The sequence below is a fragment of the Isoptericola nanjingensis genome, from assembly GCF_050311635.1.
GTDB lineage: Bacteria > Actinomycetota > Actinomycetes > Actinomycetales > Cellulomonadaceae > Isoptericola > Isoptericola nanjingensis.
This window is the reverse complement of record NZ_JBNOZL010000001.1, coordinates 56,579-171,921: the sequence shown is the minus strand read 5'-3', so window position 1 is coordinate 171,921 and position 115,343 is coordinate 56,579. Positions and strand designations below refer to the sequence as shown.

Here is a 115,343-nt window from a genome sequence, read left to right as displayed (position 1 = left end):
CGTTCGCCGAGTACGTCGTGCTGCCGGCCACGAACGTGTGGGTGCACCACGCCGACGTCGACCTGGACGTCGCGGCGATCTTCGACCCGCTGGGCAACGCGGTGCACACGGCGCTCGCGTTCCCGGTGATCGGGGAGGACGTCCTCGTCTCGGGCTGCGGCCCCATCGGGCTCATGGCGATCGCCGTCGCGCGGCACGCGGGCGCGCACCTCGTGGTCGGCACCGACGTCAGCCCGGCGAGGCTCGAGATGGCGAAGGCCATGGGCGCCGATGCCGCCCTCGACGTCCGCACGGCGCGGGTGGCCGACGCGCAGCGCGAGCTGGGGCTGCGCGAGGGGTTCGACGTCGGCTTCGAGATGAGCGGCGCGCCGAGCGCGCTGCCGGAGATGATCGCCAACATGAACCACGGCGGGCGGATCGCGATGCTCGGCCTGCCGTCGGGGCCGATCGCCGTCGACTGGGGCACGGTCGTGACCCACATGCTCACGCTCAAGGGCATCTACGGGCGCGAGATGTTCGAGACCTGGCAGGCGATGGACGCGATGCTGCGCACCAGCGCGACGCTGCGCACGGCGATCGCGTCCGTCGTCACCGACCGGCTCCCCGCGAGCCGGTGGCGCGATGGCTTCGAGGCCGCGGCGTCCGCGCACGGCGGCAAGGTCGTGCTCGACTGGACGGACTGGGACGACGGCGCGCGGGACGGCGCGCGGGACGGCGCGCAGCACGAGGCGCAGGGCGACGAGGGGAAGGCGTAGCGATGTACGGGACGTTCCGGGAGCACCTGGCGGGGCAGCTCGCCGAGATCGAGAGCGCGGGCCTCACGAAGCACGAGCGCGGCATCGCCGGCCCGCAGGGCGCGCGCATCCGCGCGGACGGCGCCGAGCTGCTGAACTTCTGCGCCAACAACTACCTCGGGCTGGCCGACGACCCGCGCATCGTCGCGGCGGCCCGGCACGCCCTCGACACGTGGGGCTACGGGCTGGCCAGCGTCCGGTTCATCTGCGGCACGCAGGACCAGCACCGCGCCCTGGAGGAGCGCCTGGCGGGGTTCCTCGGGACGGACGACTCGATCCTGTTCTCGTCGTGCTTCGATGCCAACGGCGGGGTCTTCGAGACGCTGTTCGGCGCGGACGACGCGATCGTGTCCGACGCCCTCAACCACGCCTCGCTCATCGACGGCATCCGCCTGTCCAAGGCCGCCCGCTTCCGCTACCGCAACCGGGACATGGCCGACCTCGAGGACCAGCTGCGCGCCGCCCGCGACGGCGGGGCCAGGCACGTCGTGGTCGTCACCGACGGCGTCTTCTCGATGGACGGCTACCTGGCGCCGCTGCGGGAGATCTGCGACCTGGCCGACCGGTACTCCGCCCTCGTCCTGGTCGACGACTCGCACGCGGTGGGCTTCATGGGCGAGCACGGGCGGGGGACGCCGGAGCTGCTCGGAGTCGCCGACCGCGTGGACATCCTCACGGGCACGTTCGGCAAGGCCCTCGGCGGCGCGTCCGGCGGCTACGTCGCGGCGCACCAGGAGATCGTCGACCTGCTGCGCCAGCGCGCCCGCCCGTACCTGTTCTCGAACACCCTCGCGCCGACGATCGTGGCGGGCACCCTCACGGCGCTCGACCTCGTGGAGGGGTCGGGGGACCTGCGCGCCCGCCTGACCGAGAACGCCGCCCTGTTCCGCCGGCTCATGACGGAGGCGGGCTTCGACCTGCTGCCCGGCGAGCACCCGATCGTGCCCGTGATGTTCGGCGACGCCGTGCTCGCGGCGAGGGTGGCGGCGGCGATGGGAGAGCGCGGCGTGTACGTCACGGCCTTCTCGTTCCCGGTCGTGCCGCGCGGCGAGGCCCGCATCCGCGTGCAGCTGTCCGCTGCGCACACGCCCGAGCAGGTCCGCGCGTGCGTCGACGCCTTCGTCGCCTCGCGCGACGCCGTCGCGGCGGGCTGACCGGCTACTTCAGCAGCTTCGACATCCTCCGGTCGGCGAGCACCTGCCCGCCGGTCTGGCAGGTGGCGCAGTACTGCAGCGAACGGTCGGCGAAGCTCACCTCGCGCACGACGTCGCCGCAGACGGGGCACGCCTCGCCCGTCCGGCCGTGCACGCGCATCCCGGCGCGCTTGGCGTCCTTGAGCTCCTTGGCCGGCTTGCCCGACGACGCCGCGACGGCGTCGCGCAGGGTGGTCGCGACGGCGTCGTGCAGCGCCGCGACCTCCTGCGGCGTGAACGACCGGGTGAGCTTGAACGGCGAGACCTTCGCGACGTGCAGGATCTCGTCGGAGTAGGCGTTGCCGATGCCGGCGATCGCGCGCTGGTCGCGCAGCAGGCCCTTGACCTGCTGGTTCCTCTCCTGCATCAGCGCGGCGAGCGCCTCCGGGGTGAAGTCGTCCGAGAGCGGGTCCACGCCGAGCGTGGCGACCTGCTCCACCTCCCGCGGGTCGCGCACCACGTGCACCGCCAGGCGCTTGCGGGTGCCCGCCTCGGTGAGGTCGAACCCGGCGCCGTCGTCCAGCCGCACGCGCAGGGCCAGCGCGGACCCGCGCGACGATCCGCCCATCCGCGGGCGGACCGGTGTCGTGGGGGCCTGGTCCGACCAGCGCATCCACCCGCCGCGGGAGAGGTGGAACAGCAGGTGCACCTGGTCGCCCTCCGGGCCGGCCGTGAGATCGAGCCACTTGCCGTGGCGCGCGACGCCGCGGACCTCCTGCCCGACGAGCGCCGTCACCGGCGGGTCGAAGGTCTTGAGCGCGGCGATGGCCGCGACGTCGGCGGCGACGACGCGGTGGCCGGACGTACGAGCGTCGAGGAACTCCGCCAGCGCCTGCACCTCGGGAAGCTCGGGCATGCGGCCATGCTGCCAGCCGGGCCCGACGCCGACCAGGGGAAGGATCCTGCGGGCGACCGGGGATCCGGGCGACCGGGGGAACCCCGGGGCGCCGCTAGGCTTGCCCCCATGTCGATCGTGTCCGCCCGTCAGCCCCAGGGCGACCTGCTCCGCCTGTCCCAGCTCTTCGTCCGCACCCTGCGGGAGGACCCGGCCGACGCCGAGGTCGCGAGCCACCGGCTGTTGGTGCGCGCCGGCTACATCCGCCGCGCCGCCCCCGGCGTCTACTCCTGGCTGCCGCTGGGCCTGCGGGTCCTCGCCAAGGTCGAGGCCGTCGTCCGCGAGGAGATGGACGCGATCGGCGCGCAGGAGGTGCACTTCCCGGCGCTGCTGCCGCGGGAGCCGTACGAGGCCACCGGCCGCTGGACCGAGTACGGGCCCAACATCTTCCGGCTGAAGGACCGCAAGGAGGCCGACTACCTCCTCGCGCCCACGCACGAGGAGATGTTCACCCTGCTGGTGAAGGACCTGTACTCCTCGTACAAGGACCTGCCCCTGTCGCTGTACCAGATCCAGACCAAGTACCGCGACGAGGCGCGGCCCCGGGCGGGCCTCATCCGCGGCCGCGAGTTCATCATGAAGGACTCGTACTCCTTCGACGTCGACGACGCCGGCCTCGACGCGAGCTACGCCAAGCACCGCGCCGCCTACCAGAGGATCTTCGACCGCTTCGGCTTCGAGTACGTCATCGTGTCGGCGCACGCCGGCGCGATGGGTGGCTCGAAGTCGGAGGAGTTCCTCGCCAAGTCGGCGATCGGCGAGGACACCTACGTCGAGTGCAAGGCGTGCGGCTACGCCGCGAACGTCGAGGCCGCGCGGGCGCCCGTGCCCGACCCGGTCCCGTTCGAGGGCACCGCCGAGGCCCACGCCGAGGACACCCCGGGCACGCCGACGATCGACTCGCTGGTGGACCACCTCAACGAGCGCTTCCCGCGCGAGGACCGCCCCTGGGCGGCGGGGGACACGCTCAAGAACGTCCTGTTCCGGCTGGACCTCCCCGACGGCAGCACCGAGGCCGTCGCGATCGGCGTCCCCGGCGACCGCGAGGTGGACGTCAAGCGCATGGAGGCCGCGTTCTACCCGGCCGAGTTCACGCCGTTCGGCGACGAGGACTTCGCCGCCCGCCCGGACCTCGCCAAGGGGTACATCGGGCCGGGGGCCCTGGGCGAGGACAAGCCGTCGAAGGTCCGCTACCTGCTCGACCCCCGCGTGGTCGAGGGCACCCGCTGGGTGACCGGTGCCGACGTCGCCGGGCGCCACGTGCTCGACCTCGTCGCGGGCCGCGACTTCACCGCGGACGGCACCATCGAGGTCGCCGAGGTGTGGCCCGGCGACCCGTGCCCCAACGGCGACGGCATCCTCGAGACGGCCCGCGGCATCGAGATGGGCCACGTGTTCCAGCTCGGCCGCAAGTTCGCGGAGGCGCTCGACCTCAAGGTGCTGGACGAGAACGGCAAGGCCGTCACCGTCACGATGGGCTCCTACGGCGTGGGGGTCACCCGCGCGGTCGCCGCGATCGCCGAGGACAACCACGACGACAAGGGCCTCGCCTGGCCCGCCCAGGTGGCGCCCGCGCACGTGCACGTCGTCGCGACGGGCAAGGGCACCGAGGTCTTCGACGCCGCCGAGAAGCTCGCCACCGAGCTGGTCGACGCGGGCGTCGAGGTGATCTACGACGACCGCCCCAAGGTGTCGCCCGGCGTGAAGTTCGCCGACGCGGAGCTGTTCGGGGTGCCGTTGATCGTCGTCGTCGGCCGCGGCCTGGCGGACGGCCTGGTGGAGGTGCGACCCCGCGCGGGGGCGTCGGAGCAGGTCCCGGTGGCCGACGCCGCGCGGGTCGTGACCGAGCGCGTGGCCGCCCTGCTGGCGGACTGACCCCCCGGACGGTCCCCGCGGAAGCCTAGGCGGCCGCGTCGTCCCCGGCCTGCTCCGGCAGGCCGGGGAACGGCTCGGGCTCGGCGCCCCAGTCGTCGAGGGCCACGGCGGAGTCGACCAGCAGGTCGACGAGCACCGCGCGGGTGCCGGCCGCCGTCGTGCCCACGAGGGTCGCGTAGTCGGTGGCGAGGTCGGTCTCCAGGTCGATCACCAGGGCCTTGTCACCCTGGTCCGCCACCCGCGGCACGGCGTAGGCGGCGCGCCGCGGGTCGTCCGCCGTCGCCTGCGTGCCCGCCACGGCGGCCCACCCGTCCGCCCGCTGCGCGTGCACGGCGACCCGCTCGAGCAGCCGGTCGCGCGTCGTGCCGGAGCCGATCGCCGCGCGCAGCTGCAGCGCGTAGCGGGTCGCGTCCTCGGACACGACGAGAGTGCTCAGGTCGTGGGGTGTGAGCCCCTCGGGCACGGTGTCGTCGTCCTGCGCGCTGCTGCCCCCGGCGTCCTGCCCGGTCGCCGTGGCGTCGTCCGTCGGGGAGCCGGGGGAGGCCGCCTCCTGCGGGGCGTCCTCCTCGGCGTCGTCCTCGTCGCCCTCGTCGCCCTCGTCGCCCTCGTCGGCGTCCGCAGGCTCCGGCACGCGGGGTTCGACGATGTCGGGACCGGCGACGTCGACCAGCGCCGCGAGGCGCTCGCCCGAGACGGTCTGCGCCGCGCCGACCGACGCCAGCAGCCGGGCCAGCGGCCCGTCGCCGGTGCTCCCGGCGGCCGTCCGCGACCGGGCGGCCGCGTCATCGAGCGCCTCGACGACGTCGGCCGGGGTCGCCTTGTCCCAGGCCGAGGACGGTGCGTCCGTGGGGGCGCCGGTGGCGAGCCCGGAGTCGTACTCGCCGCCCAGCGCCTCGGCCTGCTCGCGCGAGTCCGCGGCGATGCGCGTGAGCTCGGCGACGACCCGCTTGCGCGACGTGGGGAGCTCCTCGAGCGCGGCCTCGGCGCCGTCGGCCACGAGGAGGGCGTCCGCGACGGCGGTGCGGCGCACCACCTCGAGGCTGTCGGGCACCGGCTCGCCCGCGGGCGGGGCCTCCAGCCGCACGCCGCACCCCGCCAGGAGCCCGACGGCGAGCAGCGCCCCCGCGGCGACGGCCACGGGGCGGTGCCGGGCGGTGGGCACGCCCGCGCCGGTCACGTCGTCGGCGGCGGACCGGTCGGGGGCGGGCTGAGGTTCCATCGAGGCCGATGATGCCACGCGCGCGACCCCGTCCGTGTGACGTTCCTCCGCCCGTCACGGGCGCCGGACGGCGCGGGACGGCCCCGTCGTTCGTTACGCTGGTCGCTGCACACAACGACACACCGGCCGCGGGACGTCCCGGCGCGGGAGCACACGGCAGTCCACGACGTGACCCACGGGAGGCAGGGATGGCAGCGCAGCACGGCCGCACCACGGCGGGCGGAGCGAAGGCCGAGGCGGTGCGGCGGGTCGTCACCCCGGCGGTCGACGGCGCGGGCCTGTACCTCGAGGACGTCGTCGTCACGCAGGCCGGCGCGAAGTCGGTCGTGCGCGTCACCGTGGACCTCCCCGAGGACGTGCTGGGCAGCCTCGACTCCGACACGCTCGGCGACGTCTCGCGCGCGGTCTCCGCGGCGCTGGACGCCGACGACGTCGTCCCCGGTGCGTACACGCTCGAGATCTCGACGCCCGGCACCTCCCGGCCGCTGACCGAGCTGCGCCACTTCCGGCGCGCGCGCGGCCGCCTGGTCGTGCTGCGGCTGCGCGCCGGCGGCACCACGTCGGGCCGCCTGACGGAGGTCGAGCCCGGCACGGGCGACGCGGGCGAGGACGCGGTGCTGGTGCTCGAGGACGGCACCCGGGTGCCCCTCGCCGACGTGCGCCAGGGCAAGATCGAGGTCGAGCTGAAGCGCCTGGACGAGGCGCCCCACGAGACAGACACGGACACGGGCGCCGCCCGGGACCACACCACGGGCTCCGCCCGTCACGAGGAGGGCTGACGATGGACATCGACATGAGCACGCTTCGGCTGCTGGAGCGGGAGCGGGACATCAGCCTCGACGTCCTCGTGGAAGCGATCGAGCAGGCGCTGCTGTCGGCCTACCACCGCACGCCCGACGCCTACCCGCGCGCCCGCGTCGAGGTGGACCGCAAGTCCGGGCACGTCGCCGTGTGGGCGCGCGAGGAGATCCGTACGCCGGACCCCGAGGACCCGGAGGCGCGGCCCACGATCGAGCTCGGGCCCGAGTTCGACCACACGCCCGCCGACTTCGGCCGCATCGCGACCGCGACGGCCCGGCAGGTCATCGTGCAGCGCCTGCGCGACGCCGAGGACGACCAGGTGCTCGGCATGTTCCGCGGCAAGGAGGGCGAGGTCCTCGCGGGCGTCATCCAGCAGGGCCGCGACCCGCGCGTCGTCCTCGTGGACGTCGGCGGCACGGAGGCCGTCCTGCCCCCGCACGAGCAGGTGCCCACCGAGGAGTACGTGCACGGCGAGCGGCTGCGCGCCTACGTGGTCGAGGTGTCCCGCGGCATGAAGGGCGCCCAGGTGGTGCTGAGCCGCACGCACCCGGGCCTCGTGCGCAAGCTGTTCGAGCTCGAGGTCCCGGAGATCGCGGACGGCGCCGTCGAGATCACGGCGATCGCCCGCGAGGCGGGCCACCGCTCCAAGGTCGCCGTCCGGTCCAAGGTGGCCGGGCTGAACGCCAAGGGCGCCTGCATCGGCCCGATGGGCGCGCGCGTGCGTGCCGTCATGGCGGAGCTGCACGGGGAGAAGATCGACATCGTCGACCACAGCGACGACCCGGCCCGCTTCGTGGCCAACGCGCTCTCGCCCGCCCGTGTGACCTCCGTCACCGTGGTCGACGCCGACGCCAAGGCCGCGCGGGCCGTGGTGCCGGACTACCAGCTGTCGCTCGCGATCGGCAAGGAGGGGCAGAACGCCCGTCTCGCCGCGAAGCTGACGGGCTGGCGGATCGACATCCGGTCGGACGAGGCGGCGCCCGCCGGGGGCGCTGCCGAGGGCGACGACGCAGGTGGGGCCGCGGCGAGCCGCGGGGCCGAGGGCTGAGGCCGGTCACGGCACGTGGGTCGTCGCGCTAGACTGTCGGGGACCGGGCCACGCGCCCAGCCCTCGACCTCCCCTCGCACCCCTCCGGAAAACTCCGGCCCGGTGCGGACGTGCGTCGGGTGCCGGGAGCGTGACCAGCGGTCCGCTCTTCTGCGGCTGGTGCTCGAGCCGTCGGGACGCGAGGAAGTCCTCGTGGTCGACGTGCGAGGGTGCCTGCCGGGGCGTGGCGCCTGGATCCATCCGACGCCCGCCTGCCTGGCGCTCGCCGAGCGTCGTCGGGCCGTGCCGCGTGCTCTGCGCGTCACCGGTCCCCTCGACCTCTCCGGCGTCCGGGAACACCTGGAGCGGCGAGACCGTTGAGTCCCTCCGGTCCGCACCGCCACCCGGCGGCCGGACCATCGCGACCGAGCACGCTCGGCCGCACCCACTGAAGTCGACAAGGAAGCGGGTCAGAAGCCGATGGGCACCCGATGAGTTCCGTGCGATGAGTACTCGGTACTAACGACGGTCCTCCCTGTCTCGCAGGAGGGCCGAGACAGGAGAGTTGTGGCGAAGATCCGCGTTCACGAGCTGGCCAAGCAGCTCGGGGTGGAGAGCAAGACCCTGCTCGCCGACCTGAAGTCGGCGGGCGAGTTCGTCCGTTCGGCGTCCTCGACGCTCGAGGCACCGGTCGAGCGAGCCATGCGCGACAAGTACAAGGACGCGGCACCCGCGTCCTCGGGCGCCCCGGCGAGCAAGTCCGCCGAGCCGAAGGCTGCGGCGCCCCGCGCCGAGCAGCAGGCGGTTCCGGCGAAGCCCGCCCCCAAGCCCGCCGCGCAGAAGCCGACCCCCGCGCCCGAGGCCGAGGCGCCCGCCGCCCCGGCGGCGGCCGCGACCCCCGCCGCGGCGGCGCCGGAGGCCCCGGCCAAGCCCGCCACCCGTCCCGGTGCGCCGACTCCCGGTCCGCGTCCCGCGGCGCCGAAGCCGGCGCCGGCCGCGCGCGAGCAGCGCGACGGCGGCCGTGACGGTGGTCGTGACGGCAAGGGCGGCCGCGCCCCGCGCCCCGGCAACAACCCGTTCGCGTCCAGCCAGGGCATGCCGCGCCAGGGGCAGCGCCCCGGCGGCGCCGGTGGCCCGCGCCCGGGCAACAACCCGTTCGCGTCGAGCCAGGGCATGCCGCGCCCCGGCCAGCGCCCGGACCGCGGCGAGGCCGCGCCCGAGCGTTCGGGCGAGCGTCCCGGCGGTCCCCGTCCGGGCGGTCCCCGCCCCGGCGGCCCGCGTCCCGCGGCGCCCCGTCCCGGCGGCCCGCGCCCCAACCCCGGCATGATGCCGGGCAAGACCTCGATGCCGCGTCCCGGCGAGCGCCCCGCGCCCGCGGGCGGCGGCCGTGGCGGCGGTCGCGGTGGCGGCCCCGGCGGCGGTGGCGGCGGTGGCTTCCGTCCCGGCGGTGGCGGCGGCTTCGGCGGCCGTCCCGGCGGTCGCGGCGGTGCCGGTCGCGGTTCCACGCAGGGTGCGTTCGGCCGTGCAGGTGGCCGTCCGGTCCGTGGGCGGAAGTCGAAGCGCGCGAAGCGGCAGGAGTTCGAGCAGATGCAGGCGCCGTCGCTCGGCGGCGTGCAGGTGCCCCGCGGCAACGGTTCGACCGTCGTCCGCCTGCGTCACGGCTCGTCGCTGAACGACTTCGCCGACAAGATCGACGCGAACCCCGCGAGCCTGGTCACGGTGCTGTTCCACCTCGGTGAGATGGCGACCGCGACGCAGTCGCTGGACGAGGACACGTTCGGCACGCTGGCCTCCGAGCTCGGCTACGTCATCGAGATGGTGTCGGCCGAGGAGGAGGACCGCGAGCTGCTCGGGGCCTTCGACATCGACCTCGACGCCGAGCTCGAGGGCGAGTCGGACGACGAGCTCATGCCGCGTCCGCCGGTCGTCACCGTCATGGGTCACGTCGACCACGGCAAGACGCGTCTTCTCGACGCGATCCGCCAGACCGACGTCGTCTCCGGCGAGGCCGGCGGCATCACCCAGCACATCGGTGCGTACCAGGTGCGTCGTGAGCACGAGGGCGTCGACCGTCCGATCACCTTCATCGACACCCCGGGTCACGAGGCGTTCACCGCCATGCGTGCCCGTGGTGCCCAGGTGACGGACATCGCGATCCTCGTGGTCGCCGCCGACGACGGCGTCATGCCGCAGACGGTGGAGGCGCTGAACCACGCCCAGGCGGCCAACGTGCCGATCGTGGTCGCGGTGAACAAGGTGGACAAGGAGGGGGCGAACCCCGACAAGATCCGCCAGCAGCTCACCGAGTACAACCTGGTGGCCGAGGAGTACGGCGGCGAGACGATGTTCGTCGACGTCTCCGCGAAGCAGAACCAGGGCATCGACCAGCTCCTCGAGGCGGTGCTGCTCACGGCCGACGCCTCGCTGGACCTGCGGGCGAACCCGGACAAGGACGCCCGAGGCGTGGCCATCGAGGCCAACCTCGACAAGGGTCGCGGCGCCGTCGCGACCGTCCTCGTCCAGTCGGGCACCCTGCACGTCGGTGACGCGATCGTCGCGGGCACGGCCCACGGCCGCGTGCGCGCCATGTTCGACGAGCACGGCGAAGCCGTGACCGAGGCGGGCCCGGCCCGGCCGGTCCTGGTGCTCGGTCTCGCGTCGGTGCCGAGCGCCGGCGACACCTTCCTGGTGGCGCCGGACGAGCGCACGGCCCGCCAGATCGCCGAGAAGCGCGAGGCCGCCGAGCGTGCCGCCCTCCTGGCCAAGCGCCGCAAGCGCATCAGCCTCGAGGACTTCACGCAGGCGCTCCAGCAGGGCAAGGTCGAGACCCTCAACCTGGTCCTCAAGGGCGACGTCTCCGGTGCCGTGGAGGCCCTGGAGGACGCCCTGCTCAAGATCGACGTCGGCGACGAGGTCGAGCTGCGCGTCATCCACCGCGGTGTGGGTGCGATCACGCAGAACGACGTCAACCTGGCCACGGTCGACAACGCGGTCATCATCGGCTTCAACGTGAAGTTCGGCGAGCGCGTCGAGGACCTCGCGGACCGCGAGGGCGTCGAGGTCAAGTTCTACTCGGTCATCTACCAGGCGATCGACGACGTCGAGGCGGCCCTCAAGGGGATGCTCAAGCCGGAGTACGAGGAGGCCCAGCTGGGCACGGCGGAGATCCGCCAGGTCTTCCGCTCCTCGAAGTTCGGCAACATCGCGGGCTCGATCGTCCGGTCGGGCACCATCCGCCGCAACACGAAGGCGCGCGTCCTGCGCAACGGCAAGATCGTCGGGGACGACCTCACGATCGAGTCGCTGCGTCGCGAGAAGGACGACGTCACCGAGGTCCGCGAGGGCTTCGAGTGCGGTATCGGCCTGGGGTCGTTCAACGACGTCACCGAGGGTGACATCATCGAGACCTTCGAGATGCGCGAGAAGCCGCGCGCCTGACGGTCGCGCCGCAAGGTACAGCTCGACGGCGTCCCGACCCGCCCCGCTTCGACAGGAGCAGGGCAGGGCGGGGCGCCGTCGGCGTCGAGAGAGGGAGACACCCATGCCCGGACCCAAGGGCGAAAGGCCCGAGAACCCGCGTGCCCGCAAGCTCGCGGACCGCATCAAGGAGATCGTCGCGCAGCTGCTCGACACACGGATCAAGGACCCGCGTCTCGGCTTCGTCACGGTGACGGACGTCCGGGTCACGGGCGACCTGCAGAGCGCCTCGGTGTTCTACACGGTGCTCGGCACGGACGAGGAGCGGGCGGGCACCGCGGCGGCCCTGGAGAGCGCCAAGGGCGTGATCCGCTCGGAGGTCGGCAAGCAGACCGGCGTGCGGCTCACCCCGACCCTCGAGTTCTTCCTGGACTCGATGCCGGAGAACGCCGCGCACCTGGACGCCGCGCTCCTCGAGGCGCAGCGCCGGGACGCCGAGCTCGCCGCCCTGCGTGAGGGCAAGGGCTTCGCCGGCGAGGAGGACCCGTACCGCAAGCCGCGCGAGGACGACGAGGACGAGTGAGCGGCCAGGGGGAGCGCCCGCCCCGCCGCCCGACCGCTCCTGACGGGTTCCTCGTCGTCGACAAGCCGGCGGGCTGGACCAGCCACGACGTCGTCGGGCGGTGCCGCCGGCTGGCCGGGACGCGCAAGGTCGGCCACGCGGGCACCCTCGACCCGATGGCGACGGGCGTGCTCGTCGTCGGGGTCGGGCGGGCCACGAAGCTGCTCACCTACGTGGTCGGCGCGGACAAGGCGTACGACGCGACGATCCGCCTCGGCGTCGCCACCGCGACGGACGACGCGGAGGGCGAGGTCGTCGAGGCCCTCGGGGTCGGCGCCGGCGTGGACGGCGCCGACCTGGCACGCGAGGTGGCCGTCCTGACGGGGGACATCCGGCAGGTGCCCACGACGGTGAGCGCGATCAAGGTGGACGGCAAGCGTGCCTACGCGCGCGCCCGGGCGGGGGAGGACGTGGTCCTCGAGGCCCGCCCGGTCACCGTGAGCCGCTTCGACGTGCTCGGCACACGACCCGCGACGACGGACGACGGCGTGGCCGTGCTCGACGTCGACGTGACCGTGGTCGTGTCCTCGGGGACGTACGTCCGCGCGCTGGCCCGCGACCTGGGCGCCGCGCTCGGGACGGGCGGCCACCTCACGGCGCTGCGCCGCACGAGGGTGGGCGGCTACGAGCTCGCCGCGGCACGCACGCTCGAGGAGCTCGAGGCCCAGGCGGACGCCGACGGCGTGCTCGCGACGCTGCCGCTCGCGGAGGCCGCCCGCGCGACGTTCCCGGTCAGGGAGCTGACGGCCGACGAGGCTCGCGCCCTCGGCTACGGCCAGTGGGTGCCCGCGAGCGGAGAGCGCGGCACGGTCGCCGCGATCGGCCCGGACGGCGTGCTCGTCGCGCTGCTGGAGGACACCCGTCGCCGCGGCGAGGCGCTGGCGAAGCCCGTCCTCGTCCTCGCCCCGGCCGGCGGCTGAAGCGCACCCCGCGACCGGCGCGGTCGGGGGCGTCCGTCAGGCGTGGAGCGCCGGCTCGCCGTGGCGCGCGGCGCGCTCCAGCGCCTCGTCGCGCGCGGCCTCGGCGTCGGGCTCGACGCCGCCGGCGGTGCGCAGGTGGCCCACCAGCGACAGGAGCACCCCCGCCGCGGCCCAGAGGCCGAGGGCGAGCCAGGCGGGCGCGGCGTCCGCCGACGGGAAGTACGACAGGTCGCGCAGCAGGGTGGCGCCCGCACCCGGCGGGAACCACTGGCCGATCTCGCCCCAGTGCCACGGGAGGAACTCCGGCGGCATGGTGGCGCCGGAGATCGGGTTGGCGACGAGCATCATCGTCACCGCGCCGACCGCGATCCCGGCCCGCCCGAGCAGCGCCACGAACCCGGTGATCGGCGCGGCCACGGCCGCGAGCGCGAGGGCCGCGGCCCCCGCGTTCGTCCACCAGTCGCCCTGCAGCACCCCGAACCACGACTGCAGCACGGCCACGAGGACGCCCCCGCCCACCGCCGCGTACACGGCGACGGCGAGCACCCGGCGCAGGGCGCCCACCACCAGCACGGAGATCGTGATGCCGCCGAGCATCCCGCCCAGCAGCAGGGGGAACATCGCCGCGGTCAGGCCGGTCCCGCGCGGGTCGTCCGGGGACAGGGGGACGACGTCGGTCACGGTGACGGACGGGGCGGCGGCCGGGTCACCTCCGGCGGCGGCCGCCTGCTGCGCGAGACCCGCCTGCAGCTGGGGCGCGAGCCCGGTGAGGAGCTGGTTCGTGACGCTGCCGGCCGCCGAGGCCGTGAGCACCTCGGGCGCCTCGCCGAGCACGATCGCGCCGTAGGCATCGCGCTCCTGGATCGCGGCGACGGCCGCGTCGCGGTCCGCGACCGGGAGGAGGTCGACGGCGCCGGGCTGCGCCTCGTCGAGGGCGGCCCCCACGCCGGCGACGGCCTGCGGCGGGCCGGCGACGGCCACGGGGAGGTCCTTCGGCTCGGCCGTGACGGCGGGCCAGGAGAAGGCGAGCACGAGCACGCCGACGACGGCGGCGACCGCGACGCCGAGGCCGACGACGCGGCCCCACGGCGTGTGCGGCGCAGGGCGCTCGACGGGTGGTGCGGTGGTGTCCGAGGTGGACGACATGGTGGGCTCCCGGAGGTGCGAATCTCAAAAAACGAATGTTTGTTCTTTATCGCAAGAGTGCGCGCCGGTCCCTAGACTTGTCAACCGTCCGCCACCGCCCTCGGGAAGGGGTCCGATGCCACGTGTGACCGACGCGCACCGCGAGGCGCGACGCGCGCAGATCCGGGCGGCGGCGCTCCGCGCGTTCACGGCCAAGGGATACCAGCGCACCTCCATCTCCGACGTCGTCGCGGAGTCGGGGCTGTCCGCGGGGGCGATCTACGGCCACTACGACGGCAAGCAGGCCCTCTTCGCCGCCGTCGCCGAGGAGGTGCTCTCCCGGCGCGGGGCGGAGATCGAGGACGCCTCGGGCACCGGGGGGCCGCCCCCGCCGCTGACGGTGCTGACCATCCTCGCGGGCGGCATGAGCCGGGACCTCGAGGACGGCCGCCTCCTCGTGCAGCTCTGGGCGGAGTCCACCGTCGACGAGGTGATCCACGACGTCGTCCAGGAGGTCGTGTCGACGCTCAAGGGCGTCCTCCGCGGCGCGCTGCGCACCTGGTACGCCACGCGGCCCGACCTCGCCCCCGACGGCCCGGACGCCGCGGCCGAGCTCCTGCTGCCCGTGATGCTGGGCCTGGGCCAGGGGTTCCTCATGCAGCGGGCGATGCTCGACGACTTCGACCCCGAGCGGTACCTCGCCGCCGCCGCGGCGGTGCTGCCGCGATGAGCGGGGCGCGCGTCCGTCCGGTGCGGGATCGTCGGTCTATTCTTGACGGTCGGTGCCCGCAGGGGGCGCCGGCAGCCGACCTCGACGAGACGGAGCGCGACGCGTGCAGGTGTTCACGGACCTGGACCAGGTCCCCGGCGGCTTCGGCCCGTCGGTCGTCACGATCGGCAACTTCGACGGCGTCCACCGCGGCCACCAGGCCGTGCTGGGGCGCCTCGTGGACCTGGCCCGCGCCGACGACCGCCTCGCGGTGGCTCTCACCTTCGACCCGCACCCGGCCCAGGTGCACCGTCCGGAGACGGCCCCCGAGCTGCTGACGGGGCTGCGCGACCGGCTCGACCTCCTGGCCCGTGCGGGCCTCGACGCCGTGCTGGTCGTGCCGTACACGCTCGATCTCGCCGCGCAGACGCCGGAGGAGTTCGTCACCCGCTACCTGGTGGACGGCCTGGGCGCGCGCTCCGTCGTCGTCGGGCACGACGTCCGCTTCGGCAAGGGCAACGCCGGCACGCTGGCCACGATGGTGGAGCTCGGCGGCACCCACGGCTTCGAGGTCGTGGCCGTGGACGACGTCGGCGAGTGCGCGCCCGGCAGCGCCGGGGCGCGCGAGCGCTGGTCGTCGTCGGCCGCGCGGGCGCTGCTGGCGGAGGGTGACGTGGCCCAGGCCGCCGAGGTGCTCGGCCGGCCCCACCGCGTGCGCGGCACCGTGGTCCACGGGGACGCGCGCGGGCGCGAGCTCGGCTTCCCGACGGCGAACCTCGGGCACGCCGAGGGCATGGTCCCCGCCGACGGCGTGTACGCGGGCCGGCTGCTGCGGCCGCAGCTCGCGCAGGAGGACCCGGGCAACCCCGACGCCGACCTGCCCGCGGCCATCTCCGTGGGCACCAACCCGACGTTCGACGGCGTGGAGCGTCGCGTCGAGGCCTACGTGCTCGGCCGCGACGACCTGGACCTGTACGGGGAGACGGTCGTGCTGGAGCTCGTGGAGCGGCTCCGTCCCACGCTGCGGTTCGACGGCGTCGAGCCTCTCATCGAGCAGATGCACGCCGACGTCGCGCGGGCACGCGACATCCTGCGCTGAGATCCCGCGCTGCGATCCTGCGCTGACGCCTCCCGCGACGCGGGAGCGGGTGAAAGCGCGCGTGACCGGTCACGGGCGCGGTCGGCGGCCCTCTCTCCTGGCGTGACGGAGCGGGCGTGCCCGGTCCGTGGGCCGCGGTGGTACCGCGGACCCGTCGCGGCGTGCCATCGCACTCCCTGATCCACTGCGGTGGCCGCGTCGCAGCGCGCTGTCCCGGGCCGTCTCCCTCCCTGAGCGGCGGCGGCCCGGGACTCGCCCCGCGTCGGGCGGCGCCCGGCGCCCGCTTCTCCCGAGAGGGGCAGAGCCATGGCGGCTCAGCAAGCCATCGAGCAGGAAGCGCCCGAGCCCGGGCACGACCTCCACTCGGACCCGGTCGGCCGGACGGTGCGCAGCGTGCGCCACGGCGGCCAGGTCCGCCCGCGCCCTCGACCCCGTCCGCGACCCGATCCCGACCCGGGGTCGTCGCCCGCACCCCTGCTGCACGAGACGGAGCTCGCCGTCCTGCGCGACATCGTCGAGGACCGCTTCGAGGCGACGACGTCGTTCGACTACCTCTTCCGCGGCCTGCGCGGGCGCTTCCCCGCCGCTCACCTGCCGGTCGGCGACGGCGACGACCCGCCCGAGGGGCCGATCGGTGGACCGACCGTGGACGCGGTCGTCGCGGCGCTGAAGAAGCTCGGCGCGGGGATGATCGAGCCGGCAGGTCCGCCGAACCCGGCCCTGGACTCCACGGTCCCCGCGATCTACACCTACTGGGGTCAGTTCATCGACCACGACATCACCCTCAACACCAACGGGCCCGACGGCCCGCCAGGGGCGGGGGAGCGGCCGCGACCCGGCGACCTGGTGCTGGGCGACATCGTGTCCGACCCGTTCACGGCGTTCCCGCCCGAGGTCGTGGTCCGCAGCCTGCACAACGGCCGGCACCCGTTCCTCAACCTCGACAGCCTGTACGGCAGCGGACCGCGGTTCCCGGGCGAGCCCGGTCGGAGGACAACCCGCAGCGAGGCCGCGTACGCCACGACCGACCCGACCAAGCTCGCGCTCGGCCGCGTGGCGACGACCCCGATCCCGGGGTTCGAGCTGGTCCCCCCGGGCGACGACCCGCAGCGCGACCTGCCGCGGTTCTCGTCCGAGGAGATCGCGGAGCTCGACGTCCCCGAAAGCGACCGACCGGCCCCCGGGTCCGCGAAGATCCCGGACGGGCGCAACGACGAGAACCTCGTCGTGGCCCAGCTCCACCTCGGGTTCATCCGGTTCCACAACGCCGTCGTCGAGTGGGTCCGCCGCACCGAGCCGTGGCTCACGGTGGACGAGCGGGCGGTCTTCGACCGCGCCCAGCAGCTCACGCAGCACCACTACCAGTGGCTGGTCGTGCACGACTACCTGCGCACGCTGACCAAGCCGGGGGTGCTCGACGAGGTGCTCGTGGAGCCCTCCCTGCTGTTCCGGCCCCGCCGCAAGATCGCGATGCCGCTCGAGTTCGCGGTCGCGGCCTTCCGTTTCGGGCACTCGATGGTGCGGGGCGGCTACGACTACAACCTCAACTTCGGGAAGGTCGCCCCGCCGGCCGCGCCGCCGCGGGCCGCGTTCGGGAGCCTGGTGCAGCTGTTCGAGTTCACCGGCGGCGGAGGCCTCGTGCCCACGGGCGCGCCTCCCGGCGAGGTGCTCCCGTCGAACTGGCCGATCGACTGGGCCCGGTTCGTCGACAAGGGCGACCCGGACCGCCGGCGCTCGGCGGCGAAGATCGACCCGTTCCTCGCCAACGGCCTGGCGACGATGCTCAAGGAGGGCAACGACCCGGGCCTGGCCCCGGGGGTCAGCGCCCTGCTCAAGCAGCTCGCGCAGCGGAACCTGCTGCGCGGGTACTGGCTGTCCCTGCCCACCGGCGAGGCGGTGGCGGAGGCGCTGCACGTGCCGGCCCTGACCCCCGAGCAGCTCACCCGGGGTGCGTCCCAGGACGTCAAGGACGCCCTGTCGGCGCTGGACGGGACGCCGCTGTGGTACTACGTGCTCAAGGAGGCGGAGATCCAGGGGAACGGCAACTTCCTCGGGGACGTCGGCAGCCGGATCCTGTGCGAGACCTTCGTCTACCTGCTCCGGGCCGACGACGCCTCGTACCTCTCCGTGGGCTGGACCCCGGCGCAGGGGGTGCGGATCGACGGCGGGAAGATGATCACGACGATCGGCGACCTGCTCCGCTTCGCCGGCGTCCTGGCCCTCGACGACGGCACGACGTTCCGCCAGGTCGGCGGGCTCCCGGCGGGGCACGACGGGGACTGAGCCGCTCGTCGTTGTGTCGTGGCACACGTCGCGCCGCCCGCCGGGATCCGGCGGGCGGCGCGCTGGTAGCATGGTGGGGCCGTACGAACGGCCGCGGATCCAGAGCGCCCCGGTGAACGAGTCCCGGAGCACCGCGCAACGACACCGAAGGAGAGCCATGCCGCTCGACGCTGCCACCAAGCAGTCCATCATCACCGAGTACGCCACTCACGAGGGCGACACCGGCTCGCCCGAGGTGCAGATCGCGCTCCTCACGCAGCGCATCAACGACCTGAACGAGCACCTCAAGGAGCACAAGCACGACCACCACTCGCGTCGTGGCCTGCTGCTCCTCGTCGGCCAGCGCCGCCGCCTGCAGGCCTACCTGCAGAAGATCGACATCGAGCGTTACCGCGCGCTGATCCAGCGCCTCGGTCTGCGCCGCTGACTCCGCCTGCCAGCCCGGTCACCCTCGCGGGGGCCGGGCTGGTCTGGTGTGATGTCCCTGTCATAACCACCATCGCGCCGCCGGATCCTCGTCCGGTCCTCGGTAGTGGCCCCCCGAACCGTCCGGCCCCGCGGCCGGGCCCGGCTCCGTGGGCCTCGATCGAAGACCGCCGAGCCGCGGCGGCGCCCTCGAGATCAAGGAGGGCACCCGTGGAGGGTCCCGAGATCCAGTTCGCCGAGGCCGTCATCGACAACGGCCGCTTCGGCACCCGCACCGTCCGCTTCGAGACGGGCCGCCTCGCCCGCCAGGCCGCCGGCTCCGTCGCCGCGTACCTGGACGGCGAGACGATGCTGCTGTCGGCCACGACGGCCGGCAAGCACCCCAAGGACCAGTTCGACTTCTTCCCGCTGACGGTGGACGTCGAGGAGCGGCAGTACGCCGCCGGCAAGATCCCCGGCTCGTTCTTCCGCCGCGAGGGCCGCCCCTCGACGGAGGCGATCCTGGCCTGCCGCCTCATCGACCGCCCGCTGCGCCCGCTGTTCGTCAAGGGCCTGCGCAACGAGGTCCAGGTCGTCATCGACGTCCTGGCCATCCACCCCGACGACGCCTACGACGTCCTGGCGATCAACGCCGCGTCGGCGTCCACGCAGATCTCCGGCCTGCCGTTCTCCGGCCCGGTCGCGGGCGTGCGCGTCGCGTTGATCGACGGCCAGTGGGTCGCGTTCCCGAAGTACTCGGACCTCGAGCGCGCCGTCTTCAACATGGTCGTGGCCGGCCGCATCGTGGGCGACGACGTCGCCATCGCGATGATCGAGGCCGAGGCGACCGACGACGCCTGGAAGCTCATCAAGACCGAGGGCGTCGCCGCGCCGACCGAGGAGGTCGTCGCCCAGGGCATCGAGGCGTCGAAGCCGTTCCTCAAGGCCCTCTGCGAGGCGCAGGCCTCGCTCGCCGCCCAGGCGGCCAAGGAGGTCAAGGACTACCCGGTCTTCCTCGACTACCAGGACGACGCGTTCGCCGCCGTCGAGGACGAGGTCTCCACGACGCTGCGCGACGCGCTCGCGATCGCGGACAAGCAGGACCGCGAGAACCGTCTGGACGAGCTCAAGGAGGGCCTGCTCGGCGCGCTCGGCGAGCGCTTCGAGGGCCGCGAGAAGGAGCTGTCGGCCGCGTACCGCGCCCTGCAGAAGAAGCTCATCCGCCAGCGCGTCCTCACCGACGGTGTGCGCATCGACGGTCGTGGGCTCGCGGACATCCGCACCCTGTCGGCCGAGGTCGAGGTCATCCCGCGCGTGCACGGCTCCGCCCTGTTCGAGCGCGGCGAGACCCAGATCCTGGGCGTCACCACACTGAACATGCTGCGCATGGAGCAGCAGATCGACTCGCTCGGGCCGGTCACGCGCAAGCGCTACATGCACAACTACAACTTCCCGCCGTTCTCCACCGGTGAGACGGGCCGCGTCGGCAGCCCGAAGCGCCGCGAGATCGGCCACGGCGCGCTGGCCGAGCGTGCCCTCGTGCCCGTGCTGCCGTCGCGCGAGGAGTTCCCCTACGCGATCCGCCAGGTGTCCGAGGCGCTGGGGTCGAACGGCTCCACCTCGATGGGCTCCGTCTGCGCCTCGACGCTGTCGCTGCTCAACGCGGGTGTGCCGCTGAAGGCGCCGGTCGCGGGCATCGCCATGGGCCTCATCTCCGACACGGTCGACGGTGAGACCCGCTACGCGGCCCTGACCGACATCCTGGGCGCGGAGGACGCGTTCGGCGACATGGACTTCAAGGTCGCCGGCACCAGCGAGTTCGTCACGGCCATCCAGCTCGACACCAAGCTCGACGGCATCCCGGCGTCGGTCCTGGCCGGCGCGCTGACCCAGGCCCGCGATGCGCGCCTGACCATCCTCGAGGTGCTCGCCGAGGCGATCGACGTGCCCGACGAGATGTCCCCGAACGCCCCGCGCGTCATCTCCGTGAAGGTGCCGGTCGACAAGATCGGCGAGGTCATCGGGCCCAAGGGCAAGATGATCAACCAGATCCAGGAGGAGACGGGCGCGGACATCTCCATCGAGGACGACGGCACCGTCTACATCGGCGCCACCGACGGCCCCTCGGCCGAGGCCGCCCGCGCGGCGATCAACGCGATCGCCAACCCGCACGTCCCCGAGGTGGGCGAGCGCTTCGTCGGCACCGTCGTCAAGACGACGTCGTTCGGCGCGTTCATCTCCCTCTCGCCGGGCAAGGACGGTCTGCTGCACATCAGCCAGATCCGCAAGCTCGTGGGCGGCAAGCGCGTCGAGAACGTCGACGACGTGCTGTCCGTGGGCCAGAAGGTCCAGGTCGAGATCGGCGAGATCGACCCGCGCGGCAAGCTCTCGCTCGTCGCGGTGACCGAGGACGAGAAGGCCGACGAGCCCGCCGCCGACGCCCCCGCGGAGGCCTGACGCTCTGATGTCCTGGCACCTTCCGCTCGTCCCCGCGGGCGAGCCCGGTGCCGACCTGCCCGGCGGTGTTCGTGTGCTCACCGAGTCGATGCCGGGCCTGCGCTCGGCCACGGTGGGCGCCTGGGTCGGCGTCGGCTCCCGCGACGAGACCGACGGCCACTTCGGCTCCACGCACTTCCTCGAGCACCTGCTGTTCAAGGGCACGCCCCGCCGCTCGGCGATGGACATCGCCGAGGCCTTCGACGCCGTCGGCGGCGAGGCCAACGCGGCCACGGGCAAGGAGCACACCTGCTACTACGCCCGCGTGCTCGACGCCGACCTGCCGATGGCGGTCGACGTCATCGCCGACATGGTCACCTCGGCGCGCCTCGACGAGGGCGAGCTCGAGACCGAGCGCGGCGTGATCCTCGAAGAGCTCGCGATGAACGACGACGACCCGGGCGACGTCGTGCACGAGGAGTTCTCCGCGGCCGTGCTCGGCACGCACCCGCTCGGCCGGCCGATCGGCGGCACCCCGGACACGATCCGGGCCGTGCCGCGCGACGCCGTCTGGGAGCACTACCGCTGGCACTACCGGCCCGAGACCCTGGTGGTCTCCGCCGCGGGCGGCGTCGACCACGACGCCCTCGTCGGGCAGGTGACGGACGCGCTGATCACCGGCGGCTGGGACCTGGCCGCCGGGGCGGCCCCGCGCGACCGGCGGCCGACCGCCGCCGACCCCGTCGGCGTCCCGACGGAGGGCGTCGAGCTCACCGTGCGGCGCCAGGTGGAGCAGGCGAACGTCATCGTGGGGTCCACGGGCCTCGCAGCCACCGACGACCGCCGCTTCACGCTGTCCGTGCTCAACGCCGTCCTGGGCGGCGGCATGTCGTCGCGCCTCTTCCAGGAGGTGCGCGAGCGCCGCGGACTGGCGTACACCACGTACTCGTTCGCCTCCGGTCACGGCGGGCTCGGCACGTTCGGCCTGTACGCCGGCTGCTCGCCCGCGAAGGTCGACCAGGTCACCGAGCTGCTCGTCGCCGAGCTGGAGCGGATGGCGACCGAGCCCATCACGGACGCCGAGCTGGAGCGCAGCATCGGGCAGCTCTCGGGCGGCCTCGTGCTCGGCCTGGAGGACTCCGGGTCGCGCATGAGCCGGCTGGGCAAGGCCGAGCTGGTGTACGGCGAGCTGCTGACCCTGGAGGAGTCCCTCGAGCGGGTCCGTGCCGTGACCGTCGACGACGTCCGCGAGCTCGCCGCCGACCTGGCCGCGCGGCCGCGGTCCGTCGTGCGCGTCGGTCCGTTCGGCGACTGAGACCGGTCCCGACGACATGAAGAACGAGATCGGAGACTCACCCATGACCAAGAGCATCAAGGTGGCCGTGCTCGGAGCGGCCGGGCGGATGGGCGCCACCGTGTCCCGGGCGGTCGAGGAGGCGGCGGACCTCGAGCTGGTCGCGCGCCTCGACGCCGGCGACGCGGTCGACGCCGACGCCCTGGCCGGCGCCGACGTGGCGATCGACTTCACGGTGCCGGCCGCCACGGAGGCGAACGTGCACGCGGTGCTCGACGCCGGCGCGCACGCCGTCGTCGGGACGACCGGGTGGGACGACGCCTCGCGCGGCCGGGTCACGGAGCACCTGGAGCGCGTCAACTCCGCGCGGGCCGGACAGGACGGGCTGGGCGTGCTCATCGCGCCGAACTTCGGCCTGTCGGCCGTGCTGGCGATGACGTTCGCGGCCAAGGCGGCGCGGTACTTCGAGTCGGCCGAGGTGGTCGAGCTGCACCACCCCGACAAGGTCGACGCCCCGTCGGGCACGGCGCGGCACACCGCCGCGGCGATCGCCCGCGCGCGGTCCGAGGCCGGCCTGGCCCCGATGCCGGACGCCACCGAGACGGGCGTCGAGGCGCGCGGCGCCGACGTCGACGGGGTGCGCGTGCACGCCGTCCGGCTGCGGGGCCTCGTGGCGCACGAGGAGATCCTGTTCGGGAACGTCGGCGAGCAGCTCGTGATCCGGCAGGACTCGTTCGACCGGGTGTCGTTCATGCCCGGCGTGCTGCTGGCGGTGCGCGAGGTCGTCTCGCGGCCCGGGCTGACCGTGGGCCTCGAGAACGTGCTGGACCTGTCGTGAGCGACGCGCCGCGCCGGCGGCTGCCGCGGGGGCTCGCGGGGGCGGTCGCCGTCACCGCGCTGCTCGCGTTGTACGTCTGGCAGATCGCCGGGCGCGGCGTGTCGATGATCGGCACCGGCGAGCCGGTGCTGATCGCGATCGGCCTGGCCGTGCTGGTCATCCCGCTGCTCGTCATCGTGCTCATCGCGCGCGAGTACCGCCTCGCGACGCGGGTGCAGCACATGGCCGACGTGCTCGCGGCCGCGGGCGAGCTGCCGGTGGACGACCTGCCGCGCTCGCCCGGTGGACGGGTGGACCGCGCGGCCGCGGACGCCGCCTTCGAGGAGCGCCGGGCCGCGGCGGAGCAGGACCCGGACGACTGGAAGGTCTGGTATCACCTGGCGTTCGCCTACGACGCGGCGGGCGACCGCCGTCGGGCGCGCGAGACCCTGCGCAAGGCGTCGTCGATGTTCAGGCCGGGCGCGACGTCCTGACCGGGCCGCCGGCCGCGGTCCCGACGGCCGGCGGGCCCCACGGCGTGAGCTGCGCCCAGCAGTACAGCCCGTGGCGCACCTGGCGTGCGCGGTCGGCGAGCCCGCCCAGCGCGACCAGGGCGGGCGCGAGCCGGTCGGCGGCGGGCAGGCTCCCGCCGCTCGCCGTGGCCCACGAGCGTGCGACGTCGAGCAGCCGGTCCGGGGCCGCGGCGGCCAGCGCCTCCGCGAGCTCGTCCGAGACGGCCACCACCCAGGGGCCCTCGTCCGCGCCGTCCACGAGGACGCCGTGCCGCGGATGGGCCGTGACCTCCGCGTACGGCCGCGCGCACAGCGCCTCCGCGACGCGTCCCAGCATCACGAACGGCTCCACCGCCGGCAGCCGCACGGTGTCGAAGAGCGGCCGGCCCGAGCCTCGCGCCAGGACCGACGGCCCCGCCTCCTGGTGCACCACCGTCGCCGCGACGGCATCGGTGGGCGCCGCGAAGTAGTCGGTCACGAGGGGCGCGGCGCTGCCGCCGCGCCGCGCTCCCGGCAGGGACCCCGACAGGTTCATGGGGACACGCTCGCACCCGGGTGCTACGGGCGCGTCACGGCGTCGTGACGACCCGGGAACGGATCGTCGGAACGACTCGCCCGGGCCTGCCGACGCCTACGACGTCGCGTGGCGCGGGAACGCCTGGCGGGCGACGAGCACCGCCACGAGCGCGACGGCGACGATCGCGGCCCCGGTCAGCGCCAGGGCGCGCGGCCCGGGACCGGCGACCACCACCGCGCCCACGGCCGCGCCGAGCCCGATGCCGAAGTTCGAGGTCGCGTTGACGAACGCCCCGGCGATGTCGGGCGTGGCGCCCTGGGTGCGCAGTGCCGCGGCCTGGAACGTGGCGGGGATGGCGCCGAACGCGGCGAGCCAGACGCCCGCCGCGACCAGCACGCCGACGGCGCCCGGCAGCGCGAGCGCGACGGCGACGAGGGCCACGGCGATCGCGGCCATGGACGCGATCGTCAGGGCGCGGGGGCTGTGGTCGAGGTAGCGGGCCGCGGCCCAGAGCCCGACCAGCCCGAGCGCGCCGAACACCAGCAGCACCGGCCCGACGGCGGCCTCCGACAGCCCGGCGGCCAGCAGCAGCACGGAGATGTACGTGTACACGGTGTACTGGCCTCCGAAGAGCACGGTGTTCGTGCCGACCACGAGTCCGAGGCGGGCGCGCCCGCGGCGGGCGGCCGCGGCGTCGCGCGGGGCGGAGGGCTCGACGGCGACCGACGGCAGCAGGCGCGCCACCAGCAGGGCGGTCACCGTGCAGACGGCGGCGAGCACGCCGAACGACCAGCGCCAGCCCACCGCGGCCCCGAGCGACGTCGACAGCGGCACGCCGAGCACGAAGCCGAGGGTGCCGCCGGCGGTCACGAGGGTGAGGGCACGGCCGGTGTACAGGGGGCTGACGAGGCGCGCGGCGTACGCGATCGACACGGAGAAGAACACCGCGTGCCCCAGCCCGCCGAGCACGCGCGCGCCCGCGACCACGGCGTACGACGGCGCGACGGCCACCAGCAGGTTGCTCGCCGCGTACGTGGCGAGCGTCGCGAGCAGCAGAGGCTTGCGGGCGAGCGACCGGGTGGCGATCGTCAGCGGCACCGCGCAGGCGGCGACCACGAACGCGTAGACCGTGACCAGCAGGCCTGCCGTCGACTCGCTCACGCCGACGCCGCGCGCGACCTGCGGCAGCAGGCCCACCGGCAGCACCTCGGTGGTGATGGCGACGAAGTTGGCGACGCCGAGGACGGCGATCCCTGCCGCGGCGTCCCGGACGGTGCGGGCGGGGGCCGGGGAGGAGGACGTCACCGCCTCATCCTCCCATCGGCGGTCGCCGGGCGCGGCGGGCGCCCACCACCGGTCAGAGCGCCAGGCCGTGGCCGAACCGGAACAGCGGGTCGGCGGTGTCGAACGCCACGTCCTCGCGGGACGCCTCCACGGCGGCCGTCGACCGGGGCAGGTCGAACGGGAGGCGGCCCTCGGCGGGGACGACACCGGTGAGGGCGTCGAGCAGCGCCGGGGTGGAGGCCCCGAAGTTCGCGACCAGCGACCCGCGGTCGCCCAGCGCCTCGAGCACGGGGGCGAGGATCGCGGGCCGGTCGAGGTAGACGTCGACGACGGTCGGCACCTGCGCGGCGATCTCGGCCACGTGCGCGACGACCTCCGCGGGGAAGTCGAGCGAGCCGGCGTGGAAGAAGCCCTCGAAGCCGGGCCCGCGGTCGTCGTACGGCGCCTTGAGGCGCACCAGCGCGACGTCGGCCTCGGCGGGGGTGGCGACCAGGGTCGCGCCCTCGAGCCCGTCGACGACGTCGGCGGCACCCTCCACGAACACGCGGAGGCCGCGGGCCAGCGGGAGGCGGGCCGCGCCGTCGGCCGCGGACGCCAGCGGGGTCACGGACCGCGACTGGGCGCGCCGCCCCGCGGCCACGAGGTCCGGGTGCCCGACGACGGACGCCGCGGCGTCGGCGTCGGCGTAGCGGGCGCCGTCGAACAGGCCCAGCTCGAACTTCTCCCGCAGCAGGCGGGCGACGGACTCGTCGACCCGTGCCTCGGTGACCCGACCCGCGCGGACCAGCTCCACGACGAGCTCGGGGCACGCCTCGCCGCCGAGCTGGTCGGCGCCGGCCGCGAGGATCCTCTCCAGCCGGTCGACCGGAGCGAGGTGCTCGACGCCCCAGGCGCGGGCCGGGAACGGCTGGCCGAGGATCTCGGCGTCGGACACCAGGCCCCAGTCGGTGCACACGACGCCGTCGAAGCCGAGCTCGTCGCGCAGCAGGCGCGTGAGGATCTGCCGGTTGAAGCCGAACCCGACCTGCTCGACGGCCTCGGGCCCGTCGCCGAGGTCCGCCTCGAGGCCCACCGGCATGCCGTAGTACGGCATCATCTGCCGCGTCCCCGCGGCCAGCAGCGCCGTGAACGGCTCCAGGTGCTCGGCGAAGCGCCCGCCGGGGTACACCTGCTCGCGGCCGTAGGCGAAGTGCGGGTCCTCGCCGTCCTGCTGCGGCCCGCCGCCGGGGAAGTGCTTGGTCATGGTCGAGACGGAGCGCGCGCCGAACGTGCCGGGCAGGCCGGCTGCGCGGGCGACGTCGCCGGTGGCCTGGAAGCCGCGCACGTACGCGCTGCCCATCCGGCCGGTGAGCTCGGCGTCCTCGCCGAACGTGCCGTTCGCGCGGGACCAGCGGGGCTCGGTGGCGAGGTCGACCTGCGGGTGCAGGGCCGTGCGGATGCCGACGGCCAGGTACTCGCGGCGCGCGGCGTCGGCGTGCTCCTCGACCAGGCGCTCGTCGCGGGTGGCGGCGAGGCCGAGCGTCTCCGGCCACTGGGAGAACGGCCCGGACAGCAGCGCGGTGCCGGGGTTGTCGGTGAACGCGTGCCGCGGGTCGGTGGACACCGTCACGGGGATGCCGAGGCGGGTGGACGCCGCGAGCTCCTGGAGCCGGTTGTGCCAGAGCGCGAACTCGCGGGCCGTGGGCGGCGCCATGAGCACGTTGAAGTGCGTCATCTGGCGCTTCACCACCATGTCGGTGGTGGCGGGCACGCCCATCGCGGACGGGCCCTCGGACAGCGCGCCGCCCTCGCCCACCTCGATCATGGTCTGGAAGAGCTGGCCGGCCTTCTCCTCGAGCGTCATGCGGGCGAGCAGGTCGGCCACGCGCTCGGCGACGGGGCGCGACGCGTCGCGGTACGGGGCGTGGGCGGGGACGGGTGCGTCGGCGGTGCCGGTCGGTGCGGTCATCAGCGGGCTCCTCGGATGAACAGGGTGGCCACGGCGCCGAGGGCGACGATGACCGCGGAGATGGCGAACAGGGCGGTGTAGTTGCTGCCGCCGGCGCCGATGGCGAGGAACGCGGGGGCGAGAGCCGGGGCCACGGACTGCGGCAGCGCGTTGGCGATGTTGAAGACGCCCATGTTCTTCGCGGCCTCGGTCTCGGCGTTCGGCAGCACGTCGGTGACGAGCGCGAGGTCGACGGCGAAGTAGGCGCCGAGGCCGGCGCCGAACAGGGACGCCCCCAGGTAGAGCATGCTCGGGCCCTGCACGAGCGCGAACGTGAGGAGGCCGGCGCCGGCCAGCAGGGTGGCGACGACGACGAAGACCTTGCGGCGGCCCGTGCGGTCGGACAGCACGCCGCCCACGAGGGACGCCACCACCATGACGACGGCCTGCACGACCATGAGCCGCAGCTGCCAGCTCAGCGCCGTGGCGTTGTCGAAGCCGAACCGGTCGATGAGGAAGTACAGCTGGTAGGTGTTGTAGAGCGCGAAGCCGAACAGCATGAGGAAGCGGCCGAGGAAGGTCCACGCGAAGTCGGGGTGCCGTCGCGGGGAGACCCAGAAGCCCTTGAGGAACGCGCCGAGGCGGAACGGGGCGACGTCGGCCCGGTCGAGGTGGCGGTCCTTGAGGACGGCCACGAGGGCGAGCACGCCGACGACGGCCAGGAACGTGGGGACGAGGAAGATCCAGATCTCGCTCGCCCCGGCGGCGGTGAACCCGAAGGCGAGCGCGATGCCGACCAGAGGGGCGAGCTGCTGGGCCATGCCGAGCAGGCTGGAGACGCGGGCGCGCTGGGTCTCGGCGACCTGGTCGGGCAGCAGCGCCTGGAGCGCGGCCTGGGTGCCGTTCATCGCGGCCTGCGTGACGGCCCACCCGATCACGACCATCCAGATCGCCGGCGCGAACGCGATGAGCAGGAGGCCGACGGCGCCGAGCAGCACGCCCCACAGCAGCCAGGGCCGCCGCATGCCGAGCCGCGACGTCGTGCGGTCGGACAGGGCGCCGGCGACGGGGTTGGCGACGAAGGCGAAGAAGGCCCCGACGCCGGTGACGAGCGCGAGGTTGGTGGCGCGGGTCTCGGGCGTGGACAGGGCGTCGACCTTGAGCGCCAGCGTGCTGACCACGGGGGTGAGCACCGCGATGTACAGCGCGAAGAACGCGAGGACGTAGGCGACGACCGTCCCGGTGCCGGCGGCGGCGCGGCCGTCCTCCGGGACGTGGGTCGGGGACGCGGGGGACTGGCCGGCCGGTGCGGGGGCCTGAACGTCTGCCATGGACGACTCCTGATTCTCTGCCGGGCCCGCCGTCGGACCCGCGCTCGACCAATGCCTACCGCCTGGTCGGAAAGTGAGGCTACCGCATGGTAGGTATTGGTGCCAAGAGTCCTGGTGGGGCGGATCGACCCGTCGGACGCGCGGGGGAATCGAGGGGAGAATGATCGACGTGAGCGACACGACGATCGAGGACGAGGCCGCGCCCCGCCGGGGGTACGCCAAGGGCCGGGCCAAGCGCGAGGAGATCCTGCAGGCGGCGATCGGCATGTTCGGAGAGGTCGGCTACCACGGGGCCTCGCTGCGCGAGATCGCGTCGCGGGTGGGCATCTCGCACCCGGGCCTGCTGCACCACTTCCCGACCAAGGCGGCGCTGCTGGAGGCGGTGCTGGAGCATCGCGACGAGATCGACTTCGCCGACTTCGACCGGGATCTCGAGCAGGGCCGGAGCATGTTCGACGCGCTGGTGCGCCTGGTGCAGCGCAACGCGCTGCGGCGGCCGGTCGTCGAGGTCTTCGCCGGGCTGGCGGCCGAGGCCACGTCGCCCGACCATCCCGCCCACGAGTACTTCTCCGAGCGGTACCCGTCGACCGTGCGCCGCAGCCGGGTCGAGCTGGAGCGCCTGGCGGCGGAGGGGCGGCTCGCCCCGGGCGTGGACCCCGAGGTCGCGGCGCGCACCATCGTCGCGATCATGGACGGGCTGCAGATCCAGTGGCTCTACTCGCTGGACGATCCGCGCGCGCAGCGCGTGGACATGGCGGCGGACCTGCGGGCCTACCTCGACCTGATCGTCGTCGACCCGGCCTGATGGTGTGGGCGCTCGTCCGGCGTGACCGGCGGTCCGGGTAGCGCCGGACGAGCGCCCACGACGTGCGGCGGTCAGGCGTTCGCGGCCGCCACGAGCTGGGCGAGGGTGCCGCGGTCGAACCCTGCCAGGCCGAAGTCGGCGATGACCGCGAGCGGCATGTCCGTGGCCATGGCCAGCAGGCCCGGGTCGACCGGCGTGCCGTCCAGGGCGCCGCGCACCACGGGCCCGGCCACCGGGTGCTCGAGCGCCTCGCCGAGCGTCGACAGCTCGTGCAGCGGGAGGGTGACGTCCTCTCCGACGACGTCGACCACCAGCTCGGCGCGCAGGTCGCGGGACGACGCGCCCACGGCGACGCGGAACTCGCCGCCCTCCAGCACCCAGCGGCGCAGCACGGGGTGCCAGTACGACAGGTCGCGGGCGTCGAGGCCGAACGTCACGACCCGCGACTCGCCCGGCTCGAGGTGCACCTTGGCGAACGCCTTGAGCTCGCGCTCGGGCCGATGCACCTGGGCCTGCGGGTCGCCCACGTACACCTGGACGACCTCGGACCCGGCGACGGGGCCGGTGTTGGTCACGCGCACGGCGACGCGCACCTGGGCGTCGGCGCCGGAGCCGGTGACCTCCGCCGCCGCGTCGTCGTAGGCGAACGTCGTGTACGACAGGCCGTGCCCGAACGGGTACGCGACGTCGACCTGGCGGGCGTCGTACCAGCGGTAGCCCACCAGCACGCCCTCGCCGTAGCGGACGTGGCCGAGCTCGCCGGGGAAGTTCCCGAAGGCCGGGGTGTCCTCGAGGCGCAGCGGCAGGGTCTCGGTGAGCCGGCCCGACGGCGCGACGGCGCCCGTGAGCACGTCGGCGACGGCGGAGCCGCCGGCCTGGCCGCCCAGCCAGCCGGTGAGCAGCGCGGGGGCGACGTCCTGCCACGGGGCCACCGAGATCGCGGAACCGCCGGCGAGCGCGACGACGACCCGCGGGTTCGCCGCCGCGACGGCGCGCAGCAGCGCGACCTGGTCGGCGGGCAGGTCCAGGTGGTCGCGGTCGTAGCCCTCCGACTCGTACGCGGCGGGAAGGCCGAGGAACACCAGCACGGTGCGCGCGCCGCGCGCCGCCTCGACGGCCTCGGCGACCAGGGCGTCGGGCGAGCGGTCGTCGGCCGGACCCTCGGCCAGCGTGTACCCCGCGGCGAACGGGAGGTCGGCGCCGGCGGCCGCCCTCAGCGCGGTCAGCGCGTCGTCGAGGCGGGTCGGGTTGACCTGCGAGGACCCGGCGCCCTGGTAGCGCGGGGTCCGGGCGAGCTCGCCGACGACGGCGACGCCCGCGAGGGCGCCGGGCGCCAGGGGGAGGAGGGGTGCGCCGTCGACCGGGGCGTTCTTGAGCAGCACGGTGCCCGCGGCCGCGGCCTCGCGGGCGAGCGCGTGGTGGGCGTCGACGTCGAACGACCCGGGCGCCTCGGCCGCCGGCAGCGACCGGGCGACGAGGTGCAGGACGCGGCGGGCGGCCGCGTCGACCAGGGCCTCGTCGAGCTCGCCGTCGCGCACCGCGGCGACGACCTCGGCGTCGGTGCGCCCGCCGGACGACGGCATCTCCAGGTCGAGTCCGGCGGCGACGCCGGCGACGCGGTCGCGCACCGCGCCCCAGTCGGACACGACGAGGCCCTCGAAGCCCCACTCGTCGCGCAGCACCGTCGTGAGCAGCCAGTCGTGCTGCGAGGCGTAGACGTCGTTCACCTTGTTGTAGGCGCACATGACGGTCCAGGGCTGTGCCCTGGTGACGACGCGCTCGAAGGCGGGCAGGTAGATCTCCCGCAGCGTGCGCTCGTCGACGTCGGCGGACACCCGCATCCGGTCCGCCTCCTGGTTGTTGGCGGCGAAGTGCTTGAGCGACGTGCCGACGCCGAGCGACTGGATGCCCTCGACGAGAGCCGTCGCGAGCTCGCCGGCCACCACCGGGTCCTCGGAGAAGTACTCGAAGTTGCGCCCGCACAGCGGCGACCGCTTGATGTTCACGCCCGGGCCGAGGAGGACCGCGACGTCGTTCGCCCGGGTCTCCCGGCCGAGGGCCTCGCCGACCCGGTGCAGCAGGTCGGCGTCCCAGCTCGACCCGAGCGCGGCGGCCGTCGGGAAGCAGGTGGCGGGCACGCTGTTGCCGAGGCCGAGGTGGTCCGCGTTCTCGTCCTGCTTGCGCAGGCCGTGCGGGCCGTCGGTGACCATCACGGACGGGACCAGCGTCTCGCCGTCGCGCTCGACCGGCTGCGTGTGCCAGAAGTCGACGCCGGAGAGCAGCGAGGCCTTCTCCTCGAGCGTCAGCCGGGCGAGCACGCGCTCGACGTCGAACGGGTGGGCGGGGTGCTCGGGGGTGCCGTCCGCCGCTGTGGTGGGCACGGTGGTGGGCACGGCGGCGGGCACGGTCGGGTCGAGGGTCACGGGGGCGCTCCTGGGGTCGGCGACGGGCAACCCCTGCAGCGTAGCAAGAAACCTACCGCGCGGTAGGGAAAGTGGGGCCCGGCTCAGATGGCGGCGGACCAGCGCCGCTCGACGACGTCGCGCACGCCGGTCGCGAGGGTGCGGGACGTGCCGTCCGGCCCGAGGCCTGCCGAGGAGAGGAAGCGCTCGCGCGCGGAGTCGTCGTCGAGCACCCAGGTGACGACCTGCTCGGCACCGTCGGTGCGGAGCCGGTCGACCGCGGCGGACAGCAGCCGCGAGCCGTGGCCGCCGCGCTGGTGCCGGGGCTCCACCTCGAGCGCTACGAGCTGGCCAGGTCCCACGGCCGCGAAGCCGACGATCTCCGGCCCGTCCAGGGCGACGAGCACGGCGAAGCCGGGGCCCGGGGGAGCGGTGATCGCCCGCGCCCATCGCTCGCGCATGGTGTCGGTGTCGAGCGCGTCGACGACGCCGTCGCCCAGCGCCACCTCGTGCGTCGCGCGCCACGCCGACACCTGGACGCGCGTGACCGCGTCCTCGTCGCCGGGGACCGCCGGGCGGACCGAGACGTCGGCCGTCTCGCGGAAGAGTGCCATCGGGCCACCCTAGTGAGTGCGGGCGGCGCTCAGCCCCAGCCGAGCGCCCGCAGCCCCGCCGCGGTGGCGGCCGCGAGCACGACCACGAGGATGAACGGGGCGCGCAGGGCGAGGGCGATCGCCGCGACGGCGAGCGCGGGCACCCGGGCGTCGACGACGAGCGCCTGCCCGTCCGCGAAGGTCTGCACGACCACGAGCGAGACGAGCAGCGCCACGGTCACGAGGGTCGACGTGCGCTGCACGCGCTCCGTCGCGAGCCAGTGCTCGGGGATGAGATGGCCGGCGAGCTTGAGCCCGAAGCTGAGCAGCGAGGCGGCGAGGACGGCCACCCACAGCGCGGTGGTGGTCATGCGGCCTCCTTCCGGTCGTCCGGCGTGCTCGGCGTCGCGACCACGCCCACGACGATCGCGACCGCCGCGGCGGCGAGGACGGGCACGCCCGCAGGGACGACGGGGATCAGCGCGGCGGTGACGACGACGGCGAGCGCCGCGACGACCTGCGCGCGCCGGGCGGCCAGGCGCGGCCACACGAGGGCGAGGAACGCGGCCCCGGCTGCGGCGTCGAGCCCCCAGGCGCGCGGGTCGCCCAGCGCGTCGCCGGCGAGGGCGCCCAGCAGCGTGAACGCGTTCCACAGCACGAACACGCCGATCCCGGTGACCCAGAACCCGGCCCGGGTGGCGGCGCGCTCCCGCTGGCCGACGGCCACCGCGGTCGACTCGTCGATCGTGAGCTGTGCCGCGGCGAGGCGTCGCCAGCCGCGCACCTCGAGCAGCGGCGCGACGACGGCGCCATACAGCGTGTTGCGCACCCCCAGCAGGGTCGACGTGGCGATCGCGGCGACGGGGGAGCCGCCCGCGGCGACGACCCCGATGAGGGCGAACTGCGACCCGCCGGAGAAGAGCAGCAGGCTCAGCGCCATCGTCTGGGGCACGCTGACGCCCGCCACGACCGACAGCGCCCCGAACGAGATGCCGTACAGGCCGGTGGCCACCGCCACGCTCGCCCCCTGGCGGACGGCGGACCGCACCGCCGGGTCGTGCCCCTGTCCACGTGTCACGCCGGTAGGAAATCACGGCGCGTCCCGGGCGAGAAAAAATCCGGGGCTCAGAGCGCCACGTACACCGTCTCGAGGTACTCCTCGAGACCCGCCTCGCCGCCCTCCCGGCCCAGGCCGGACTGCTTCATGCCGCCGAACGGGGCGCTCGCGTCGGAGACCATGCCGCGGTTGATCCCGATCATCCCGGCGTCGATCTCCGCCCCGACACGCAGGGCCCGCTCCAGGGACGTCGTGTAGGCGTACGCGGCGAGCCCGTACTCCGTGTCGTTCGCGAGGGCGAAGGCCTCGTCGTCGTCGGCGAAGCCGACGACGGGCGCCACCGGGCCGAAGATCTCCTCGCGCACGGCCCGCGCGTCCCGGTCGACGCCGGCGAGCACGGTGGGCTCGAAGAACGTGCCGGGGCCGTCGGGGCGCCCGCCGCCCGTGAGCACCTGCGCGCCGCGGTCCGTGGCGTCGTCGACGAGCGCGGTCACCTTCTCGACGGCCGGGGCGTCGATGAGCGGGCCGAGGTCGACGCCGTCCACGTCGCCGCGCCCGACGCGCAGGGCCGCGAACCGGTCGGCGAGCCGCCGCGCGAACTCGCGGGCGACGGAGTCGTGCACGAGGAACCGGTTGGCCGCGACGCACGACTGGCCGGCGTTGCGGAGCTTCGCGACCGTCGCGCCGTCGACGGCGGCGTCGAGGTCGGCGTCGGCGAAGACCACGAACGGCGCGTTGCCGCCGAGCTCCATCGACGTGCGCAGCACCTGGTCGGCAGACTGTTTCAGCAGCGTGCGCCCGACGGCGGTGGATCCGGTGAAGGACAGCTTGCGCAGCCGGTCGTCGGCGAGCAGCGGAGCCACGAGGTCCCCCGAGCCCGCCGTGGGCACGACGTTCACGATGCCGGGCGGCAGCCCGCGCTCGGCCGCCTCCGACCGGATCACCTCGGCGACGAGCATCGTGGTGAGCGGGGTCTGGTGGGCCGGCTTGATCACGATCGTGCAGCCCGCCGCGAGCGCGGGGCCGATCTTGCGCGTCGCCATCGCGATGGGGAAGTTCCACGGCGTGATCAGCAGCGCCGGGCCGACCGGCCGCCGGTGCACGAGCTGCCGGTTCGCGCCGGCGGGGGCGGTGCGCACCAGGCCCTCGGCCCGGACCGCCTGCTCGGCGTACCAGCGCAGGAAGTCGGCGCCGTACGCGACCTCGGCACGGGCCTCGGCCAGGGGCTTGCCGCACTCGGCGGTGATGAGGGACGCGACGGCGTCGCTGCGCGCGACGAGCCGCTCGTACACGGCCCGCAGCAGCTCGGACCGCTCGCGCGGCGCGACGGCGCGCCACGCGGGCGCGGCGTCGGCGGCGGAGGCGAGCGCGCGCCGGCCGTCCTCCGGGGAGGCGTCGGCGACGTCGAACAGCACCTCGCCCGTGGCGGGGTCGGTGACCTCGAACGTCCGCCCGCCCGAGGCCGCGGTCCAGTGACCGTCGGCGAGCATGCCGGTCGGCAGGTGGGCGACGAGCGCGGGCGACAGCGAGCTCATGCCCCGAGTATGCACAGCGCGCGGTCCGCTCGACACGGGGAACGGCAGACCTCGCCCGCGGCCGGTTCCCCGCGACGCTCCCGACGACGTTCCCGACGACGTTCCCGACGACGTTCCCGACGACGTTCTCTACGATCGACGGATGGGCGACGGGCGGGGCGAGGGCGCGGTGACGCTGCTGCTGCTCAACGGGCTGCCGGGCGCCGGGAAGTCGACCGTCGCCGGGGCGCTCGCGGCCGGGCGGCCAGGCGCGCTCGTCCTCGACGTGGACGTGGTGCGCACGCTGATCTCCGGCGACCCCGCCCGGGCGGCGGAGCCCGCCCGACGCCTCGCCCTCGACATGGCGCGCTCGCACCTCCGGGCCGGCGCCCACGTCGTCGTCCCGCAGCTCGTCGCGCGACCCGACCAGGTCGCACGGTTCGCGCGCGCCGCCGCGGACGGCGGCGCGCGGTTCGTCCACGTGATCCTGCGGGTCGCGCCGGCGACGCTCGCGCGTCGGGTGGCGGCCGACCGTGCTGCCGGACGCGCGGCGCACCGTGCCGACCTCGACGACGCCGCCCGGGGCGCCTACGCGGCGGGCCTGCGCGAGGTGCTCCGCACGGCGGCCGCGGTCGAGGTCGACGCCGACGCGGCGGACGTCCCCGGCCTGGCGGCGCGGCTGGGGCGCCTGCTCGACGGGTGAGTCCCGTCCGTCGTGCACGGTCGCGCCCGGTACGGTTGACCTCATGACGCTCGCCCCTGCCGCCGCGCGCCCTTTCGGCGCCGTCCTCACCGCGATGGTGACCCCCATGACGCCCTCGGGCGACCTGGACCTGGACGCGGCGGTCAAGGTGGCGAAGCGCCTGGTGGACGACGGCAACGACGGGCTCGTGCTGTCGGGGACCACCGGCGAGTCACCGACGACGCACGCCCCTGAGAAGGCGGACCTCGTGCGCGCCGTCGTGGACGCCGTCGGCGACCGGGCGTACGTGCTGGCGGGCGCCGGCTCCAACGACACCGTGCACGCCGTGCGCATGGCCGAGCAGGCGGCGGAGGCGGGCGCCCACGGGCTGCTCGTCGTCTCGCCCTACTACTCGCGCCCGTCGCAGGAGGGTCTGTACCGGCACTTCGCGACCGTCGCCGACGCCACCGAGCTGCCCGTGATGCTGTACGACGTCCCGGGGCGCACGTGCGTGCGGATCGCGGCGTCGACCTACGAGCGCATCGCACGGCACCCGCAGGTCGTCGCCACGAAGGACGCCACCGGTGACGTGTCGTCCGTCGCGCCGCTGGCGGCCGCGACGGGCCTCGCCTGGTACTCGGGCGACGACAGCCTGCTGCTGCCGTTCCTGTCCATGGGCGGGGCCGGTATCGTGTCCGTCTCCGCGCACGTCGTGGGCGGGGCGTTCGCCGAGGTCGTGCGCCGGTGGGACGCCGGGGACACCGCCGGCGCCCTGCGGGCCTACCTGCCCACCGTGCCCGTCATCGAGGCGCTCAACGGCGCCGGCGCGCAGGCCGCGATGGCCAAGGCCGCGATCGAGGCGCTCGGTCTCGTGGACAACCGCGAGCTGCGCCTGCCCAACGTGGCCGCCTCCGAGGACGACGTCGCGCGGCTGCGCGACGCCCTCGCGACGGCGGGCTACCTGAACGACGGCGTCCGTGCGGGCGTCACCACACTTCCGTAAGACCTACCGGCCTGGAGGCCCCGTGAGCCACCCTCACCCCGAACTTCCCCTGCCCCCCGCCCTGCCGTCGAAGGGGCTGCGCATCGTGGCCCTCGGCGGCCTGGGCGAGGTGGGCCGCAACATGGCCGTCCTCGAGTACGAGGGCCGCCTGCTGATCATCGACTGCGGCGTCCTCTTCCCCGAGGACCACCAGCCCGGCGTGGACCTGATCCTGCCGGACTTCGACTACATCAAGGACCGTCTCGACGACATCGAGGCGATCGTCCTGACGCACGGGCACGAGGACCACATCGGCGCCGTGCCCTACCTGCTGCGGCTGCGCCGGGACATCCCGCTCGTCGGCTCGCGGCTCACCCTCGCGTTCGTCGAGGCGAAGCTCAAGGAGCACCGCATCAAGCCGGTGCTGCGCGTCGTCGCGGAGGACCAGACCGAGGCGTTCGGCCCCTTCGACTGCGAGTTCGTCGCCGTCAACCACTCGATCCCGGACGCGCTCGCCGTCGCCGTCACGACCGGCGCCGGCACGGTGCTGCACACCGGCGACTTCAAGATGGACCAGCTGCCGCTCGACGGCCGCATCACCGACCTGCGCGCGTTCGCCCGGCTGGGCGAGAAGGGCGTCGACCTGTTCATGGTCGACTCCACCAACGCCGAGGTGCCCGGCTTCGTCACCAACGAGGTCGAGATCGGCCCGGCGCTGGACGCCGCCTTCGCGCAGGCGGAGAAGCGGATCGTCGTCGCGTCGTTCTCCTCGCACGTGCACCGCGTGCAGCAGGTCCTCAACGCCGCGCACGCGCACGGCCGCAAGGTCGCGCTCGTCGGCCGCTCGATGGTGCGCAACATGGGCATCGCGGCGGAGCTCGGCTACCTCGACGTCCCCCCGGGCGTCCTCGTCGAGCTCAAGCAGGCCGCGAGCCTGCCCGACGACCGCATCGTCTACATGTCGACCGGGTCGCAGGGCGAGCCGATGGCCGCCCTGAGCCGCATGGCCAACGGCGACCACAAGGTGCAGGTCGGCCACGGCGACACCGTGATCCTCGCGTCGTCGCTCATCCCGGGCAACGAGAACTCGGTGTTCCGGGTCATCAACGGGCTCACCCGCCTCGGCGCCCGCGTCGTGCACTCCGGCAACGCGAAGGTGCACGTGTCCGGCCACGCCAGCGCCGGCGAGCTCCTGTACTGCTACAACGTGCTCAAGCCGAAGAACGTCATGCCGGTGCACGGCGAGGTCCGCCACCTGGTGGCGAACGGCGCGCTCGCCGTCCGCACGGGCGTGCCGGCCGACCGCGTGATCCTCGCCGAGGACGGCGTCGTCGTCGACCTCGTGGACGGCAAGGCGTCCGTCGTGGGCGCGGTGCCCTGCGGCTACGTCTTCGTCGACGGCTCGACCGTGGGCGCGGTCACGGAGAACGAGCTCAAGGACCGCCGGACGCTGTCCGAGGAGGGCTTCGTCTCCGTCTTCGCCGTCGTCGACACCGCGACCGGCAAGGTGATCGCCGGCCCGCAGATCCTCGCCCGCGGCATGGCGGAGGACAACGCGGTCTTCGAGGAGATCCAGCCCGACGTCGTGGCGGCGCTCGAGAACGCGATCGCGGGCGGCGCCGCCGACACCTACCAGCTGCAGCAGGTGATGCGCCGTGTCATCGGGCAGTGGGTCAACCGGCGCCTGCGCCGTCGGCCGATGATCGTGCCGGTGGTCGTCGAGGCCTGACGGACCGGACGCCCTGGTCAGGGGCACGAGCGGCGGGGCCGCGCCACGATGCTGGCGCGGCCCCGCCGCCGTCCCGGAGGTCTCCACGACCCAGCCCGACCCGTTCGCCCCGCCGTCCGGTGCCACCCCGCCGCCCGGCGCCACGCCGCCCGAGGCTCCGCCGGCTCCCGCGCCGGCCGCCCCGACGGGGCTCGCGGCGGCGACCGTCGCCCTGGCGGTGGCCTGGTCCGTCGTTCAGGTGGTGCGCCCGGCCGCCTCGTTCCAGGTGGTCGGTCCCTCCGAGGCGGCGCTCGCGGCGGGCGGGTCGGCCTGTCGGTCTCGACGCCGTACGACGAGCTCGGCAACCTCCTCCTGCCGCTCCAGGTCGCGGCGTTCGTCGTCGCGTGCCTCGGGGTCCAGCAGTGCCGGCGGGGCGCGGTGGTGCTGTCCCCTGCGGTCCGGCAGGTGCCCGGGCCGGTGTGGGTCTGGCTGGGCTGGGCGGTCCCCGTCGTCTCCCTCTGGTTCCCGTTCCAGGTGGTGCGCGACGTGCGCGCCGCCGCGGTGGGCGGCCGGACGCCGAGCCGGCTCGGCTGGTGGTGGGCGTGCTCGCTCGTGGGTCTGTGGGCGTCGAAAAAGGCGGCGTTCTCGTCCCTGGGCCTCGCCTCGCGAGACCCGGAGACGGTCCCCGTGTTCGAGGGCCTCGCCACCGTGGCCGTGGTGGCGGGCGCCGTCCTCTGGATCGGCCTGGTGCGCGAGATCACAGGGGGGCTGCGGGCCGGGCTCGCCCCGGTCGCCTGAGCAGCGCACGCGGCACCGTACGCTGCCTGGCATGACCCCGACCCCCTCGACCCCGGCGTCGTCCCACCCGCTCGCGGCGACCCCGCAGCGACCCCCGCGCGCCGAGCTCCACCTGCACCTGGAGGGCACCCTCGAGCCCGAGCTGGCGTTCGCCCTCGCCGACCGGAACGGGATCGCCCTGCCGTTCGCGGACCCGGCCGCGCTGCGCACGGCGTACGCGTTCACGGACCTGCAGTCCTTCCTCGACCTCTACCACGCGACGTCCCAGGTGCTCCGCACGGCGGACGACTTCGCGGACCTCACGGTCGCCTACCTGCGGCGGGCCGCGGCGGGCGGGGTGCGGCACGCCGAGCTCATGGTCGACCTGCAGACGCACGTCGCGCGGGGCGTGCCCCTGGCGGAGGTCGTGGCGGGCGTGACGCAGGGCCTCGCGGACGGCGAGGCGGAGCTCGGCGTCTCCGGCCTGCTGATCGCGGCGTTCCTGCGCCACCGCCCCGGGGCGGAGGCGGAGGAGCTGCTCGACGACCTGCTGGCGCTCGACGCCCCGGTCGCCGGCGTGGGGCTCGCGTCCACGGAGGTCGGTTTCTCGGCAGCCCCGTTCGCGCCGGCGTTCGCCAAGGCCGCCGCGCACGGGCTGCGGCGCACGGCGCACGCCGCCGAGGAGGGCCCCGCCTGGCACGTCACCGAGGTGCTGGACCTGCTCGGCGCGGAGCGGGTGGACCACGGCATCCGCGCGCTCGAGGACCCGGACGTGGTGGCGCGGCTGGTGCGCGACCAGGTCCCGCTCACCGTGTGCCCCGTCTCCAACGTGCGTCTGCGCGCCGTGCCGTCCCTCGCGCAGCACCCGCTGCCGGCGATGCTCGAGGCGGGCCTGAACGTGTCGCTGAACTCCGACGACCCGTCGTACTTCGGCGGCTACGTCGACGAGGTCGACGACGCCGTGACCGCGCAGTTCCACCTCTCGCGGGACCAGCGCGCCGACCTCGCCGCGGCGTCGTTCCGCGGGTCCTTCCTGGCTCCCGAGGCGGTGGCGCGCCACGTGGCCGACGTCGAGGAGTGGCGCGGGGGTCGAGCAGCACCGGGGCTGAGCAGCGCGTCCTGACGGGGGCCCTCAGCGCGACAGCAGGGCGGGGCCGACGGCGCCCGCCGCGGCGTCGTAGCGCGCGGCGCGGGCGGGCTCGTCGCCGGGCAGCAGCCCGGCGAGCTCGAGCGACACCAGGCCGTGCACGAGCCCCCACAGCCCGACGGCGACCGCCTCGGCGTCGGCGGGCCCGACGCCGAGCACGCGCGCGGCGGCGCCGCGCAGCACGCGGAAGGTGGGCTGCTCGACGGCGGGCGGGGCGTCGGCGCCGGGGCGCACGGCCCGGTCGAACATCGTCCGGTAGAAGTGCGGGTCGGCCAGCGCGCTGCGACGGTACGCCACGCCGAGGGCGCGCAGGTCGGCTGCGGGGTCGTCGGTGCGCGGGACGGCGGCCAGGTGCGTGGCGAACCGGCGGAAGCCCTCGGCGCTGACGGCGGCGAGCAGCTCCTCGCGGGAGCCGAACAGCGCGTACACCGCGGACGCGCTCGTGCCGGCGGAGGCGGCGACCGACCGGACCGTCACGGCGTGCTCGCCCCCGGTGGAGAGGGCCTCGGAGGTGACCTCCAGGAGGCGGGTGCGCAGGGCGTCGTCGTGCAGGCGGGGGCGGGCCATGCGGTGAGCGTAGACCTCTTGACCCTGGTTTGCGAACGGTGTTCTATAACACTGTTCGTAAACAAGGCCCGTTCGTCCTCCCGGAGGTTCCCGTGCTCGAGCTCACCGACGCCGCCCGCATCACCGCGGGCGTCGTCCTCCTGACCGTCGTCGGCATCGAGTCCGGCGGCTGGTTCCTCGTGAAGGTGGTCACCGGGAAGGCGCCCGTCACGCCGTTCCAGACCGCGTTCTTCCGGGCGGGGCACGCGCACGCCGGGGTCCTCGTCATCCTGGGCCTGCTGTGCGTGGTGCTCGCCGAGGCGACGGACCTCGTCGGAGGCTGGCGCTGGCTCGCCGCGACCGGCGTGCTGGTCGCCGCGATCCTCCTGCCCACCGGGTTCTTCCTGTCGGCCGTGGGGGCCGGGCGCACGTCGCCGAACCGGGCCGTCCTCCTGCTGCCCGCCGGGGCCGTCGTCCTCGCCGCCGGCGTCGTGACGCTGGCCGTGGGCCTTCTCACAGCCGGCTGAGGCCCCGTCCGGGGGCTGGCAACACGCGCCCGGGACCTGCGGCGTCGCGACCCGTGGCGCGGGTACCGTGGGGGGCATCATGGCGACCCGGACACCCGCCCGCAGAATTACCGGGACTCCGCGGGGGACGGCACGAACGGGGCGGACCGCATCCGTGGCCGCCCCGACCCGGCGTGCGCCCGCCCGGTCCTCCTCCGGCCGCTCGTCGTCCACCCGCTCGTCGGGCAAGGGGTCGGGCAGGAGCTCGGGTCGGGGCACCGGCACGCGCAGGCCGCCGGCGCGACGACCGGTACGGTCGGGGCCGTCCTGGCCCGTCCGGGCGGTGCGCGGCCTCTACCTGGGCGTCGCGCACGGGCTCGGCGGACTGACCCGCAGCATCACCAAGGGAGCAAGAGACCTGGAACCCGAGCACCGCCGAGACGGCGTCGCCTTCTTCCTCATCGCCCTCGCGCTGGTCGTGGCCGCGCGGGAGTGGTGGGGGATCTCCGGCACCTTCGGCACCGTCGTGCACGCCGTCGTCGCCGGCACCGTGGGGCTGGCCGGCGTGGCCGTCCCCGTGCTGCTCCTGTGGCTGGGCTTCCGCGTCATGCGGCACCCCGAGCGGGGGCAGGCGAACTCCCGCGTCGCCATCGGCCTGATCTTCGTCGTCGTGTCGGTGTGCGCGCTCGTCGCGATCGCGGAGGGCACGCCCGCGCCGAGCGACGGCTTCGAGGCGCTCCAGGACGCCGGCGGCATCATCGGCTACCTCGCCGCGACGCCGGTCGTGACCGGGCTGACCGAGTGGGTCGCGGTCCCGCTCTTCCTGCTCCTGGGCTTCTTCGGCCTCCTGGTGGTCACGGCCACGCCGGTGCACCGCATCCCCGAGCGGCTGCGCGGCCTGTACGACCGCCTCACCGGCAACCACCGGGCCGACGAGGCCATGGACGACGACGGGCTCGCGCTCGCCGAGGGCGTCTCGCGGCACGACGGCACCGACCCGGCGCCGCGCAAGAAGCGCACCCGCAAGACGAAGGCGCAGCGGGCCGCCGAGGCGGCCGAGGCCGACGGGCTCGACGAGTACGCCGGGGACGAGGCGTTCGAGAAGGCCGCCACGCTCGAGAAGGACGCGGCCGCCAAGGCTGCGGCGAAGGGCCCGCGCGGCAAGGCCGCCCCGAGGGTCGGCGCCGCCGCGACCGCGCCGACCGAGGCCGTCGCCGCCGTCGTGCCCGACGAGCCCGCCCCGGCCCCCGCGAGCGAGCTGCCGCCGATGGGCCGCGCCGAGCAGCCCATGCTCGACGGCGACACGGTCTACCTGCTGCCCAGCGAGGAGTCGCTCGGCAAGGGCGCGCCGCACAAGACCCGGTCCGCGGCGAACGACCGCGTGGTGGAGTCGCTGACGAAGGTCTTCGAGGACTTCGGCGTCGACGCGCAGGTGACGGGCTTCACCCGTGGGCCGACGGTCACCCGGTACGAGGTCGAGGTCGGCGCGAAGACCAAGGTCGAGCGCATCACGTCGCTGTCGAACAACATCGCGTACGCGGTGGCCAGCGCGGACGTGCGGATCCTGTCGCCCATCCCGGGCAAGTCCGCGATCGGCATCGAGATCCCGAACTCCGACCGCGAGACGGTCGTGCTCGGCGACGTGCTGCGCTCGTCGGCGGCACGCCGCACCGAGCACCCGATGGTCATGGGCGTGGGCAAGGACGTCGAGGGCGGCTACGTCGTCGCGAACCTCGCGAAGATGCCCCACATCCTCGTCGCCGGCGCGACGGGCGCCGGCAAGTCCAGCTTCATCAACTCGCTCATCACCTCGATCCTCATGCGGGCGACGCCGGAGCAGGTGCGCCTGGTCCTCGTCGACCCGAAGCGCGTCGAGCTGACGATCTACGAGGGCATCCCGCACCTGATCACGCCGATCATCACCAGCCCCAAGAAGGCCGCCGAGGCCCTCGACTGGGTGGTGCGGGAGATGGACGCCCGCTACGACGACCTCGCCACGTTCGGCTACAAGCACGTGGACGACTTCAACTCCGCCGTCCGGGCGGGCAAGGTGAAGCCGCTGCCTGGCTCGGAGCGCAAGATCGCGCCGTACCCGTACCTCCTGGTCGTGGTGGACGAGCTCGCGGACCTCATGATGGTCGCGCCGCGCGACGTCGAGGCCTCGATCCAGCGGATCACGCAGCTCGCCCGCGCCGCCGGCATCCACCTGGTGCTCGCCACGCAGCGCCCGTCGGTGGACGTCGTGACCGGCCTGATCAAGGCGAACGTGCCGTCCCGGCTCGCGTTCGCGACCTCGTCGCTGGCCGACTCGCGCGTCGTGCTCGACCAGCCGGGCGCCGAGAAGCTCATCGGCCAGGGTGACGCCCTCTTCCTGCCCATGGGGGCGGCCAAGCCCATGCGCGTGCAGGGCGCCTGGGTCACCGAGTCCGAGGTGCACTCCGTCGTCGAGCACGTGAAGGCGCAGCTCAAGCCCGTCTACCGCGAGGACGTCACCGCGCCGGCGGCGGCCAAGAAGCAGGTGGACGAGGACATCGGCGACGACCTCGACCTGCTGCTCCAGGCCACCGAGCTCGTGGTGACCACGCAGTTCGGCTCCACGTCGATGCTGCAGCGCAAGCTGCGGGTGGGCTTCGCCAAGGCGGGCCGTCTCATGGACCTGCTCGAGTCGCGCGAGATCGTCGGCCCGTCCGAGGGATCGAAGGCGCGCGAGGTGCTGGTGACCCCCGACGACCTGCCGTCCGCGCTCGCCCTCATCCGCGGGGAGACGCCGCAGGCGTACGACCAGGACGCCGACGGCGGGTCCGCGGGCGGCGGCACGTCGGACCCGTACGCGGACGGCACCGACGGGCACGCCCCGCCCGTGGCGACGGACTACCACGACGACGCCGACACCGACCCGGAGAACGGCTGGCGCTGAGCCTCCCGAAGGGCCCGGGAGCTTCCGGGCCGGTCGCCGGTCAGTCGTCGCGGGGGAGCACCTCCGGCGGAGGGCCCGTGGCGACGGACGGCTCCTGTCGTTCCGGGGCGACGTCGCCGACCGCGTCCCGGACCCGTTCCTCGCGGGCCTCGAGCTCCGCGGGGGACAGGGTGGTGGTGCCGGGGTCGCCGAGGGCGTCAGGGAGCGCGACCACGTCGTGCCCGCCGCCGATGTCCACGGTGGTGCCGGTCCAGGTCACCCCCGTCACGCGGGTGGGGTCGTCCGGGGTGTCCTGGGTCAGGGACGCCATGAGCAGCACGCCGTTGCTGGTGCGCGCGTCGCAGCACGCGGCGCTCTGGTTCGACAGCAGGTTGCCGAGGCCGTAGGCGACCCACATCCCCTCGCCGTCGGGGCCCTTGCCCACGCGGTCGATCCGCTGGGGGACGTGCGCGTGGTGCCCGATGACGAGGTCGACCTCACCGGACCGCGCGAGCCGTCGCACGACATCCTCCTGCTGGTCGGTCAGCACCTCCGTGTACTCGACCCCGGCGTGCAGGCTGACGACGACGACGTCGGCGCCGTCCTCGCGGGCCTGGCGCGCCTGCCGCACGAGGCGGTCGGCGTCGATGAGGTCGACCGCCCAGGGCGCGTCCGCGGGCATCGGCAGCCCGTTGAGCCCGTAGGCGGCGGCCAGGTGCGCGACCGTGATCTCCCGGTCCTCGCGGGTCAGCACGTACCGCTGCGGCTCGTCCTGCTGCGCCGCGCTGCGGGCCGTCCCCGCGAACCCCATCCCGGCGTCGGCCAGGCGCCGGATCGTGGCGGTGACGCCGTCGTAGCCCCGGTCGACGGAGTGGTTGGAGGCCGTCGAGCAGCCGTCCCAGCCCTGCTCGTCGAGGTCGCGCACCAGGCCCGGGGGCGCGCCGAACAGGGGGTAACCGCTGGGGTCGGTGCCCTTCGGCGCCACCGGGACCTCCAGGTGGCACAGGGCCAGGTCGGCGCCCTCCACCCAGGCGTCCAGCCCGGCGAGCAGGGGGGTGAAGTCGGGATCCTGCGGCCCGCCGGCGGACCTGACGACCGGGTTGTGCGTGAGCAGGTCGCCCGCGGCGAGCAGCGTGAACTCGACCGGCCGGGGAGTCGGGCTCGGGGTCGGTGACGGGCTCTCGGCGGGAGGCGCGCCCGCCGACGGCGCGTCCGCGCCGGCGGGGGGCGAGGGCTCCGCGCCCCCGAGCGGTCCGACGGCGAGCACCCCGCCGACGCCGAGGGCGGTGCCGCACAGCGCGGCGAGGGCGACGAGACGTCGTCGTGAGGGTCGTCCGTCGTCGGACGCGTGGCGCGGCACGCGAGGAGAGTACTGCCCGCGCGGCCCACCGGCCCGCGGGCGTCCGACGCCCGTCGCCCCGATAGGGTGGGCCGGTGGTCAACGAAGCGCCCTCGCCCTGGAACGTCGCCAACGCGGTGACCCTCGTGCGCATCGCGCTGGTGCCCGTGTTCGCCTGGGCGTTGCTCATGGAGGGCGGGGACTCGGTCACCTGGCGCCTCGTGGCGACGGGCGTGTTCGTGGTCGCCGCCGTGAGCGACCGCGTCGACGGCTACCTGGCCCGGTCGCGCAACCTCGTGACCGACCTCGGCAAGATCCTCGACCCCATCGCGGACAAGGCGCTCGTGGGCGCCGCCCTGATCCTGCTCTGCTGGCCGCTGGGCGAGCTGCCGTGGTGGGTGCCGACGATCATCCTCGCGCGCGAGCTGGCCGTCACCGTGCTGCGGATGGTGGTCCTGCGATACGCCGTGATGCCGGCGTCGCGGGGCGGCAAGCTGAAGACGGTGCTGCAGGCCGTCGCGATCACGCTCTTCCTGCTGCCCCTGGCGGCGTTCCCCGGTGCCGTGCACGTCGTGGCGTGGATCGTGCTGTGGGCCGCGATCGCGGTCACCGTCGTGACGGGGGTCGACTACTTCGTGCAGGGCGCGCGACTCCTCGCCGCCGGGCGTCGCGAGCCCGGCCCCCGGCCCGCCGCGTGACGCAGGACGGGCCGGGCGGGGCGCCATCGACGCCGTCGGGGACGCTCGCGCGCGCCGTGCTCGGCGGCGCGCACGCCCGCGGCTGGACGCTGGCCGCCGCGGAGTCCCTCACCGGCGGGCTGGTGGTGGCGACCCTCGTCGACGTGCCCGGCGCGTCCGCCGTCCTTCGCGGCGGCGTCGTCGCCTACGCGACCGACCTCAAGGCCTCGGTGCTGGGCGTCGACCCGGACCTCCTGGCGCGCCGGGGCCCCGTGGACCCCGGGGTCGCCGGGCAGATGGCGTCTGGCGTGCGCCGGGTCCTGAGCGCCGACGTCGGGCTCGCGACGACCGGGGTCGCGGGGCCCGACCCGCAGGACGGTCACCCGCCGGGCGAGGCCTACGTCGCCGTGAGCACGCCCGAGGGCGACCGGGTGCTCCGCCTCGACCTCGTCGGCACCCGCGCCGAGGTGCGTGCCGGGGCGGTGCGCGCCGTGCTGGCGCTGGCGGTCGACGCCTGGGGCGACGGCGCGCGGCACGACGGGCCTGTGAAGGGTGCGTGACGAGCGTGTCGCGGGTCGTGACCGCGGGAACAAGCCCCCGGGTGCCCGCGTTGCGAAGGGTGTGATGACCGACAGGGCACGAAGCCGTCTCGATGCACGCCACACCAGGCCGGGCATGCCGCGCGCGCGGTACGGTAGTGCCACCCCTGGAGCCAGGGGAACGACAGGACGGACGAGGAACCCGGTCACGACCGGTCCGGTGCCGGGACGATCGGACACGGAGAGGGGGCGCGAGATGGTCGTACTGCGACGTGAGATCGGCGACGTGCTGCGCGACGCGCGGCAGCGCCAGGGGCGCACCCTGCGTGAGGTGTCGTCCGCAGCGAGGGTCTCGCTCGGATATCTGAGCGAGGTCGAGCGCGGGCAGAAGGAGGCGTCGTCGGAGCTGCTGGCGTCGATCTGCGAGGCGCTCGACGTACCGATGTCCCTCGTGCTGCGTGAGGTCAGCGACCGGATCGCGGTCGCCGAGGGCCTGCACATCCCCGACACGATCCCGGCGGACGTCTACGCCGGGCTGCTCAGCCGTGCCGGCGAGTCGCGCGACGCCGAGTCGGTGCGAGGGGACCTCGCACCGGTCGGCTGACGCCGAGATACTGATGCCGAGATAGAGAACTCGGACCCGCGAGATAGAGAGGCCGGGTCGACACCGCAACCGGTTGCGGTGTCGACCCGGCCTCTCTATCTCGCGGGTCCGAGTTCTCTATCTCGGCGCATGCTGGCAGGTCGGGCACCAGTAGATCGCCCGCTCGCCGGCGTCGGGCCGCCGCCCGGGGCCGCTGGTGCTGCCCAGCGCGACGGGCGTCCCGCAGCGGCGGCAGGGCTTGTGGTGCCGACCGTGCACGGCGAGCTCGCCGGCGCCCAGCCCGGTACGTCGTCCCCCCTGGACGCTGCGCGCCATGAGCCGGCGGGCCGCCACGAGCAGGGCCCGGCGCTCGTCGTCGTCCAGGGCCCCGGCGGGCGTCCAGGGCCACCGCCGGGTGACGAACAGCGACTCCGCGGTCCAGATCGTGCCCAGCCCGGCCACCCCGCGCTGGTCGAGCAGGGCGACGCACAGCGGCCGGGCGGGGTCGGCGGCGAGGCGACGTCCGCCCTCGTCGAGCCGCTCCGGGAAGTCGTCGCCGAGGACGTCCGGGCCCAGGTGGCCCAGCAGGCGCGGCTCGTCGCGGGTGCGGAGCACGTCGAGCATGCCGAGCTGGAGGCCGACGCAGGTCCACGACGCGGTGGCCAGCAGGGCGCGGACTGCGGGGGAGCGACCGGCCGCCTCGCGGGTGCCCGTGCGGTGCACGCGCCAGGAGCCGTCCATCCGCAGGTGGGTGTGCAGCGTGCGGCCGTCGTCGAACCGGGTGAGCAGGTGCTTGCCGTACGCGACCGACTCGCGGACCGTGGCGCCGACGAGGTCCACGCCCGCCGCCGAGGGCCAGCGCAGCTCCGCGCGCACCAGGGGCGAGCCGCGCAGCGCGACGCCGAGCCGTTCGGCGGTGAGCCGGAGCACGTCTCCCTCGGGCACGGTCGCCTCCCGGTGCGGGGTCAGGCCGGCCGCAGGCCGCGCGGCGTCACGCCGAAGCCGGCGTCCAGCAGCGCGGCCGCGGCCGGGATCCGGTCGCGGGCGGCGGTGAGGGCGGGAACGCCGTCGACGCGCTGCACGGTGACGCGCCCGAGCCGGTCGGCGCGCGTCTCCGTCACGAGCAGCCGGGCCGCGGCGGCGAGGCGGGGGCCGTCGCCCGCGTCGCCGCGGGCGAAGGACAGCACCGTGCGCCCGCCGCGCTCGACGAACAGCACCAGCTCGCCGTCGACCAGCACGACGACCGCGCCGGCCTTGCGCCCCGGACGGTGCGCACCCGCGGCGTCGTCCCCCCCGTCCGAGGCGCGGGCTCCGGACGACCCGGTGCGTGGGGTCGCCGCGCGCGGCCAGGCGACCGCGGCGCCGTACGGGTTGGCCGGGTCGGTCGCGGCGAGGAGGACGGCGCCCGGCTCGGCCCGACCGCCGCTGCTCACGGGGCCGGCACCGTCGCCCTCGACGAGGGCGTCCCGGGCGCGGGCGCGGTCGGCGGCGTCCGTCCGTAGCTGGTCGACCGCTCCGGGCAGCGCGAACTGCGAGCCACCCAGGCCCTCGACGAAGTAGCCGCGCCGCACGGCCCCGCGCTCCTCGAGCACCCGGAGCACCCGGTACACGTCGCGGAAGCGGGAGGTCACCCCTTCCGCGGGCGCCGCCGCGCGGGTCAGGACGCCGTGCCGCTCCAGCAGCACCTGGGTGAGCGCGTGCGCGCGCACGGTCGGGTCCTGCTCCACGGCCGGCAGCGCCGACCAGCGGCCGCCGCCGGTCCGCGGCACGGCGGCCGCCGACGTCGGGCGGGCGAGCCCGAAGCGGGACGGCCGCACGGGGCGGGCCCGCCCGGGGGCCGCGGGAGCGCGGTGCGCGCCGCCGCCGTGCCTGGCCCCGCGCCGGGTGGACCCGCCGAGCGACTCGCGCAGCGGACCCAGGCGGTCGTTCGTCACCCAGCCCGCCCACACCAGGTCCCACAAGGCGTCGAGCGTGGTCGCCTGGCTCGCGCCCGCGAGCTCCGCGAGGCGGGGCAGGAAGTACCCGCCCGAGCCGGTGAGCAGGTCGAGCACCGCGCGGTGCAGGTCGCTGTCGAGCGGCCCGCCCTCGTCCACCGGGTCCGGGTCGCGCAGGGTGAGCGGGGCGCCGTCGGCCAGGTGCAGGCTCACCATGCCGTCGCCGCCGCCCGACCCCGGGAGCCGGCCGTGCCCGCACCACAGCACCTCGCCGGCCGTGGTGAGCTCGTCGAGGACCGCGGGGGAGTAGTCGGAGACGCGGGCGGGCAGGACGAGCGTCTCGAGCGCCGACGCCGGCACCGCGGCCCCCGAGAGCTGCTCCACCGCGCGCAGCACGCCGTCCGCGCCGCGCAGCGTCCCGCCACCGGACCCGGCGCCGCCCACCCGCACCCCGATCCCGTGCCAGCGCGGGAGGAAGACACCGAGCGACTCCGGCTCCACCGGCTCCACCTCGGCGCGCAGCGCGGCGAGCGACCGGCGCCGCAGCGTGCGCAGCACCTCCGGGTCGCACCACTCGTCGCCCGTGCCGCCCAGCGAGGAAGGCCGCAGCGCCCCGCGCGCGACCGCGCCCGCCGCCTCGAGCCGGGCCAGCACCTGGGCCACGACCGCGACGCCGAGCCCGAACCGGCGCGCGACGTCCACGGCGGGGAACGGACCGTGCGTCCTGGCGTGGCGGCGGACGAGGTCGCCGAGGGGGTCGGGCACCGGCTCGGTGAACGTCTCGGGCACGCCCACGGGCAGGGCGACGCCGAGCGCGTCGCGCAGCCGGCCGGCGTCCTCCACGACGGCCCACTGCTCGGCGTCGGCGTCGTCGCCCGGGCGGCCGCCGACCCGCACCCGGAGGACGCGGCGCGCGCCCTCCAGGTCGGCCAGCCACGCGTCGACGAGGTCGCGGGAGCCCTCGCGGGTCCGAGCCCGCAGCGCGGACGCGGGGTGCGGCCCGGTGCGGCGGAGCACGTCCCACAGCCCCTCCGCGTCGCGCGCCTGCCGCTCGGGTGCCAGCGCCTGGAGCTCCGCCTCGGTGCGCTCCACGGCGCCCGGGTCGAGGAGGTCCGCGAGCGGGGTGGCGCCCTGCTCGCCGAGCAGCTCCGTGAGCAGGTCCGGGTCCAGGGACAGCGCGGCCGCCCGCCGCTCCGCGAGCGGCGCGTCACCGTCGTACAGGAACTGCGCGGTGTAGCCGAACAGCAGCGCCTGCGCGAAGGGCGACGGTGTCGGGGTGGTCACCTCGACCAGCCGCACCCGGCCGCCCTCCAGGTCGCGCATGAGGTCCGTGAGCGCCGCGACGTCGAAGTCGTCGCGCAGGCACTCGCGGGCGGCCTCGAGCATGATCGGGAAGTCCGGGAACTGCGACGCGACCTGCAGCAGCTGTGACGCCCGCTGCCGCTGCTGCCACAGCGGCTGCCGCCGGTCGGGACGACGCCGCGGCAGGAGCAGCGCCCGCGCGGCGGCCTCGCGGAAGCGCGCCGCGAACATCACCGAGCCGCCGAGCTCCTCGCGCACCGCGTCGAGCACCACGTCCGGGTCGACGAGCAGGTCCTCGGCCGTGACCGCCGGGGCGTCGCCGCGCCCCGCCCCGTCCGGCCCGGTACCGTCCGGCCCGGGGCCCCAGCCCGGTCCGCCCAGGTCCCAGCCGGAGTCGCCGGCGTCGGGGAGCCGCAGCACGATCCCGTCGTCGGCGTGCATCGCCGCGACGTCGGTGCCGTACCGCGCCCGCAGGCGCGCGGCGACGACCAGCGCCCACGGCGCGTGCACCGGCGCCCCGAAGGGGGAGTGGATCACGACGCGCCAGTCGCCGAGCTCGTCGCGGAACCGTTCCACGACCACGGTGCGGTCGTCGGGCAGCCGTCCCGTCGCGCGACGCTGCTCGCCCAGGTACGCGGCGAGGTTGTCCGCCGCCCAGGTGTCGAGCCCGGCGTCGCGCAGCACCTCCCGGCCGCGCCCGGTGCCGCGTTCCTCGTCGTCGGCGAGCAGCGCGTCGGTCTCGCGGACGAACGCGCCCACCGCACGCCCCAGCTCGACGGGACGGCCGGGGGAGTCGCCCTTCCAGAAGGGCAGGCGCCCGGGGAGCCCGGGCGCGGGGGTCACCAGGACGCGGTCGGGCGTGATCTCCTCGATGCGCCAGGTCGACGAGCCGAGGGTGAACGTGTCGCCGACGCGCGACTCGTAGACCATCTCCTCGTCCAGCTCGCCCACGCGCTTCCCGCCGCGGGGCCGGTCGGCCGTGCCGCCGCCGTCCGCCGGCACGCCCGAGGCAGGCGCCTCCGTGGCGAGGTAGACGCCGTAGAGCCCGCGGTCGGGGATGGTGCCGCCGCTCGTCGCGGCGAGCCGCAGGGCGCCGGGGCGCCCGGACAGGCGGCCGGTGGCGCGGTCCCAGACGATGCGGGCGCGCAGCTCGGCGAACTCCTCGCTGGGGTAGCGGCCGGCGAGCATGTCGAGCACGGCCCGCCAGGTCGCGTCGCCGAGCGAGCGGAACGGGTGCGCCCGGCGGAACGCGGCGAGGAGGTCGTCGGCCTGCCAGTCGTCCGTGGCGAGCGCCGCCACCACCTGCTGGGCGAGCACGTCCAACGGGTTGGCGGGGACGTGCAGGTGCTCGATCTCGCCCGCACGCATGCGCTGCGCCACGACGGTCGCGGGCACCAGGTCGCCGCGGAACGTCGGGAAGACGACGCCGTGCGACACCGCGCCCACCTGGTGGCCGGCGCGCCCGATGCGCTGCAGCCCGCTCGCGACGGACGGCGGCGCACCGACCTGCACGACGAGGTCCACGGCGCCCATGTCGATGCCGAGCTCGAGGGACGACGTCGCGACCACGGCCGGCAGGCGGCCCGCCTTGAGGTCGGACTCGGTGCGGGTGCGCTCGACCCGGCTCATGGAGCCGTGGTGGGCGCGCGCGAGCACGTGCGGCCCTGCGCCGTCGTCGGCCGGCAGCCCGACCGACGCCCCCGACTGCCCCTGCGTCTGCGCGGGCCACTGCGTGCCCGGCTCCGGCAGGTCGACCCCGGAGCGCTCCGCCCAGATCTCGTTCACCCGAGCGGTCAGCCGCTCGGCGCCGCGGCGCGAGTTGGTGAACACCAGCGTCGAGCGGTGCTCGGCCACGAGGTCCACGACCCGCTCCTCGACGTGCGGCCACACGGACGCGCGGCGCAGCGGCGACGCGGCGTCGCCGGTGAGGTCCAGCTCCTCGTCGCCCAGCCGGGACGCGGACGGCGCCGCCGCGGGCGCCGCCGCGGGCGCCGCCGCGGGCGCCGGCGCGGTCGGGTCGGGCACACCGCCCGAGTCGAGGTCGGCGAGGTCGGGCACCGGCACGACGACGTCGATGTCCCACTTCTTGGTGGACTCGGGCTGCACGACGACGACCTCCCGGCCGCCGTCGTCCGGGGTGCGGTGCCCGGCGAGGAACTCGGCCACCGTCTCCACGGGGCGGACCGTCGCGGACAGGCCGACGCGCTGCGCGGGCCGGTCGAGGAGCGCGTCCAACCGCTCGAGGCTCAGCGCCAGGTGGGCGCCGCGCTTGGTGCCCGCCACCGCGTGGATCTCGTCCAGGACCACGGTCTCGACGCCCGCGAGGCCCGCGCGCGCCTGCGACGTGAGGACGAGGAACAGCGACTCGGGGGTGGTGACGAGCACGTCCGGCGGGCGGGTGGCGAACGCGCGGCGCTCCGAGGCGGGGGTGTCGCCCGTGCGCGCGCCGACGGTCACCTCCTCGACCGTGAGCCCCTCGCGTGCGGCGGCCTGCCGGATGCCGGCCAGCGGGGAGCGCAGGTTGCGCTGCACGTCGGCGGCGAGCGCCTTGAGCGGGGAGACGTACAGGACCCGGCAGCGGCGGGCCCGCTCCGGCGGTGGCGTGGTCGTGAGGCGGTCGATGGCCCAGAGGAACGCCGCGAGGGTCTTGCCGGACCCCGTCGGCGCGACGACGAGCGCGTGCCGGTCGGAGCTGATCGCGTCCCACGCCCCGGCCTGAGCCGCGGTCGGCGCGGCGAAAGCCCCGGCGAACCAGGCACGCGTCGCGGGTCCGAACCGCGCGAGGACGCCGTCGTGCGCGACGGCAGGGTCGGCGGGAACGCCGGACGGGGGGACGACCACCTCGCCATCCTGGCAGGGAGCACCGACAGCCCGCAGGGCGGGCCGGCCCGCCGCGCCGGCGTCCGCGGCGCCCGGCGTCCCGACCGTCCTCCCGGCCGTGCGAGGCTGGGGGCGTGCGCTATCGCGAGTTCGCCGAGCTGGTCGACGAGGTCTTCGGGCCCGCCTACGGGCGTGCCCTCGTGCGCGAGCAGGTCCTGCCGCGCCTCGACGGCAGGACCCCGGCCGAGGCGCTCGAGGCCGGGCTGGAGCCCCGCGACGTCTGGCACGCGCTGTGCGACGCGCTCGACGTCCCCGACGCGGAGCGCTGGGGCCGCGACGACCGCCGCCAGGCGCCGCCCGCGCGCTGACCGCCCGCGCGCCGACCGCCCGCCGCTCGGGCCGACGTCGGGCAGGCGGTGCATCATGGCGCCATGCGCCGCCACCGTCCCCCGCTCGTGACGGTGGCCGACGTCCGCGGCGCCCTCTGGTCCCTGGTCTCCACGGCCGCCGGGCTCGGGGTCGCGATCGCCGTGGTCGACGGCGTGCGGGTCGCCTCACCGTGGGATGTGCTGCTCGCGGCGCTCGTCGTGGGGCTCGGCGACGCGCTGCTGCGGGCGCCGCTGCGTCGCCTCGCGCGCGGCGGCGGGGCGGTCGTGGCGCTCCTGCTCGGCCTGGCGGCGCAGGTGGCGGTCGTCTGGGCCGCGCTGACCTTCCTCCCGGGCGTGACGAGCGGCTCGTGGGCGGACGTGCTCGCCGTGCTCCTCGTCGCCGCGCTCGTGATGGCGTGCGGGCACTGGGTGGTCGGGGCGCGGGACAACGCGTACGTGGTCGGCGACCTGCTGCGCCGGGCCCGGCGTCGCGCCGGGCTCCCGCGCCGGGTCGCCCGCGACGGCGGCGAGGCCGGTGGGGACGGCGTGGACGACCGGCCCCCGGGCGTGCTCGTCGTCATGCTCGACGGCGTGGCCCGGCCGACGCTCGACCACGCCCTGGAGGCCGGGCTCGTGCCCACGATGGAGCGCTGGCTCGGGTCGGGCAGCCACCGGCTCGAGTCGTGGTGGGCCCGCGTGCCGTGCACCACCCCGGCCAGCACCCTGGGCCTGCTGCACGGCACCACCGACGCGGTGCCGGCGTTCCGGTGGTGGTCGCGGCGGCTCGGCCGACTGGTGGTGACGAACCGGCCGGCGGACGCCGCCGAGGTGGAGCGGTCGGCCTCCGACGGCCGCGGGCTGCTCGCCGACGGCGGGGTGGCGGTGTCGACGATGTTCTCCGGCGACGCCCCGACCAGCCTGCTCGTGATGAGCCGCGCGACGGAGGGGCTCGGCCCCGGCCAGCTGTTCGTCCGCTTCTTCTCGAGCCCGTTCGTGCTGGTGCGGGCGGTGGCCGGCACCGTCGGGGAGGCGCTCAAGGAGGTGTACCAGGGGTGGCAGCAGGTGGTGCGCGGGGTGCGTCCACGGGTGGCGCGCCGCGGCTGGTACCCGGTGCTGCGGGCGGTGACCAACGTGCTGCTGCGCGACCTCAACACCTCGCTCGTGGCGGAGCAGCTCGTGCGCGGCGCGCCCGTGGTGTGCGTGGACCTCGTCGACTACGACGAGATCGCGCACCACGCCGGCCCGCTGCGGCCGGAGGCGCTGCGTGCGCTGGAGGGGCTCGACCGCGTCGTCGGGCTGTGGGAGGAGATCGCGCGCGGCGCCCCGCGCCGGTACCGCACGGTGGTCGTGTCGGACCACGGGCAGTCGCTGGGGGCGACCTTCGAGCAGGTGGTGGGGCGGTCGTTCGCCGACGAGGTGCACCGGCTCATGGCGATCCCCGCCCCGGCGCAGGCCGGCCGGGCGGACGGCGAGGCGTGGGGCCCGGCGAACACCGCGCTGCACGCGCTGCGCCGGGACGACGACGGTGACGGCCGGCTCCTGGTCGGGCCGGACCGCGACACCGGCCGGACGGGCCTGCCCGAGGTCGAGGTGATCGGGTCGGGCAACCTCGGGATGGTGTGGTTCCGCCGCGAGCCCCGCCGGCTGTCGGCCGCGGAGGTCGAGGCCCGCTGGCCCGCGCTCGTGCCCGGCCTGGTCGAGTCGCCCGCCGTCGGCTTCGTCGTGGTCCACGGCGCGCAGGGGCCGGTGGCGCGCGGGCGGCTCGGCTCCCACGACCTGGCGACCGGCCGCGTGACCGGTCGGGACCCCCTGGTCGGCTACGGGTCGCGGGCGCGCGCCGACCTGCTGCGCGTCGCCGGGCTGGAGGACGCCGGCGACCTCGTGGTCGTGTCGTCGATCGGCCCGATGGGCCGGGTGCACGCGTTCGAGGGGCTGGTGGGCTCGCACGGCGGGCTCGGCGGCGCGCAGAGCGAGGCGCTGCTGCTGCACCCCGCCGACCTCGTCGTGCCCGACGACGAGCGCGAGGACGTGGACGGCGCCCGCGTGCTGGTGGGCGCCGAGGCGGTGCACCGCCGGCTCGTCGCCTGGCTCGCCGCGCTCGGCCTGCGGGAGGCCTCGTGAGCGGGGCGCCGGGTGACGTGCCGGGCGGGCACGCCCCCGTCACGGGGGCCGGGCTCCGGGTGACGTGGCTGGGGCACTCGACCGTCGTCCTCGACGTCCCGCGCGCTGGCGGGGGCACCGCCCGGCTCGTGACGGACCCGCTGCTGCGGCGGCACGCGGGCCTCCTGCGGCGCCGGGGCGACCGTCCGGACGCGGACGCCTGGCGGGGCGCCGACGCCGCCCTGCTGTCCCACCTGCACCACGACCACGCCGAGCTGGGCTCGCTGCGGCTGCTCGGGGACGTGCCGGTGCTCACGGCACCCGCGAACGCCCGCTGGCTGCGCGGCAAGGGCCTGCGCGGTGTCGGCCTCGACCTGCCGCCTGCCGCGGGGCACCCGCCGGGCCACGACGTCGCTCACCACGGCTCGCACCGTGCCCTGCAGCACGCCCCGCAGCACGGCCCGGAGCACGGGGCCTGGCACGACGTCGCAGGCGTGCAGGTGCGCCTGACCGCCGCGGTGCACGGCGACCGGCCGATGCCGCACCGGCCGAACGCCGCGAGCGGGCACCTGGTGCGCGGGCGCGGAGCGACGGTGTGGGCCGTGGGGGACACCGAGCACCACCCGGGCGTGGGGCGCGTGCGCGAGCTGGCAGGCGGCCGGGTGGACGTGGCCCTCGTGCCCGTGTCCGGCTGGGGCCCGCGGCTGTCGGGCGGCCACCTCGGCCCCCGCGGTGCGGCCGAGGTGTGCGCGGAGGTCCGGCCGCGCGTGGCGGTCCCGGTGCACTGGGGCACCCTGCACGTGCCGGGCGGGCAGCACCTGCCGCGCGGGTGGATGGACCACGCCGGGGAGGCCTTCGCGGCGGCCTGCCGCCGGGCGGCGCCGGACGTGTGCGTCGTCGTGCTGCGGCCCGGCGGGACGTGGCGCGACACGCCCGGGGACGACGACGCCCTCGAACACGTGTTCGGGTAGAGTCTGCCCCCAGGAGGGTCCTCGGACGTCGTCCTCCACAGCCGCGACGGACCGCCCCGACCGTGTCGGTGGCGGCACGTACGGTCGACGACAACATGAGCACGCAGCCACGAACGCAGGCGCGCAGCCGCCGCGCCCAGAACGCAAAGGTGACCGACATGCCCGCAACGGCAGACCGCGAGAAGGCACTCGAGGCCGCGCTCGCCCAGATCGACCGCAGCTTCGGCAAGGGCTCGGTCATGCGCCTCGGCGACGAGGGTCGCGCGCCCGTCGAGGTCATCCCCACCGGCTCGATCGCGCTGGACATCGCGCTCGGCATCGGCGGCCTCCCGCGCGGGCGCGTCGTGGAGGTGTACGGCCCGGAGTCCTCCGGCAAGACGACCGTCGCGCTGCACGCCGTCGCCAGCGCCCAGCGGGCCGGCGGCATCGCGGCGTTCGTCGACGCCGAGCACGCGCTCGACCCGGAGTACGCCAAGAAGCTCGGCGTCGACACGGACGCCCTGCTGGTCTCGCAGCCGGACACCGGCGAGCAGGCCCTGGAGATCACGGACATGCTGATCCGCTCCGGCGCGCTGGACATCATCGTCATCGACTCGGTCGCGGCGCTCGTGCCGAAGGCCGAGATCGAGGGCGAGATGGGCGACAGCCACGTCGGCCTCCAGGCCCGCCTGATGTCGCAGGCGCTGCGCAAGATCACCGGTGCGCTGAGCGCGTCGGGCACCACGGCGATCTTCATCAACCAGCTCCGCGAGAAGATCGGCGTGTTCTTCGGCTCGCCGGAGACCACCACCGGCGGCAAGGCCCTGAAGTTCTACGCCTCGGTGCGCATGGACATCCGCCGCATCGAGACCCTCAAGGACGGCACGGACGCGGTCGGCAACCGGACCCGCGTCAAGGTCGTCAAGAACAAGATGGCGCCGCCGTTCAAGCAGGCGGAGTTCGACATCCTGTACGGCGTGGGCATCTCCCGCGAGGGCGGGCTCATCGACATGGGCGTGGAGCACGGGTTCGTGCGCAAGTCCGGCTCGTGGTTCACCTACGAGGGCGACCAGCTGGGCCAGGGCAAGGAGAACGCCCGGGCCTTCCTGAAGGACAACCCTGACCTGGCGAACGAGATCGAGAAGCGCATCAAGGAGAAGCTCGGTGTCGGCGCCAAGCTGGACGCCCCCGCGGCGGAGGCTCCGGCCACGGGCGCCGCGGGTTCCGCCACGGGGTTGAGCGTCGACCCGGCACCGACCGCCAAGGCGGGCGCCAAGGGCAAGAAGGCGCCGTTCTGACAGGCGCCGCGCTCGTCGCGGTCGACGGAGGAGGGGTCTCGTGACTTCGGGGGATACTGCCCCGGGCGGTCGCGGCGTGGGGAAGCGTCGCGGCCGCCGCCATGCCGACCCAGATGCCGGCTCGGATGCCGGCTCGGAGGGCGACGCGGACGGCGCCCCGCGCGGGCGTCAGCCCCGTCGCACGGTGGCCGAGCGGCTCGAGGCCGGCGAGCTGACGCTCGAGGACGCCACGGAGAAGGCGCGCGAGACTCTGCTGCGCATCCTCACGGCAGCCCCGAAGAGCCGCGCGGAGCTGGAGCAGTCGCTCGCGCGCAAGGGCTACCCGGAGGCGGTCGTGGGGCCGGTGCTGGACCGGTTCGACGAGGTGGGTCTGGTCGACGACGCCGCCTACGCCGACATGCTCGTGCGCACGCGGCACTCCGAGCGAGGGCTCTCGCGGCGCGCGCTGGCGATGGAGCTGCGCCGCCGCGGCATCGCCGAGGAGACGGCCGCCGACGCGCTCGAGCAGGTGGACCCCGACGACGAGCGCGCGGCCGCTCTGGCCCTGGCCCGCAAGCACGTGGCACGCACCCGCGGGCTGGAGCGCGACGTGCGCGTCCGCCGCGCCGTCGGGGCGCTCGGGCGCAAGGGCTACGCGCCGGGCGTCTCCTTCGGCGTCGTGCGCGACGCCCTCGCGGAGGAGGGCGAGGACGACCTCGACGACGACTACCCCGGTGCCGTGGACTGACTCGCGCGCTGCCAGCGGGCTCCGCCGTCCGTGGGTGCCGTCGCCTCCACGTCCACGCTTGTCATGGATCTCCGCCCGCAGGATCGGATCTCAACGCACGCCCCAGGACGACGGATGCCCCCGGACGCGAGAAGCGTCCGGGGGCATCCGTCGTCCTGCGTGGCAGGCGCGATCGCGCGTCAGGTCGCGCTCGGGTCTCCGGTGGCCGCGATGGCGTTGCCCGGCCCCGTCGTCTTGCCGCCGGCGACAGCGGTCGGGTTGCCGATCCCGGGACCGGCCGCGGTGACCCCCGACGTGCGGCCGCTGAGGTACCGCGACAGCCAGCGGGCCACGGCGGTCAGCGCCCAGTTGATGACGATGAAGATCAGCGCGGCGACCGTCAGCGTCTGCAGGTTGTTGCTGTTCCCGTTGCCGAAGATCTGCGCCGCGCGCAGCAGCTCGTCGTAGGTGATGATCTGGCCGAGAGCGGTGTCCTTGAGGACCACCACGAGCTGGGACACCAGGGCCGGCAGCATCGCGATGAGGGCCTGGGGGAGCTGGATCGACCGCAGCACCTGCCCGCCGGTGAGCCCGACCGCGAGGCCGGCCTCGGACTGGCCCTTCGGCAGGTTGCCGACGCCCGCCCGCACCAGTTCCGCGATGACGGACCCGTTGTAGAGGATGAGGGCGATCACGACGGCGAGGAAGGCCGGGTCGTCGCTGATCCGGTTGAACCCGAACAGCAGCCAGAAGAAGACCATCATGAGCAGCACCGGCACGGCGCGGAAGAACTCCACGACCACGCCGCTGAACCAGCGGACGGCGCGCACGCGGGCGAGCCGCCCGGACCCGAAGATGAGGCCGAAGACCACGGCGCCGACGATGGCGAACCCCGCGGCCCGCAGCGTGTTCTGCAGGCCGGGGATGAAGTAGTTCTGCCAGGCGCTGGACGTGAAGATCGGCTCCCACAGCGCCGCGGCGAACTGCCCCTTGGCGGCGAGCTGCACCACGACGAGCGCGGCGATGCCCAGCACGACGAGCGCGCCGAGGATGTTGCCGAGCACGATGAACCGGCGCGCACGGGGGCCGGGGGCGTCGAAGAGGACGGACTGCTGAGAGCTCATCGGCGCACCGCCAGTCGGTTGGAGAGGAAGGTGGTGAGCAGACCGATGGGGATCACGAGCACCGCGAAGCCGATCGCGAAGATCATGAAGATCGCGTAGATGTAGTTCGCGTTGCTCTCGATCATCTCCCGCATGAGGGTCGAGGTCTCCGTGGAGACGCTCACCGCGACCGCGACCGTCGAGTTCTTCAGCAGCGCGATCAGGGTGTTGCCGAGGGGCGCGATCGCGCCGCGGAACGCCTGCGGCAGGATGATCAGCCGGGCGGCGGGCAGGAAGGACAGGCCGATCGCCCGGGCGGCCTCCGCCTGGCCCAGGGGCACGGTGTTGACCCCCGAGCGGATCGCCTCGCACACGAACGCCGCGTGGTACACGGTCAGGCCGATCACACCGAACCGGAAGAAGTTCTGAGCGAAGTCGTCGGACAGCGTGATCTGCAGCTGCGTCCAGACCGCCAGGAACAGGAACGTCATGATGACGGTCAGCGGAGTGTTGCGCAGGATGTTCACGTAGGCCGCGCCCGCCCACTGCAGGCTCGCGATGGGCGAGATCCGCATGAGCGCGAGCACGGTGCCGAGGATCAGCGAGAAGATCGCGGCCCAGAACGTCAGCTGGATGTTGACCCAGAACGCGGCGGGCACGTCGTAGATCGCGAAGAGCTCGCCGAACTGGGACAGGAAGTCACCCACGGTGTGTCAGCCTCCCGGAGGGTGGTGCGGCGGGAACCGCGGTGGACGGACGAATGTCGACGAACGAGGGGAGCGGCGCGGCGGCGCCGCCCCCCTCGTGCCGATCGGACGGTCGGACGACCTCGTCAGGCGCAGGCGTCCGGCGTCGGCGGGTTGAGGTCGGCGTTCGGGGTGTAGCCGGTGCCCTCGGTGTTCGAGGTCACGGCCTCCTTCCACGAGCCGTCGTCGATCATCTCCGTGATCGCGGCGTTGATGTCCTCGCAGCGGTCGTTGTCCTGCGGCAGGCCCACGCCGTAGTTCTCCTCGGAGAACGGAGCCCCCACGACCTTGACCTTGCCCTTGTTGGCGGGCTGGGCGGCGAGGCCGGCGAGGATGATGTCGTCGGTCGTGACTGCGTCCACCTGGCCGGCGGTGAGCGCGGTGACGCACTCGGCGTAGCCGGGCCGCTCCACGAGCTGCACACCCTCGGCGTACTCGTCCTTGATGCGCTGCGCCGACGTCGAGCCGGTCACCGAGCAGAGGTTCTTGCCCTCGAGCGTCTCGGGACCGGTGATGTCGGTGTTGTCCTCGGCGACGAGGAGGTCCTGACCGGCGATGAAGTACGGGCCGGCGAACGCGACCTGCTCCTTGCGCTCGTCGGTGATGGAGTAGGTCGCGAAGATCATGTCGACCTGGCCGGTCTGCAGCATGGTCTCGCGGTTGGCCGACGGTGCCTCGACCCACTCGATCTGGTCCTCCGAGTAGCCGAGCTTGTCCGCGACGTAGCGGGCGACGTCGGTGTCGAATCCGGTGTACTCGCTGCCGTCCTGGTAGCCCAGGCCGGGCTGGTCGAACTTGATACCGATCTTGATGGTGTCGCCGCCCCCGGCACCGCCGGTCTCGTCGCCGCCACCTTCGCCGCCGACGTCGCCGCCGCCGCAGGCGGCGAGCGTGAGAGCGGTCAGTGCGGCGAGCGCCGCGGCCCCTGCGTGTCGTGTGCGCATCGTTCTTACCCTTCGTTGTGGTCGCCCGGGCGGGCCGGGGACGCCGATGTCAGGTCCCGGACCGCGCGGCCGGCGGGGGTTCCCGCCCTAGCGTGGCAGTGGTCGTGGGTGGGTCAGTGCTGGTCAGTGGGAGAGGATCTTGGACAGGAAGTCCTTGGCGCGGTCGCTCTTCGGCGCGGTGAAGAACTCCTCGGGGGTGGCCTCCTCGACGATCTGGCCGTCCGCCATGAAGACGACCCGGTTCGCGGCCTTGCGGGCGAAGCCCATCTCGTGGGTGACGACGATCATCGTCATGCCCTCCTTGGCGAGGGCGACCATGACGTCCAGGACCTCGTTGATCATCTCCGGGTCGAGCGCCGAGGTGGGCTCGTCGAAGAGCATCACCTTGGGCTTCATCGCCAGCGCGCGGGCGATCGCGACGCGCTGCTGCTGACCGCCGGAGAGCTGGGCGGGCATCTTCTGGGCCTGGTTCTTCACGCCGACCCGGTCGAGCAGCTGCAGGGCGCGCTCCTTCGCGGCCGACGAGCGCTCCTTGCGGACCTTGACCGGCCCGAGCGTGACGTTCTCCAGGATCGTCTTGTGCGCGAAGAGGTTGAACGCCTGGAACACCATGCCGACGTCGGCCCGCAGCTTGGCCAGGGCCTTGCCCTCCTCGGGCAGCGGCTGGCCGTCGATCCGGATCTCGCCGGAGTCGATCGTCTCGAGGCGGTTGATCGCCCGGCACAGGGTGGACTTCCCGGAGCCGGACGGGCCGATGACGACGAGCACCTCGCCCCGGCGCACGGTGAGGTCGATGTCCTGGAGCACGTGCAACTCGCCGAAGTGCTTGTTGACGTTCTTCAGCTCGACGAGCGGGGCACCGAGGGAGGACTCCGCCTCGGCGGGGTCGGTCGTCGTGGTCGCATCGCCGTGATCCATCTGTCGAACCTATCCACTCGGTGTTTCCGCGACCAGCACCGGGTTGTCCGGTTCCGCAACGGTTCAGTAACAGTGCTTGCGCAGCATGACTGCGCTCCGGGCCCTGACCGCGGCGGCCACGCCGTCGAGCAGGAGGTCTGGGTCACCTCGTCGGGGCCCGGCCGTCGGGCACCGTACCCTAGATGCGATGTCCAGTACCACGCAGAGCCCCGCCGTGTCGGCACGTCCCACGGACGAGCCGTCCGGCCAGCGCACCTATCTCGTGCGCACCCTGGGCTGCCAGATGAACGTGCACGACTCGGAGCACATGGCCGGCATGCTCGAGCAGGCCGGCTACGCGCGCGCCACCGCCGAGGACGAGGCGGCCAGCCGCGCCGACGTCGTCGTGATCAACACCTGCGCCGTGCGCGAGAACGCCGCGACCCGGCTCTACGGGAACCTCGGGCAGCTCGCCGGGATCAAGTCGGACCGGCCGGGGATGCAGATCGCGGTCGGCGGCTGCCTCGCGCAGAAGGACCGCGGCGAGATCGTGTCCAAGGCCCCGTGGGTGGACGTCGTCTTCGGCACGCACAACCTGGACGCGCTCCCGGTCCTCCTCGAGCGGGCCCGGCACAACGCCGAGGCCCAGGTGGAGATCGCGGAGTCGTTGCAGGTCTTCCCCTCCACGCTGCCCACGCGCCGCGAGTCGGTCTACGCGGGCTGGGTGTCGATCTCGGTCGGCTGCAACAACACCTGCACGTTCTGCATCGTGCCGCACCTGCGCGGCAAGGAGCGCGACCGCCGGCCGGGGGAGGTCCTGGCCGAGGTCGAGGCGCTCGTGGCCGCCGGCGCCGTCGAGGTCACGCTGCTGGGCCAGAACGTCAACAGCTACGGCGTCGAGTTCGGCGACCGCGGGGCGTTCGCGAAGCTGCTGCGCGCCTGCGGCGCGATCGAGGGGCTGGAGCGCGTGCGCTTCACCTCCCCGCACCCGGCGGCGTTCACCGACGACGTCATCGCCGCCATGGCCGAGACGCCGAACGTCATGCCGAGCCTGCACATGCCGCTGCAGTCCGGCTCGGACCGTGTGCTGCGCGCCATGCGCCGGTCGTACCGGTCGGCCAGGTTCCTCGGCATCCTCGACCGCGTGCGGGACGCCATGCCGGACGCCGCGATCACGACCGACATCATCGTGGGCTTCCCGGGGGAGACGGAGGAGGACTTCCGCGAGACGCTGCGCGTCGTGGAGGCCTCGCGGTTCAGCTCGGCGTTCATGTTCCAGTACTCCCCGCGCCCCGGCACGCCGGCCGCGACCATGGAGGAGCAGCTGCCCAAGGAGGTCGTGCAGGAGCGGTTCGAGCGCCTGCTGGCCCTCCAGGAGCGCATCGCCGGCGAGGAGGCCGCCCGCCAGGTCGGGCGCACGATCGACGTCCTCGTCTCCGAGGGTGCCGGCAAGAAGGACGGCGCGACGCACCGGCTCTCCGGACGCGCCCCCGACAACCGGCTCGTGCACCTCGCGCTCCCCGCCGACCTGCTCGACGACGTCGCCGCCGGGGCCGAGGGCCTCGCCGGCGCCCCGACCTCGCTCGAGGACCCGCGGCTCGCCGACGCCGCGACGCTCGACGCGCGCCTGCCGCGCCCGGGCGACGTCGTGACCGTGGGGGTCACGCGGTCGGCGCCGCACTTCCTCGTCGCGGACGCGGTGCTCGACGGCGGCGCGTACGCCGTGCGCCGCACCCGGTCGGGCGACGCCTGGGCGCAGCGGGAGACGGCGCGCCTCGGCGGGGGAGAGGACGAGCACTCCCACGGCACGGCGCCGTCCGCGGGCCCGGTCGTGCTCGGGATGCCCTCGCTGCGAGGCTGACCGGGCGGGTTGCCCGAACCGGGCCGGCTCAGGACGGGTCGTCGATCTCCGGCCCGCCGGGCGTCATCGCACCCACGGTGCTGAAAAACTGCGACGACGTGACGAGGCCGCACGACACGGTGGCGGCGAGCTGCTCGTCCGTCGCGCCGTGCTCGAAGTCCACCGACACCTCGGTGTAGAGCGCGAGTCGTTCGCCCTCCGCCCGGGCGTAGACCTTGGGCCACACCCGCTCGCGGTTCCAGTCGTTCACGGCCTGCAGGACGGCCAGGCGGGCGCCCTCGGGCACCGTGCCGGCCCAGCGGCCGCGCACCTGCAGGATCTCGTCGTGGTCGCCGAGCAGGAGGAACCAGAACCGGTTGCCGTCCCACGTCCCGGTCACGTCGCCGTCGTCGTCCGTGCGGAACCGGTAGCCCCGGCGGGTCAGGTCGTCCGCCACACGGACGTGGGACAACGGCCGCGGTGTCGTGCCGCGCGGGCCCGCGGGTGCACGCTCCGCGCGGGCGGCGACGCGTGCGCCGGCGTCCTGCACGGCGCGACCGACCGCGTCCGCCGCTCGCCGGACGCCGCCGAGCAGCCGGCGGGCGGTGCCGGACCGGTCCGCGCCGGTCACGACGCGTCCCGCAGCGGGTCGCGGAACGTGGTGTCGAGGTGCTCGAAGAACATCGACCCCGTGCTGAGGCCGCACTGCAGCAGCTGGTCGAGCTGCGCCTCGCCGACCGCGCTGCCGACATCCACGGTGACCTCCGCGCAGACCACGACGGAGCCGTCGTCGCGCACGCGCACGTACGTCTTGGGCCAGATCCGTTCGGCGTTCCACTCGTTGCAGAGCTCGAGGATGTCGCCGAGCCGGTCGATGCTGAGGTCGCGGTGCCACTGACCGCGGACCTGGAGCACCTCCGACCGCTCGCCCAGCACGAGGAAGTAGAACAACCAGCCGTGCCAGAGCCCGCCGACGTCTCCGTCGGAGTCGACGAAGTAGGAGAAACCGGACCGTTCCAGCCAGTCCGTCACGCGCTCGCGCGACAACGGGGCCAGCGCGTCGTCCGCGCCGACGTGGTCGGCGAGCAGACCCTCGATCCGGTCGTGGAGCTCGTCGTCCCGAAGGCCGCCCACGAGCTCGTCCTCCCGGCCGACGGAGGTCGGCCGGATCTTGCTTGCCCGGCGTGAACCGAAGAACCTCACCCGTCCACGCTACACGTCGGGACCCACGGCGGGGCGCGAGCGCCGAGGGCCGGACGGCCCGGGGTCGCGGACCGTGCCGCCCGCCGGGCGGTGGCGGGGGCGTGAAGAGGGCGAGCGAGAGGGCGAGGGTAGGTTGGGCGCGTGCCAGCCCGCGCCGTCGTCCTCCCAGGAACGTCCCTGCTCGTGCCCGGTGCCGGCGGCGGCGCCGACCGCCTCGGTGACGTCCGCGTCGCGGTGGCCGCGGCCCTCGACCGGCTGGTGGCCGCGTCCGTCACCCCGGCGACGACGCGTCGGGACGGTGACGCACCTCTCGTGGTGCTGGCGGCCGCGCCTCGGGGGGCGAGCGGCGGCTTCGGCCGGAGGCGGCCGTCCCTCGCGGGGGCGGGCGTCGCCGACCGCTGGGTGCCCGAGGTCGCCGCGTGCGCCCGGTCGGGCCCGGCGTCGGCCCGTCCCGCGCACGTCCCGGCGTCGGTGGCGCTGCTCGCGCTGCGCGCCTCGTTGCGGCGAGCGGGACACGACGGACCGCCCGACGTCGTCGTGCTCGAGGTGTCCGACGCCGCCGAGGCGCCGGCCGAGGCGGTCGCCGCGCTGCACCGCGCGCCCGCGGTCGTCGTCGCGGGGGGCGCCGCGCCCGGGACCCCGGGCGCCGCGGCGGTGCCGGACCCTGCGCGCGATCCGGAGCCCGGTCCGGCGTCCGACCGGGGAGCCGGCTGCCCGGTGCTCCTCGCGCCGGCGGTCTCGGCCCTGCTGGACGCCGCCGTGGCGCCGGGCCGGTGGTTGTGGTGCGTGACGACCGTCCCCGGCGGCCACGAGCACCTGCCGCCGTCCTACGGGGTCGCCGAGGGACGCGCGGGCTGACCCGTCGACCGGTCCGGCGGTCGGCGGGTCGCCTCGCGTCACCGGCCCGGCGCGACCGGCGTCGCTTGACGGCCGCCGCGCGTCAGGGCACGAGCGACGCGGCGACGGCGTCGGCCTCCTCGGCGCGACCCAGACCCCGGAGCGTCCCGACGAGCTCGTCCGCGACGGCGGCCAGGTCCGCCCGTGCGCCCACCGCCGCGAGACCCTCCAACGCGGCCCGCAGCGGGTCGACCGCCGCGGTGGCGTCGCCCGCGGCCCGGAGCGCGCTGCCCGCCAGCCAGAACGCGTGGGCGGCGTCGAAGGGCAGGCCGGCACGACCGAACTCCTCGGCCACCGTCTCCGCCTGGCGCGCCGCCTCGGCGTGCTGCCCCGCGGTCGCGAGGAGGCGGGCGCGCACGTCGCGCAGCTGCCGCTCCTCGGCGGCGGCGAACGCGGCGCGGCGGGTCGCGAGGTCCTCCGACAGCGCGGGCGTCGGCGCCGCGGGCGCGCCGACCGTGGGGCGCACGACGCCCCCGAGCACCCGCTCGACCGCGGCGAGGGCGGCGTCGACGTCGCCGGCGCGAGCCTGGGCCGCGGCGGCGGCCCGGACCACGGGGCCGACGTAGGCGGGGTCGGTCCCCGCGGCCCGGAGCAGGCCGACTGCCCGCCCGAACGCGGGCACCGCGCCCTCGTCGTCGCCCAGGGCGGCGGCCACCTGCGCGGCCTCGGCCAGGGCGAAGCCGGCGTCCTCGAGCCGCCCGGCCTCCTCGGCCACGCGGGCGGCGGTGAGGTAGGCCGCGGAGGCCTCGACCGGGTCGGGCTCGAGCTCGGCCCGCGCGAGAGCGGCGGCGACCGGGTCGGCGTCGTCGCGCGGGTCCGTCACGCCGGCGAGGTCGACGCCGGCGGGGGAGCCCGCGTCCGCGCCCGCGAGCGACACGGGCAGCCCGTCGGTCAGCACGTCGGGCGCCGGGCCGGGGACGGGGCCGGTCGCGGCGGCCGTGCGCTCGGCGGCGGCGAGCACCCCGAGCTCGACGGGGAGCCGGCGCGACTGCCGCTCCCACGCGGCGTCGAGCAGGCGGGCGTGCCGGTCGGTGCCGTGCCGGGCGTCGAAGGCGCGGGCGACCGGCGTGAGCTCGCCGCGGGCCCACGCGTCCAGCTCGGCGACCGTGCGCGCCGGTACCCCCGCGAGCTCGACGGGCGTCTCGGCGTGCGTCTCGCGCAGCACGCCCGTGGCGACCGCGACGTGGGTGAGCACGGCGAGGCGCTCGCCCGGCGAGTCGGACACCGTGAGGTGCTCGGGGGAGGCGTGCAGGAGCCGCAGGGCGCGCTCCGGGTGCCCGGTCCGCGCGAGGAACTCCACGTGGCGGGAGGTGGCGATCTCCTTCGACACCGCGGCGTCGAGGTGGCTCATCGCGCTGCGGTGCGCGGCCGCGGCGCCCGCGGCGTCGCCCAGGTCCAGCAGGAGCAGCTGCAGCAGGGACTCCATCCCCGCGGGCTCGTCGCCGCAGGTGGCGCCCGACGCGACGGCGGCGCTCACGACGTCGGCCGCCTCACGGACGCGGCCGGTCTCGGCGAGGTACTCCGCCTGGCCGGCGGGCAGGCAGGCGGCGCAGTCCGAGAAGGAGTCGCGGGGCGTGGTGATCCAGGTCCGGTAGGCCTCCTCGGTGCCGGGGGCGCCCTGGGCGCGCAGCCAGGCGAACCGCTCGCCGGCCACCGCGCTGGTCCCGTTCCCGGCGAGCGCGTAGCGGCGCTCCATGTCGTCGAGCGTCGCGTCGAGCTGTGCGGTCGGGACGGAGGGGAACCGCGCGAGCAGGCCCACCATCCACTTGAACGACCAGAACAGCGAGTGGGTGTCGCTGCCGTCGAACAGCTCCGGGTGCGCGTCCCACCAGCGCAGGAGCTGGGTGAACGGCAGGAACGCCTTCTCGGCCTCGGGCGTCGAGGTGTAGGAGTCGACCAGCGCGAAGAGGGCGTACGCGCGGGCCTCGTCCGGGCCCTCCGCGGTGATGCGTGCGGCCTCCTGCTCCGCGGCAGCGCTGCGCGCGACGCCGTACGGCATGCTCATGATCGTCGAGACGGCGCGGTTCGCCTCGTCCAGGGTGCGGGTCATCGGGCGTCGTCCTCGGTGTCGGTGGTGCGGGGCTCGGTGGTGCGGGGCTCGGTGGTGCGGGGCTCGGTGGTGCGGGGCTCGGTGGTGCGGGGCTCGGTGGTGCGGGGCTTGGTGGTGCGGGCGTCGGGCAGGGCACGCTCGAGCAGCGTGCGCAGGGCGTGGTCGAGCAGGCTCGCCTCGGCGCCGGCCAGCGGCCGGCCGGACGCGAGCAGGGCGGTCACGTACAGCGACCGGGCGCCCGCCGCGCGGACGGGGGCGTCGTCGGCCGCGAGCAGCGCGCGGACCGTCGGGTTGGCGTCGTTCAGCACGAGCCGGCGGGCGCGGGCCGGGCCGGCGAGGCCGGCGAGGACGGAGCCCCAGACGTCCGTGGCGTCGCCGACGGGGGCGGCGGCCTCGCGGGTCTGGCGGGCGTGCTCGCCGTCCCGGTCGGTGAGCAGCATCGCGGGCACCTCGGACGGCGAGAAGACCCGCAGCTGGACGTCGCAGTCCTGGTCGGCGAGGTCGTCGCCGAGGGCGGCGAGCGCGTCGGTCACCTCGAGCTCGCGCAGCGGCTCCACCTCGCCCAGCACGGCCTCGAGGTCGCCTGGCGCCACGGGGGAGAGGCGCCACCCCGGCCGTCGCCGGGCGACGCGGGCGAGCAGGTCGGCGTCGTACACGTACCCCGCGTTGAGCACCGGCAGGCCCTGCGCCGCGGCGACCGCGGCCACGCGGCGGTACTCCTCGACGCTGGTGGTCCACAGCACCCGGGCGGGCGCCCCTCCGTCGGCGGGCTCGGCCAGGTCCGCGAGGGTGCGCGTGCCGACGGTCGTCTCGAACGGCAGCACGCGGGCGGCCAGGTCGAGCATGGCGTCGTCCTGCACCGCCAGGGCGCGGACGGCGAGGTGGTGCGTGGACAGGAACGACCGGGCCAGCGGCGACGGCTCGGCCAGCGTCTCGAGGGCCCAGGCGCGGACCTGCTCGCCGAGCGCCTCGCGGGTGGCGAACAGGACGTCGTCCTCGAACAACCCCTCGCGCGACGCCGTCGGCCGCAGGGCGGACGCGTCGACGACGCAGCGGACGAAGAACGCCCACTCGGGCAGGAGGCTCTCGACGCCCGTGCCGAGCAGCATGCGCTTGAGCGACACCCGGTGGTGCGTGGCGGTCGTGGGGGCCACGGCGGCGGGGAGCACGAACGCGACCCCGGTGAGCCCGGCGACCGGCAGGTCGAGGTCGATGTGGGCCAGCGGCGTGAAGCCGAGGGTGCGCTCGCAGTACGCCGCCAGCGCCCGCGCGCGCTCGGCGTCGTCCGCATGGGTCGCGCGCCAGGGCAGCTCGCCGCCGCTGAGGCGGCGCCTGACCGTGCCACCGTCGTCCAGGCGCACCTCGACCGACACGTCCACGGGCAGCAGCCCGCCGAAGTCGGCGGCGAGGGCCGCCACGGTGTCGGGCTCGAGCCAGTGCTCCGCGTCGCGCAGCGGGCGCAGCCGGACGACGCTCCCGGGCTCGCCGGGAGCCGAGGGGTCCTCGGGGTCGAGCTCGGTGAGCTCGTACCGGCCGTCGGCATAGCCGCGCCAGCGGACCGGCGGCGCCTCCGGGTCACGCGCGGAGCGCGACACGAGGTCGATCTCGTCGGCGACCATGAACGCCGACAGCAGGCCGATCCCGAACTGGCCGAGGAACTCCTCGCGCCCGCCCCCGAACCCCGTGCCGAGAGCCCCGGCGAGCGGGTCGGCCGGGTCGGCGGGCCCGGCGTCGCGCTTCGAGCTGCGCCCGATGGTGGCCAGCAGGTCGCGGGCCTCGTCGGCGGTGAGGCCGACGCCCGTGTCGTGCACCTCGAGACCGCCGTCGTCCAGCGGGCGCAGCAGCACGCGCGAGGGCGCGTCGGCGTCCAGGGCGCGGCGCGCGGTGATCGCGTCGACGCCGTTCTGCAGCAGCTCGCGCAGGTAGACGCGGGGGCTCGAGTACAGGTGCCGGCTCAGCAGCTCGACCAGGCCGCGCAGGTCGACCTGGAAGGCGTCGATGCCGCTGGTCACCGCGCGTCGCCCGCCGCGGGGCGTGCGGCCTCCTGATCCGCCCCCTGCGCGCCGTCGGCCGCCGGGTAGCGCTCGTCCAGCATCTCGAAGAAGGACAGCCCCGTGGCGAGACCGCAGTCGACGATCCGCTCGAGCTGCTCGTCGTTCGCGCCGCTGCGCAGGTCGGTGGCCACCTCGGCGTACACGACGACGGCCGACCCGTCGTCCTCCGGGCGCGCGAAGACCTTGGGCCAGATGCGCCCCACGTTCCACTCGTTGAGGAGCGCGGTGAGCGTCCCCAGCTCGGAGACCGGGAGGGTGCGGCTCCATCGGCCGCGGATCTGCAGGATCCCGGCCGGCTCGCCCGCGAGCAGGAAGTAGAACGTGTTCTCGTCCCAGACCCCGCCGAGGTCGCCGTCGTCGTCGATGCCGAAGTACCACTCGCGGCGCGTCATCAGCGCCTCGAGCCGGTCCCGGGTGAGCGGGGCGGGGGCGGCGGTCGCCGCGACGGTGGGCTTGGTGAAGAAGGCCATGGGTCCTCGTCCTGTGCGGGAGCCGGGGCGCACACGTCGTCGCGCCAGGCTCGGTGGGTGGCGAAGGACACCCTAACCAGCCGGTCCGACAGCCCTCGGACGGCGGGCTAGGGTCGTGGGCGTGAGCGCACCCGACCCCACCGCGAGCCCGTCCGAGAGCGCGCGCGGGGGCGGGTCCGGCGCGGCCGTGGTCGTCGCCGTCGTCGGCCCGACGGCGACGGGGAAGTCCGACCTGGCGCTCGACCTGGCGCAGGCCCTGTCGCCGTCCGGAGCCGGCGCGCAGGGCGCCGTGCGGGGGACCGCCGACGCCGAGATCGTCAACGCGGACGCGTTCCAGCTCTACCGCGGCATGGACGTCGGGACGGCGAAGGTTCCGGTCGGCGATCGGCGCGGGATCGTGCACCACCAGCTCGACGTCCTGGACCCGCTCGAGGACGCGTCCGTGGCGCGGTACCAGAGCGCGGCGCGCGCCGACCTGGACGCGATCGCGGGCCGCGGGGCGCGCGTCGTCGTCGTCGGGGGCTCCGGCCTGTACGTGCGCGCGCTGCTCGACCACATGGACTTCCCGGGCACCGACGCGGCCGTCCGGGCCCGGCTCGAGGACCGCGCCGAGCGCGAGGGGCGCCGCGCCCTGCACGACGAGCTCGCCCGTCTCGACCCCGACGCCGCGGCGTCGATCGGCCCGCACAACACGCGCCGGATCGTGCGTGCGCTCGAGGTCATCGAGCTCACCGGCCGCCCGTACACCGCCAACCTGCCCCGCCAGGAGCACGTCCGCCCGGCCGTGCAGATCGGGCTCGACTGCGACCGCGAGGTGCTCGACGCCCGCGTGGCGGGCCGGGTCGAGCGGATGTGGGCGGAGGGCCTCGTCGAGGAGGTGCGGTCGCTCGCCTCGGCCGAGCAGGGCGGGACGGGCGCGGGCCTGGGCACGACGGCGGCCCGCGCGGTCGGCTACGCGGAGCTGCTCGCGTGCTGGCGCGGCGAGCTCACGCTCGAGGCCGCGCGCGAGGCGATCGTCGCGAACACCCGTCGTCTGGCGCGCAAGCAGATGGGCTGGTTCGGCCGGGACCCGCGGGTGCGCTGGCTCGACGCGGGCTCGCCCGACCTGCTCGACGAGGCGCTCGCGGTGGTGCGCGCCGCCGACGCCGGGCGGCTGCCGGAGCCCGGGACGGGGCCCGTGCGCCGTAGTCTGGGCTCATGACGCTGCGCTTCACCAAGGGTCACGGCACCCAGAACGACTTCGTGCTGCTGGCCGACACGCGGGGGGACCTCGACCTGACCCCGGACCAGGTGCGGCGCCTGGCCGACCGACGCGGCGGGATCGGCGGCGACGGCGTCATCCGGCTCGCGCCGACCGCGGCCGTCGCGCGCGCCGGCGAGGCGGTCGCCGACCGTGTGCTCGCCGAGGAGCCCGCGGCCATCTGGTTCATGGACTACCGCAACGCCGACGGTTCCGTCGCCCAGATGTGCGGCAACGGCGTGCGCGTCTTCACCGCGTTCGCCGAGCAGCTCGGGCTCGCGGACCTCGAGGACGGGCAGGAGCTCGCGCTCGGCACCCGCGCCGGCGTGCGCCGGGTCCGCAAGGAGCCCGGCGGCTGGTACGCCGTGGACATGGGTCCCTGGGCGCTGCCCGGCGGGCAGGAGGCCGCGACGCGCGGCGCCGACGCCGCCGTCCTCGTGCGGGGCTGGGACGCCCCGCGCCCGGCGCTGAGCGTCGACATGGGCAATCCTCACACCGTCGTCGCCCTCGCGCGGCCGTCGGAGCTCGCCGAGGCCGACCTGACCCGCGCGCCCGAGGTCGACCCCCTGCCCCCCGAGGGCACGAACGTGGAGCTCGTCGTGCCCCTCGCCGAGACGGTGGACCCCGACGGGCGGGCGGTCGGGCACGTGCGGATGCGCGTGCACGAGCGCGGGGTGGGGGAGACGCAGTCCTGCGGCACGGGGGCGTGCGCCGCGGCGCTCGCGGTGCGCGCGTGGGCCGTGGCTGGCGCCGACGGCCCCGTGCCGGACATCTGGGAGGTCGAGGTGCCCGGCGGGCTCGTCCGGGTGCGGCTGCTCGACGGCGGGCACGTGGAGCTCGCCGGCCCGGCGGAGCTGGTGTTCAGCGGCGAGACGGAGCTCGGGGAGCTCTGAGCAACGGCGGCGTCGCGGGTCAGTCGACGCGGAGCACGCGGAAGCCCTTGGACGACGACGCCCGCTCGACGCCGCGGCCCAGCTCGGCCTCGATCCAGCGCGCCAGCGAGTCGGATCCCAGGTTCTTCTGCACCACGAGCCACGCCGCGGCGTCCGGGGACAGCCGGGGGAGCCAGGCGCGCAGCAGGTCGTGCAGCACGGCCTTGCCGACGCGGATGGGGGGGTTCGACCAGATCGCGGCGAACCGCACGCCGTCCGGCACGTCCTCGGCGCGCACGGCGCGGACGTTCTCCAGCCCGAGGCGCGCCGCGGTCGAGCGGAGCAGGTCGAGCGCACGCTCGTTGACGTCCACCGCCCAGACGGTCGCCCCGGGGGACGCGAGCGCCATCGTGAGGGCGAGGGGTCCCCAGCCGCAGCCGAGGTCGAGCAGGTCGCCGGAGGCGGGCGGGGCGGGCACCTCGCGCAGCAGCACGCGCGTCCCCTTGTCGACGCCGCCGGGGGAGAAGACGCCGGAGGCGACGTCCACCTCGACCTCCCGGCCGGCGAGCTCGACGACGGCGCGACGGCGCTCGGCGGCGGAGGCCGGCTGCGCGGTGAAGTAGTGGTCGGGCTGCTCGCTCACCCCGCGATCCTAGGTCCCGGGCGTCGCCTCCGGCGTCGTCTCCGGCGCCCGGCCCGCAGAACTGCCGGACGGGCCCGCGCGGGAAAAACTCTCCACCGGGACTGTCTCGCGTGGGACCCTTGTTGTACCCCTATGGCGGCCGGACCGCCGACCCCGACCCGAGAGGCACACCTTGACCCACACCCCGACCAACCCCGACACCCCGCAGGCCGACGAGACCGCCGGGGCCTCCGGCGCCGAGACCTCGGCGGACGCGCGCCGCGAGGCCGAGCGCGACGCCCAGGCGATCGCGCAGGACGTCGTCGCCCGGGTGCTCGCACGGGCCGGGACGGCGCGGTCCGAGGGCGCCACGGTGCACACCGCCCACGACGGCGACCAGCTCGACCTCGAGGAGCGCATCTCGCTCCGCCGCGTCGCGGGGCTCTCCACCGAGCTCGAGGACGTCACCGAGGTCGAGTACCGCCAGCTCCGCCTGGAGCGCGTGGTGCTCGTCGGCCTGTACTCCGGCGGCGAGGCCGCGGCCCGCGAGGCGGAGGTCTCGCTGCGCGAGCTCGCCGCGCTCGCCGAGACCGCGGGCTCGCAGGTGCTCGACGGGCTGCTGCAGCGTCGTCAGAAGCCCGACCCGGGCACGTACCTCGGGTCCGGCAAGGCGGCCGAGCTCGCCGACGTCGTCGCGTCCGTCGGCGCCGACACCGTGGTGGCCGACACCGAGCTGGCCCCGTCGCAGCGCCGCGCGCTGGAGGACATCGTCAAGGTCAAGGTGGTCGACCGCACCGCGCTGATCCTCGACATCTTCGCCCAGCACGCCAAGTCGCGGGAGGGCAAGGCCCAGGTCGAGCTCGCCCAGCTCGAATACCTCCTGCCGCGCCTGCGCGGTTGGGGCGACTCGATGTCCCGCCAGGCCGGTGGCCAGGTGGGCGGCCAGGGCGCCGGCATGGGATCCCGCGGCCCCGGCGAGACGAAGATCGAGCTGGACCGGCGCCGGATCCGCAACCGGATGGCCAAGCTGCGCCGCGAGATCGCCGCCATGGCGCCCGGGCGCGAGACCAAGCGTCTGGACCGCAAGCGGCACGGCGTGCCGAACGTAGCGATCGCCGGCTACACCAACGCCGGGAAGTCGTCGCTGCTCAACGCGCTCACCGACGCGGGCGTCCTCGTCGAGAACGCCCTGTTCGCGACGCTGGACCCGACCGTCCGCAAGGCCCGCACGGAGGACGGCCGCCCGTACACCTTCACGGACACCGTCGGGTTCGTGCGGCACCTGCCGCACCAGCTCGTCGAGGCGTTCCGGTCCACGCTCGAGGAGGTGGGCGACGCCGCGCTGCTGCTGCACGTGGTCGACGCCTCCCATCCGGACCCCGAGGGCCAGATCGCCGCGGTGCGCGAGGTGCTCGCCGAGATCCCCGGGATCGCGGACGTGCCCGAGGTCGTCGTGCTCAACAAGGCCGACGTCGCCGACCCGGCCGTCGTCGGCCGGGTGCAGCGTCGCGAGCGGCGCAGCGTCGTCGTGTCCGCGCACTCCGGCGAGGGCATGGCCGAGCTGCGGGAGCTCATCGCGGCCGAGCTGCCCCAGCCGCACGTCGAGATCGACCTGGTCGTCCCGTACTCCCGCGGCGACCTGGTCCACCGCGTGCACGAGGCCGGCGGGTCGGTCGCCGAGGAGCACCTGGCCGAGGGCACCCGCCTGCGCGGTCGCGTGGACGAGGCTCTCGCGGCCGAGCTCAAGGCCGCCGCCGTCGGGGGCTGACCGCCCGCCGTGGTCGCCGCCCACCGGTCGGCGACCCGACTGTGGGCGGCGCCCCGGACGGTCGGCGGGGCGCCCTAGGATCGACGGGTGACCTCCGCCGACGCCCCCGACGCCCCGCAGCTCCTCGACCTGGCGGTGGGGGCCCTCGGCGGCGGACGGCGGGAGGGTCAGCGCCGCATGGCGGAGGCGGTGGCCGAGGCCGTCGACGAGGGCCGGCACCTGCTGGTGCAGGCGGGCACCGGGACGGGCAAGTCGCTCGCGTACCTCGTCCCGGCGGTGCGGCACGCGGTCGTCGACGGCAGGCGCGTCATCGTCTCCACCGCGACCCTGGCGCTGCAGCGCCAGGTGGTCACGCGCGACCTGCCGCTGGTCGCCGAGACGGTGGGGCCGAAGCTGCCCCGCCCTCCCAAGGTCGCGCTGCTCAAGGGCTGGCACAACTACCTGTGCAAGCACAAGGTGACCGGGGGCTACCCGGTCGAGGGCGCGACGCTCTTCGACCTCCCGGCCGACCCCGGCCCCGGCGAGGGCGCGGCCGCCGAGCAGCACCCGGCGCCGCCCGGCCCCCGCGGACGCGGCGGGCGCGCCGACGACACCGCGACGCTGGCCGACCACGTGCGCCGGCTGCACGCCTGGGCCGACGAGACCGACACGGGCGACCGGGACGACCTCGTGCCCGGGGTCCCCGACAAGGCCTGGCGCCAGGTGTCCGTCACCGCGCTGGAGTGCCTGGGGCAGCGTTGCCCGCTCCTGGCGGAGTGCTTCCCCGAGCGGGCGCGCGCGGCGGCCCGGGACGCGGACGTCGTCGTCACCAACCACGCGATGCTCGGCATCGCCGTCTCGGGGAACCCGGGCGTGCTGCCCGAGCACGACGCCGTCGTCGTCGACGAGGCGCACGAGCTCGCCGAGCGCGTGACGGCGGCAGCCACCGTCGACCTCTCCCTGACGGTGGTGGAGCACGCCGCACGCCTCGCGCGTCGGCACGGCGGCACCGAGACCGAGGCGCTCGACGCCGCGTCGCAGCGCCTGGGCAACCTGCTCGCCACGGCGCCCGCGGAGCGGTTCCCCCTCGGCCTCCCCGACGACCTGCGCGCCGCGGTGGGCGCCGTGCGCGACGCGGCGCGCGAGCTTCTCACCCGGCTCAAGCCCCAGGGCGCGGGGAAGGGGCAGGAGGCGCCGGACGCCGGCACGAAGATGGCGCAGTCCGCCGTCCTGCAGCTCTTCGAGGTCGCCGAGAGGATGGCGGCGGAGGACACGACGGCGGACGTGCTGTGGTGCTCGCGCCCGCCGGAGAACGCGCCGTGGGCGGGCGACGGCGTGACGCGGCTGCATGCCGCGCCGCTCGCGGTGGCGGGGCTGATCCGCACGCACCTGCTGGGCGAGGCGACCGGCGTGTTCACCTCGGCGACGCTCACCCTCGGCGGCACCTTCGACCCGGTCGCGCGGTCGCTCGGCCTGGCGGGCTCGGGGGGCTCCGACGAGACCGCGGACTGGGCGGGGCTCGACGTCGGCAGCCCGTTCGACTACCCGCGCCAGGGGATCCTGTACGTGGCGCGGCACCTGCCGGCGCCCGGACGTGAGCCGACGACCGATGCCCAGCTCGACGAGATCGCCGGGCTGATCGAGGCCGCTGGGGGGAGGACGCTCGGGCTGTTCTCCTCCCGCCGGGCGGCGACGGCCGCCGCGGAGGCGATGCGCGAGCGGCTGGACGTCCCCGTGCTGTGCCAGGGCGACGACCAGCTCCCGACCCTCGTGAAGGCGTTCGCCGACGATCCCGCGACCTGCCTCTTCGGCACCCTCTCGCTGTGGCAGGGCGTCGACGTCCCGGGCCCGAGCTGCCAGCTGGTGCTCGTGGACAGGATCCCGTTCCCGCGCCCGGACGACCCGGTGAAGGCGGCGCGGGCCCGGTCGGTGGAGCAGGTGGGCGGCAACGGGTTCATGCAGGTCTCAGCCACGCACGCCGCGCTGCTCCTCGCGCAGGGCGCCGGCCGGCTCGTGCGCACGGGCGAGGATCGCGGCGTCGTGGCCGTGCTCGACCCGCGCCTCGCGACCGCCCGCTACGGGTCCTTCCTCACCCGCTCCATGCCCGACTTCTGGCCGACCACGGACGGGGAACTCGTCCGCGCTGCGCTCCGGCGCCTCGACACCTAGCGTGGGGCCGTGGACGAGACACGCAGGACGACCAAGCTCGCGATCGTCGGAGCGGGCGCGGTGGGCTCCACCCTCGCGTACGCGGCGCTGGCCCGGGGCGCGGCCCGGTCCGTCGCCCTCCTGGACGTCAACCGCGCGAAGGTCGAGGCCGAGGTGCTCGACCTCCGGCACGGGGGCATGTTCATCCCTCAGGCCGAGATCGACGGCTCGGACGACGTGGAGGTCTGCCGCGGCGCCGACATCGTCGCGGTGACGGCGGGGGCCAAGCAGAAGCCCGGACAGAGCCGCCTCGACCTGGCCGAGGCGACGGTCGGCCTCACGCGGTCCATCCTGCCGGGCCTCCTCGAGGTGGCCCCGGACGCCGTGTTCCTCATGGTCACCAACCCGGTCGACGTCGTCACCTACGCCGCGCAGGAGATCAGCGGCCTGCCCCGGGGGCGGGTGTTCGGCAGCGGGACCGTCCTCGACTCGTCGCGGCTGCGCGACGCGCTGGCCCGCCACTGCGGGGTGGCGGTCGGGAACGTGCACGCGAACATCGCGGGCGAGCACGGCGACTCGGAGATCGTGCTGTGGAGCTCCGCGACGATCGCCGGCGTGCCCCTCCTGGACTGGCGGCCGTTCCGGGGGCACCCGCCCCTGGACGAGGCTGCCCGGCGGCGCATCGCGACCGACGTCGTGGAGTCCGCCTACCGCGTCATCGCCGGCAAGGGGGCCACCAACTACGCGGTTGGCCTGGCGGCCACCCGGATCATCGAGGCGGTGCTCAACGACGAGCACCGCGTGATGAACGTGTCCTCGCGCCTGGACGACTTCTACGGCATCAGCGACGTCTGCCTGTCGGTACCGTCGCTCGTCGGCCGCCGGGGCGTGGCAGAGACGATCGACACCCCGCTGTCGGACGACGAGGTCGCCGGGCTGCGCGCGTCGGCCGAGAGCATGCGGGCCGTGCAGCAGCGCCTCGGGTTCTGACGGCCCGGGGCCGCACCGGCGGTACTCAGAGGCTGCGGAGCACCGCCACGACCCGGCCGAGCACCTGCGCCTCGTCGCCCGGGATGGGGGAGTAGGCGGCGTTCTGCGGCAGCAGCCAGGTGTGCCCGTCGGCCTGCTTGAAGGTCTTGACCGTGGCCTCGCCGTCGATCATCGCGGCGACGACCTCGCCGTTCTCGGCGACGGGCTGGCTGCGCACGACCACCCAGTCGCCGTCGCAGATCGCGGCGTCGACCATCGAGTCGCCCGCGACCTTGAGCAGGAACAGGTCGCCGTCGCCGACGACCTGCCGGGGGAGCGGGAAGACGTCCTCGACGACCTGCTCCGCGAGGATGGGGCCTCCGGCGGCGATCCTGCCGACCAGCGGGACGTAGGACGGGGCCTGAGCCGGCTGCGCGTCGGACGCGGCGAGCGACCCCGCCACGTACCCCGGGGCGGGGTCTGCCTCGGGCGCGGCCCTGTCGATGGCGGGTGCCTCGGGGTCGACGACCTCGATCGCGCGCGGCCGGTTGGGGTCGCGGCGCAGGTAGCCCTTGCGCTCGAGCGTGGTGAGCTGGTGCTTGACCGAGGACGGGCTCGCCAGGCCCACGGCCTCGCCGATCTCGCGCATGGTCGGCGGGTAGCCACGTGCCTCGACGGAGCTGCGGATGGTCTCGAGCACGCGCCGCTGGCGGGGCGTGAGGCGGTCGGACGACGGCGAGAGCTCGCTCACCGACGCCAGCGCGGTCGTCGAGGCGCCGGCGGTCGTCGTGGCCGCGCCGTCGAGGGTCTCGTCCTGGGCAGCCCATGGCGTCGCCGTCGTCGTGGACGCCGGGGCCTGGTCCCGTCCGCTGGTCATCGCGTTCTCCGTCCTGCAGGGCGCGGCCCGTGGGCGGGCCGATGAAATCCGACAAACCTTCCATCGCGCTGTCGGCCACTCTAAGCCAGTTCCGGCCCGACATCAAACATCTGTTCGATCGGGCCTCGACCGTGTCGCCGGGACGTGGTACACCTAGTACAGCAGTTCGACGTACAGGTGTTCGACGAACAGACGTTCGACGGAGCGGCCGCCCCGGGCGGCACCGCGTGGACCGGAGGCAGGACGATGCAGAACGCACGCAGCACCAGCGACGCGCACGGTTTCCTCGGGCTCGGAGGGCTCCGACTCACCCGCAGGGGCCGGGTGGTGGTCGCGGCCCTCGTGCTCCTCGTGCTCGTGGGAGCGGGCTTGTTCGGCCAGCGCGCCGTCGCCGAGTCGCCGGGCACGGGCGTCGAGGTCCGGCTCCAGACGGTGGCGCCCGGCGACACCCTCTGGCAGTACGCGCAGCAGGTGCGTGACACGGGCGAGGATCTGCGTGACGTGGTCGCCGAGCTCCGCGACCTCAACGGGCTGACGTCGGCGGAGCTCCAGACCGGGCAGGTCGTGGTGCTCCCGCTGGACTGACGGCGAGGATCGGCCCCGCCGCGGGGGATCCTGCTTGCGCGGACGGTCGCCCGCCGCTTACCTTGTCGGGCAGCCGGGCGCCGGTCCGGAGCCGAGCGCAGGAGACCAGCGATGCACTGCCCGTTCTGCCGCCACGCGGACTCGCGAGTCGTCGACTCGCGCACCTCCGACGACGGCTCGTCCATCCGTCGCCGGCGTCAGTGCCCCGCGTGCCAGCGCCGGTTCACCACGATCGAGACGGCCAGCCTGTCGGTGGCCAAGCGCTCCGGGGTGACCGAGCCGTTCAGCCGGGACAAGGTGGTGGCGGGCGTGCGCAAGGCCTGCCAGGGCCGGCCGGTGAGCGCCGACGACCTCGCCGTCCTCGCGCAAAAGGTCGAGGAGACCCTGCGCGCCTCCGGCCGGCCGGAGATCGAGGCGAACGAGGTCGGCCTGGCGATCCTCGGGCCGCTGCGCGAGCTGGACGAGGTCGCCTATCTGCGCTTCGCCAGCGTCTACCAGTCGTTCGAGTCCCTCGAGGACTTCGAGTCGGCGATCAGCTCGCTGCGGGCGGAGCGGGACGAGCGCGCCACCGCCGGGAGCGGCGGCACGACCGCCTGACGCCCGGGTCGCCCGGTCCGGGCGAAATGCCCTGGCGCCGGGTGACGGCCCGGGGCATGCTGGACGGCACCAGGTGCTGCGTGGCCCCGCCGCGCGAGCACACCCACCCCGACGGACGACGAGGTGACCGCGATGACGGACGACTCCAGGGCGAAGCCCTCCGAGGACACGAAGGCGCGCTTCCGGGAGGCGCTGGAGAAGAAGAACGCCGCCAGCCACCCGACCGCCGGCAAGGACGGCAACACCGGCCAGGTGCACGGCTCGGAGACGACCGGGCCCGTGCAGAAGATGTTCCGCCGCAAGTCGGGCTGAGCACCGACCGACGCGCGAAGGGCGGCCCCGGGGAACCGGGGCCGCCCTTCGCGCGTGCGGCGCGTGCGCCGTGCGGTGCCGGGTGGGTGTCAGCCGGCGGCGGGCCCCGGCGGGAACTCGGGCCGCTCGAACGCGTCGCGGATGCGGAGGCGGATCGTCGAGTCCATGGCCTGCAGCTTGGCCGACGCGCCGCGCTGGGTGACGTCCGAGATGTCGGTCACCACATAGCCGATCTCGCCGCGCGTCGCGAGCATCTGCGCCTCGATGTTGGCGCCGTGGTCGGCGAAGACCTGGTTCACGCGGGCGAGGACGCCGGGCACGTTGCGGTGCAGCAGCATGATGCGGCCGACGCCCGTGTGCGCGAGCTGGAGGTTCGGGAGGTTCACGGACAGCGTCGTGGACCCGGTCGCCACGAAGTCGCGCAGCTTCTTGGAGACGAACTCGCCGATCGCCTCCTGGGCCTCCTCCGTCGAGCCGCCGACGTGCGGGGTGAGGATGACGTTCGGCAGGCCGCGCAGGGGCGACGTGAAGCCGTCGCCGCGCTTCTTCGGCTCGGTCGGGAAGACGTCGACGGCCGCGCCGCCGAGGTGCCCGGAGCGGATGTGCTCCCGCAGCGCCTCGACGTCCACGACGAAGCCGCGCGACAGGTTGAGGAAGATCGCGCCGGGCTTCATGCCGGCGAACAGGTCCGCCCCGAAGAGGCCGGCGTTGCCCGCCCGCCCGTCCACGTGGATCGTCACGGCGTCGGCCGCGGCGAGCAGCTCCTCGATGGTCTCGACGCGGTGCGCGTTGCCGAGGGCGAGCTTCTCGGCGGTGTCGTAGAAGACCACCCGCATGCCGAGGTTCTCGGCGAGCACCGACAGCTGGGAGCCGATGTTGCCGTAGCCGATGATGCCCAGCGTGCGGCCCCGCACCTCGTGCGAGCCCTCCGCCGTCTTGTCCCAGACACCGTCGTGCAGCGCCTTGTCGCGCACCGTGAGGCGACGCGTCAGGGCGATGATCTCCGAGATCGCGAGCTCGACGACGGAGCGCGTGTTCGAGTAGGGCGCGTTGAACACGGCCACGCCGTGGGCCGCGGCGGCCTCGAGGTCGATCTGGTTGGTGCCGATGGAGAAGGTGCCGACGGCCTGCAGGCCGGGGACGCTCTCCAGGACCTTGCGGGTGACGGTGGTCTTGGACCGGATGCCGAGGATCTGGAAGTCCGCGAGGGACTCGATCAGCTCGGACTCGTCGAGCGCGCCGGGGCGCGTGACGACCTCGATGCCCGCATCACGAAGATTCTGGGCAGCGACGGGGTGGACGTTCTCGAGAAGGAGGGCTCGCAGCACGAGGCCATGGTGCGCCGTGCGGGCCCGCGCCGACAAACGCGTCTCACCGTTGCGGTGCCATGTCCGGTGGCGATGTCCGGTGCCACCTCCTGCGTCACGCCGCGACGAGCTCCACGATGCCGGCGGGGAGGGCACGCTCGTGCACGACGACGAGGCGCTGGGTGGGGCGCGTCATCGCGACGTACAGGTCCGACGCCCCGCCCGGACCCTCCGCGACGGCCGCCGGCTCGACCAGCACGACGGCGTCGAACTCCAGCCCCTTGGCCGCGCGCGGGTCGAGCACGCTCACCTGGGCGTCCTCCGGGCGCTGGGCGAGCAGGCGCGCGCCCTCGTCCGGCCCGAGGGCGTCGGGCAGGGCGGACTCGACGGCGACCCGGATCGCCTCGACCTGGTCGGCCGCGGCCACCACCGCCACCCGTCCGGCGCCGTCGGAGCCGACGAACTCGCCCGCGAGGGAGACGGCGTGGTCCACGACCTCCTGGACCAGAACCGGACGCGCGGGACCCGACGGCGTGACCCGCGTGAGCTCCAGCGCGCCGTCGACCTGCCGGGCGGCGGTGAGCGGCGAGACGGGGAGCGCGGCCTCCGCGGCCATCCGCTGCGCGGCGTCCGCGACCGCGGCCGGGGTGCGGTAGGAGACCGTCAGCTCCTCCAGGCGCCAGGAGTCGCCGAGCACCGGGTCCAGCGCACGGGCCCACGACCGGGCGCCCGCGGGCGACGACGTCTGCGCGACGTCCCCGACGATCGTCATCGAGCGCGTGGGCACGCGGCGCACCAGCATCCGCCACGCCATGGGGGAGAGCTCCTGCGCCTCGTCGACGACCACGTGGCCGTACGTCCAGGTCCGGTCCTCCGCGGCGCGCTCCGCGGTCGTCAGCCGCGGCCCGGTGGACTCGAACCGGGAGGCCAGCGTCTCGGCGTCCACCAGGCCGCCGCCCGCGCCGGTGGACTCGAGCACGGACCGGGCGTACTCCAGCTCCGCGGCGCGCTCGGCGGCGCGCGCCCGGGCCTCGGCCCTGGCGATCGAGTCGTCCTCGCCGAGCAGCTCGGCGGCCTCGTCGAGCAGGGGGACGTCGGCCTCGGTCCACGGTGCGTCCGGGTCGCGCCGGAGGGCCGCTCGCTCGCTCGCGGACAGCTCGGGCGCGGCCTCCGCCAGCCGGTGCGGCTTGGCGAAGAGGTCGGCGACGAGCTTCTCGGGGCTGATCGGGAACCAGGCGAGGTTGAGGGCGACCCGCACGTCCCGGTGGGAGCGCAGGTCCTCGGTGACCATCGCGACGTCCTCGGGGGCGAGCTCGGTGTCGGCCGCGGCGCGGTACTGGTCCACGAGGCGCGCGAGCATGTCGCGCACGAAGGCGGCGCGGGCCTCGTTGTGCGGTTTGTGCGTGCGGCGCGCGCGGCCGATCGCGTCGCGCACGTCGCGGCGGCGCACGACGAGGTCGTACCCCTCGAGCCGGAAGCGGACGTCGCGCTCCGGGACGCGCTCGCGGGCGCGCACGGCGCGGCGCACGACGTCGCGCCACACCAGACGCCCCTTGATCTCGGTGGCGGCGGGGGTGTCGGCCAGGTCGGCCCGGACGCCGGGCAGCAGCTCGCCCACGGTGGTCGCGACGACGCCGGTCTCGCCGAGCGAGGGCAGCACCTGGTCGATGTACCGGAGGAAGGCGCGGCTCGGGCCCACGAGGAGGACGCCGCTGCGCTCGAGCACGCGACGGTGCGCGTACAGGAGGTACGCGGCGCGGTGCAGGGCGACGGCGGTCTTGCCCGTGCCGGGGCCGCCCTGCACGACGAGCGCGCCGGCGAGCTCGGCACGGATGATGCGGTCCTGCTCGGACTGGATCGTCGCGACGATGTCGGTCATCCGACCCGTGCGGCGCGCGGCCAGCGAGGCGAGGAGGGCGCCCTCGCCGGAGAGGGTCGACGCGGCGAGGGAGCCGTCGCCGCCCTCGGCGCCGTCCGCCAGGGCGTCGAGGTCGAGCACCTCGTCCTCGAGCCCGGTGACCGCGCGTCCGGTCGTCACGAGGTGCCGGCGACGGCGGACCCCGGCGGGGTGGAGGGCGGTCGCCCGGTAGAACGGCGTCGCGGCCGGCGCCCGCCAGTCCGTGAGCAGCGACCGGTGCTCGGCGTCCGCGAGACCCAGGCGTCCCACGTACCTGGTGTCGCCGTCGTCGAGGTCGAGGCGACCGAACGCGAGCCGGTCCTCGACGGCGTCGAGCTGGGCCACGCGGTCCTCGTAGAGGGTGGCGAAGGCGTCCCGCTCGCTCCGGTTCTGCGGCGACCCCGACGGCCCCGAGCGCCGGACCTCCGCGAGCCGGTCGCGCGTCGCGCGTCGCAGCTCGTCCAGTCGGGCGTAGAGGCCGTCGACGACCTCCTGCTCGCGTGCCAGCTCGTCCTGCCTGCCTGCCACGCATCCTCCCCAGCGTCCTTCGGGCCGCGCTCTGACGACGGTGCGGCCCCGGCGGCGGACCATCATTGCAGATGCCGGGGCCGCCCGCGGGCACCGTCCGGCGCCGGGCGGCGACGCGCCGGGCCCCGGACACCTGCCCGGAGCGGAGGGCCGGGGCTAGGATCAGGCCCATGAGCAGCGGCGACGTCCTGCGATCCGGGTCCGACGGACCCGCCGAGGACGCGGCCGCCACTGTCCTCCTGGTGGAGGACGACGACGGGGACGCGCTGCTCGTCACCGAGCTGCTCGAGGACGCCGAGGTCACGGTCGTGCTGCGGCGCGCCCGGTCCGTGGCGGAGGCCGTGGACGCCCTCTCCCGGCCCGGCGGCGCACCGGGGGTCGACTGCGTCCTGCTCGACCTCGGGCTGCCGGACGCCGTCGGGCTGACGGCGGTGTCGCGGCTGCGCGAGGTCGCCGAGCGCGTCCACGACGTGCCCGCCCTCGTGGTGCTCACGGGCCTGACCGGCGGCGACCAGGGGTTGCAGGCGGTGGCCGCGGGGGCCGACGACTACCTCGTCAAGGGCGAGACGGACTCGGGGCTCCTCGGCAGGTCGCTGCGCTACGCGCTCCAGCGGCGCCGGTCCGCGGCACAGCAGCGTGCGCTCTACCGCAGCGCGGTGCGGGCCGAGGAGACCGCGCGGCTCGAGCGGGCCCTGCTGCCGAAGCCCCTGGTCGGCGACGAGCGCGTCTCGGTGATGGTCGGCTACCTGCCGGGCGGCGGCGGCCTGCTCGGCGGCGACTTCTTCGACACCGTGGAGCGGCCGGACGGGTCCGTGCTGTCCGTCGTGGGCGACGTCGCCGGCCACGGCCCCGACGAGGCGGCGCTCGGGGCGACCCTGCGCACCGCCTGGCGCACCCTCGTCCTCACCGGCACGCCGCCCGAGCGCATCCTCGAGCACCTGGAGCGCGTGCTGCTCACCGAGCGGGCACGGCCGGAGGTCTTCGTGACCCTCTGTCAGGTGGTCGTCGCCCCCGACCGTTCCGGGATCGACCTCTACCTGGCGGGCTACCTGCCGCCGCTGCTCATCACGGGGCCGGTCGGGGACCTGCGCTGCGAGCTGCTGCCGCCCACCGGTCGGGGGCGGGCGCTCGGCGTCCCCGTCGACGGCGGGTGGGAACCGCGGCGGATCGCGCTCGACGGCCCTTTCGCGCTCATGCTCTACACCGACGGGCTCGTGGAGGCGGAGGTGCGGCACGGCGGCGTCCCCGACGCGGCGGCGGAGCCGGTGCTGGACGGCCTGGGCAAGGACGCGCTCGGGCTCGTCGCGCTGCACGGCGAGCGACCCACGCGCGTGGGTCCGTTGCGGCGCCGGGTGCCGCGCCTCGGGCAGTCCGGGCTGCACGAGCTGGTGCGAGACGACCTCGAGCGGCAGGGCATCGTCGGCGTGGTCGAGCGCGTGCTGCGACGCGTGCGCGCGCTGCACGGCGGCCCGCTCACCGACGACGCGGCGCTGCTCGTCGTCGGGTGGACCGGGCACGACACGCCCTACCTGGGGGAGCGGTCCTCGACCCTCGCGGACTCGGCCGAGTGGGCGCGCCCGTGAGGCGCGAGCGCCCGCTGCACGACGTCGTCCTGCGGCTGCTGCTCATCGTCGGCGCGGTGCTGCTGCTCGCGCTCGCCGTCGCGCTCGTCGCGATCCAGCGCTCGCTGGTGCTGCTGCGGGTGGGCGCCGGCGACGAGGCGATGGACGCGGCCCACGCGTGGAACCTCACCCTGCTCGTCGTGGTGATCGTGCTCGTCCTGCTCGTGGTGGTCATGGGCCTGTTCATGTGGCGCGCGCTGCAGCGGGGCGTGACGCGGCCCCTGGCTCGGCTCGCGGACTCGGTGCGGGCCGCCAGCACGGGGGAGCACGAGCACGAGATCCGGGTCGAGGGCACCGGCGAGGTCGCGGCGCTCGCGGCCGACGTCGAGCACATGCGCCGCGAGCTGGTGCAGCAGGTGGCCGAGGTGCGCGCGTCGCACGGCGAGACGGAGCGCGCGCACGCCCAGCTCGCCGAGCAGGCGCGCGAGCTGGCCCGCTCCAACCAGGAGCTGGAGCGCTCGAACCGCGACCTCGAGCAGTTCGCCTACGTGGCCTCGCACGACCTGCAGGAGCCGCTGCGCAAGGTGGCGAGCTTCACCCAGCTGCTCCAGAAGCGGTACGGCGAGCAGCTGGACGAGCGGGCGGACCAGTACATCGCCTTCGCCGTCGACGGCGCGCGCCGCATGCAGCGGCTCATCCAGGACCTCCTGAGCTTCTCGCGCGTGGGGCGCTCCGGCAGCGAGCCCGAGGACGTCGACCTCGAGCGGGCGCTCGAGCAGGTGCGGCACGACCAGGAGCGCCGGATCGTCGAGGCGGGCGCGGAGGTCACGCACGACCCGCTGCCCGTCGTCCGGGGGGAGAAGGCGCTGCTGACGATGCTGCTGGCGAACGTCGTGGGGAACGCCGTGAAGTTCCGGGACCCTGGCCGTCCGCCGCGCGTGCACGTGTCGGCGCGGCGGGTCGAGGGGCCGGAGCCCGGCTGGGAGCTGTCCTGCACCGACAACGGCATCGGCATCGACCCGCAGTACGCCGAGCGCGTCTTCGTCATCTTCCAGCGGCTGCACCCCAAGGACGTCTACTCGGGCACCGGCATCGGGCTCGCGCTGGTCAAGCGGGTGGTCGAGCACCACGGCGGGCGGGTCTGGCTGGAGCCGGCCCCCGGCGGCGGGACGTCGGTGCGGTGGACCCTCCCGGACCGTGACGAGGCGACCGACGTCATCGTCGGTTAGGCTCGGCAGACGTCGCTGACCTGCGACGATGCTGCAGAAGGTACGGCAGGGGCGCGCCCCGACCGGGCGTTCGACGACGAGGGAGCGGGCATGACGGACCAGCAGACGGGTATCGAGGTCCTTCTCGTCGAGGACGACCCGGGCGACGTGCTCATGACCCGCGAGGCGTTCGAGGAGCACAAGGTCGCCAACCGGTTGTCCGTCGTGGCGGACGGCGTGAGCGCGATGGCGTTCCTGCGCAAGGAGGGCGAGCACGCCCAGGCGCCGACGCCGGACCTCATCCTGCTGGACCTCAACCTGCCCCGCATGGACGGCCGCGAGGTGCTCGCGGCGGTCAAGGCGGACGAGCGGCTCAAGCACATCCCCGTGGTCGTGCTCACGACCTCCGAGGCGGAGGAGGACGTGCTTCGGTCCTACTCGCTGCACGCGAACGCCTACGTGACAAAGCCCGTGGACTTCGACCGGTTCATCCAGGTGGTCCGCCAGATCGACGACTTCTTCGTCACGGTGGTGCGGCTGCCCCACCGCTGAGCGGGCCGTGGAGCGGCGGCCCACGGGCCGGGAAGGATCCGGGGCGGGGCGCGGTTGACACTCGTGCGGGCGCGAGCCCGTCGGCGCGAGCCGGAGAACCGAGGAGGAACCCCTTGCTGGACCCGCAGAGCATCTACGAGGTCGACGAGGCCGCCGTCGAGAGCGTCCTGCCCCACCACGGGCCCGACGCGCCGTCGGTCGGCACCGGGCCCGTGCTGCTGCACGCGCTCGACGGGTTCGTCGACGCCGGCTCCGCGGGCGAGATCGCCGTGGAGCACGTCACCGAGGAGCTGACGACCACGCGCCTGGTGACCTTCGACGTCGACCAGCTCCTCGACTACCGCTCGAAGCGGGTCGGGATGACGTTCGACGCCGACCGGTGGTCCGCGTACGACGAGCCCTACCTCGCGATCGACCACGTCGCGGACCGCGAGGGCACCGGCTTCCTGCTGCTGCACGGCTCGGAGCCGGACCTGCAGTGGGAGCGGGTCGTCGCGGCCGTGAAGGGCCTCGTGGAGCGCTTCGAGGTCTCCCTGACGGTCGGCTTCCACGGCATCCCGATGGGCGTGCCGCACACCCGGCCGCTGTCGCTGACGGCGCACGGCACGCGTCCCGGCCTGGTGGAGGACTACACGTCGTTCTTCGGCACCGTGCGGGTGCCCGGCTCGCTCGCGGCTCTGCTGGAGTACCGGCTCGGCGAGGCCGGGCACGACGCGATCGGCTTCACCGTGCACGTGCCGCACTACCTCGCCCAGTCGCGCTACGCGCCGGCGGCGGTCGTCGCGCTGCGGCACGTGGAGCGCGCCACGGGCCTGGACCTGGCGACGGGCCGGCTCGCGGAGGCCGCGGCGGACGCGACCATCGAGGTCGAGAAGCAGGTGGGGGAGTCGGGCGAGGTAAAGGCCGTCGTCAAGGCGCTCGAGGAGCAGTACGACGCGTTCACGAGGTCGGTGGGGCGGCCGAGCCTCCTGGCCGAGCAGGCCCCCCTGCCCACGGCCGACGAGCTCGGCGCGGAGTTCGAGCGCTTCCTGGCCCGGCAGGACGACGACTGACGCATCGCGCAGGCCCCGCCCTGAATGGCCGATGCGCGGCTTCCGCGGCATATCCGTGGCACGTCGGTGTGGTCCGTGCCACACTGACCGCGTTGCAGAGGCGCTCCTTCGCACGAACCGGCGGTGCGGCCTGCAACGACGGGTGGCCGCCCGGCCCGCTCGTGCCCGTTGTGACGGAAGGTCGAAGGATCAGCATGGCGCAAGGTTCTGTGAAGTGGTTCAACTCGGAGAAGGGCTACGGCTTCATCGCGCAGGACGACGGCGGGGCCGACGTCTTCGTGCACTACTCCGCGATCCAGTCGCAGGGGTACCGCACCCTCGACGAGGCCCAGCGGGTCGAGTTCGAGATCACCCAGGGCCCCAAGGGCCCGCAGGCGGAGCAGGTCGTGCCGCTCTGAGCACCCGGCACGCCTGACGACGGCCGCGTCCCCGGGGCGCGGCCGTCGTCGTGACCGGGGAGTCCGTCCCTCGGCCCGCCGCTCGCCAGCGCCGGGTCAGGCCCCGGTGAACTTCCGGAGCTCGCCCCCGACGAGGAGCCGCGCCGGGACGGGCAGGCTGCGCAGCCGGCGCGCGAGGCCGGCGTCGTGCAGGTCGACCTCGTCGGCGGCGTCTTCGCCGGACCCGTCGCGGGCGTCGTCGGGTACGGCCCTGACCGCGACGAGCACCACGTTGCCGTACCGGCGCCCCTTGAGGACGGCGTGCTCCGCGACGACCCCGAGCCGGCCGTCGGCCGCCGCGTCGGGCCCGAACGCCTCGGCGAGCGTCGCCGTCTCCCGGCGCGCGAGGGACAGCGGGGGGCGGTCCGCGCAGTTCGCCAGCAGGACGCCGCCGGGCCGCAGCACGCGGTGCGCGGCCGCGGCGAACGCGTCGTCGGCCAGGTGGTCGGGCGTGCGGTCGCCCGCGAAGACGTCGCGCACGACGACGTCGAACGAGCCCGGCGCCAGGGACGCGAGGGCGTGGCCGGCGTCGTCGGCCCGCAGCCGGAGTCGGGGCGAGCGCGGCAGCGCGAACCACGACCGCACGAGCTCGAGGAGGCGGGCGTCGACGTCGACGCCCAGCTGGCGCGAGTCCGGTCGTTCGTGCTCGACGTGCCGCGCGAGGGCGCACCCGGCCGCCCCGAGGTGCAGCACCCGCAGCGGGCCGTCGGGCATCCCCGCCAGCACGGCGGCCATCTGCTGCATGTACTCGAAAGCGAGGAAGCCGGGGTCGTCGAGGTCGAGGGCGGAGCTCGGCACGCCGTTGACGTGCAGCGTCACGCGGTCGGGGTGGTCCGGGTCGCGCTCGACGCGCGCCGTGCCCGTGTCGATCGGCACCTCCTCGTCGGGGAGTGTCGGTGTGTCGGGGGATGCTGGGTGGCGTCGACCGGACCGGCGCTCGGGGCGCGATCCGCCTCGGGAGGAGCGGGACATGCGACCAGTCTCGCCGCTCCGAGGGGCGGGGCGGACTGGGAGTCCGACGGTTGACAGGTTCGAACAGGTGTTCGACACTGGACGGGCGCGGGGAACCGCGGAGCACGGGAGGTGCAGGATGTCGGCTCGCACGAGATCTGCCGGTCCGACGAGCGGTCGGGGCCATGCCGGCCGAGCAGGTCATGTCGGTGGGGGCGCGGTGCTGCCCCCGAGCCCCGAGGTGACCCGGCTCCTCGATCGCTCCGACGCGGAGCTCGCGGCGGCCGCGACGGCGACGGACCCCGCCGAGCGCTTCGTCCACGCCCACCTGGCTGCGCTGCGCGCGGCGGCCGCCGTCGTCGCGTTGCGCGGACGCCCGTCGGTCCGGAGCCGGGCGCGCTCGGTCTGGGACATGCTGGCGCTCGTGGAGCCCGACCTCGCCGCATGGTCCGGGTACTTCGCCTCTGGTGCCCGGGTCCGGGCGGCGGTCGAGGCGGGGCTCGAGCCTGACGTCGACGCCCGCCGGGCGGCCGAGCTCGTGGCGTGCGCGGAGGACTTCCGGGACGAGGTCGGCCTCCTGGTCGACCCGCGCGCCGGGTTCGCGCGTCCGCTCGCCGTCGCTCCGGCGGCCTCGTGAGCCGCGGTCCGCGGTCTGCGGAGGCGTTCCGGGACTGGGGCGCCGACGAGTCGGGCACCTCCGTGCTGCACGTCGACATGGACGCGTTCTTCGCGTCCTGCGAGCTCGCTCGCCGCCCCGAGCTGAGAGGACGTCCCGTGATCGTGGGGGGCCGGGAGCGGGGTGTCGTGCTCGCGGCGACCTACGAGGCCCGGGCCTTCGGCGTGCGGTCCGCGATGTCGATGGCCGCCGGTCTGCGGCTGTGCCCGCAGGCCGTCGTGGTGCCGCCCGACCACACGCTGTACCACGAGGTGTCCGAGTCGGTCATGGCGATCCTCGCCACGATCACGCCGCTGGTGGAACGGATCTCGGTCGACGAGGCCTTTCTCGACGTGAGCGGGGCCCGTCGTCGGCTCGGCGCCCCGACGGTGATCGGGGCGAGGCTGCGCGAGCAGGTCCGTGCCGAGCACGGGATCACGTGCTCCGTCGGGATCGCGCGCAACAAGTTCGTGGCCAAGCTGGCGTCCACCCACGCGAAGCCGGACGGGATGATGCTCGTGCCGGCGGACGCGACGGTGCCCTTCCTGCGCACGCTGCCGGTGGGCGCGCTCTGGGGGGTGGGTGAAAAGACGGAGGCCGCCCTGGCGCGCTGGGGCATCACGACCGTGGCCCAGCTCGCGGACACTGACGTGCCGACGCTGCAGGCGGCGGTCGGGTCGGTCTCCGGGGCGCACCTGCACGACCTCGCGTGGGGGCGCGACCCGAGGCCGGTCGTCCCGGGTCACGAGGAGCGCAGCGTCGGGGCCGAGACCACGTTCGAGCGCGACCTGTGGGACCTGGGCGCGGTGGAGCAGCGCGTCCTCGAGCTCGCGGACCGGGTCGCGGCCCGGCTGCGGCACCAGGGCGTGGTCGCGCGCACGGTGTCGATCAAGGTCCGTACCTCCGACTTCCGGACCCTGACCCGGTCCCGCACGCTCGACGGCCCGACCGACGTGGCGCGCGCGATCTTCCTCGTCGCACGCGAGCTGCTGGGTGCGGCGGACCTGCGCGGTCTGCCCGTGCGGCTGGTCGGCGTCCGCGGCGAGAACCTGCAGGTCAGGTCCGGTCTCGCCGAGCAGGTGACCCTCGACGAGGCCGTGGATCCGCGTCAGGAGGCCCGCCGTGAGGCCGAGCTCGCGCTGGACGCGGTGCGTGAGCGGTTCGGCCGATCGGCGATCAGCCTGGGTGCGGCGTCGGGTCGCCGCCGAGGTTCACCCTCGTCGACTACCGTGCCGGGCGGCGCGGGCATATCCTGAAGGCGTTACCGTTCCACCTCGATCCCCGGGGGGACTCGATGCCACTGTCCGAGTACGAGCAGCGAGTGCTGGAGCAGATGGAGCGCGCGCTGAGCAGCGACGATCCCCGTCTGGCCAACACCCTGCAGCAGGCGCGCCGCCGGTCGCCCCTGCGTTATGTCCTGGCCGGCGTCGGAGTCGTCGCGGGCTTGCTGCTGCTCGTGGTCGGTGCTGCCACGTCGCAGGCCTGGGTCGGTGTCGTCGGCTTCGTCCTGATGTTCGCCGGCGTCGCCTACGCGTTCGCGGCCCCGCGCCGGTCGGGGCCCACGGGTGTGGTCCGGCCGGACGGCACCGTCGACCCGGCGACCAACCCGGACCGCGCGCGTCCGGGCCGCACCGCCCCGCAGGCGGCGCCCGCGGCGAAGAAGGAGGGCTTCCTCGCCCGTCTCGAGGAGCGCTGGGAGCGGCGACGCGACCAGGGCCGTTGAACCGCCAGGGTCGTTGAACCGCCGAGCAGCGACCCACTGCGGCGCCTCGTCGCACGCACCGCTTCACCGCAGGCACCACGAGCCCGCCCTGTCCCGAGGACAGGGCGGGCTCGTCGGTCGTCGGCACGCGCGTCCAAAGACGCACCGCGCTGGTGGTCCATCACCCCCGGGGCGGGCGGGCTCGTCCTGGCGGACCCGCGACCGTCGCCGGGCTCACCGTGTCGACAGGGTCTCACCGAGCCCGGAGGCGACCGCCGTCGTGAGCCGTTCGAGCTCGTCGGGCTCGGGCGCGACGGGCTCCCGCGCGTACCTGCTGGCCTCGGCCGCCCCTGCGAGCGCGGCGAGGTCCTCGCGCACCGCTGGGGCGAGCTCGCGGCCGGTCCGGGCGGTCACGGCCGTCGCGATGACGTCCGGCGCGCGGCGGAGCGTGGTGGCCGGCGGTAGCCGGACGCCCTCGGCGGCGAGGGCCGCGAGCACCTGCTGCCAGGCGAGCTCGGGGTCGAGCTCCTGCGACGCACGGCGCCGTCGGGCGAGCAGCAGCACCAGGCCGCCCACCAGGACGACGACGAGGCTGCCCGCGGTGATCCACACCCAGCCGGGGAGGCCGGTGTCGACGACGGGCGTGACCGCGGCGGCGGACGAGGCCGACGGCGTCGCCTCGTCGTCGGTCGAGGTGCTTCCCGCCGTGGGCTGCCGCTCGCGGAGGTCGTTGGCCGTGGGCGCCGCGGCCGGGTCGCCCTGCACGCGCGGCATCGTGTAGGCGGGCGGGCTCCCCGTCTGCTGGGCGGGCGTGGGCTCGAAGCGCACCCAGCCGCTGCCGGGGAAGTAGATCTCCGGCCAGGCGTGCGAGTCCTGCCCCGTGATCTGCCAGGCGGTCTCGCCGGTGCGGTCGCCGGGCAGGTACCCGACCGCGAGGCGCGCGGGGATGCCGAGCGACCGCGCCATGACCACCATGGTCGTCGCGAACTGGATGCAGTAGCCCGTGCGGTGCTGCAGGAAGTCCCAGACCGGGTCTCCCGTGCCGCCGCGGGGGATGGTCGTCGAGTACGTGAAGCGGGTGGGGTCGCGCAGCCAGCGCTGGAGGGCGACGGCCTGGTCGTAGGCGGTGTCGGCGTCGCCCACGGCCTCGCGCGCGGCCGCCTCGACGTCGCCCGCGTGCGCGGTGTCGGGCACCTGGGTGTAGACCTCGTCGAGGTCGGCCGCCGGTGCCCCCCGGAGGGTGGCGGGGTCGAGGTCCCGCTCGTGCACCGTGAGGGTGTAGGAGTCGCCCGCGGCCGTCAGCCCCCCGACCACCTCGTCCCTGGCGGGGTCGTAGCCCCACCCGCCGCCGTCCGTGGCCACCTGACGGGGGTCGATGCTGATGGGCAGCTTGTCGTCGCGGAGCTCGCCCACGTCGAGGGCGACCGTCCGGACGGCGGTCTCGCCGGACGGCGGGTCGTCGGGCCACAGGACGTCTCCGTCGCCGAAGTCTCTGCCGCCGCGCTCCTCCCCGCGCTGCCACCGGCGCCCGTCGAAGGCCGTGGCGGTGTAGCTGCGCAACGGCCCGACGTCGGCGTCGGAACCGGTGTCGTAGGACAGGACGACGGAGCGGGACCGTTCGGTCAGGCTCCGCAGGATGTCGAGGTCCTCGGCGAGGCGGATGGTGTCGCCCGTGGTCGTGAAGGTGCGGTACCAGCCCGCGGGCCCGCCGGGGAGCGCGGCGGACGCCGTACCGACCAGGCCGGCGACGACGGTGAGGACGACGGCCCCGGCGGTCGTCGCGACGGCGCGGGACCGCTCGGCGCGCCGCACGGGCGCGGGCGTGCGCTCGGCCCGTCGCGCCCGGGCGACCAGCGGGCCGTCGAGCGTGAGGAGCAGCAGCAGGGCCGCGACGGTCACGACGAACACGCCCCACGGCACTCGTCCCGCGAGCACGAGCGGCGGGGCCCAGAGGGCGAGGAGCGGCAGGCCGACCGCCGCGGGACGGCGCAGCGCGCCCGCGAGAGCGTCGGCGAGCAGCAGCACGAGCAGCGTGCCGCCGACCGTGAGCAGGCCCATGGGGACGCTGCCCGTCACGGGGGCGACCTCCGACCGGGCGATCTCCCCGGCCTCGCCGAGCCGCGCCACGACGCGCGACAGGTGCTCCGGGGTGACCACGAAGGTGGGGTCGGCGGTGGGGCCGCCGTACCGCGCGAGGACGAACCAGGCGGCGACGACGCCGCCCAGCACGCTGGGCCAGGCGGAGCCGGACTCCTTGGTGCGCAGCCCTCGAGCGCGGGCCCGCCGCTCGATCGTGACCCGGGACGTGACCGTCGTCGCGCTGACGAGGACGATGCCGAGGAGGGCCGCGCGGGTCCAGCCGCCCGGCAGCACGATGCTCGTGAGCGAGAGCATCGAGGCGGCGACCGCCACGGCGACCAGGACCCCGGAGGCGACGGTGCGGGCCGTCGGGCCCGCGTGGGCGGGGATCATGCTGCCCCCTCCGCGAGGAGCGCCCAGGCGCGGTCGGGCGCCGTGCCAGGGGGGCAGGTGGCCACGCGCCAGCCGGCGGCGCGCAGCGCGCCGACCGTCTCTCCCGCCGGCGCCGCACCGGGGTCCCGGGCCTCGGCCGGCGCCACGACGAGCGCCCAGCAGGTGCCCTCGACGCCGAGCTCGGCCACGTCGCGCAACGCGGCCTCCGGCTGGGGGCCCAGCACGGCGACGACGATCTCCTCCTGCGAGCGCGAGGCGCGCAGGGCGCGGACCGTCTGCAGGACGGCGCGCTCGGCGTCGGCGGCCCCGCGGTGCCCGCGCAGGTCGACCGCCTGGTCGAGGACCGTCGCGCGGCCGGTGCGCGCGCCGGCGGCGAAGGGGACGGGCGCGGGGCCCGAGCCGGTGGGCACCAGGCGCGCGGGGTGGCCGGCGTCGAGGAACGACGTCGCGACGGAGGCCGCGAGCTCGACGGCGAGCTCGCCCTCGGCGTGCGTGCGGGAGCCGCGGGTGGACGGCCAGACGCCGGTGCGCGGGTCGACGGGCGGCGGCAGCAGCGCCCGGTCGAACAGCACGGTCACGGGCCGCACGCCGGCGCTCTCGTCCGCCCGGACCATGAGCCGGCCCTGGCGCGCGGAGCCCGCCCAGTGCACCCGGCGGGGGTCGTCGCCGGAGACGTACTCGCGCAGGACGGAGTCGTCGGTGGACGCCAGCCGTGCGCCGGTGGCCGCGCGCTCGACGTCGCCGAGCACCCTCGTGCGCGTCGGCAGGCCGACGGTGCGGGGCCACACCGCGACGCGGGTCGCGGCGCCGAGCGGCTGCGTGGTGCGGACCAGCCCGAAGACGTCGGTGCGCGTGGTGAGCAGCGGGCCGAGGGCCCAGCGGCCCCGGCGGGACGGGGTGAGCGCGTAGGAGACCGCGATGCGGTCCGCGTGCGCCGTCACCCGGGCGCGGATGCCGTGCGGCCCCGCCAGCTCGTGCGCGGCCTGCTCGGACAGCCGCAGGCGGGCCAGCCGCTCGTAGGCGGCGCCCGTGCGTGCGCGGGCGCCGACGACCAGGCGCACCGTGGCCGTCTGGTCGCGCACGACGGGGTTCGGCGTGAGCTCGCGCGTGACCACGAGCGCCCCCCGACCGGCGTCGAGGCGTTGCACCCCCATGAGCGCCCAGGAGAGGAGGACGGCCAGCACGGCGGCGGCGCCGAGGCCCACGACGTCGGGCAGGTCGAGCAGGGTGCCGACCGTGACGAGCACCAGGCCCGCGACGAGCAGGGCCAGGCCGCGGCGCGTGGGCCGGACGCGGACGACCCGCCGCAGCGCCGGGTGCCGGGCGTCGCGGCGGCCGCGCTGCCCCGCCCTGCGCTCGGTGGCGGCCGGGACCGCGCCGGACTGGTCGTCGCCGGACATCGCCGGCCCTACCGGCCGCGTTCGCGGGAGGGCCGCGCGAACGACCCCGCGGGCGGGGCGACGGCGACGCGGCCGCCGGGCACGGCGGTGCGCTGGACGATCTCGGAGATCACGTCCTCGGGGGTCACGCCGCCGAGCCGGGACTCGGTGCTGAGGATCAGACGGTGGGCCAGGACCGAGACGGCGAGGGACTGCACGTCGTCGGGCAGCACGTGCTCGCGCCCCGCCATGGCGGCGGCGGCCTTGGCGGCCCGCAGCAGCTGGAGCGAGGCCCGCGGCGACGCGCCGAGCCGGACCCCCTCGTGCTGCCGCGTCGCGCCCACGAGGCCGAGCACGTACTGCTTGACGGGTCCCGCCGCGTAGACGGCGCGCACCGCCTCGGCGTACCGCACCATGTCGGCGCCGGTGGTGACGGGGGACAGGTGGTCCAGGGGGTCGGAGGACTCCTGGCGGTCGAGCATCTGCAGCTCGGCGTCCGTGTCCGGGTAGCCGACGGTGAGGCGGGCCATGAAACGGTCGCGCTGCGCCTCGGGCAGCGGGTAGGTGCCCTCCATCTCCACCGGGTTCTGCGTCGCCACGACGAGGAACGGCCGCGGCAGCGTGTGCGTGGTGCCGTCGATCGTCGTCTGGCCCTCCTCCATGCACTCGAGGAGCGCGGACTGCGTCTTGGGCGAGGCGCGGTTGATCTCGTCGCCGATCACCACGTTGTTGAACACCGGCCCGGGCCGGAACTCGAAGTCGTGCGTGGCGGTGCGGAAGATGTTGACGCCGGTGAGGTCGCTCGGGAGCAGGTCGGGGGTGAACTGGATGCGGCCGACACGGCAGTCGATGCTGCGGGCGAGGGCCTTCGCCAGCGTCGTCTTGCCGACGCCGGGGACGTCCTCGATCAGGAGGTGACCCTCGGCGAGCAGGACGGCGACGGTCACCTCGGCGAGGCCGGGACGCCCCGAGACCACGGAGTCGATCGCCTCCCGCACCCGCGTGGTGGCGGTGACGAGCTCGTCGAGATCTCTGGTCAGGGCGTCGAGGCCGGTCCCCGTGGAGGGAGTGGGTCCGTCCCTGTGGTCCTCCGTCTCCGTGCGTGCGCCGGCCAGCGTGGGGGAGACGGGTTCTGGGTGCACGGGTGACCTCCGGTTCACGTGCTCGTGACGTTCTCGCAGCCTAGTGGAATCGGGCCCGGACGTGACGACGATCACCCGCTCCACCTCGCTCCACGACGCACCCCGCGTGCGGTGGTCGCGGCCGTGCGGCACCTCCTGGTACCGGACGCACGCTGCGGGCGACACGATTCCGGCGACCCGCCCTCCACCGCCCTCCACCGGCGGCCCGCCCCGCCCCTGACGCCCTGACCTGCGGCGATGTGTGGGGACTGTGGGGGGAGCGGGTGAGATGGGGAGAACTCCCCCTCGTTCCCCGCGCCCGGTGGAGGAAAGTGGAGTAGCGTGGAGGCTGCGGGAGCGCGAGGGGAGGTGCGAGCCGTGGCAGGTCTGGAGGACACGTTTCCGGGGGCCGGGCTGCTGCTCGGCACCTACACCCCCAAGCTCGACGAGAAGGGCCGGCTCATCCTCCCCGCGAAGTTTCGCGCCCGACTCGCTCCCGGCCTCGTCATGACGAGGGGACAGGAGCGCTGCCTCTTCCTCCTCCCGATGGACGAGTTCGGCCGCATGTACGAGCAGGTGCGGCAGGCCCCCGTGACCAGCCGGCAGGCGCGCGACTACCTGCGCGTGTTCCTGTCGGGTGCGAGCGACGAGCTGCCGGACAAGCAGGGGCGGGTCGTCATCCCGGCCGCCCTGCGCGCGTACGCCGGCCTCGACCGGGACGTCGCCGTGATCGGCGCCGGGACCCGCGTGGAGGTCTGGGACCGCACCACCTGGGAGACCTACCTGGCCGAGCAGGAGTCGTCGTACTCCGAGACGTCCGAGCAGATCTTCCCGGACCTGCAGTTCTGAACCACCGGCACCACCCACAACCGCACAGCAGACGAGCAGCAGCAGGGCCCCGCACGACGAGGCCTCCTCCCGCGAGGGTCTGGCGCACTTCCCCGGTGCCAGAACGGCGCGGAGGGAGACCTGGCCGGGCGGGGCCCCGGCGACCATCTGGACCGGACCCCACACGAGACCGAGCACGAGAGGAGGAGCACCGATGAGCACACCGGACGACGCGCGACCCGCGGGCGACCGTCACCTGCCCGTGCTGCTGCAGCGGTGCGTCGACCTCCTCGCGCCGGCGCTCGCGGAGCCGGGCAGCGTGCTGGTCGACTGCACCCTGGGCATGGGTGGGCACACCGAGGCGGTGCTGGAGCAGGTCCCGACGGCCCGCGTCGTGGGGATCGACCGCGACACCCAGGCGCTGCGCCTCGCGGGCGAGCGGCTGGCCCGCTTCGGCGACCGGTTCACCCCGGTGCACGCGGTCTACGACGAGATCGGCGAGGTCGTCGCGGAGCTCGGGCTGGACGGGGTGCAGGGCGTCCTCATGGACCTCGGCGTCTCGTCGCTGCAGCTCGACGAGGCCGGCCGGGGCTTCGCGTACGCCCAGGACGCGCCGCTCGACATGCGGATGGACCAGACGCGCGGCGCGACCGCCGCCGACGTCCTCAACACCTACGACGAGCGTGCGCTGGCGCGGGTGCTGCGCGAGTACGGCGAGGAGCGGTTCGCGCCGCGCATCGCCAGGGCGATCGTGCGGCGCCGCGAGGAGCGGCCGTGGGAGCGGACGGGCGAGCTCGCCGACCTGGTGCGGGCGTCCATCCCCGCCGCGGCGCGGCGCACGGGCGGCAACCCGTCCAAGCGGACGTTCCAGGCGCTGCGGATCGAGGTGAACGGCGAGCTGGAGGTGCTCGAGCGCGCCGTGCCCGCCGCGATCGAGGCGCTGGCCGTCGGCGGGCGGATCGTCGTCGAGTCCTACCAGTCGCTGGAGGACCGGATCGTCAAGCGGGCCGTCGCGCGCGGGACGACGTCGAGCGCGCCGGCCGGCCTGCCCGTCGAGCCGGAGACCCACAAGCCCTACCTCGAGGCCCTGACGCGGGGCGCGGAGGAGGCCGACGAGGCGGAGCTCGAGCGCAACCCGCGCGCCGCCTCGGTCCGCCTGCGCGCCGCCCGCCGCGTCCGCCCCACCCCCGACCACATGCGCACCGCGCCCCGCCCGCGCACCCGCCCGCACCCCAAGGAGGACCGCCGATGAGCGCCCTGCGTGCCCCCGCCACCCCCGGGACCCGCCCGGCCGCGGCACCCCGCCGTGCACCGCTGACCTCGCTGCCGGGCGGCGCCGACGACCGCGGCCGCCGGCTCGACGCGGTCCGCGCCCCCCTCCAGGCGACGTCGGGCGTCCCGTTCCTCGTGCTGTGCGCGGTGATCCTCGCCGCCGCGCTGCTGGCGGCCCTGCTCCTCAACACGTCGATGGCGCGCGGCTCGTACGAGGCGTCGCGGCTGCAGGCGGAGGTGGGTCAGGTGGCGCAGGACGTCCAGACCCAGCAGGAGAAGCTCCGGGCCGCGGAGTCGTCGCTGGCGGAGCGCGCCACGAAGCTCGGCATGGTCCCCGCCGAGGACCCGACGATGATCAGCGTCGAGAAGCGCGCGAAGGTCGGGATCGGCGACACGGAGACGCCGTGACCGGGCGGACGCCTCCGGCCCGCGGCGGCGCGCGGAGCGGCGGCTCGGGCGCAGGCTCGGGAGGCCGCTCGGCCGGCGGGCGCGCGACACGCCCGGGCCCGGCCCGCACGACCCGGACGTCGGCACCGCAGACTCGAGGGGTGAGCACCTCCCGCACCACGAACGGCTCGACGCCGCGGGCGGCCGCGCGTCCTGGCACAGGCTCGACCTCGCGGTCGACGCCCCGCTCCCGCCCGGGCCGCGGGACGGCGGCCCGGAACGCGAACCCGCCCGCGGGCGGCGGGCGCCCGCGGGCGGGCACGACGCCGGTCCGCTCCACGGGCCGGACGACGGCGCGCGGCGGGGGTGCACCGCCGCGCCCGCGTGGCGGAGCCGCGGGCCGGGGGCGTCCGGGCGACCCCGGGCGCCGGCAGCGGTGGATCATGGTCGTCGCGGCGCTCGTGCTCACCGTCTTCGTGGGCCGGCTGGTGCAGGTGCAGATCTTCCAGGGACCGGCGCTCGCGGCGAAGGCGCAGGAGGCGCGCACCACGCACTCGGTGCAGCTCGCGCACCGCGGCGACATCGTCGACGCCAACGGGCGCGTGCTCGCGACGTCCGTCGACCGGTACACCATCTCCGCCGACACGCTCGCCATCCAGGGCTTCCAGGGCGGCCAGCGCGTGGACACCGCCACCGGCAAGGCGGTGCAGGACGGCGCGCTCGGCATCGCGCAGCTCCTTGCGCCGATCCTCGACGCGCAGCCCGCGGAGCTCGCCGCGAAGCTCAACGGCGACGACCGGTACGTGATCCTCAAGCGCAACGCCGTGCCCGAGGTGCAGCGGGCGATCGCCAAGCTGGAGCTGCAGGCCTACGTCCGCACCGAGCTCACCTCCCGCCGCACCTATCCGGCGGGCACCGTCGCGGGCACGCTCGTGGGCTTCGTCGACCGCGACCAGGTGGGCCAGGGCGGGCTCGAGCGCGCCTACGAGGACGTGCTCGCGGGCACCGACGGCAAGGTCACCTACGAGCGCGGCCGCGACGGCGTCCCGATCCCCAACTCGGAGCGGGACACCACCGAGGCGGTGCCCGGCAGCAACGTGGAGCTGACGATCGACCTGGACGTCCAGTGGAAGGCGGAGGAGCTGCTCGACGACGCGGTCTCGAAGACCGGGGCGAAGTACGCCATGGCGGTCGTCGAGGACGTGCGCACGGGCCAGGTGCTCGCGGTGGCCGACTCGGGCGACGTCGACCCCAACGACCGGTCGACGTCCGCGGTGGCCAACGGCTCCCGCGCCGTGAAGGACGTCTTCGAGCCCGGCTCCACGGGCAAGGTGATCACGATGGCGGCAGCCCTCGAGGAGGGCTACTGGAAGCCCGACAGCCAGTTCCGCGTGCCGTACCGTTTCACCACGCCCAACGGCGAGTCGTTCAAGGACTCGCACGAGCACCCCGACCAGCAGCTGACGCTCGCCGGCGTCCTGGCGCACTCGTCCAACACGGGCACGGTGCAGATCGGCGAGAAGATCCCGCTCGACGTCCGCTACGACTACCTCGGCAAGTTCGGGTTCGGGCAGCCCACCGGCCTCGGGCTGCCGGGCGAGTCGGCGGGCATCCTGCCCTCCGAGCAGACGCTGGCGCACGACGCCCGCACCCCGTACACGATCCTGTTCGGGCAGGGCGTGGCCGTGAACGCGATGCAGGCGACCCAGGTCTTCTCGACGGTCGCGAACGGCGGCGTCCGGGTGGAGCCCAGCCTGGTCGCCGGCACGCGCGCGTCCGACGGCACGTTCACGCCCGCCGAAGCGCCCTCGAAGGAGCGCGTGGTCTCGGAGAAGACCGCCGACTCGGTGATGCGGATGATGGAGTCGGTCGTGGGGGAGGAGGGCACCGCCGCCAACGCGCGGGTGCCCGGCTACCGCGTGGCCGGCAAGACCGGCACCGCCCAGATGTGGACGGGGGCCGGGACCACCTACATGGCGTCGTTCATCGGCGTCGCGCCCGCCGACGACCCTCGCTACACGGTGTCGGTCTTCCTGCGCAGCCCCCAGTCGTCGATCTACGGCGGCGTGGTGGCCGCGCCGGTCTTCAGCGACCTCATGGGGTACACGCTGCAGAAGATGGACGTGCCCCCCAGCACGACCCCGTTCAAGCCGTACGCCCTCACCTGGTGAACGACGTGGTGACCGAGGCGGCGAACGACGCCGTGCGGTCCGTGACGGTTCTCATGCCGGGCGCCCTGGGTGCCGGGCCCGCAGCACGCAGACGGTAGGTTCTTCTCCGTGACATCCCCGCTTCCCCGTATCCGGCCCGCGGGCACGACGCCCCGGCGGGTGCGGGACCTCGCCCTGGCCTTCGGGCTCGAGGTGACGACGCCGGCGGCACCGGACGAGGGCGGCCCCCGGCCGCAGGTCCCGGCCGACGTCGTCGTCACCTCGGTCGCGTCCGACAACCGCGTCGTCGCAGGTGGCGACCTGTTCGTCGCCCTGCCCGGTGCGCAGGCCCACGGCGCGCGGTTCGCCGCCGACGCCGTGGCCCGCGGGGCCCGGGCCGTGCTCACCGACGCCGCCGGCGCCGCCACCCTCACCCGCGGGCCGCACGCGCTCGACCCCGTGGTGCCGGTCCTGGTCGCCGGCGACCCGCGGGCCGTCCTCGGGCCCGTCGCGGCCTGGGTGTACGGGGAGCCCGCCGAGCACCTGATGACCTTCGGCGTCACCGGCACCAACGGCAAGACGACGACGACCTACCAGGTCGACCACCTGCTGCGGGCCCTCGGCTGGACCGGCGGCCTGATCGGCACGGTGGAGATGCGTGCGGGCGACACGGTGCTCCCGAGCCGGCTCACCACCCCGGAGGCCGCAGACCTGCAGGCGCTGCTCGCCGCGATGTGCGAGGCGGAGGTGCGCACGCTCGCGATGGAGGTGTCCTCCCACTCGCTGTCGATGCACCGGGTGGACGGCATCGAGTTCGGCGTGGTCGGGTTCACGAACCTCAGCCAGGACCACCTCGACTTCCACGGCGACCTGCAGTCGTACTTCGACGCGAAGGCGTCGCTGTTCACGCCCGAGCACGCGCGCCGCGGCGTCGTCGTGGTGGACGACGTGTGGGGCGAGCGCATGGCGACCGCCGCGCAGGTGCCCGTCGCGACGCTGCGCACCCGCGCCCCCCGGGACGGCGAGGCGGCGGCGGACTGGACCGTCACGGACGTCGCGGCGCACGGCACCGGCTCCGCGTTCACGCTCACGCACGCCGACGGGCGCTCGCTGCGCACGTCGACGTCCCTGCCCGGCGGGTTCAACGTCGCGAACGCCGCGCTCGCCGTCGCGATGGTGCTCGAGGGCGGTGCGCACGTCGAGGACGTGGCCGAGGCCCTCGCCGCGGCCGACGGCCTCTCGGCCGTCGTGCCGGGCCGCATGCAGGTGGTCGGCGCGGGCGGGGACGGCCACCCTCGCGTCGTCGTGGACTTCGCGCACAACACCGAGGCGCTCGAGCTCGCGCTCGCCGCGCTGCGCCCGACGACGGCCGGCCGGCTCGTCGTCGTGTTCGGAGCCACCGGGGACCGCGACAAGGGCAAGCGGCCCGCGATGGGCGCCGCCGCCGTCGCGGGCGCGGACGTCGTCGTCGTCACCGACGACGACCCCCACGGCGAGGACCCCGCCGCCGTGCGCGCCGCGGTGCTCGAGGGCGCCCGCGCGGCCCGCGACGCGGCGCGCGGCTCGGGTCGCGACGTCGTCGTGACCGAGGCGGCGCCGCGCGCGACCGCCATCGAGAAGGCCGTGCTCGACGCCGGGGCGGACGACACCGTCCTCGTCGCGGGCCGCGGCCACGAGACCATCCAGGAGGTCGCGGGCGTCGACCTCGAGCTCGACGACCGGGACGAGGCCCGCCGCGCGCTGCAGCGGCGGCACGAGAGGACCACCGCATGATCGCGCTGACCGCCGCCGACGTCGCCGAGGCGACCGGGGGACGGCTGCACGCCGACGCCGCCACGCCCGTGAGCGCGCCCGTCGTCGTGGACTCCCGCCGCGTCGAGCCCGGGGGGCTGTTCGTCGCGCTGCCCGGCGAGCGCGTCGACGGGCACGACTTCGCCCGCGGCGCCGTCGAGTCGGGGGCCGCGCTGGTCCTGGCCGCCCGCGAGCTCGAGGGCGTGCCGACGGTCGTCGTCGACGACGTGCAGGCCGCGCTGGGCGAGCTCGCGCGCGTCGTGCTCGCCCGCGTGCGGGCCGCGGGCAACCTCCGGGTCGTCGCGGTGACCGGCTCGGTGGGCAAGACCACGACCAAGGACCTGCTGGGCCAGCTCCTCGTGGACCTGCTGCCGGAGGGCGTCGCCCCCGAGGACGGCCTGGTGGTGCCCACGGGGTCGTTCAACAACGAGGTCGGCCTGCCGCTGACCGTCCTGCGCGTCACCGAGGCCACGCGCTTCCTCGTGCTGGAGATGGGCGCGGACGGCCCCGGCAACATCGCTTACCTGACGCGGATCGCCCCGCCCGACGTCGGCATCGTGCTCGCCGTCGGCGTGGCCCACGTGGGCAAGTTCGGTTCGGTCGAGGCCATCGCGCGCACCAAGGCCGAGATGGTCTCGGGCGTCGTGCCGGGCGGCGCCGTCGTGCTCAACGCCGACGACCAGCGCGTCGCGGCCATGGCGTCGCTCGCCGCCCCGGAGCACACCGTCACCACCTTCGGCACCATCTCCTCGGCCGACGTGCGCGCCGCCGACATCGGGGTGGACGCCTCCGGCCGGGCGACGTTCGGGCTCGCCGTCGCGGGTGGCCACGACCTGGGCGACCCCGCTCCCGTGGCGCTGCGCCTCGTGGGCGCGCACCACGCGAGCAACGCGCTCGCCGCCGCCGCGGCGGTGCTCGCGCTGAGCGGCACCACCGCCGCCGCGATCGCGCGCGTGGCCGACGGCCTGTCCCGGGCGACCCCCCTCAGCCCGCACCGGATGGCGGTCACCGAGCGACCGGACGGCGTCACCGTGGTCGACGACGCCTACAACGCCAACCCGGACTCGATGCGCGCCGCGCTGCGGGCGCTCGCCGTCATGGCGGGCCGCACGCGCCGCTCCGTCGCCGTGCTGGGCGAGATGCTCGAGCTCGGGGACGGCTCGCGCGCCGCGCACGACGAGATCGGCCGCCTCGTGGTGCGATTGAACGTCAAGCTCCTCGTCGTCGTCGGCGACGGGGCGTACCACATCCACGAGGGGGCCATGCAAGAGGGCTCCTGGGGAGAGGAGTCGGTCTTCGTGCCTGACCTCGACGCCGCGCGCGCGGTGCTCGCCGAGGCGCTCGAGCCGGGCGACGTCGTCCTCGTGAAGTCCTCCCTCGGGTCGGGCCTGTGGCGCCTCGGCGACGAGCTCGCCGCCGGCGGGCCGGCGGCCGCCGAATCGGCCGTGGAGGTCGCCCCGTGATCGCGATCCTGGTCTCGGCCGGCGTCTCCGGGCTGGTCGCCCTCTTCGGGACGCCCCTGTTCATCCGGTTCCTCATCCACCGCAACTACGGCCAGTTCGTCCGCCAGGACGGGCCGACCGCGCACTTCACGAAGCGCGGCACGCCGACGATGGGCGGCGTCGTGATCATCGCGGCGGCCCTGGTCGGCGTCGCGGTGTCCATGCTGGTCGCCGGGAGGCCGCCGAGCGCGTCGGCGCTGCTGTGCCTGTACCTGATGACGGGCCTCGGCCTGGTCGGCTTCCTCGACGACTTCACGAAGATCCGCAAGCAGCGGTCCCTGGGCCTCACGCCGAAGGCGAAGATCATCGGCCAGGGCTTCGTCGGGATCAGCTTCGCGGTCCTCGCGCTGCAGTTCCCCAACGCGAACGCCCGGACGCCCGCGTCCACGCGGATCTCGTTCCTGCGCGACACCAACCTCGACCTGGCGTTCGCCGGCGTCACGGTGGGTCTCATCCTCTTCGTGATCTGGGCGAACTTCCTCATCACGGCCTGGTCCAACGCGGTGAACCTCACGGACGGCCTGGACGGCCTGGCGACCGGTGTGTCGATCATCGTCTTCGGCGCGTACGTCCTCGTGTGCATCTGGCAGCTCAACCAGTCGTGCCAGCGGCTCGCCGCGGCCGGGCCGCGCTGCTACGAGGTGCGCGACCCGCAGGACCTCGCGATCGTCGCCGCCGCCATCGCGGGCGCCTGCATCGGCTTCCTCTGGTGGAACGCCAGCCCCGCGAAGATCTTCATGGGCGACACCGGCTCGCTCGCCCTCGGCGGCGCCCTGGCGGGCATCTCGATCCTGTCGCGCACCGAGATCCTCGCCGCGATCATCGGCGGGCTCTTCGTCGTCATCGTCATGTCCGACGTCATCCAGATCGGCTTCTTCAAGATGACGGGCAGGCGCGTGTTCAAGATGGCACCCCTGCACCACCACTTCGAGCTGTCCGGGTGGGGCGAGGTCACGATCGTCATCCGGTTCTGGCTCATCGCCGGCCTGTTCGCGGCGCTCGGCATGGGCGTCTTCTACGCCGAGTGGGTGGCCACGTGACCGAGCCCGACCCGCGGGCGCTGCCCGACGGCGCCCGCGTCGTCGTCGCCGGGCTCGGCGTGACCGGGCGCGCCGTCGTCGCCGCCCTGTCGGGCGGTGCGGCCGGGCGGGTGGCCTCGGTGGTCACGGTCGACGGACGCGCGGACGACGCCGACGTGCGCGACGCGGACGACCCCGCCGTCGCGGGGCGCGTCGTCGCGGGCGCCGACCTCGTCGTCGCGTCCCCGGGGTGGGCGCCGAGCACCCCGCTGCTGGCCGCGGCCCGGGCCGCCGGCGTCCCCGTGTGGAGCGAGATCGAGCTCGCCTGGCGGCTGCGGGTCGAGCGCACCGGTGCGGACGGGGCGCGCGGGCCCGCCCCGTGGCTCGCCGTCACGGGGACCAACGGCAAGACGACGACGGTCGAGATGCTCGCGTCGATCCTCACCGCGGCCGGCCTGCGCGCCGCCGCGGTCGGGAACGTCGGGACCCCGGTCGTCGAGGCGGCGCAGGACCCGTCGCTGGACGTCCTCGCGGTGGAGCTCTCCAGCTTCCAGCTCCACCACACGCTCACGACGTCGTTCGAGGCCGCGGCCGTGCTCAACGTGGCTGCCGACCACCTCGACTGGCACGGGTCGCTCGAGGCGTACGCGGCGGACAAGGGCCGGGTCTACGCCCGCGCGCAGGTGGCGTGCGTGTACAACGCGGCCGACCCGCGCACGGAGCAGCTGGTGCGCGACGCCGACGTGACCGAGGGCGCCCTCGCCGTGGGGTTCACCCTCGGCGCCCCGGGCCCGGGTCAGCTGGGCGTGGTCGAGGACGTGCTCGTCGACCGCGCCTTCCACGCCGAGCCCGGCGCGCGCGACCGGCAGCGGACGGCCGCCGAGGTCGGCACCCTCGCCGACCTCGCGCACCTCGCCCCCGGGGGCGGCACCCCGCCGCCGCACGTCGTCGCGAACGCCCTGGCGGCCGCCGCGCTCGCCCGCGCGCACGGCGTCCCCGCGGCCGCCGTGCGCGACGGCCTGCGCGCGTTCCGGCCCGGCGCGCACCGCATCTCCGAGGTGCGCGTGCTCGACGGCGTCGCCTGGGTGGACGACTCGAAGGCGACCAACGCGCACGCCGCGGCAGCCTCGCTCGCGTCCTACGCGCCCGGCACCGTGGTGTGGGTGGCCGGCGGCCTCGCGAAGGGGGCGTCGTTCGACGCCCTCGTCGCCGACCGCGCCGACCGCCTCCGCGCGGCCGTGCTCATCGGCGTCGACCCGGAGCCGATCCGCGGGGCGCTGGCCCGACACGCGCCCGAGATCCCCGTCGTCGTGGTCGATCCCGGCGACACTGGGTCCGTGATGCGGCGCGCGGTCGCGGCGGCACGTGACCTGGCTCGTGCCGGGGACACCGTCCTGCTGGCGCCCGCCGGTGCGTCCATGGACCAGTTCGCCTCCTACGCCCAGCGGGGGGAGGCGTTCGCCACGGCCGTGGCGGAGCTGTAGCGGCACGACGCCGCGACGACGAGCGAGAGGTGTCGGATGGCGGTCACGACGGGCACCCGACGCGCCCCGCGAGGGTCGGGGGGTCGTCCGTCGACGGGCCGGACCCCGCGAGACCGGCCGGCGCCGCGCTCCCCGAAGCGGACCGAGCGCCCGTGGCTCGGTCAGTGGAACAGCACCGTGACGAGCTATTACCTGCTCGTCGGTGCCACCGGGCTGCTGCTGGTCATCGGGCTCGTCATGGTGCTGTCCAGCTCGACGGTGACGTCCATCGCCGCGGGGGACTCGCCGTTCGCCGCGTTCATGGTGCAGGCACGGTTCGCCCTCATCGGCCTGCCGCTCATGCTGATCGCCGCCCGGCTGCCGGTGCGCTGGTACAAGCGCCTCGCATGGCCGGCGATGCTGGTCACGCTGGCGATGCTCGTCGCGGTGCTCTTCGCCGGCAAGCTCGTCAACGGCAACCGGAACTGGCTCGTCGTCGGTCCGGTGCAGTTCCAGCCCTCGGAGCTCGCCAAGCTGGGGCTCGCCGTGTGGCTGGGCGCGGTCCTGGGCCGCAAGCAGCACCTTCTCGGCAGCTGGGGCCAGGCGCTGGTGCCGGGAGTGCTGGGGCTCGGCGCGGTCCTCGGGCTCGTCATGGCGGGACACGACCTGGGCACGGCCCTCATCCTCGCGGTGCTCGGCCTCGGCGCGTACTGGGTCTCGGGCGCGCCGGCCTCGATGCTTGCCGTGGGCGGGGTCGGGGCGGCGCTGCTGGTCGGCTGGGCGTTCATCGTCAACCAGGACGGCAGCGACCGGCTCACCCGGATCCTGGCCGCCTACGGCACGTGCACGGACACGCAGGGGCAGTGCTACCAGTCGATCCACGGGATGTACGGGTTGGGCACCGGCGGGCTGTTCGGCGTGGGCCTGGGTGCCAGCCGCGAGAAGTGGAAGTACCTGCCGGAGGCGCACAACGACTTCATCTACTCCGTGATCGGCGAGGAGCTCGGCCTGCTCGGCACGCTGCTCGTGCTCGCGCTGTTCGTGGTCCTCGGGATCGCGATGGCGCGGGTGGTGCGCCGGCACCCGGACCCGTTCGTGAAGATCACCACGGCCGCGATCGGCTGCTGGGTGGTGGGCCAGGCCTTCGTGAACATCGGCGTGGTGATCGGCGTCCTGCCCGTGATCGGCGTCCCGCTGCCGCTGGTGTCGGCGGGCGGGTCCGCCCTGGTCACGACGATGGTGGCGCTCGGTGTGGTGATCAGCTTCGCGCGCAGCGAGCCGGGGGCCGCCGAGGCCCTCGCCGCCCGACGGAGCGTCGTCAAGAGGTCGGTCGCGGTCCTGTCGCGGCGGGGCAGGGCCGGTGCCACCGGTGGGGGCGCGCGGCGCCGCGGGGGCGACGGCGGCCGATAGGGTCCTGCCTGTGAAGAGCTCTGCAGTCACGTCCGTCGTCCTCGCCGGGGGCGGCACCGCCGGCCACGTCAACCCCCTCCTCGCCGTCGCGGACGAGCTCCGTGCGCGGGAGCCGGAAGCCAGGATCCTCGCCCTCGGCACCACGTCCGGGCTGGAGGCCGACCTCGTCCCGGAGCGCGGGTACCGGCTGTGGCCCATCCCGCGCGTGCCGCTGCCGCGGCGCCCGAGCGTCGACCTGCTGAAGCTGCCCGGCCGCCTCAGCGCGGCCGTGAAGGCGGCGGAGGCCGCGATCGACGAGATCGGTGCCCAGGCCGTCGTCGGCTTCGGGGGGTACGTCTCCACCCCCGCGTACCTCGCCGCCCGGCGCAAGGGCGTCCCCGTGGTGATCCACGAGCAGAACGCCCGTGCCGGCCTGGCCAACAAGCTCGGCGCCCGCTGGGCCGCCCGCGTCGGCGCGACCTTCCCGGGCACCCCGCTGCCGGGCGCCCAGGTCGTCGGTCTCCCGCTGCGGGCCGAGATCGCGGACCTGGTCTCGGCGCGCGAGGCCGACGCGCTGGCCGCGCGCGTCCAGGCCGCCGACGCGCTGGGCCTCGACGCCGGCCTCCCGACGCTCGTGGTCACCGGCGGCTCCTCGGGCGCGGCGTCGGTGAACGCCGCCCTGGCCGGGTCGGTCGAGGCGCTGCTGCGCGCCGGCGTCCAGGTGCTGCACCTGACGGGCAAGGGCAAGGACGGGCCCGTGCGGTCCGCCGTCGACGCCGCCACCGCCGCGGGCGGGTTCGAGGCCGCGCGCTACCAGGTGCGCGAGTACCTGTCCGAGATGCAGCTCGCGCTCGCCGTCGCGGACCTGGTCGTCGCCCGCTCGGGCGCCGGCACGGTGTGCGAGCTCGCCGCCCTCGGCGTGCCCGCGGTCTACGTGCCGCTGCCCATCGGCAACGGCGAGCAACGGCTCAACGCCGCGCCGCTCGTGGAGGCGGGCGGCGGCCTCCTCGTCGACGACGCCGACCTCACCCCCGCCTGGGTGGCCGAGCACGTGCCGGCGCTGCTGGCCGACCGGCCGCGGCTCGACGCGATGGCGTCCGCGGCCCGGGCGACCGGGGTGCGCGACGGCGCCGCGCGCGTCGCCGACCTCGTCGCCGAGGCGGTCGCGCAGGCGGACGCGGGCGCGGGTACCGGGCGGCAGGCATGAGCGCCGCACCGTCGACGCGGCCCCCGGCGCTGCCCGTCGAGGAGCTCGGCCGCGTGCACCTGGTCGGCGTCGGCGGCGCGGGCGTGTCCGTCGTCGCGCGGCTGCTGGCGGCCCGCGGGGCCGACGTCCAGGGCTCCGACGCGGCGGCCGGCCCCGCCCTCGAGGCGCTGCGCGCGGACGGCGTGCGGGTCTGGGTCGGGCACGACGCGGCGCACGTCGTGGGGCCGGACGGCGCGCCCCTGGTCGACACGGTCGTCGTGTCGTCCGCGGTGCGGGAGACGAACCCGGAGCTCGCCGCCGCCCGCGCTGCGGGGATCCGGGTGCTGCACCGCTCCCAGGCGCTCGCGTCGCTGATGCTCGGACGCCGGGCGGTGGCCGTGGCCGGCGCGCACGGCAAGACCACGACGTCGGCGATGGTCGCGACCGTGCTGCGCGCGTGCGGCGTCGACGCGTCGTTCGCGATCGGGGGCACGGTGCGGGTGCGGGACGCCGAGGGCCGCGAGGGCGCGGTGCCCGGGGGGCACCTCGGTGCGTCCGACGTGCTCGTGGCCGAGGCCGACGAGTCGGACGGCTCGTTCCTCAACTACGCCCCCACGGTGGCCGTCGTGACCAACGTCGAGCCGGACCACCTCGACCACTACGGCTCGCAGGAGGCCTTCGAGCGGGCGTTCGAGGAGTTCGCCGGCCGGATCGTCGACGGCGGCACGCTCGTGGCGTGCGCGGACGACGCCGGCTCGGCAGCCCTCGCGGACGCGCACCGGGCTGCGGGGAGGGCCGTGGTGACGTACGGGGAGGGCGCGGGCGCGGACGTGCGGGTGCGCGACGTCGTCGTCGGGGCGGGGACCGTCGAGGCCGTCGTCTCCGGCGGCCCGCTGGGCGACGAGCCGTACGCGCTGCGCCTCGCGGTGCCCGGCGCGCACAACGCGCTCAACGCGACGGCGGCCGTCGTGACCGCGGTGCTGCTCGGCGCGGAGCCGGGCGACGCCGCCCGGGGCGCGGGGACCTTCGTCGGGACGGGGCGGCGGTTCGAGCCCAAGGGCGAGGTCGACGGCGTGCGGGTGTTCGACAGCTACGACCACCACCCCACCGAGGTGGAGGCGCTGCTGCGGGCGGCACGGCCCGTGGCCGGCGACGGCCGCATCGTCGTGCTCTTCCAGCCGCACCTGTACTCGCGCACGCGGATCTTCGCCGACCGGTTCGCCGCAGCGCTGGCTCTCGCGGACGAGGTCGTCGTCACGGGCGTCTACCGGGCCCGCGAGGACGTCGACCCGACGGTCGGCCCGCGCACCATCACCGACCTGCTCGAGCGGACGTCGTCCGGCGGGGGAGTGCGCGCGGTCGAGGACCGGCTCGAGGCGGCGCACGTGGCCTCGGCGCTCGCGCGCCCCGGCGACCTGGTGCTCACCGTGGGCGCGGGAGACGTCACCGAGCTGGGCCCCGTGATCCTGGCGGACCTCGCCGCGCGTCCCTCCGGCGTGGCGTCACCGGACGGCGACGCCCGCGACGAGACCATGGGGTGATGCGACCGCCAGCCCGCCCGCGCCCGACGACCCGCGCGACGTCGGGCCGCGCGACGTCGGGACGATCAGCGGCGACCGCGCCGACAGGCACGCCGTCGGTGGGCGCCGGGGCGCCGACGGGGACCCGCGGGACGAAGGGCGGTTCGAGAGGGCCCGCGACGGGAACCACGAAGGCCGCCCCGAAGACAGCCCCGAAGGCCGCGCCCGCCGAGGCCGCGCGGTCCCGTCCCCGCACCGCGGCGACGGCGGTGGTGCCGGCCGGGCAGGAGGTCCCGCCGCGGGTGTCGACGGCGATGGCGGACCGGCTCGCCGAGCGCACCGCGATGCGCCGGCACCGCGCCTGGCGGCGGGTGCTCGCGTGGGTCCTCTCCGTTGTGGTCGTCGCGGGCCTCGCGTGGGTTGCCCTCTGGTCGCCGGTGCTCGCCCTGGAGAGGGCGGAGGTGAGCGTCGCCGGCGCGGGGCGGTACGTCGACGAGGCCAGGGTGCGCGAGATCGTCGAGGCGCCCGACGGCACCCCGCTGCCCCGCCTGGACACCGTGGCGATGCGGGAGCAGGTGCTCGGGCTGCGCGGGGTGAAGGACGTCCGGATCGCGCGGGCCTGGCCCCACGGGCTCGCGGTGGAGCTCACGCCGCGCGTCCCGGTGGCCGCGGTGCCCGACGGGGACCGGCTGGCCCTGCTCGACTCGTCCGGGGTGCGCGTGGCGACGCGCGACGCGGCGCCGAAGGGGCTGCCGCAGGTGGACGTGCCGCTGGACGACGCGCTGGCGCTGCAGGCGGCGCTCCACGTGCTGGCGGCCCTGCCCGCCCAGCTCGCCGGCAAGGTGGAGCACGTCAGCGCCGACACGCAGGACGCCGTCGAGACGGTCCTGGAGGACGGCACGACCGTCCGGTGGGGCGGCAGCTCCGACCTGCCGCTCAAGGTCGAGGCGGTGCGCACGCTGCGCAAGCTCGCCGACGGCGCGCGGACCATCGACGTCTCGTCGCCCGAGCTGCCGGTGACCCGATGAGGGGAGCGACGGCGGCGCGGCAGGCGCGGACGGGTGAGGCAAGCACCGGGCGCGCGCGACACGCCGGAGCACGTCCGGCCTTGCGCCCGCCGCGCCGCCTACCGTCGATCGCAGCAGCAACCTGACATAACTCTAACCCTCAACTCGAACCTTAAGGTTAGGCCCGCGGGCCGGCCGGCAGGGCGGACGGGGGACGAGGACCGGACGTCGGGACAAGGAACGACCCGAGAGGCAACGACGTGGCAACTCCGCAGAACTACCTGGCAGTGATCAAGGTGGTCGGTATCGGCGGTGGCGGCGTGAACGCCGTGAACCGCATGATCGAGGTCGGGCTCAAGGGTGTCGAGTTCATCGCCATCAACACCGACGCGCAGGCGCTGCTGATGTCGGACGCCGACGTCAAGCTCGACGTCGGCCGTGAGCTCACCCGTGGCCTGGGCGCCGGTGCCGACCCCGAGGTCGGCAAGAAGGCCGCCGAGGACCACGCCGAGGAGATCGAGGACGTCCTGCGGGGCGCCGACATGGTCTTCGTGACGGCGGGCGAGGGCGGCGGCACCGGCACGGGCGGCGCGCCCGTGGTGGCCCGGATCGCCCGCTCGCTCGGTGCGCTGACGGTGGGCGTCGTGACGCGCCCGTTCACCTTCGAGGGCCGCCGCCGCTCCGTGCAGGCCGAGCAGGGGATCGACACCCTCCGCGAGGAGGTCGACACCCTGATCGTCATCCCGAACGACCGGCTCCTGTCCATGTCCGACAAGAGCGTCTCGGCGATCGCGGCGTTCCACTCGGCGGACCAGGTGCTGCACTCCGGTGTCCAGGGCATCACCGACCTCATCACGACGCCGGGCCTCATCAACCTCGACTTCGCGGACGTGAAGTCCGTGATGCAGGGGGCGGGCTCGGCGCTGATGGGCATCGGCTCGGCGAGGGGCGAGGACCGCGCGGTGCAGGCCGCCGAGCTCGCGATCTCGTCCCCGCTGCTCGAGGCCTCCATCGACGGCGCCCACGGCGTCCTGCTGTCGATCCAGGGTGGCAGCGACATCGGCCTCTTCGAGGTGCACGAGGCCGCGCGCCTGGTGCAGGAGGCGGCGCACTCCGAGGCCAACATCATCTTCGGCACGGTCATCGACGACGCGCTGGGCGACGAGGTGCGGGTCACCGTCATCGCCGCGGGGTTCGACGGCGGCGTGCCGCAGGCCCGCAAGGACGGTCGCGGCCTCGGCCAGATCGCCGGCGCGCCGGCCAAGCCGACGGTCGCGGTCGGCGAGGGCGGCACGACGGCGACGTCCGTGCCCCAGCCCGGGGTCCAGACGGCACCGCCCCGCCCGCCGCAGCCGGCCACCGCGTCGGTGCCGACCGCCGCCGCGCAGCCCCGGCCGATCCCGGCCGAGCCGGACGACGTGCCGGTGAGCCTCGACGCGCCGCCGGCCCCGCCGGCGGGGGCGCGGCCCGCGGAGCAGCGCCGGCCGTTCACGGTGGTCGAGGACGCCGAGGGCGAGGGCGTCACCGTCGAGCGGCCGGTCGAGGTGCCGCGCCTGTTCGACGAGCCGCGCCGCCCGGCCGAGGAGCTCGACGTGCCCGACTTCCTCAAGTGAGCGCCGGGTGAGCGGAACTCACGGCGCGGTCGGCTGGGCCCAGGAGGCTCTGTTGCCGGACCAGTTCGGTGCGGGGCTGCTGCGGGTGGACCTCGGGGAGGGCGTCGTGGCGGGCTTCACCACGCGCCACGGCGGGGTGTCGCCCGCTCCCTGGTCGTCGCTCGACCTGGGCACCTCGACCGGCGACGACCCCGTGCGGGTGCGGGAGAACCGCGCCCGCCTCGGGGCATGGGTGGGTGCGCCCGTGGCGTTCTCGGCACAGGTGCACGGGGACCGTGTCCTGGGCCTCGGGGCCGCCGAGCTCGCCGAGTGGACGTCGACGGAGCCGCCGTCCGCGGCGGGCGAGGCCGACGCCATGGTCACCGCGGAGCCCGGCCTGGCGCTCGGCGTCCTGGTCGCGGACTGCGTGCCCGTCGTCCTCGCGGACCCGGTGGCCCGCGTCGTGGCGGTCGCGCACGCAGGTCGGGGCGGCGTCGCCCTGGGGGTC

The 115,343-nt window shown here is 75.2% G+C and carries 98 protein-coding genes (2 of these 98 running past the window's edge); 65 read left to right on the top strand and 33 right to left on the bottom strand.

Going from position 1 to position 115,343, the window contains the following annotated elements; genetic code table 11:
* A protein-coding gene (gene tdh / locus ACQP6G_RS00765; RefSeq protein WP_429762270.1) for an L-threonine 3-dehydrogenase crosses the window boundary here: on the top strand, nt 1–755 show its 3' portion. The gene continues 358 nt to the left of window position 1, outside the view; only the last 755 of its 1,113 coding nucleotides appear in the window; its start codon lies off the left edge, out of view; it ends in the stop codon at nt 753–755.
* A gap of 2 nt (nt 756–757) precedes the next feature.
* Complete coding sequence (locus tag ACQP6G_RS00760) at nt 758–1,948, top strand: glycine C-acetyltransferase (RefSeq protein ID WP_429762269.1); 1,191 nt, start codon at nt 758–760, stop codon at nt 1,946–1,948.
* 4 nt (nt 1,949–1,952) lie between these two features.
* Here the strand turns inward: ACQP6G_RS00760 and ACQP6G_RS00755 are convergent, their stop codons facing one another.
* On the bottom strand, nt 1,953–2,843 hold the full coding sequence (locus ACQP6G_RS00755; RefSeq protein ID WP_429762268.1) for an Fpg/Nei family DNA glycosylase: 891 nt from the start codon (nt 2,841–2,843) through the stop codon (nt 1,953–1,955).
* Nucleotides 2,844–2,951: 108 nt separating this feature from the next.
* On the opposite strand from ACQP6G_RS00755, the gene ACQP6G_RS00750 reads away from it, so the two are divergent.
* Nucleotides 2,952–4,757: a proline--tRNA ligase gene (locus ACQP6G_RS00750; RefSeq protein ID WP_429762267.1), complete on the top strand. Its 1,806-nt coding sequence runs from the start codon at nt 2,952–2,954 to the stop codon at nt 4,755–4,757.
* Between the two features lie 25 nt (nt 4,758–4,782).
* Here the strand turns inward: ACQP6G_RS00750 and ACQP6G_RS00745 are convergent, their stop codons facing one another.
* A complete protein-coding gene (locus ACQP6G_RS00745) occupies nt 4,783–5,976 on the bottom strand; it encodes a DUF4439 domain-containing protein (RefSeq protein WP_429762265.1) in 1,194 nt (397 codons plus the stop codon).
* Between the two features lie 188 nt (nt 5,977–6,164).
* On the opposite strand from ACQP6G_RS00745, the gene ACQP6G_RS00740 reads away from it, so the two are divergent.
* From ACQP6G_RS00740 to truB, 6 genes are all read left to right on the top strand, one after another.
* A complete protein-coding gene (locus ACQP6G_RS00740) occupies nt 6,165–6,755 on the top strand; it encodes a ribosome maturation factor RimP (protein ID WP_429762264.1) in 591 nt (196 codons plus the stop codon).
* 2 nt (nt 6,756–6,757) lie between these two features.
* On the top strand, nt 6,758–7,825 hold the full coding sequence (nusA, locus tag ACQP6G_RS00735) for a transcription termination factor NusA (RefSeq protein ID WP_429762263.1): 1,068 nt from the start codon (nt 6,758–6,760) through the stop codon (nt 7,823–7,825).
* A 15-nt stretch (nt 7,826–7,840) separates the two neighbouring features.
* Nucleotides 7,841–8,185 (top strand): YlxR family protein, encoded by a 345-nt coding sequence (locus tag ACQP6G_RS00730; protein ID WP_429762262.1) that lies wholly within the window; start codon nt 7,841–7,843, stop codon nt 8,183–8,185.
* Nucleotides 8,186–8,371: 186 nt separating this feature from the next.
* Complete coding sequence (gene infB, locus ACQP6G_RS00725; RefSeq protein ID WP_429762261.1) at nt 8,372–11,242, top strand: translation initiation factor IF-2; 2,871 nt, start codon at nt 8,372–8,374, stop codon at nt 11,240–11,242.
* 103 nt (nt 11,243–11,345) lie between these two features.
* A complete protein-coding gene (gene rbfA, locus ACQP6G_RS00720) occupies nt 11,346–11,804 on the top strand; it encodes a 30S ribosome-binding factor RbfA (RefSeq protein WP_429762260.1) in 459 nt (152 codons plus the stop codon).
* Nucleotides 11,801–12,763 carry a tRNA pseudouridine(55) synthase TruB gene (truB, locus tag ACQP6G_RS00715; protein ID WP_429762259.1) on the top strand — a complete coding sequence of 321 codons (963 nt, stop codon included), beginning with the start codon at nt 11,801–11,803 and terminating at the stop codon, nt 12,761–12,763. Before rbfA ends, truB begins: the two co-directional genes overlap by 4 nt.
* A gap of 36 nt (nt 12,764–12,799) precedes the next feature.
* Here the strand turns inward: truB and ACQP6G_RS00710 are convergent, their stop codons facing one another.
* Complete coding sequence (locus ACQP6G_RS00710) at nt 12,800–13,909, bottom strand: hypothetical protein (protein WP_429762258.1); 1,110 nt, start codon at nt 13,907–13,909, stop codon at nt 12,800–12,802.
* Between the two features lie 115 nt (nt 13,910–14,024).
* Between ACQP6G_RS00710 and ACQP6G_RS00705 the strand changes: the two genes are divergently transcribed.
* From ACQP6G_RS00705 to ACQP6G_RS00670, 8 genes are all read left to right on the top strand, one after another.
* Nucleotides 14,025–14,618 (top strand): TetR/AcrR family transcriptional regulator, encoded by a 594-nt coding sequence (locus ACQP6G_RS00705; RefSeq protein ID WP_429762257.1) that lies wholly within the window; start codon nt 14,025–14,027, stop codon nt 14,616–14,618.
* 103 nt (nt 14,619–14,721) lie between these two features.
* Nucleotides 14,722–15,696, top strand: coding sequence for a bifunctional riboflavin kinase/FAD synthetase (locus ACQP6G_RS00700; RefSeq protein ID WP_429762256.1), 975 nt, complete (start codon nt 14,722–14,724; stop codon nt 15,694–15,696).
* 306 nt (nt 15,697–16,002) lie between these two features.
* A complete protein-coding gene (locus tag ACQP6G_RS00695; RefSeq protein ID WP_429762255.1) occupies nt 16,003–17,979 on the top strand; it encodes a peroxidase family protein in 1,977 nt (658 codons plus the stop codon).
* A gap of 157 nt (nt 17,980–18,136) precedes the next feature.
* Nucleotides 18,137–18,406: a 30S ribosomal protein S15 gene (rpsO, locus tag ACQP6G_RS00690; protein WP_429762254.1), complete on the top strand. Its 270-nt coding sequence runs from the start codon at nt 18,137–18,139 to the stop codon at nt 18,404–18,406.
* A gap of 209 nt (nt 18,407–18,615) precedes the next feature.
* Nucleotides 18,616–20,841 carry a polyribonucleotide nucleotidyltransferase gene (locus ACQP6G_RS00685; RefSeq protein ID WP_429762253.1) on the top strand — a complete coding sequence of 742 codons (2,226 nt, stop codon included), beginning with the start codon at nt 18,616–18,618 and terminating at the stop codon, nt 20,839–20,841.
* A 7-nt stretch (nt 20,842–20,848) separates the two neighbouring features.
* Nucleotides 20,849–22,135, top strand: coding sequence for a M16 family metallopeptidase (locus tag ACQP6G_RS00680; protein ID WP_429762252.1), 1,287 nt, complete (start codon nt 20,849–20,851; stop codon nt 22,133–22,135).
* 43 nt (nt 22,136–22,178) lie between these two features.
* Nucleotides 22,179–22,952 (top strand): 4-hydroxy-tetrahydrodipicolinate reductase, encoded by a 774-nt coding sequence (dapB, locus tag ACQP6G_RS00675; protein WP_429762251.1) that lies wholly within the window; start codon nt 22,179–22,181, stop codon nt 22,950–22,952.
* Nucleotides 22,949–23,425, top strand: a complete 477-nt coding sequence (locus tag ACQP6G_RS00670; RefSeq protein ID WP_429762250.1) for a tetratricopeptide repeat protein — start codon at nt 22,949–22,951, stop codon at nt 23,423–23,425. The genes dapB and ACQP6G_RS00670 overlap by 4 nt, the downstream gene beginning before the upstream one ends.
* Here ACQP6G_RS00670 and ACQP6G_RS00665 read toward each other — a convergent pair.
* The 4 genes from ACQP6G_RS00665 to ACQP6G_RS00650 form a co-directional block, all read right to left on the bottom strand.
* Nucleotides 23,403–23,978 carry a hypothetical protein gene (locus tag ACQP6G_RS00665; protein ID WP_429762249.1) on the bottom strand — a complete coding sequence of 192 codons (576 nt, stop codon included), beginning with the start codon at nt 23,976–23,978 and terminating at the stop codon, nt 23,403–23,405. The two genes, ACQP6G_RS00670 and ACQP6G_RS00665, sit on opposite strands and share 23 nt — an antisense overlap.
* A 96-nt stretch (nt 23,979–24,074) precedes the next feature.
* Nucleotides 24,075–25,265 (bottom strand): MFS transporter, encoded by a 1,191-nt coding sequence (locus ACQP6G_RS00660; protein WP_429762248.1) that lies wholly within the window; start codon nt 25,263–25,265, stop codon nt 24,075–24,077.
* Nucleotides 25,266–25,317: 52 nt separating this feature from the next.
* Nucleotides 25,318–27,192, bottom strand: a complete 1,875-nt coding sequence (locus tag ACQP6G_RS00655; protein ID WP_429762247.1) for a glycoside hydrolase family 3 protein — start codon at nt 27,190–27,192, stop codon at nt 25,318–25,320.
* Entirely contained in the window at nt 27,192–28,502 is a 1,311-nt protein-coding gene (locus ACQP6G_RS00650; protein WP_429762246.1) for an MFS transporter, read from the bottom strand. Before ACQP6G_RS00650 ends, ACQP6G_RS00655 begins: the two co-directional genes overlap by 1 nt.
* 169 nt (nt 28,503–28,671) lie before the next feature.
* Here ACQP6G_RS00650 and ACQP6G_RS00645 point away from each other — a divergent pair, with 169 nt between their 5' ends.
* Nucleotides 28,672–29,307, top strand: coding sequence for a TetR/AcrR family transcriptional regulator (locus tag ACQP6G_RS00645; RefSeq protein ID WP_429762245.1), 636 nt, complete (start codon nt 28,672–28,674; stop codon nt 29,305–29,307).
* 71 nt (nt 29,308–29,378) lie between these two features.
* Here the strand turns inward: ACQP6G_RS00645 and ACQP6G_RS00640 are convergent, their stop codons facing one another.
* The 5 genes from ACQP6G_RS00640 to ACQP6G_RS00620 form a co-directional block, all read right to left on the bottom strand.
* Nucleotides 29,379–31,730 carry an aryl-beta-d-glycosidase gene (locus tag ACQP6G_RS00640; protein ID WP_460624685.1) on the bottom strand — a complete coding sequence of 784 codons (2,352 nt, stop codon included), beginning with the start codon at nt 31,728–31,730 and terminating at the stop codon, nt 29,379–29,381.
* A gap of 83 nt (nt 31,731–31,813) precedes the next feature.
* Entirely contained in the window at nt 31,814–32,323 is a 510-nt protein-coding gene (locus ACQP6G_RS00635) for a GNAT family N-acetyltransferase (RefSeq protein WP_429762244.1), read from the bottom strand.
* A 29-nt stretch (nt 32,324–32,352) separates the two neighbouring features.
* Nucleotides 32,353–32,673: an AzlD domain-containing protein gene (locus ACQP6G_RS00630; protein ID WP_429762243.1), complete on the bottom strand. Its 321-nt coding sequence runs from the start codon at nt 32,671–32,673 to the stop codon at nt 32,353–32,355.
* The gene (locus tag ACQP6G_RS00625; protein ID WP_429762242.1) at nt 32,670–33,380 is read right to left on the bottom strand and encodes an AzlC family ABC transporter permease; all 711 of its coding nucleotides are present in this window, start codon (nt 33,378–33,380) and stop codon (nt 32,670–32,672) included. The genes ACQP6G_RS00630 and ACQP6G_RS00625 overlap by 4 nt, the downstream gene beginning before the upstream one ends.
* Before the next feature lie 47 nt (nt 33,381–33,427).
* A complete protein-coding gene (locus tag ACQP6G_RS00620) occupies nt 33,428–34,894 on the bottom strand; it encodes an NAD-dependent succinate-semialdehyde dehydrogenase (protein WP_429762241.1) in 1,467 nt (488 codons plus the stop codon).
* Between the two features lie 142 nt (nt 34,895–35,036).
* Between ACQP6G_RS00620 and ACQP6G_RS00615 the strand changes: the two genes are divergently transcribed.
* From ACQP6G_RS00615 to add, 5 genes are all read left to right on the top strand, one after another.
* Nucleotides 35,037–35,576, top strand: a complete 540-nt coding sequence (locus tag ACQP6G_RS00615) for an AAA family ATPase (RefSeq protein ID WP_429762240.1) — start codon at nt 35,037–35,039, stop codon at nt 35,574–35,576.
* A gap of 43 nt (nt 35,577–35,619) precedes the next feature.
* Complete coding sequence (gene dapA / locus ACQP6G_RS00610) at nt 35,620–36,558, top strand: 4-hydroxy-tetrahydrodipicolinate synthase (protein WP_429762239.1); 939 nt, start codon at nt 35,620–35,622, stop codon at nt 36,556–36,558.
* A 22-nt stretch (nt 36,559–36,580) separates the two neighbouring features.
* Nucleotides 36,581–38,266, top strand: coding sequence for a ribonuclease J (locus ACQP6G_RS00605; protein ID WP_429762238.1), 1,686 nt, complete (start codon nt 36,581–36,583; stop codon nt 38,264–38,266).
* 417 nt (nt 38,267–38,683) lie between these two features.
* Nucleotides 38,684–39,043, top strand: a complete 360-nt coding sequence (locus ACQP6G_RS00600; protein WP_429762237.1) for a DUF4328 domain-containing protein — start codon at nt 38,684–38,686, stop codon at nt 39,041–39,043.
* A 31-nt stretch (nt 39,044–39,074) separates the two neighbouring features.
* Nucleotides 39,075–40,145 carry an adenosine deaminase gene (gene add / locus ACQP6G_RS00595; RefSeq protein ID WP_429762236.1) on the top strand — a complete coding sequence of 357 codons (1,071 nt, stop codon included), beginning with the start codon at nt 39,075–39,077 and terminating at the stop codon, nt 40,143–40,145.
* A 9-nt stretch (nt 40,146–40,154) separates the two neighbouring features.
* Here add and ACQP6G_RS00590 read toward each other — a convergent pair whose 3' ends face one another.
* A complete protein-coding gene (locus ACQP6G_RS00590) occupies nt 40,155–40,736 on the bottom strand; it encodes a TetR/AcrR family transcriptional regulator (RefSeq protein WP_429762235.1) in 582 nt (193 codons plus the stop codon).
* Between the two features lie 92 nt (nt 40,737–40,828).
* Here ACQP6G_RS00590 and ACQP6G_RS00585 point away from each other — a divergent pair, with 92 nt between their 5' ends.
* Nucleotides 40,829–41,242, top strand: a complete 414-nt coding sequence (locus ACQP6G_RS00585; protein ID WP_429762234.1) for a hypothetical protein — start codon at nt 40,829–40,831, stop codon at nt 41,240–41,242.
* Between the two features lie 322 nt (nt 41,243–41,564).
* Nucleotides 41,565–44,138 (top strand): FtsK/SpoIIIE family DNA translocase, encoded by a 2,574-nt coding sequence (locus ACQP6G_RS00580; RefSeq protein WP_429762233.1) that lies wholly within the window; start codon nt 41,565–41,567, stop codon nt 44,136–44,138.
* A 40-nt stretch (nt 44,139–44,178) separates the two neighbouring features.
* On the opposite strand, the gene ACQP6G_RS00575 is transcribed toward ACQP6G_RS00580, so the two are convergent.
* Nucleotides 44,179–45,477, bottom strand: coding sequence for a CapA family protein (locus ACQP6G_RS00575; RefSeq protein WP_429762232.1), 1,299 nt, complete (start codon nt 45,475–45,477; stop codon nt 44,179–44,181).
* A 74-nt stretch (nt 45,478–45,551) separates the two neighbouring features.
* On the opposite strand from ACQP6G_RS00575, the gene pgsA reads away from it, so the two are divergent.
* From pgsA to ACQP6G_RS00560, 3 genes are all read left to right on the top strand, one after another.
* A complete protein-coding gene (gene pgsA, locus ACQP6G_RS00570) occupies nt 45,552–46,154 on the top strand; it encodes a CDP-diacylglycerol--glycerol-3-phosphate 3-phosphatidyltransferase (RefSeq protein ID WP_429762231.1) in 603 nt (200 codons plus the stop codon).
* Nucleotides 46,151–46,693, top strand: coding sequence for a CinA family protein (locus tag ACQP6G_RS00565; protein ID WP_429762230.1), 543 nt, complete (start codon nt 46,151–46,153; stop codon nt 46,691–46,693). The genes pgsA and ACQP6G_RS00565 overlap by 4 nt, the downstream gene beginning before the upstream one ends.
* Before the next feature lie 235 nt (nt 46,694–46,928).
* Nucleotides 46,929–47,276, top strand: a complete 348-nt coding sequence (locus ACQP6G_RS00560) for a helix-turn-helix domain-containing protein (protein WP_429762229.1) — start codon at nt 46,929–46,931, stop codon at nt 47,274–47,276.
* 117 nt (nt 47,277–47,393) lie between these two features.
* Here the strand turns inward: ACQP6G_RS00560 and ACQP6G_RS00555 are convergent, their stop codons facing one another.
* A complete protein-coding gene (locus tag ACQP6G_RS00555; protein ID WP_429762228.1) occupies nt 47,394–48,200 on the bottom strand; it encodes a DNA-formamidopyrimidine glycosylase family protein in 807 nt (268 codons plus the stop codon).
* A 20-nt stretch (nt 48,201–48,220) separates the two neighbouring features.
* Complete coding sequence (locus ACQP6G_RS00550; protein ID WP_429762227.1) at nt 48,221–53,332, bottom strand: Lhr family helicase; 5,112 nt, start codon at nt 53,330–53,332, stop codon at nt 48,221–48,223.
* A gap of 113 nt (nt 53,333–53,445) precedes the next feature.
* Here ACQP6G_RS00550 and ACQP6G_RS00545 point away from each other — a divergent pair, with 113 nt between their 5' ends.
* From ACQP6G_RS00545 to ACQP6G_RS00525, 5 genes are all read left to right on the top strand, one after another.
* Nucleotides 53,446–53,679: a DUF3046 domain-containing protein gene (locus ACQP6G_RS00545; RefSeq protein ID WP_429728478.1), complete on the top strand. Its 234-nt coding sequence runs from the start codon at nt 53,446–53,448 to the stop codon at nt 53,677–53,679.
* Between the two features lie 63 nt (nt 53,680–53,742).
* A complete protein-coding gene (locus ACQP6G_RS00540; RefSeq protein WP_429762226.1) occupies nt 53,743–55,800 on the top strand; it encodes an alkaline phosphatase family protein in 2,058 nt (685 codons plus the stop codon).
* Nucleotides 55,797–56,750, top strand: a complete 954-nt coding sequence (locus tag ACQP6G_RS00535) for an MBL fold metallo-hydrolase (RefSeq protein WP_429762225.1) — start codon at nt 55,797–55,799, stop codon at nt 56,748–56,750. Before ACQP6G_RS00540 ends, ACQP6G_RS00535 begins: the two co-directional genes overlap by 4 nt.
* Nucleotides 56,751–56,908: 158 nt before the next feature.
* A complete protein-coding gene (gene recA / locus ACQP6G_RS00530; protein WP_429762224.1) occupies nt 56,909–58,027 on the top strand; it encodes a recombinase RecA in 1,119 nt (372 codons plus the stop codon).
* Nucleotides 58,028–58,211: 184 nt separating this feature from the next.
* Nucleotides 58,212–58,754, top strand: coding sequence for a regulatory protein RecX (locus ACQP6G_RS00525; protein ID WP_429762223.1), 543 nt, complete (start codon nt 58,212–58,214; stop codon nt 58,752–58,754).
* A gap of 179 nt (nt 58,755–58,933) precedes the next feature.
* Here ACQP6G_RS00525 and ACQP6G_RS00520 read toward each other — a convergent pair whose 3' ends face one another.
* From ACQP6G_RS00520 to ACQP6G_RS00505, 4 genes are all read right to left on the bottom strand, one after another.
* On the bottom strand, nt 58,934–59,857 hold the full coding sequence (locus ACQP6G_RS00520) for an amino acid ABC transporter permease (RefSeq protein WP_429762222.1): 924 nt from the start codon (nt 59,855–59,857) through the stop codon (nt 58,934–58,936).
* Nucleotides 59,854–60,543 carry an amino acid ABC transporter permease gene (locus tag ACQP6G_RS00515; protein WP_429762221.1) on the bottom strand — a complete coding sequence of 230 codons (690 nt, stop codon included), beginning with the start codon at nt 60,541–60,543 and terminating at the stop codon, nt 59,854–59,856. The genes ACQP6G_RS00520 and ACQP6G_RS00515 overlap by 4 nt, the downstream gene beginning before the upstream one ends.
* Nucleotides 60,544–60,668: 125 nt before the next feature.
* Complete coding sequence (locus ACQP6G_RS00510) at nt 60,669–61,526, bottom strand: glutamate ABC transporter substrate-binding protein (protein ID WP_429762220.1); 858 nt, start codon at nt 61,524–61,526, stop codon at nt 60,669–60,671.
* 123 nt (nt 61,527–61,649) lie between these two features.
* Nucleotides 61,650–62,444: an amino acid ABC transporter ATP-binding protein gene (locus tag ACQP6G_RS00505; RefSeq protein WP_429762219.1), complete on the bottom strand. Its 795-nt coding sequence runs from the start codon at nt 62,442–62,444 to the stop codon at nt 61,650–61,652.
* A 187-nt stretch (nt 62,445–62,631) separates the two neighbouring features.
* On the opposite strand from ACQP6G_RS00505, the gene miaB reads away from it, so the two are divergent.
* Nucleotides 62,632–64,284: a tRNA (N6-isopentenyl adenosine(37)-C2)-methylthiotransferase MiaB gene (miaB, locus tag ACQP6G_RS00500; RefSeq protein ID WP_429762218.1), complete on the top strand. Its 1,653-nt coding sequence runs from the start codon at nt 62,632–62,634 to the stop codon at nt 64,282–64,284.
* 28 nt (nt 64,285–64,312) lie between these two features.
* On the opposite strand, the gene ACQP6G_RS00495 is transcribed toward miaB, so the two are convergent.
* Together ACQP6G_RS00495 and ACQP6G_RS00490 are read right to left on the bottom strand one after the other, a co-directional pair.
* Nucleotides 64,313–64,894 (bottom strand): type III secretion system chaperone family protein, encoded by a 582-nt coding sequence (locus ACQP6G_RS00495; protein WP_429762216.1) that lies wholly within the window; start codon nt 64,892–64,894, stop codon nt 64,313–64,315.
* Nucleotides 64,891–65,466 (bottom strand): YbjN domain-containing protein, encoded by a 576-nt coding sequence (locus tag ACQP6G_RS00490; protein WP_429762215.1) that lies wholly within the window; start codon nt 65,464–65,466, stop codon nt 64,891–64,893. Before ACQP6G_RS00490 ends, ACQP6G_RS00495 begins: the two co-directional genes overlap by 4 nt.
* 141 nt (nt 65,467–65,607) lie before the next feature.
* On the opposite strand from ACQP6G_RS00490, the gene ACQP6G_RS00485 reads away from it, so the two are divergent.
* A complete protein-coding gene (locus ACQP6G_RS00485) occupies nt 65,608–66,324 on the top strand; it encodes a hypothetical protein (RefSeq protein WP_429762214.1) in 717 nt (238 codons plus the stop codon).
* Between the two features lie 82 nt (nt 66,325–66,406).
* Here the strand turns inward: ACQP6G_RS00485 and ACQP6G_RS00480 are convergent, their stop codons facing one another.
* Genes ACQP6G_RS00480 through ACQP6G_RS00470 form a run of 3 tightly spaced genes read right to left on the bottom strand, consistent with a single transcriptional unit; the run spans nt 66,407 to nt 70,937 of the window.
* A complete protein-coding gene (locus tag ACQP6G_RS00480; protein ID WP_429762213.1) occupies nt 66,407–68,413 on the bottom strand; it encodes a hypothetical protein in 2,007 nt (668 codons plus the stop codon).
* Entirely contained in the window at nt 68,410–70,425 is a 2,016-nt protein-coding gene (locus tag ACQP6G_RS00475; protein WP_429762212.1) for an HSP90 family protein, read from the bottom strand. Before ACQP6G_RS00475 ends, ACQP6G_RS00480 begins: the two co-directional genes overlap by 4 nt.
* The gene (locus tag ACQP6G_RS00470; RefSeq protein WP_429762211.1) at nt 70,422–70,937 is read right to left on the bottom strand and encodes a type III secretion system chaperone family protein; all 516 of its coding nucleotides are present in this window, start codon (nt 70,935–70,937) and stop codon (nt 70,422–70,424) included. The genes ACQP6G_RS00475 and ACQP6G_RS00470 overlap by 4 nt, the downstream gene beginning before the upstream one ends.
* A gap of 187 nt (nt 70,938–71,124) precedes the next feature.
* Here ACQP6G_RS00470 and miaA point away from each other — a divergent pair, with 187 nt between their 5' ends.
* On the top strand, nt 71,125–72,138 hold the full coding sequence (gene miaA, locus ACQP6G_RS00465) for a tRNA (adenosine(37)-N6)-dimethylallyltransferase MiaA (protein ID WP_429762673.1): 1,014 nt from the start codon (nt 71,125–71,127) through the stop codon (nt 72,136–72,138).
* Nucleotides 72,135–73,070 carry a diaminopimelate epimerase gene (dapF, locus tag ACQP6G_RS00460; RefSeq protein WP_429762210.1) on the top strand — a complete coding sequence of 312 codons (936 nt, stop codon included), beginning with the start codon at nt 72,135–72,137 and terminating at the stop codon, nt 73,068–73,070. Before miaA ends, dapF begins: the two co-directional genes overlap by 4 nt.
* A 19-nt stretch (nt 73,071–73,089) precedes the next feature.
* On the opposite strand, the gene ACQP6G_RS00455 is transcribed toward dapF, so the two are convergent.
* Complete coding sequence (locus ACQP6G_RS00455; protein ID WP_429762209.1) at nt 73,090–73,692, bottom strand: class I SAM-dependent methyltransferase; 603 nt, start codon at nt 73,690–73,692, stop codon at nt 73,090–73,092.
* A gap of 172 nt (nt 73,693–73,864) precedes the next feature.
* Between ACQP6G_RS00455 and hflX the strand changes: the two genes are divergently transcribed.
* The 3 genes from hflX (at nt 73,865) to ACQP6G_RS00440 (ending at nt 78,556) form a co-directional block, all read left to right on the top strand.
* A complete protein-coding gene (gene hflX / locus ACQP6G_RS00450) occupies nt 73,865–75,439 on the top strand; it encodes a GTPase HflX (protein ID WP_429762208.1) in 1,575 nt (524 codons plus the stop codon).
* 87 nt (nt 75,440–75,526) lie between these two features.
* Nucleotides 75,527–77,587 (top strand): ATP-dependent DNA helicase, encoded by a 2,061-nt coding sequence (locus ACQP6G_RS00445; protein ID WP_429762207.1) that lies wholly within the window; start codon nt 75,527–75,529, stop codon nt 77,585–77,587.
* A 9-nt stretch (nt 77,588–77,596) separates the two neighbouring features.
* A complete protein-coding gene (locus ACQP6G_RS00440) occupies nt 77,597–78,556 on the top strand; it encodes an L-lactate dehydrogenase (protein WP_429762206.1) in 960 nt (319 codons plus the stop codon).
* 25 nt (nt 78,557–78,581) lie between these two features.
* Here ACQP6G_RS00440 and lexA read toward each other — a convergent pair whose 3' ends face one another.
* The gene (gene lexA, locus ACQP6G_RS00435; RefSeq protein ID WP_429762205.1) at nt 78,582–79,412 is read right to left on the bottom strand and encodes a transcriptional repressor LexA; all 831 of its coding nucleotides are present in this window, start codon (nt 79,410–79,412) and stop codon (nt 78,582–78,584) included.
* 177 nt (nt 79,413–79,589) lie between these two features.
* On the opposite strand from lexA, the gene ACQP6G_RS00430 reads away from it, so the two are divergent.
* The 3 genes from ACQP6G_RS00430 (at nt 79,590) to ACQP6G_RS00420 (ending at nt 80,906) form a co-directional block, all read left to right on the top strand.
* Nucleotides 79,590–79,997 carry a LysM peptidoglycan-binding domain-containing protein gene (locus ACQP6G_RS00430; RefSeq protein ID WP_429762204.1) on the top strand — a complete coding sequence of 136 codons (408 nt, stop codon included), beginning with the start codon at nt 79,590–79,592 and terminating at the stop codon, nt 79,995–79,997.
* A gap of 111 nt (nt 79,998–80,108) precedes the next feature.
* On the top strand, nt 80,109–80,594 hold the full coding sequence (nrdR, locus tag ACQP6G_RS00425) for a transcriptional regulator NrdR (protein ID WP_429762203.1): 486 nt from the start codon (nt 80,109–80,111) through the stop codon (nt 80,592–80,594).
* A gap of 132 nt (nt 80,595–80,726) precedes the next feature.
* The gene (locus tag ACQP6G_RS00420) at nt 80,727–80,906 is read left to right on the top strand and encodes a DUF5302 domain-containing protein (protein ID WP_429762202.1); all 180 of its coding nucleotides are present in this window, start codon (nt 80,727–80,729) and stop codon (nt 80,904–80,906) included.
* An 89-nt stretch (nt 80,907–80,995) separates the two neighbouring features.
* Here the strand turns inward: ACQP6G_RS00420 and serA are convergent, their stop codons facing one another.
* Complete coding sequence (gene serA / locus ACQP6G_RS00415; protein WP_429762201.1) at nt 80,996–82,234, bottom strand: phosphoglycerate dehydrogenase; 1,239 nt, start codon at nt 82,232–82,234, stop codon at nt 80,996–80,998.
* Between the two features lie 94 nt (nt 82,235–82,328).
* Complete coding sequence (locus ACQP6G_RS00410) at nt 82,329–84,638, bottom strand: HelD family protein (RefSeq protein ID WP_429762200.1); 2,310 nt, start codon at nt 84,636–84,638, stop codon at nt 82,329–82,331.
* A 170-nt stretch (nt 84,639–84,808) separates the two neighbouring features.
* On the opposite strand from ACQP6G_RS00410, the gene ACQP6G_RS00405 reads away from it, so the two are divergent.
* The 5 genes from ACQP6G_RS00405 to ACQP6G_RS00385 all read left to right on the top strand — a co-directional run bounded on the left by ACQP6G_RS00405 (nt 84,809) and on the right by ACQP6G_RS00385 (nt 89,410).
* Complete coding sequence (locus ACQP6G_RS00405) at nt 84,809–86,221, top strand: PP2C family protein-serine/threonine phosphatase (RefSeq protein WP_429762199.1); 1,413 nt, start codon at nt 84,809–84,811, stop codon at nt 86,219–86,221.
* Complete coding sequence (locus ACQP6G_RS00400; protein WP_429762198.1) at nt 86,218–87,429, top strand: sensor histidine kinase; 1,212 nt, start codon at nt 86,218–86,220, stop codon at nt 87,427–87,429. The genes ACQP6G_RS00405 and ACQP6G_RS00400 overlap by 4 nt, the downstream gene beginning before the upstream one ends.
* A gap of 90 nt (nt 87,430–87,519) precedes the next feature.
* Nucleotides 87,520–87,960: a response regulator gene (locus tag ACQP6G_RS00395; protein WP_429762197.1), complete on the top strand. Its 441-nt coding sequence runs from the start codon at nt 87,520–87,522 to the stop codon at nt 87,958–87,960.
* Between the two features lie 113 nt (nt 87,961–88,073).
* Nucleotides 88,074–89,012, top strand: a complete 939-nt coding sequence (locus ACQP6G_RS00390; protein WP_429762196.1) for a proteasome assembly chaperone family protein — start codon at nt 88,074–88,076, stop codon at nt 89,010–89,012.
* A 194-nt stretch (nt 89,013–89,206) separates the two neighbouring features.
* Nucleotides 89,207–89,410: a cold-shock protein gene (locus ACQP6G_RS00385; RefSeq protein ID WP_429762195.1), complete on the top strand. Its 204-nt coding sequence runs from the start codon at nt 89,207–89,209 to the stop codon at nt 89,408–89,410.
* Between the two features lie 96 nt (nt 89,411–89,506).
* On the opposite strand, the gene ACQP6G_RS00380 is transcribed toward ACQP6G_RS00385, so the two are convergent.
* Entirely contained in the window at nt 89,507–90,325 is an 819-nt protein-coding gene (locus ACQP6G_RS00380; protein WP_429762194.1) for a spermidine synthase, read from the bottom strand.
* A 295-nt stretch (nt 90,326–90,620) separates the two neighbouring features.
* On the opposite strand from ACQP6G_RS00380, the gene ACQP6G_RS00375 reads away from it, so the two are divergent.
* The 3 genes from ACQP6G_RS00375 to ACQP6G_RS00365 are packed head-to-tail and all read left to right on the top strand — an operon-like array spanning nt 90,621 to nt 92,778.
* A complete protein-coding gene (locus tag ACQP6G_RS00375; RefSeq protein WP_429762193.1) occupies nt 90,621–91,037 on the top strand; it encodes an SAV_6107 family HEPN domain-containing protein in 417 nt (138 codons plus the stop codon).
* Nucleotides 91,034–92,311, top strand: coding sequence for a DNA polymerase IV (locus tag ACQP6G_RS00370; protein WP_429762192.1), 1,278 nt, complete (start codon nt 91,034–91,036; stop codon nt 92,309–92,311). Before ACQP6G_RS00375 ends, ACQP6G_RS00370 begins: the two co-directional genes overlap by 4 nt.
* A 38-nt stretch (nt 92,312–92,349) precedes the next feature.
* The gene (locus ACQP6G_RS00365) at nt 92,350–92,778 is read left to right on the top strand and encodes a DUF3040 domain-containing protein (protein ID WP_429762191.1); all 429 of its coding nucleotides are present in this window, start codon (nt 92,350–92,352) and stop codon (nt 92,776–92,778) included.
* A gap of 213 nt (nt 92,779–92,991) precedes the next feature.
* Here the strand turns inward: ACQP6G_RS00365 and ACQP6G_RS00360 are convergent, their stop codons facing one another.
* From ACQP6G_RS00360 to ACQP6G_RS00350, 3 genes are read right to left on the bottom strand one after another with little or no spacing between them, the layout of a single operon-like run.
* Nucleotides 92,992–95,229, bottom strand: a complete 2,238-nt coding sequence (locus ACQP6G_RS00360) for a transglutaminase TgpA family protein (RefSeq protein WP_429762190.1) — start codon at nt 95,227–95,229, stop codon at nt 92,992–92,994.
* Nucleotides 95,226–96,629: a DUF58 domain-containing protein gene (locus tag ACQP6G_RS00355; protein WP_429762189.1), complete on the bottom strand. Its 1,404-nt coding sequence runs from the start codon at nt 96,627–96,629 to the stop codon at nt 95,226–95,228. The genes ACQP6G_RS00360 and ACQP6G_RS00355 overlap by 4 nt, the downstream gene beginning before the upstream one ends.
* An 8-nt stretch (nt 96,630–96,637) precedes the next feature.
* Nucleotides 96,638–97,648 (bottom strand): AAA family ATPase, encoded by a 1,011-nt coding sequence (locus ACQP6G_RS00350; RefSeq protein ID WP_429762672.1) that lies wholly within the window; start codon nt 97,646–97,648, stop codon nt 96,638–96,640.
* 495 nt (nt 97,649–98,143) lie between these two features.
* Between ACQP6G_RS00350 and mraZ the strand changes: the two genes are divergently transcribed.
* The 14 genes from mraZ to pgeF all read left to right on the top strand — a co-directional run.
* Complete coding sequence (mraZ, locus tag ACQP6G_RS00345; RefSeq protein WP_429762671.1) at nt 98,144–98,578, top strand: division/cell wall cluster transcriptional repressor MraZ; 435 nt, start codon at nt 98,144–98,146, stop codon at nt 98,576–98,578.
* 193 nt (nt 98,579–98,771) lie between these two features.
* On the top strand, nt 98,772–99,809 hold the full coding sequence (rsmH, locus tag ACQP6G_RS00340) for a 16S rRNA (cytosine(1402)-N(4))-methyltransferase RsmH (RefSeq protein WP_429762188.1): 1,038 nt from the start codon (nt 98,772–98,774) through the stop codon (nt 99,807–99,809).
* The gene (ftsL, locus tag ACQP6G_RS00335; protein ID WP_429762187.1) at nt 99,806–100,237 is read left to right on the top strand and encodes a cell division protein FtsL; all 432 of its coding nucleotides are present in this window, start codon (nt 99,806–99,808) and stop codon (nt 100,235–100,237) included. Before rsmH ends, ftsL begins: the two co-directional genes overlap by 4 nt.
* A gap of 140 nt (nt 100,238–100,377) precedes the next feature.
* Nucleotides 100,378–102,387 carry a peptidoglycan D,D-transpeptidase FtsI family protein gene (locus tag ACQP6G_RS00330; protein ID WP_429762186.1) on the top strand — a complete coding sequence of 670 codons (2,010 nt, stop codon included), beginning with the start codon at nt 100,378–100,380 and terminating at the stop codon, nt 102,385–102,387.
* Nucleotides 102,388–102,495: 108 nt separating this feature from the next.
* Complete coding sequence (locus tag ACQP6G_RS00325) at nt 102,496–104,139, top strand: UDP-N-acetylmuramoyl-L-alanyl-D-glutamate--2,6-diaminopimelate ligase (protein WP_429762185.1); 1,644 nt, start codon at nt 102,496–102,498, stop codon at nt 104,137–104,139.
* Complete coding sequence (locus tag ACQP6G_RS00320; RefSeq protein WP_429762184.1) at nt 104,136–105,620, top strand: UDP-N-acetylmuramoyl-tripeptide--D-alanyl-D-alanine ligase; 1,485 nt, start codon at nt 104,136–104,138, stop codon at nt 105,618–105,620. The genes ACQP6G_RS00325 and ACQP6G_RS00320 overlap by 4 nt, the downstream gene beginning before the upstream one ends.
* Nucleotides 105,617–106,699 (top strand): phospho-N-acetylmuramoyl-pentapeptide-transferase, encoded by a 1,083-nt coding sequence (mraY, locus tag ACQP6G_RS00315; RefSeq protein ID WP_429762183.1) that lies wholly within the window; start codon nt 105,617–105,619, stop codon nt 106,697–106,699. Before ACQP6G_RS00320 ends, mraY begins: the two co-directional genes overlap by 4 nt.
* Complete coding sequence (gene murD, locus ACQP6G_RS00310; protein ID WP_429762182.1) at nt 106,696–108,162, top strand: UDP-N-acetylmuramoyl-L-alanine--D-glutamate ligase; 1,467 nt, start codon at nt 106,696–106,698, stop codon at nt 108,160–108,162. The genes mraY and murD overlap by 4 nt, the downstream gene beginning before the upstream one ends.
* A gap of 36 nt (nt 108,163–108,198) precedes the next feature.
* Entirely contained in the window at nt 108,199–109,551 is a 1,353-nt protein-coding gene (gene ftsW / locus ACQP6G_RS00305; RefSeq protein ID WP_429762181.1) for a putative lipid II flippase FtsW, read from the top strand.
* Nucleotides 109,552–109,561: 10 nt separating this feature from the next.
* The gene (gene murG, locus ACQP6G_RS00300) at nt 109,562–110,737 is read left to right on the top strand and encodes an undecaprenyldiphospho-muramoylpentapeptide beta-N-acetylglucosaminyltransferase (RefSeq protein WP_429762180.1); all 1,176 of its coding nucleotides are present in this window, start codon (nt 109,562–109,564) and stop codon (nt 110,735–110,737) included.
* Entirely contained in the window at nt 110,734–112,257 is a 1,524-nt protein-coding gene (gene murC / locus ACQP6G_RS00295) for a UDP-N-acetylmuramate--L-alanine ligase (RefSeq protein WP_429762178.1), read from the top strand. Before murG ends, murC begins: the two co-directional genes overlap by 4 nt.
* 281 nt (nt 112,258–112,538) lie before the next feature.
* Nucleotides 112,539–113,264: a cell division protein FtsQ/DivIB gene (locus tag ACQP6G_RS00290; RefSeq protein WP_429762177.1), complete on the top strand. Its 726-nt coding sequence runs from the start codon at nt 112,539–112,541 to the stop codon at nt 113,262–113,264.
* Nucleotides 113,265–113,503: 239 nt separating this feature from the next.
* Nucleotides 113,504–114,856 (top strand): cell division protein FtsZ, encoded by a 1,353-nt coding sequence (gene ftsZ / locus ACQP6G_RS00285; RefSeq protein ID WP_429762176.1) that lies wholly within the window; start codon nt 113,504–113,506, stop codon nt 114,854–114,856.
* Nucleotides 114,857–114,908: 52 nt separating this feature from the next.
* Nucleotides 114,909–115,343, top strand: partial view of a peptidoglycan editing factor PgeF gene (gene pgeF / locus ACQP6G_RS00280; protein ID WP_429762175.1) — the 5' portion only. It continues 339 nt past the right edge of the window; 435 of the gene's 774 nt are visible here — the first part of the coding sequence; it begins with the start codon at nt 114,909–114,911; the stop codon falls past the right edge of the window.

Coding starts and splice junctions, on each gene's coding strand:
- ACQP6G_RS00750 (WP_429762267.1), top strand. CDS start 2,952: ATGTCGATCGTGTCCGCCCGTCAGCCCCAGGGCGACCTGCTCCGCCTG.
- rsmH (WP_429762188.1), top strand. CDS start 98,772: ATGAGCACACCGGACGACGCGCGACCCGCGGGCGACCGTCACCTGCCC.
- add (WP_429762236.1), top strand. CDS start 39,075: ATGACCCCGACCCCCTCGACCCCGGCGTCGTCCCACCCGCTCGCGGCG.
- dapB (WP_429762251.1), top strand. CDS start 22,179: ATGACCAAGAGCATCAAGGTGGCCGTGCTCGGAGCGGCCGGGCGGATG.
- nusA (WP_429762263.1), top strand. CDS start 6,758: ATGGACATCGACATGAGCACGCTTCGGCTGCTGGAGCGGGAGCGGGAC.
- ftsW (WP_429762181.1), top strand. CDS start 108,199: ATGGCGGTCACGACGGGCACCCGACGCGCCCCGCGAGGGTCGGGGGGT.
- ACQP6G_RS00745 (WP_429762265.1), bottom strand. CDS start 5,976: ATGGAACCTCAGCCCGCCCCCGACCGGTCCGCCGCCGACGACGTGACC.
- ACQP6G_RS00680 (WP_429762252.1), top strand. CDS start 20,849: ATGTCCTGGCACCTTCCGCTCGTCCCCGCGGGCGAGCCCGGTGCCGAC.
- ACQP6G_RS00655 (WP_429762247.1), bottom strand. CDS start 27,192: ATGACCGCACCGACCGGCACCGCCGACGCACCCGTCCCCGCCCACGCC.
- ACQP6G_RS00650 (WP_429762246.1), bottom strand. CDS start 28,502: ATGGCAGACGTTCAGGCCCCCGCACCGGCCGGCCAGTCCCCCGCGTCC.
- ACQP6G_RS00520 (WP_429762222.1), bottom strand. CDS start 59,857: ATGAGCTCTCAGCAGTCCGTCCTCTTCGACGCCCCCGGCCCCCGTGCG.
- ACQP6G_RS00710 (WP_429762258.1), bottom strand. CDS start 13,909: ATGTCGTCCACCTCGGACACCACCGCACCACCCGTCGAGCGCCCTGCG.
- ACQP6G_RS00620 (WP_429762241.1), bottom strand. CDS start 34,894: ATGAGCTCGCTGTCGCCCGCGCTCGTCGCCCACCTGCCGACCGGCATG.
- ACQP6G_RS00480 (WP_429762213.1), bottom strand. CDS start 68,413: ATGACCCGCACCCTGGACGAGGCGAACCGCGCCGTCTCGACGATCATG.
- ftsL (WP_429762187.1), top strand. CDS start 99,806: ATGAGCGCCCTGCGTGCCCCCGCCACCCCCGGGACCCGCCCGGCCGCG.
- nrdR (WP_429762203.1), top strand. CDS start 80,109: ATGCACTGCCCGTTCTGCCGCCACGCGGACTCGCGAGTCGTCGACTCG.
- ACQP6G_RS00395 (WP_429762197.1), top strand. CDS start 87,520: ATGACGGACCAGCAGACGGGTATCGAGGTCCTTCTCGTCGAGGACGAC.
- ACQP6G_RS00755 (WP_429762268.1), bottom strand. CDS start 2,843: ATGCCCGAGCTTCCCGAGGTGCAGGCGCTGGCGGAGTTCCTCGACGCT.
- ACQP6G_RS00505 (WP_429762219.1), bottom strand. CDS start 62,444: ATGGATCACGGCGATGCGACCACGACGACCGACCCCGCCGAGGCGGAG.
- miaB (WP_429762218.1), top strand. CDS start 62,632: ATGTCCAGTACCACGCAGAGCCCCGCCGTGTCGGCACGTCCCACGGAC.
- ACQP6G_RS00540 (WP_429762226.1), top strand. CDS start 53,743: ATGCGCCGCCACCGTCCCCCGCTCGTGACGGTGGCCGACGTCCGCGGC.
- recA (WP_429762224.1), top strand. CDS start 56,909: ATGCCCGCAACGGCAGACCGCGAGAAGGCACTCGAGGCCGCGCTCGCC.
- ACQP6G_RS00560 (WP_429762229.1), top strand. CDS start 46,929: ATGGTCGTACTGCGACGTGAGATCGGCGACGTGCTGCGCGACGCGCGG.
- ACQP6G_RS00355 (WP_429762189.1), bottom strand. CDS start 96,629: ATGTCCGGCGACGACCAGTCCGGCGCGGTCCCGGCCGCCACCGAGCGC.
- ACQP6G_RS00695 (WP_429762255.1), top strand. CDS start 16,003: ATGGCGGCTCAGCAAGCCATCGAGCAGGAAGCGCCCGAGCCCGGGCAC.
- rpsO (WP_429762254.1), top strand. CDS start 18,137: ATGCCGCTCGACGCTGCCACCAAGCAGTCCATCATCACCGAGTACGCC.
- ACQP6G_RS00420 (WP_429762202.1), top strand. CDS start 80,727: ATGACGGACGACTCCAGGGCGAAGCCCTCCGAGGACACGAAGGCGCGC.
- rbfA (WP_429762260.1), top strand. CDS start 11,346: ATGCCCGGACCCAAGGGCGAAAGGCCCGAGAACCCGCGTGCCCGCAAG.
- ACQP6G_RS00615 (WP_429762240.1), top strand. CDS start 35,037: ATGGGCGACGGGCGGGGCGAGGGCGCGGTGACGCTGCTGCTGCTCAAC.
- ACQP6G_RS00760 (WP_429762269.1), top strand. CDS start 758: ATGTACGGGACGTTCCGGGAGCACCTGGCGGGGCAGCTCGCCGAGATC.
- ACQP6G_RS00405 (WP_429762199.1), top strand. CDS start 84,809: ATGAGCAGCGGCGACGTCCTGCGATCCGGGTCCGACGGACCCGCCGAG.
- ACQP6G_RS00320 (WP_429762184.1), top strand. CDS start 104,136: ATGATCGCGCTGACCGCCGCCGACGTCGCCGAGGCGACCGGGGGACGG.
- lexA (WP_429762205.1), bottom strand. CDS start 79,412: ATGACCAGCGGACGGGACCAGGCCCCGGCGTCCACGACGACGGCGACG.
- ACQP6G_RS00470 (WP_429762211.1), bottom strand. CDS start 70,937: ATGGCCTTCTTCACCAAGCCCACCGTCGCGGCGACCGCCGCCCCCGCC.
- ACQP6G_RS00665 (WP_429762249.1), bottom strand. CDS start 23,978: ATGAACCTGTCGGGGTCCCTGCCGGGAGCGCGGCGCGGCGGCAGCGCC.
- ACQP6G_RS00740 (WP_429762264.1), top strand. CDS start 6,165: ATGGCAGCGCAGCACGGCCGCACCACGGCGGGCGGAGCGAAGGCCGAG.
- ACQP6G_RS00590 (WP_429762235.1), bottom strand. CDS start 40,736: ATGGCCCGCCCCCGCCTGCACGACGACGCCCTGCGCACCCGCCTCCTG.
- ACQP6G_RS00360 (WP_429762190.1), bottom strand. CDS start 95,229: ATGATCCCCGCCCACGCGGGCCCGACGGCCCGCACCGTCGCCTCCGGG.
- murC (WP_429762178.1), top strand. CDS start 110,734: ATGAGCGCCGCACCGTCGACGCGGCCCCCGGCGCTGCCCGTCGAGGAG.
- ACQP6G_RS00705 (WP_429762257.1), top strand. CDS start 14,025: ATGCCACGTGTGACCGACGCGCACCGCGAGGCGCGACGCGCGCAGATC.
- ACQP6G_RS00630 (WP_429762243.1), bottom strand. CDS start 32,673: ATGACCACCACCGCGCTGTGGGTGGCCGTCCTCGCCGCCTCGCTGCTC.
- ACQP6G_RS00385 (WP_429762195.1), top strand. CDS start 89,207: ATGGCGCAAGGTTCTGTGAAGTGGTTCAACTCGGAGAAGGGCTACGGC.
- ACQP6G_RS00365 (WP_429762191.1), top strand. CDS start 92,350: ATGCCACTGTCCGAGTACGAGCAGCGAGTGCTGGAGCAGATGGAGCGC.
- dapA (WP_429762239.1), top strand. CDS start 35,620: ATGACGCTCGCCCCTGCCGCCGCGCGCCCTTTCGGCGCCGTCCTCACC.
- ACQP6G_RS00635 (WP_429762244.1), bottom strand. CDS start 32,323: ATGGCACTCTTCCGCGAGACGGCCGACGTCTCGGTCCGCCCGGCGGTC.
- dapF (WP_429762210.1), top strand. CDS start 72,135: ATGACGCTGCGCTTCACCAAGGGTCACGGCACCCAGAACGACTTCGTG.
- ACQP6G_RS00510 (WP_429762220.1), bottom strand. CDS start 61,526: ATGCGCACACGACACGCAGGGGCCGCGGCGCTCGCCGCACTGACCGCT.